Annotated in this window: 105 protein-coding genes, 1 tRNA gene and 2 pseudogenes (2 of these 108 running past the window's edge); 59 read left to right on the top strand and 49 right to left on the bottom strand. The window is 74.5% G+C overall.

Annotated elements, in window-relative coordinates; all coding sequences use genetic code 11:
• On the bottom strand, positions 1–445 hold the beginning of the coding sequence (locus tag ACZ6Q9_RS05110) for an SDR family oxidoreductase (RefSeq protein ID WP_393450811.1). Its footprint begins 554 nt before the window's first position; 445 of the gene's 999 nt are visible here — the first part of the coding sequence; it begins with the start codon at positions 443–445; the stop codon falls past the left edge of the window.
• A 213-nt stretch (positions 446–658) separates the two neighbouring features.
• Between ACZ6Q9_RS05110 and ACZ6Q9_RS05105 the strand changes: the two genes are divergently transcribed.
• Positions 659–1,858, top strand: a complete 1,200-nt coding sequence (locus ACZ6Q9_RS05105) for a glycosyltransferase (RefSeq protein ID WP_393450814.1) — start codon at positions 659–661, stop codon at positions 1,856–1,858.
• Here ACZ6Q9_RS05105 and ACZ6Q9_RS05100 read toward each other — a convergent pair.
• The 4 genes and pseudogenes from ACZ6Q9_RS05100 to aroA form a co-directional block, all read right to left on the bottom strand.
• Positions 1,813–2,737 (bottom strand): annotated as a pseudogene (locus ACZ6Q9_RS05100) (hypothetical protein). The gene ACZ6Q9_RS05105 and the pseudogene ACZ6Q9_RS05100 sit on opposite strands and share 46 nt — an antisense overlap.
• Before the next feature lie 59 nt (positions 2,738–2,796).
• A complete protein-coding gene (gene hisN, locus ACZ6Q9_RS05095) occupies positions 2,797–3,615 on the bottom strand; it encodes a histidinol-phosphatase (protein WP_393261241.1) in 819 nt (272 codons plus the stop codon).
• Between the two features lie 28 nt (positions 3,616–3,643).
• Positions 3,644–4,585 carry a ribosome small subunit-dependent GTPase A gene (gene rsgA / locus ACZ6Q9_RS05090; RefSeq protein WP_393451444.1) on the bottom strand — a complete coding sequence of 314 codons (942 nt, stop codon included), beginning with the start codon at positions 4,583–4,585 and terminating at the stop codon, positions 3,644–3,646.
• Positions 4,586–4,750: 165 nt separating this feature from the next.
• Positions 4,751–6,052, bottom strand: coding sequence for a 3-phosphoshikimate 1-carboxyvinyltransferase (gene aroA, locus ACZ6Q9_RS05085; RefSeq protein ID WP_350703784.1), 1,302 nt, complete (start codon positions 6,050–6,052; stop codon positions 4,751–4,753).
• A 101-nt stretch (positions 6,053–6,153) separates the two neighbouring features.
• Between aroA and ACZ6Q9_RS05080 the strand changes: the two genes are divergently transcribed.
• From ACZ6Q9_RS05080 to rsrA, 5 genes are all read left to right on the top strand, one after another.
• Positions 6,154–6,864, top strand: a complete 711-nt coding sequence (locus tag ACZ6Q9_RS05080; RefSeq protein WP_396827853.1) for an SOS response-associated peptidase — start codon at positions 6,154–6,156, stop codon at positions 6,862–6,864.
• Positions 6,865–7,060: 196 nt separating this feature from the next.
• On the top strand, positions 7,061–7,453 hold the full coding sequence (locus tag ACZ6Q9_RS05075; RefSeq protein ID WP_350683209.1) for a WhiB family transcriptional regulator: 393 nt from the start codon (positions 7,061–7,063) through the stop codon (positions 7,451–7,453).
• An 82-nt stretch (positions 7,454–7,535) separates the two neighbouring features.
• Positions 7,536–8,150: an alpha/beta hydrolase family protein gene (locus tag ACZ6Q9_RS05070; protein ID WP_393450820.1), complete on the top strand. Its 615-nt coding sequence runs from the start codon at positions 7,536–7,538 to the stop codon at positions 8,148–8,150.
• Between the two features lie 373 nt (positions 8,151–8,523).
• On the top strand, positions 8,524–9,348 hold the full coding sequence (locus ACZ6Q9_RS05065) for a sigma-70 family RNA polymerase sigma factor (protein ID WP_393261232.1): 825 nt from the start codon (positions 8,524–8,526) through the stop codon (positions 9,346–9,348).
• Between the two features lies 1 nt (position 9,349).
• Complete coding sequence (rsrA, locus tag ACZ6Q9_RS05060; protein ID WP_350703776.1) at positions 9,350–9,637, top strand: mycothiol system anti-sigma-R factor; 288 nt, start codon at positions 9,350–9,352, stop codon at positions 9,635–9,637.
• A 102-nt stretch (positions 9,638–9,739) separates the two neighbouring features.
• On the opposite strand, the gene ACZ6Q9_RS05055 is transcribed toward rsrA, so the two are convergent.
• Positions 9,740–9,814 (bottom strand): 50S ribosomal protein bL37, encoded by a 75-nt coding sequence (locus tag ACZ6Q9_RS05055; RefSeq protein ID WP_369700219.1) that lies wholly within the window; start codon positions 9,812–9,814, stop codon positions 9,740–9,742.
• A gap of 314 nt (positions 9,815–10,128) precedes the next feature.
• Between ACZ6Q9_RS05055 and ACZ6Q9_RS05050 the strand changes: the two genes are divergently transcribed.
• Together ACZ6Q9_RS05050 and ACZ6Q9_RS05045 are read left to right on the top strand one after the other, a co-directional pair.
• Entirely contained in the window at positions 10,129–10,350 is a 222-nt protein-coding gene (locus ACZ6Q9_RS05050) for a biotin/lipoyl-binding carrier protein (protein ID WP_176737378.1), read from the top strand.
• The gene (locus tag ACZ6Q9_RS05045; RefSeq protein WP_393261230.1) at positions 10,347–10,856 is read left to right on the top strand and encodes a GNAT family N-acetyltransferase; all 510 of its coding nucleotides are present in this window, start codon (positions 10,347–10,349) and stop codon (positions 10,854–10,856) included. The genes ACZ6Q9_RS05050 and ACZ6Q9_RS05045 overlap by 4 nt, the downstream gene beginning before the upstream one ends.
• 48 nt (positions 10,857–10,904) lie before the next feature.
• On the opposite strand, the gene ACZ6Q9_RS05040 is transcribed toward ACZ6Q9_RS05045, so the two are convergent.
• Positions 10,905–11,498, bottom strand: a complete 594-nt coding sequence (locus ACZ6Q9_RS05040; protein ID WP_393261228.1) for a TetR/AcrR family transcriptional regulator — start codon at positions 11,496–11,498, stop codon at positions 10,905–10,907.
• Positions 11,499–11,608: 110 nt separating this feature from the next.
• Here ACZ6Q9_RS05040 and ACZ6Q9_RS05035 point away from each other — a divergent pair, with 110 nt between their 5' ends.
• The gene (locus ACZ6Q9_RS05035) at positions 11,609–13,198 is read left to right on the top strand and encodes an MDR family MFS transporter (RefSeq protein WP_393450823.1); all 1,590 of its coding nucleotides are present in this window, start codon (positions 11,609–11,611) and stop codon (positions 13,196–13,198) included.
• Between the two features lie 6 nt (positions 13,199–13,204).
• On the opposite strand, the gene ACZ6Q9_RS05030 is transcribed toward ACZ6Q9_RS05035, so the two are convergent.
• Positions 13,205–15,031: a tetratricopeptide repeat protein gene (locus ACZ6Q9_RS05030; protein WP_396827849.1), complete on the bottom strand. Its 1,827-nt coding sequence runs from the start codon at positions 15,029–15,031 to the stop codon at positions 13,205–13,207.
• 188 nt (positions 15,032–15,219) lie between these two features.
• Here ACZ6Q9_RS05030 and ACZ6Q9_RS05025 point away from each other — a divergent pair, with 188 nt between their 5' ends.
• Both ACZ6Q9_RS05025 and ACZ6Q9_RS05020 read left to right on the top strand, forming a co-directional pair.
• Positions 15,220–16,251 (top strand): SIS domain-containing protein, encoded by a 1,032-nt coding sequence (locus tag ACZ6Q9_RS05025; RefSeq protein ID WP_350704155.1) that lies wholly within the window; start codon positions 15,220–15,222, stop codon positions 16,249–16,251.
• Positions 16,252–16,276: 25 nt separating this feature from the next.
• Positions 16,277–17,836, top strand: a complete 1,560-nt coding sequence (locus tag ACZ6Q9_RS05020; protein WP_393450829.1) for a histidine kinase N-terminal domain-containing protein — start codon at positions 16,277–16,279, stop codon at positions 17,834–17,836.
• 51 nt (positions 17,837–17,887) lie between these two features.
• Here the strand turns inward: ACZ6Q9_RS05020 and ACZ6Q9_RS05015 are convergent, their stop codons facing one another.
• A complete protein-coding gene (locus tag ACZ6Q9_RS05015; protein WP_396828020.1) occupies positions 17,888–19,342 on the bottom strand; it encodes a glycosyltransferase family 39 protein in 1,455 nt (484 codons plus the stop codon).
• 408 nt (positions 19,343–19,750) lie between these two features.
• Here ACZ6Q9_RS05015 and ACZ6Q9_RS05010 point away from each other — a divergent pair, with 408 nt between their 5' ends.
• Genes ACZ6Q9_RS05010 through ACZ6Q9_RS04995 form a run of 4 tightly spaced genes read left to right on the top strand, consistent with a single transcriptional unit; the run spans position 19,751 to position 23,206 of the window.
• Complete coding sequence (locus ACZ6Q9_RS05010) at positions 19,751–21,466, top strand: nitrite/sulfite reductase (RefSeq protein ID WP_393450832.1); 1,716 nt, start codon at positions 19,751–19,753, stop codon at positions 21,464–21,466.
• The gene (locus ACZ6Q9_RS05005; protein WP_350703763.1) at positions 21,463–21,621 is read left to right on the top strand and encodes a hypothetical protein; all 159 of its coding nucleotides are present in this window, start codon (positions 21,463–21,465) and stop codon (positions 21,619–21,621) included. Before ACZ6Q9_RS05010 ends, ACZ6Q9_RS05005 begins: the two co-directional genes overlap by 4 nt.
• Positions 21,618–22,403 (top strand): phosphoadenylyl-sulfate reductase, encoded by a 786-nt coding sequence (locus tag ACZ6Q9_RS05000; protein WP_396827847.1) that lies wholly within the window; start codon positions 21,618–21,620, stop codon positions 22,401–22,403. The genes ACZ6Q9_RS05005 and ACZ6Q9_RS05000 overlap by 4 nt, the downstream gene beginning before the upstream one ends.
• Positions 22,385–23,206: a sirohydrochlorin chelatase gene (locus ACZ6Q9_RS04995; RefSeq protein WP_393450835.1), complete on the top strand. Its 822-nt coding sequence runs from the start codon at positions 22,385–22,387 to the stop codon at positions 23,204–23,206. Before ACZ6Q9_RS05000 ends, ACZ6Q9_RS04995 begins: the two co-directional genes overlap by 19 nt.
• Before the next feature lie 97 nt (positions 23,207–23,303).
• On the opposite strand, the gene ACZ6Q9_RS04990 is transcribed toward ACZ6Q9_RS04995, so the two are convergent.
• Together ACZ6Q9_RS04990 and ACZ6Q9_RS04985 are read right to left on the bottom strand one after the other, a co-directional pair.
• Complete coding sequence (locus ACZ6Q9_RS04990; protein WP_007072794.1) at positions 23,304–23,561, bottom strand: WhiB family transcriptional regulator; 258 nt, start codon at positions 23,559–23,561, stop codon at positions 23,304–23,306.
• 449 nt (positions 23,562–24,010) lie between these two features.
• A complete protein-coding gene (locus tag ACZ6Q9_RS04985) occupies positions 24,011–24,961 on the bottom strand; it encodes a diacylglycerol/lipid kinase family protein (protein ID WP_350703759.1) in 951 nt (316 codons plus the stop codon).
• 43 nt (positions 24,962–25,004) lie between these two features.
• Here ACZ6Q9_RS04985 and ACZ6Q9_RS04980 point away from each other — a divergent pair, with 43 nt between their 5' ends.
• On the top strand, positions 25,005–25,394 hold the full coding sequence (locus tag ACZ6Q9_RS04980) for a hypothetical protein (protein WP_357698147.1): 390 nt from the start codon (positions 25,005–25,007) through the stop codon (positions 25,392–25,394).
• A 54-nt stretch (positions 25,395–25,448) separates the two neighbouring features.
• Here ACZ6Q9_RS04980 and ACZ6Q9_RS04975 read toward each other — a convergent pair whose 3' ends face one another.
• The 3 genes from ACZ6Q9_RS04975 to sodN are packed head-to-tail and all read right to left on the bottom strand — an operon-like array spanning position 25,449 to position 26,866.
• Entirely contained in the window at positions 25,449–25,856 is a 408-nt protein-coding gene (locus ACZ6Q9_RS04975) for an ATP-binding protein (RefSeq protein ID WP_350703755.1), read from the bottom strand.
• Positions 25,857–25,880: 24 nt separating this feature from the next.
• Entirely contained in the window at positions 25,881–26,465 is a 585-nt protein-coding gene (locus ACZ6Q9_RS04970) for a GNAT family N-acetyltransferase (protein ID WP_396827844.1), read from the bottom strand.
• Positions 26,462–26,866 carry a superoxide dismutase, Ni gene (gene sodN, locus ACZ6Q9_RS04965; RefSeq protein ID WP_357462334.1) on the bottom strand — a complete coding sequence of 135 codons (405 nt, stop codon included), beginning with the start codon at positions 26,864–26,866 and terminating at the stop codon, positions 26,462–26,464. The genes ACZ6Q9_RS04970 and sodN overlap by 4 nt, the downstream gene beginning before the upstream one ends.
• An 85-nt stretch (positions 26,867–26,951) precedes the next feature.
• Between sodN and ACZ6Q9_RS04960 the strand changes: the two genes are divergently transcribed.
• The 3 genes from ACZ6Q9_RS04960 (at position 26,952) to ACZ6Q9_RS04950 (ending at position 29,687) form a co-directional block, all read left to right on the top strand.
• The gene (locus ACZ6Q9_RS04960; RefSeq protein WP_393261207.1) at positions 26,952–27,302 is read left to right on the top strand and encodes a S24/S26 family peptidase; all 351 of its coding nucleotides are present in this window, start codon (positions 26,952–26,954) and stop codon (positions 27,300–27,302) included.
• A 140-nt stretch (positions 27,303–27,442) separates the two neighbouring features.
• A complete protein-coding gene (locus ACZ6Q9_RS04955) occupies positions 27,443–28,618 on the top strand; it encodes an NADP-dependent malic enzyme (RefSeq protein WP_396827842.1) in 1,176 nt (391 codons plus the stop codon).
• 106 nt (positions 28,619–28,724) lie between these two features.
• Positions 28,725–29,687 carry a zinc-binding dehydrogenase gene (locus ACZ6Q9_RS04950; protein ID WP_396827840.1) on the top strand — a complete coding sequence of 321 codons (963 nt, stop codon included), beginning with the start codon at positions 28,725–28,727 and terminating at the stop codon, positions 29,685–29,687.
• Positions 29,688–29,735: 48 nt separating this feature from the next.
• Here the strand turns inward: ACZ6Q9_RS04950 and ACZ6Q9_RS04945 are convergent, their stop codons facing one another.
• From ACZ6Q9_RS04945 to ACZ6Q9_RS04935, 3 genes are all read right to left on the bottom strand, one after another.
• Positions 29,736–30,704, bottom strand: a complete 969-nt coding sequence (locus ACZ6Q9_RS04945; protein WP_393261200.1) for an alpha/beta hydrolase family protein — start codon at positions 30,702–30,704, stop codon at positions 29,736–29,738.
• Between the two features lie 160 nt (positions 30,705–30,864).
• Positions 30,865–31,395: a nucleotidyltransferase domain-containing protein gene (locus ACZ6Q9_RS04940; protein WP_393261197.1), complete on the bottom strand. Its 531-nt coding sequence runs from the start codon at positions 31,393–31,395 to the stop codon at positions 30,865–30,867.
• An 80-nt stretch (positions 31,396–31,475) separates the two neighbouring features.
• On the bottom strand, positions 31,476–32,336 hold the full coding sequence (locus tag ACZ6Q9_RS04935; RefSeq protein ID WP_466021394.1) for an alpha/beta hydrolase family protein: 861 nt from the start codon (positions 32,334–32,336) through the stop codon (positions 31,476–31,478).
• A 187-nt stretch (positions 32,337–32,523) separates the two neighbouring features.
• Between ACZ6Q9_RS04935 and ACZ6Q9_RS04930 the strand changes: the two genes are divergently transcribed.
• Positions 32,524–32,694, top strand: coding sequence for a hypothetical protein (locus tag ACZ6Q9_RS04930; RefSeq protein ID WP_350703739.1), 171 nt, complete (start codon positions 32,524–32,526; stop codon positions 32,692–32,694).
• Positions 32,695–32,708: 14 nt separating this feature from the next.
• Here ACZ6Q9_RS04930 and ACZ6Q9_RS04925 read toward each other — a convergent pair whose 3' ends face one another.
• From ACZ6Q9_RS04925 to ACZ6Q9_RS04895, 7 genes are all read right to left on the bottom strand, one after another.
• The gene (locus tag ACZ6Q9_RS04925) at positions 32,709–33,827 is read right to left on the bottom strand and encodes an acetate/propionate family kinase (protein ID WP_393450844.1); all 1,119 of its coding nucleotides are present in this window, start codon (positions 33,825–33,827) and stop codon (positions 32,709–32,711) included.
• A gap of 120 nt (positions 33,828–33,947) precedes the next feature.
• Complete coding sequence (gene pta / locus ACZ6Q9_RS04920) at positions 33,948–36,017, bottom strand: phosphate acetyltransferase (RefSeq protein ID WP_393450847.1); 2,070 nt, start codon at positions 36,015–36,017, stop codon at positions 33,948–33,950.
• A gap of 140 nt (positions 36,018–36,157) precedes the next feature.
• Positions 36,158–36,337 (bottom strand): DUF6104 family protein, encoded by a 180-nt coding sequence (locus ACZ6Q9_RS04915; RefSeq protein ID WP_393261189.1) that lies wholly within the window; start codon positions 36,335–36,337, stop codon positions 36,158–36,160.
• A 136-nt stretch (positions 36,338–36,473) separates the two neighbouring features.
• Complete coding sequence (locus tag ACZ6Q9_RS04910; protein WP_396827837.1) at positions 36,474–40,208, bottom strand: multifunctional oxoglutarate decarboxylase/oxoglutarate dehydrogenase thiamine pyrophosphate-binding subunit/dihydrolipoyllysine-residue succinyltransferase subunit; 3,735 nt, start codon at positions 40,206–40,208, stop codon at positions 36,474–36,476.
• A gap of 281 nt (positions 40,209–40,489) precedes the next feature.
• Positions 40,490–41,302, bottom strand: coding sequence for an ABC transporter permease (locus ACZ6Q9_RS04905; protein WP_350703731.1), 813 nt, complete (start codon positions 41,300–41,302; stop codon positions 40,490–40,492).
• Positions 41,299–42,234, bottom strand: coding sequence for an ABC transporter ATP-binding protein (locus ACZ6Q9_RS04900; protein WP_396827835.1), 936 nt, complete (start codon positions 42,232–42,234; stop codon positions 41,299–41,301). The genes ACZ6Q9_RS04905 and ACZ6Q9_RS04900 overlap by 4 nt, the downstream gene beginning before the upstream one ends.
• Positions 42,235–42,364: 130 nt before the next feature.
• On the bottom strand, positions 42,365–43,027 hold the full coding sequence (locus ACZ6Q9_RS04895) for a hypothetical protein (protein WP_396827833.1): 663 nt from the start codon (positions 43,025–43,027) through the stop codon (positions 42,365–42,367).
• Between the two features lie 161 nt (positions 43,028–43,188).
• On the opposite strand from ACZ6Q9_RS04895, the gene ACZ6Q9_RS04890 reads away from it, so the two are divergent.
• The 14 genes from ACZ6Q9_RS04890 (at position 43,189) to ACZ6Q9_RS04825 (ending at position 60,026) form a co-directional block, all read left to right on the top strand.
• Positions 43,189–43,962: a GNAT family N-acetyltransferase gene (locus ACZ6Q9_RS04890; protein WP_396827831.1), complete on the top strand. Its 774-nt coding sequence runs from the start codon at positions 43,189–43,191 to the stop codon at positions 43,960–43,962.
• Complete coding sequence (locus tag ACZ6Q9_RS04885) at positions 43,959–45,002, top strand: lysophospholipid acyltransferase family protein (protein ID WP_396827829.1); 1,044 nt, start codon at positions 43,959–43,961, stop codon at positions 45,000–45,002. Before ACZ6Q9_RS04890 ends, ACZ6Q9_RS04885 begins: the two co-directional genes overlap by 4 nt.
• Positions 45,003–45,119: 117 nt before the next feature.
• Entirely contained in the window at positions 45,120–45,950 is an 831-nt protein-coding gene (locus ACZ6Q9_RS04880; RefSeq protein ID WP_393450862.1) for a DUF4097 family beta strand repeat-containing protein, read from the top strand.
• On the top strand, positions 45,947–46,564 hold the full coding sequence (locus ACZ6Q9_RS04875; RefSeq protein ID WP_396827827.1) for a PadR family transcriptional regulator: 618 nt from the start codon (positions 45,947–45,949) through the stop codon (positions 46,562–46,564). The genes ACZ6Q9_RS04880 and ACZ6Q9_RS04875 overlap by 4 nt, the downstream gene beginning before the upstream one ends.
• A 75-nt stretch (positions 46,565–46,639) precedes the next feature.
• Positions 46,640–47,341 carry a response regulator transcription factor gene (locus tag ACZ6Q9_RS04870; RefSeq protein WP_091103329.1) on the top strand — a complete coding sequence of 234 codons (702 nt, stop codon included), beginning with the start codon at positions 46,640–46,642 and terminating at the stop codon, positions 47,339–47,341.
• A complete protein-coding gene (locus tag ACZ6Q9_RS04865) occupies positions 47,338–48,894 on the top strand; it encodes an ATP-binding protein (RefSeq protein WP_393450868.1) in 1,557 nt (518 codons plus the stop codon). Before ACZ6Q9_RS04870 ends, ACZ6Q9_RS04865 begins: the two co-directional genes overlap by 4 nt.
• Before the next feature lie 62 nt (positions 48,895–48,956).
• The gene (locus ACZ6Q9_RS04860; RefSeq protein WP_393450871.1) at positions 48,957–50,624 is read left to right on the top strand and encodes a S1C family serine protease; all 1,668 of its coding nucleotides are present in this window, start codon (positions 48,957–48,959) and stop codon (positions 50,622–50,624) included.
• Positions 50,625–50,797: 173 nt separating this feature from the next.
• Complete coding sequence (locus tag ACZ6Q9_RS04855) at positions 50,798–51,469, top strand: BON domain-containing protein (protein WP_393261166.1); 672 nt, start codon at positions 50,798–50,800, stop codon at positions 51,467–51,469.
• A 187-nt stretch (positions 51,470–51,656) separates the two neighbouring features.
• The gene (locus ACZ6Q9_RS04850) at positions 51,657–52,718 is read left to right on the top strand and encodes a glycosyltransferase family 4 protein (RefSeq protein WP_393261675.1); all 1,062 of its coding nucleotides are present in this window, start codon (positions 51,657–51,659) and stop codon (positions 52,716–52,718) included.
• 125 nt (positions 52,719–52,843) lie between these two features.
• The gene (locus tag ACZ6Q9_RS04845) at positions 52,844–53,677 is read left to right on the top strand and encodes a patatin-like phospholipase family protein (RefSeq protein WP_393261163.1); all 834 of its coding nucleotides are present in this window, start codon (positions 52,844–52,846) and stop codon (positions 53,675–53,677) included.
• Positions 53,677–54,693 (top strand): 1-acyl-sn-glycerol-3-phosphate acyltransferase, encoded by a 1,017-nt coding sequence (locus ACZ6Q9_RS04840; RefSeq protein WP_393261161.1) that lies wholly within the window; start codon positions 53,677–53,679, stop codon positions 54,691–54,693. Before ACZ6Q9_RS04845 ends, ACZ6Q9_RS04840 begins: the two co-directional genes overlap by 1 nt.
• 9 nt (positions 54,694–54,702) lie before the next feature.
• A complete protein-coding gene (cutA, locus tag ACZ6Q9_RS04835; RefSeq protein ID WP_350703705.1) occupies positions 54,703–55,023 on the top strand; it encodes a divalent-cation tolerance protein CutA in 321 nt (106 codons plus the stop codon).
• Positions 55,024–55,070: 47 nt separating this feature from the next.
• A complete protein-coding gene (locus ACZ6Q9_RS04830; protein WP_393450874.1) occupies positions 55,071–58,823 on the top strand; it encodes an SCO7613 C-terminal domain-containing membrane protein in 3,753 nt (1,250 codons plus the stop codon).
• 153 nt (positions 58,824–58,976) lie between these two features.
• Positions 58,977–60,026 carry a fatty acid desaturase family protein gene (locus ACZ6Q9_RS04825; protein WP_393261156.1) on the top strand — a complete coding sequence of 350 codons (1,050 nt, stop codon included), beginning with the start codon at positions 58,977–58,979 and terminating at the stop codon, positions 60,024–60,026.
• A gap of 56 nt (positions 60,027–60,082) precedes the next feature.
• On the opposite strand, the gene ACZ6Q9_RS04820 is transcribed toward ACZ6Q9_RS04825, so the two are convergent.
• A complete protein-coding gene (locus ACZ6Q9_RS04820) occupies positions 60,083–60,850 on the bottom strand; it encodes a hypothetical protein (protein ID WP_393261154.1) in 768 nt (255 codons plus the stop codon).
• A 186-nt stretch (positions 60,851–61,036) separates the two neighbouring features.
• On the opposite strand from ACZ6Q9_RS04820, the gene ACZ6Q9_RS04815 reads away from it, so the two are divergent.
• Positions 61,037–61,330: a 4a-hydroxytetrahydrobiopterin dehydratase gene (locus ACZ6Q9_RS04815; RefSeq protein ID WP_357459411.1), complete on the top strand. Its 294-nt coding sequence runs from the start codon at positions 61,037–61,039 to the stop codon at positions 61,328–61,330.
• Positions 61,327–62,472 (top strand): FHA domain-containing protein, encoded by a 1,146-nt coding sequence (locus ACZ6Q9_RS04810; RefSeq protein ID WP_396827821.1) that lies wholly within the window; start codon positions 61,327–61,329, stop codon positions 62,470–62,472. Before ACZ6Q9_RS04815 ends, ACZ6Q9_RS04810 begins: the two co-directional genes overlap by 4 nt.
• A 62-nt stretch (positions 62,473–62,534) precedes the next feature.
• On the opposite strand, the gene rocD is transcribed toward ACZ6Q9_RS04810, so the two are convergent.
• The 3 genes from rocD to ACZ6Q9_RS04795 all read right to left on the bottom strand — a co-directional run bounded on the left by rocD (position 62,535) and on the right by ACZ6Q9_RS04795 (position 65,726).
• The gene (gene rocD / locus ACZ6Q9_RS04805) at positions 62,535–63,749 is read right to left on the bottom strand and encodes an ornithine--oxo-acid transaminase (protein WP_357698084.1); all 1,215 of its coding nucleotides are present in this window, start codon (positions 63,747–63,749) and stop codon (positions 62,535–62,537) included.
• Positions 63,746–64,561, bottom strand: coding sequence for a dimethylargininase (gene ddaH, locus ACZ6Q9_RS04800; protein WP_396828018.1), 816 nt, complete (start codon positions 64,559–64,561; stop codon positions 63,746–63,748). Before ddaH ends, rocD begins: the two co-directional genes overlap by 4 nt.
• A 367-nt stretch (positions 64,562–64,928) precedes the next feature.
• A complete protein-coding gene (locus ACZ6Q9_RS04795; RefSeq protein ID WP_396827819.1) occupies positions 64,929–65,726 on the bottom strand; it encodes a thrombospondin in 798 nt (265 codons plus the stop codon).
• A 137-nt stretch (positions 65,727–65,863) separates the two neighbouring features.
• Between ACZ6Q9_RS04795 and ACZ6Q9_RS04790 the strand changes: the two genes are divergently transcribed.
• Positions 65,864–66,673: an Fpg/Nei family DNA glycosylase gene (locus tag ACZ6Q9_RS04790; RefSeq protein WP_393261145.1), complete on the top strand. Its 810-nt coding sequence runs from the start codon at positions 65,864–65,866 to the stop codon at positions 66,671–66,673.
• 12 nt (positions 66,674–66,685) lie between these two features.
• Here ACZ6Q9_RS04790 and ACZ6Q9_RS04785 read toward each other — a convergent pair whose 3' ends face one another.
• A complete protein-coding gene (locus ACZ6Q9_RS04785) occupies positions 66,686–67,564 on the bottom strand; it encodes an aminoglycoside phosphotransferase family protein (protein ID WP_393450886.1) in 879 nt (292 codons plus the stop codon).
• An 89-nt stretch (positions 67,565–67,653) separates the two neighbouring features.
• Here ACZ6Q9_RS04785 and ACZ6Q9_RS04780 point away from each other — a divergent pair, with 89 nt between their 5' ends.
• Together ACZ6Q9_RS04780 and ACZ6Q9_RS04775 are read left to right on the top strand one after the other, a co-directional pair.
• On the top strand, positions 67,654–68,175 hold the full coding sequence (locus tag ACZ6Q9_RS04780; protein WP_393450889.1) for a SigE family RNA polymerase sigma factor: 522 nt from the start codon (positions 67,654–67,656) through the stop codon (positions 68,173–68,175).
• Positions 68,172–69,431 (top strand): hypothetical protein, encoded by a 1,260-nt coding sequence (locus ACZ6Q9_RS04775; protein ID WP_396827816.1) that lies wholly within the window; start codon positions 68,172–68,174, stop codon positions 69,429–69,431. The genes ACZ6Q9_RS04780 and ACZ6Q9_RS04775 overlap by 4 nt, the downstream gene beginning before the upstream one ends.
• Before the next feature lie 65 nt (positions 69,432–69,496).
• Here ACZ6Q9_RS04775 and ACZ6Q9_RS04770 read toward each other — a convergent pair whose 3' ends face one another.
• From ACZ6Q9_RS04770 to ACZ6Q9_RS04750, 5 genes are all read right to left on the bottom strand, one after another.
• A complete protein-coding gene (locus ACZ6Q9_RS04770; protein ID WP_396827814.1) occupies positions 69,497–70,918 on the bottom strand; it encodes a WGR domain-containing protein in 1,422 nt (473 codons plus the stop codon).
• A 182-nt stretch (positions 70,919–71,100) separates the two neighbouring features.
• Entirely contained in the window at positions 71,101–72,480 is a 1,380-nt protein-coding gene (locus ACZ6Q9_RS04765) for an FAD-dependent oxidoreductase (RefSeq protein WP_396827812.1), read from the bottom strand.
• Between the two features lie 13 nt (positions 72,481–72,493).
• On the bottom strand, positions 72,494–73,642 hold the full coding sequence (locus tag ACZ6Q9_RS04760) for a glutamate--cysteine ligase (RefSeq protein WP_396827810.1): 1,149 nt from the start codon (positions 73,640–73,642) through the stop codon (positions 72,494–72,496).
• 273 nt (positions 73,643–73,915) lie between these two features.
• The gene (locus ACZ6Q9_RS04755) at positions 73,916–74,263 is read right to left on the bottom strand and encodes a hypothetical protein (protein WP_357698929.1); all 348 of its coding nucleotides are present in this window, start codon (positions 74,261–74,263) and stop codon (positions 73,916–73,918) included.
• Positions 74,264–74,301: 38 nt separating this feature from the next.
• On the bottom strand, positions 74,302–74,760 hold the full coding sequence (locus ACZ6Q9_RS04750; RefSeq protein ID WP_396827808.1) for a hypothetical protein: 459 nt from the start codon (positions 74,758–74,760) through the stop codon (positions 74,302–74,304).
• Positions 74,761–75,078: 318 nt separating this feature from the next.
• On the opposite strand from ACZ6Q9_RS04750, the gene ACZ6Q9_RS04745 reads away from it, so the two are divergent.
• From ACZ6Q9_RS04745 to ACZ6Q9_RS04730, 4 genes are all read left to right on the top strand, one after another.
• Positions 75,079–75,372 carry a DUF6412 domain-containing protein gene (locus ACZ6Q9_RS04745; RefSeq protein ID WP_396827806.1) on the top strand — a complete coding sequence of 98 codons (294 nt, stop codon included), beginning with the start codon at positions 75,079–75,081 and terminating at the stop codon, positions 75,370–75,372.
• A gap of 95 nt (positions 75,373–75,467) precedes the next feature.
• Positions 75,468–76,217: a YidC/Oxa1 family membrane protein insertase gene (locus ACZ6Q9_RS04740; protein ID WP_396827804.1), complete on the top strand. Its 750-nt coding sequence runs from the start codon at positions 75,468–75,470 to the stop codon at positions 76,215–76,217.
• Between the two features lie 72 nt (positions 76,218–76,289).
• The gene (locus ACZ6Q9_RS04735; RefSeq protein WP_396827802.1) at positions 76,290–77,702 is read left to right on the top strand and encodes a carbohydrate-binding protein; all 1,413 of its coding nucleotides are present in this window, start codon (positions 76,290–76,292) and stop codon (positions 77,700–77,702) included.
• Positions 77,703–77,830: 128 nt separating this feature from the next.
• Positions 77,831–79,192, top strand: coding sequence for a chitinase (locus ACZ6Q9_RS04730; RefSeq protein WP_393261120.1), 1,362 nt, complete (start codon positions 77,831–77,833; stop codon positions 79,190–79,192).
• Positions 79,193–79,202: 10 nt separating this feature from the next.
• On the opposite strand, the gene ACZ6Q9_RS04725 is transcribed toward ACZ6Q9_RS04730, so the two are convergent.
• A complete protein-coding gene (locus ACZ6Q9_RS04725; RefSeq protein ID WP_396827800.1) occupies positions 79,203–79,874 on the bottom strand; it encodes a DedA family protein in 672 nt (223 codons plus the stop codon).
• 88 nt (positions 79,875–79,962) lie between these two features.
• A complete protein-coding gene (locus tag ACZ6Q9_RS04720; protein WP_393450916.1) occupies positions 79,963–80,565 on the bottom strand; it encodes a DUF1349 domain-containing protein in 603 nt (200 codons plus the stop codon).
• Positions 80,566–80,654: 89 nt separating this feature from the next.
• On the opposite strand from ACZ6Q9_RS04720, the gene ACZ6Q9_RS04715 reads away from it, so the two are divergent.
• On the top strand, positions 80,655–82,307 hold the full coding sequence (locus ACZ6Q9_RS04715; RefSeq protein WP_396827798.1) for an alpha-amylase family protein: 1,653 nt from the start codon (positions 80,655–80,657) through the stop codon (positions 82,305–82,307).
• A gap of 49 nt (positions 82,308–82,356) precedes the next feature.
• Here the strand turns inward: ACZ6Q9_RS04715 and ACZ6Q9_RS04710 are convergent, their stop codons facing one another.
• The gene (locus ACZ6Q9_RS04710) at positions 82,357–83,946 is read right to left on the bottom strand and encodes a DUF4139 domain-containing protein (RefSeq protein WP_396827796.1); all 1,590 of its coding nucleotides are present in this window, start codon (positions 83,944–83,946) and stop codon (positions 82,357–82,359) included.
• 143 nt (positions 83,947–84,089) lie between these two features.
• Here ACZ6Q9_RS04710 and fabG point away from each other — a divergent pair, with 143 nt between their 5' ends.
• Positions 84,090–84,848, top strand: coding sequence for a 3-oxoacyl-ACP reductase FabG (gene fabG / locus ACZ6Q9_RS04705; RefSeq protein ID WP_393261106.1), 759 nt, complete (start codon positions 84,090–84,092; stop codon positions 84,846–84,848).
• On the opposite strand, the pseudogene ACZ6Q9_RS04700 reads toward fabG, so the two are convergent.
• Together ACZ6Q9_RS04700 and ACZ6Q9_RS04695 are read right to left on the bottom strand one after the other, a co-directional pair.
• Positions 84,821–85,311, bottom strand: a pseudogene (locus tag ACZ6Q9_RS04700) (hypothetical protein). The gene fabG and the pseudogene ACZ6Q9_RS04700 overlap by 28 nt on opposite strands.
• Entirely contained in the window at positions 85,304–85,699 is a 396-nt protein-coding gene (locus tag ACZ6Q9_RS04695; protein WP_350703661.1) for a hypothetical protein, read from the bottom strand. Before ACZ6Q9_RS04695 ends, ACZ6Q9_RS04700 begins: the two are co-directional and overlap by 8 nt.
• A 338-nt stretch (positions 85,700–86,037) precedes the next feature.
• On the opposite strand from ACZ6Q9_RS04695, the gene ACZ6Q9_RS04690 reads away from it, so the two are divergent.
• The 4 genes from ACZ6Q9_RS04690 to erm all read left to right on the top strand — a co-directional run bounded on the left by ACZ6Q9_RS04690 (position 86,038) and on the right by erm (position 91,098).
• Positions 86,038–87,408, top strand: a complete 1,371-nt coding sequence (locus tag ACZ6Q9_RS04690) for a glycosyltransferase family 2 protein (protein ID WP_396827793.1) — start codon at positions 86,038–86,040, stop codon at positions 87,406–87,408.
• Positions 87,409–87,539: 131 nt separating this feature from the next.
• Positions 87,540–88,763 (top strand): glycosyltransferase, encoded by a 1,224-nt coding sequence (locus ACZ6Q9_RS04685; protein ID WP_396827791.1) that lies wholly within the window; start codon positions 87,540–87,542, stop codon positions 88,761–88,763.
• 103 nt (positions 88,764–88,866) lie between these two features.
• On the top strand, positions 88,867–89,772 hold the full coding sequence (locus tag ACZ6Q9_RS04680) for a Gfo/Idh/MocA family protein (protein WP_393450940.1): 906 nt from the start codon (positions 88,867–88,869) through the stop codon (positions 89,770–89,772).
• A 528-nt stretch (positions 89,773–90,300) separates the two neighbouring features.
• A complete protein-coding gene (erm, locus tag ACZ6Q9_RS04675) occupies positions 90,301–91,098 on the top strand; it encodes an ErmE/ErmH/ErmO/ErmR family 23S rRNA (adenine(2058)-N(6))-methyltransferase (protein WP_396827790.1) in 798 nt (265 codons plus the stop codon).
• A 43-nt stretch (positions 91,099–91,141) separates the two neighbouring features.
• Here the strand turns inward: erm and ACZ6Q9_RS04670 are convergent, their stop codons facing one another.
• Positions 91,142–91,333 (bottom strand): DUF2795 domain-containing protein, encoded by a 192-nt coding sequence (locus tag ACZ6Q9_RS04670; RefSeq protein WP_396827788.1) that lies wholly within the window; start codon positions 91,331–91,333, stop codon positions 91,142–91,144.
• 176 nt (positions 91,334–91,509) lie between these two features.
• Between ACZ6Q9_RS04670 and ACZ6Q9_RS04665 the strand changes: the two genes are divergently transcribed.
• A complete protein-coding gene (locus ACZ6Q9_RS04665; protein WP_396827786.1) occupies positions 91,510–92,766 on the top strand; it encodes an erythromycin esterase family protein in 1,257 nt (418 codons plus the stop codon).
• A gap of 24 nt (positions 92,767–92,790) precedes the next feature.
• Here ACZ6Q9_RS04665 and ACZ6Q9_RS04660 read toward each other — a convergent pair whose 3' ends face one another.
• From ACZ6Q9_RS04660 to ACZ6Q9_RS04650, 3 genes are all read right to left on the bottom strand, one after another.
• Positions 92,791–94,995 carry an MMPL family transporter gene (locus ACZ6Q9_RS04660; RefSeq protein ID WP_396827784.1) on the bottom strand — a complete coding sequence of 735 codons (2,205 nt, stop codon included), beginning with the start codon at positions 94,993–94,995 and terminating at the stop codon, positions 92,791–92,793.
• A gap of 37 nt (positions 94,996–95,032) precedes the next feature.
• A complete protein-coding gene (locus ACZ6Q9_RS04655) occupies positions 95,033–95,578 on the bottom strand; it encodes a TetR/AcrR family transcriptional regulator (protein ID WP_357459477.1) in 546 nt (181 codons plus the stop codon).
• A 176-nt stretch (positions 95,579–95,754) separates the two neighbouring features.
• Complete coding sequence (locus tag ACZ6Q9_RS04650) at positions 95,755–96,186, bottom strand: winged helix-turn-helix transcriptional regulator (protein WP_396827782.1); 432 nt, start codon at positions 96,184–96,186, stop codon at positions 95,755–95,757.
• 77 nt (positions 96,187–96,263) lie between these two features.
• Here ACZ6Q9_RS04650 and ACZ6Q9_RS04645 point away from each other — a divergent pair, with 77 nt between their 5' ends.
• Positions 96,264–97,733, top strand: a complete 1,470-nt coding sequence (locus ACZ6Q9_RS04645) for an MFS transporter (protein WP_396827781.1) — start codon at positions 96,264–96,266, stop codon at positions 97,731–97,733.
• A 262-nt stretch (positions 97,734–97,995) separates the two neighbouring features.
• Entirely contained in the window at positions 97,996–98,955 is a 960-nt protein-coding gene (locus ACZ6Q9_RS04640) for a DNA polymerase domain-containing protein (RefSeq protein ID WP_396827779.1), read from the top strand.
• 93 nt (positions 98,956–99,048) lie between these two features.
• Here ACZ6Q9_RS04640 and ACZ6Q9_RS04635 read toward each other — a convergent pair whose 3' ends face one another.
• Positions 99,049–99,711, bottom strand: coding sequence for a response regulator (locus ACZ6Q9_RS04635; RefSeq protein ID WP_396827777.1), 663 nt, complete (start codon positions 99,709–99,711; stop codon positions 99,049–99,051).
• Entirely contained in the window at positions 99,708–100,955 is a 1,248-nt protein-coding gene (locus ACZ6Q9_RS04630) for a sensor histidine kinase (RefSeq protein ID WP_396827775.1), read from the bottom strand. The genes ACZ6Q9_RS04635 and ACZ6Q9_RS04630 overlap by 4 nt, the downstream gene beginning before the upstream one ends.
• Positions 100,956–101,198: 243 nt before the next feature.
• Between ACZ6Q9_RS04630 and ACZ6Q9_RS04625 the strand changes: the two genes are divergently transcribed.
• The 3 genes from ACZ6Q9_RS04625 to ACZ6Q9_RS04615 all read left to right on the top strand — a co-directional run bounded on the left by ACZ6Q9_RS04625 (position 101,199) and on the right by ACZ6Q9_RS04615 (position 103,375).
• A complete protein-coding gene (locus tag ACZ6Q9_RS04625) occupies positions 101,199–101,702 on the top strand; it encodes a DUF1772 domain-containing protein (protein ID WP_393261075.1) in 504 nt (167 codons plus the stop codon).
• Positions 101,703–102,145: 443 nt separating this feature from the next.
• Entirely contained in the window at positions 102,146–102,664 is a 519-nt protein-coding gene (locus ACZ6Q9_RS04620) for a hypothetical protein (protein WP_466021390.1), read from the top strand.
• Positions 102,665–102,913: 249 nt separating this feature from the next.
• Positions 102,914–103,375 carry a DUF1707 domain-containing protein gene (locus ACZ6Q9_RS04615; protein ID WP_396827770.1) on the top strand — a complete coding sequence of 154 codons (462 nt, stop codon included), beginning with the start codon at positions 102,914–102,916 and terminating at the stop codon, positions 103,373–103,375.
• A gap of 385 nt (positions 103,376–103,760) precedes the next feature.
• Here the strand turns inward: ACZ6Q9_RS04615 and ACZ6Q9_RS04610 are convergent.
• The 4 genes from ACZ6Q9_RS04610 to ACZ6Q9_RS04595 form a co-directional block, all read right to left on the bottom strand.
• A tRNA-Arg gene (locus ACZ6Q9_RS04610) sits at positions 103,761–103,835 on the bottom strand.
• Between the two features lie 230 nt (positions 103,836–104,065).
• Positions 104,066–104,758 carry a winged helix-turn-helix domain-containing protein gene (locus ACZ6Q9_RS04605; RefSeq protein WP_393261068.1) on the bottom strand — a complete coding sequence of 231 codons (693 nt, stop codon included), beginning with the start codon at positions 104,756–104,758 and terminating at the stop codon, positions 104,066–104,068.
• A 208-nt stretch (positions 104,759–104,966) separates the two neighbouring features.
• On the bottom strand, positions 104,967–105,617 hold the full coding sequence (locus tag ACZ6Q9_RS04600; RefSeq protein WP_396828016.1) for a DUF305 domain-containing protein: 651 nt from the start codon (positions 105,615–105,617) through the stop codon (positions 104,967–104,969).
• Positions 105,618–105,640: 23 nt separating this feature from the next.
• A complete protein-coding gene (locus ACZ6Q9_RS04595) occupies positions 105,641–106,477 on the bottom strand; it encodes a DUF3105 domain-containing protein (protein WP_393450965.1) in 837 nt (278 codons plus the stop codon).
• A gap of 100 nt (positions 106,478–106,577) precedes the next feature.
• On the opposite strand from ACZ6Q9_RS04595, the gene argS reads away from it, so the two are divergent.
• From argS to thrC, 4 genes are all read left to right on the top strand, one after another.
• Complete coding sequence (gene argS / locus ACZ6Q9_RS04590; protein ID WP_396827768.1) at positions 106,578–108,242, top strand: arginine--tRNA ligase; 1,665 nt, start codon at positions 106,578–106,580, stop codon at positions 108,240–108,242.
• 1 nt (position 108,243) lies between these two features.
• Complete coding sequence (gene lysA / locus ACZ6Q9_RS04585; protein ID WP_393261061.1) at positions 108,244–109,629, top strand: diaminopimelate decarboxylase; 1,386 nt, start codon at positions 108,244–108,246, stop codon at positions 109,627–109,629.
• Positions 109,630–109,637: 8 nt separating this feature from the next.
• Positions 109,638–110,951 carry a homoserine dehydrogenase gene (locus ACZ6Q9_RS04580; protein WP_393261661.1) on the top strand — a complete coding sequence of 438 codons (1,314 nt, stop codon included), beginning with the start codon at positions 109,638–109,640 and terminating at the stop codon, positions 110,949–110,951.
• A 116-nt stretch (positions 110,952–111,067) separates the two neighbouring features.
• Positions 111,068–112,039, top strand: partial view of a threonine synthase gene (thrC, locus tag ACZ6Q9_RS04575; protein WP_393261058.1) — the 5' portion only. Its footprint extends 78 nt past the window's final position; 972 of the gene's 1,050 nt are visible here — the first part of the coding sequence; its start codon is at positions 111,068–111,070; its stop codon lies beyond the right edge, outside the window.

Below are 112,039 nucleotides of genomic sequence, written 5' to 3'. Positions count from 1 at the left end.
CGGCCAGCACCGAGGCGTTGTTGACCAGCACCCCGCCCCCCGCCGCGCCGAGGTGGGGCAGGGCGGCCCGGGTGCCGTACGCGGCGCCGAGCAGGTTCACCTCCAGCACCCGGCGGAACTCCTCCACCGGGATCTCGTCGAAGAGCCCGACCGCACTGACCGCGGCGTTGTTGACCCATCCGTCGATGCGGCCGAACTCGGCCACCGCGCGGGCGGCGAGCCGCTCGACGGCCGCCGGGTCGGTCACGTCGGTCGGCACGACCAGCGCCCGCCCGCCCAGCTCCCGGCACCGCTGCGCGACCTGCCCCAGGGCCGGCTCGCTGCGGGCGGCCAGCACGACGGCCGTGCCGCGGCGGGCGAGGGCGTACGCCGTGGCCGTCCCGATCCCGCTGGAGGCGCCGGTGAGCACCACGGTGGCGTCGGCGAGGCTGCGGGTGAGAGGCATTCCTGAGCGGTACCCCGGCTGGCAGGGGTCATGCGGCCGAATGTGGGTCGGATGACGGTCGGTGGGTGATGTGTGACCCGCCCGCGATGCTTGCCGCCACGCAAGCACCCGCCGGCCTCTTCCCGATCTGCCAGGTTTCGGCTCCCGAGGGTCTGGTTAATGGGACCCTCTGACCGAGGACCACCGCTCGAGAAGATCGCATGGAGGTGACCCATGCGCGTCGGCCTCGTCTGCGCGCACGCCGGCCCGCCCAGGCGTGCCGACGCTCCGACCGTCGGCACCCACCAGCACATCGCGAGGGTCGCCGCCGAGCTGGCCGCGCGAGGCCACGACGTCCGGGTGTACGAACGGCGCGACGACCCGGGCCTGCCGGACACGGCGACGGTCGACGGCTACCGGGTGGAGCGGGTGCCCGTCGGCCCGGCCGCCCCGATTCCCACCGCCGAGCTGGTCCCCCACGTGGCCGAGTTCGGCACCTGGCTGGCGGACCGGTGGGCCGGCGACTGGCAGCCGGAAGTGGTGCACGGGCACTACTGGATCGGTGGGCTGGCCGCGGCGCACGCGGTGCGCGAGACCGACACCCCGGTGGTGCAGACCTTCCACTCCCTCGGTGTCGAGCAACTGCGCCACCTCGGCGGCCAGTACGACGGCCCGGGGGAGCGGATCCCGCTGGAGCGGGCGCTGACCCGGGCGGTGGACATCGCGGTCGCCCAGTGCAACGACGAGGTCGACGAGCTGACCCGGATGGGGCTGCAACGCGCCTCCGTGGCGATGGTGCCGGCCGGCGTCGACACCGAGCAGTTCCACCCCGACGGCGAGGCCGCGCCCCGCGACCAGCGGGCCCGGATCCTCTCCGTCGGACTGTCGGCCGGGCACGGCCAGGAGGACCTGATCCGGGCCATGCGGCTCGTCGGCGACGCCGAGCTGGTGATCGCCGGCGGCCCGCCCGCCGAGCAGCTCGCCGGCCACGCCGAGGCCCGCCGCCTGCGCGAGCTGGCCGAGCGGAACGGGGTGGCCGACCAGGTGTCGCTGGTGGGCGCGGTGCCGCACGAGCAGATGGCCACCTGGTACCGCTCGGCCGACGTGGTCGCCTGCACCCCGCACTACTCGTCCGCCGGGCGGGTGTCGCTGGAGGCGATGGCCTGCGGCGTGCCGGTGGTCGGCTACGCCATGGGCGGGATCGCCGACGCGGTGGTCGACGAGGTCACCGGGCGGCTGGTGCCGCCGGGCGACGTGCGCGTCCTCGGCGTGACCCTGCGCCGGCTGCTCTCCGACAACGCCGGACGGTTCGCGTACGGGCACGCCGCCGTCGACCGGGTGCGGTGCAGTTACACCTGGGAGCGGACGGCGGGCGCGCTGGAGCGGCTCTACGAGCGGGTGGTGCGCCGCCGCAAGCCGGTCGAGGCGGCCTGAGGGAGCGCCCGCCGGCCCCGTGCCTCAGAGCGGGCGGCCGACGCCGACCACGGCCCGGTCCCGTGCCCCGGCCACCGCGTGGTGGTGCTGGGGTTCGGCGTACCGGGTGAGGCCGATGACCGCGGCGAGGGTGACCAGGAACCCGGCCGCGGCGAGCCACTCCCGGCCGGGCCAGATCTTGTCGTTGAGCAGCAGCAGGCCGACGATCGCGGCGGGCACCGCCCCGGCGGCGTCCATCGCGGCCACGGCGGCCGTGGTCGAGCCCCGCTGCATGGCCAGGCCGAGCAGGAGCTGGCCGACGATCGAGTGCGCGATCAGCAGGTAGAGCAGCGGGTCCCGGACGAGCGCCTCCGCCGTGGAGGCCGAGGCCAGCGGTCGGGCGGCCACCGCGGCGGCGGAGAACGCCAGCCCGGCCAGCGAGCCGAGCGCCACCGAGCCCGGCGCCCCGTGCAGGCGTACGGCGAAGAAGCCGAGCACCGCGATCACGCCGAGCACCACCGCCAGGGCGATCATGCCGGCGGTGCCGAGTGGCTTGGACGGCGCGGGCCGGGCGGAGAGCACCAGCGCGGAGATCCCGGCGAAGAGCAGCACCAGCAGGGCCACCTCGGCCGCCGGCAACCGCCACTTCAGCACCAGCACGCCGAGCAGGGCGGTGACCCCGAGCCCGGCCGCGACGCTGGCCTGCACCAGGAAGAGCGGCAGGTCCCGCCGGGCCAGGAAGGCCAGCACGAACCCGGCGACCTGGCAGACCAGCCCGACCAGGTAGGTGCGGTGCCCGGCCAGCCGCAGCAGCAGCCCCGGGTCGAAGGTGTGGTGCACGGTGGTGCGGGCGGCGGCGACCGACTGGAGCAGGTTGGCGACGCCGTACGCGACGATCATCGCCGCGAGGAAGCACCACCCGGAGGAGACCACCTGGCGAGGATAGAGGTTGCCGGAGGTCAGTGCTCGGCTGGCCGACCCAGCCGGGCGAGGATGTCGGCGTGCAGCGGGCCGTTGCTGGCCACCGCGCTGCTCTCGGTGCCGGCGTCGCCCGAGGGCGCGGGCCGGCCGGCCAGGTCGGTGAACGTCCCGCCCGCCTCGGTGACGATCGGCACCAGCGCGGCGACGTCCCACAGCGACAGCTCCGGCTCCACCATCACGTCCAGCGCGCCCTCGGCGAGCAGCATGTAGCCGTAGAAGTCGCCGTACGCCCGGCTGCGCCAGGTGTCCCGCATGAGCTGGAGCATCGCGTCCAGCCGGCCGGCGGACTCCCATCCTGTCAGGGACGAGTAGCAGAAGCTCGCGTCGGCCAGGTCCCGGACGCCGGAGACCCGGATGGGTGCGCCGCCGGCGGCGTCCGGCCCCGCGTACGCGCCCTCGCCGAGCGCGGCCCACCAGCGGCGGCCGAGGGCCGGCGCGGAGACCAGGCCGGCGACCGGGCGGTCCCCCTCCAGCAGCGCGATCAGGGTGGCCCAGACGGGCACGCCGCGGATGAAGTTCTTCGTGCCGTCGATCGGGTCGACCACCCAGCGCCGGCCGTCCGGGCCGCTGGCCGGCTCTTCGCCGTACTCCTCGCCGAGCAGGCCGTCGGCCGGCCGGTGCGCGGCCAGCAGCGCCCGGATCTCCCGCTCCACGGCGGTGTCCGCGTCGGAGACGGGGGTCAGGTCGGGCTTCGCGTCGACCCGCAGGTCGAGCGCCCGGAACCGGGCCGTGGAGACGGCGTCGGCGGCGTCGGCGAGCAGGTGGGCGAGGGCGAGGTCGTCGGCGTACCCGGTCACGTGCCCCAACCTACCGACGGCCCGGGCCTCACGCCCCGGCGGGCGGGTCGCCCTCGCCCGCCCGGGAGGCGAGCAGCCGGCGGTACGAGGCCAGCCGGCGCGGGTCCGCCTTGCCGGCCGCCACCCAGGCGTCGAGCCCGCAGTCGGGAGCCTCCGGGGTGTGCGGGCAGTTGGCGGGGCAGTCGACCGTGCCCTCCACCAGGTCGGGGAAGCCGTGCAGCAGGCTGTCGGCGGAGACGTGTGCCAGCCCGAAGCTGCGCACCCCCGGAGTGTCGATGATCCAGCCGGCGGCGCCTCCGGGTCGCGGCGCGGCGGCGTCCCCGCCGTGCGCTGAATCCCCGGGCAGCGGGGGCAGCCGCAGCGCCACCGCGCTCGTGGAGGTGTGCCGGCCCCGGCCGATCGCGCTGACCGTGCCGACCGCCCGCGCGGCGTCCGGCACCAGCCGGTTGACCAGCGTCGACTTGCCCACCCCGGAGTGCCCCACCATGACGGAGATCCGGCCGGCGAGCAGGCTGCGCAGGGCGTCGAGGTCGGAGTCCGGCCGGATCAGCACGTACGGCAGCTCCAGTTCGGCGTAGTAGCCGAGCACCCCCTCGGGGCCGGCCAGGTCGGCCTTGGTCAGGCAGAGCAGCGGCTCGATGTCGGCGTCGTACGCGGCCACCAGGCAGCGGTCGATGAACCCGGTGCGCGGCGGCGGGTCGGCCAGCGCGCTGACGATCACCAACTGGTCGGCGTTGGCGACGACCACCCGCTCCAGCCGCCCCTCGGCGGTGGTCTCGTCGTCGTCGGCGGTGCGCCGCAGCACCGACGTCCGCTCGGCGATCCGGACGATCCGGGCCAGCGCCCCGGCCACGCCGGAGGTGTCCCCGACCAGGCCGACCCGGTCGCCGACCACCACCGACTTGCGGCCCAGCTCCCGGGCCCGCATGGCGGTGACCGTGGGCGCGTCCGGCTCCGCGTCGGGCAGCACGCACGTGTAGCGGCCCCGGTCGACGGCGATCACGAAGCCGTCGACGGCGTCCGCGTGCCGGGGTCTGGTGCGCGTACGTGGGCGCGACGACTTCCCGGGTCGTACCCGGACGTCGTCCTCGTCGTACTCCCGCCGTCTGGTCGCCAGGACCCGCCCCCCGTCGTGTCAGCTCTTGCCGGTCACCATCGCCGACCATAGTGCCGGGAACTCGGGCATCGTCTTCGAGGTACACGCCACGTCGCTCAGCTCGATGCCCGGAACGGCCAGGCCGGCCACCGCCGCCGCGTGCGCCATCCGGTGGTCGTGGTAGGTCTCGAACACCCCGCCGCGCAGCGGCCGGGGCCGGATCTCCAGCCCGTCGGGGGACTCCGTGATGTCCGCGCCGAGCGCGGCGAACTCCCGCGCCAGCGCGGTCAGCCGGTCGGTCTCGTGGCCCCGGATGTGACCGACGCCCGTGAACCGGGACGGCGAGTCGGCGAGCATGGCCAGCGCGGTCAGCGCGGGCGTCAGCTCGCTGACGTCGGAGAGATCGGCGTCGAGGCCGTGCACCGTGCCGGTGCCCCGGACGGTCAGCCCGGCGGTGGAGAGGGTCACCTCGCCGCCCATCCGGTGCAGCAGCGAGCGGAGCTGCTCCACCGGCTGCGCGCTGCTGCGCGGCCAGCCCTGGAGGGTCACCTCGCCGCCGGTGACCAGGGCCGCGGCGAAGAACGGCACGGCGCCCGACAGGTCCGGCTCGATCTCCCAGCCGCGCCCGGCCAGCGGGCCCGGCTCGACGACCCAGACGTCGGGGGTGCTGTCGTCGACGGCCGCGCCGGCGGCCCGCAGCATCTGCACCGTCATCCGCAGGTGCGGCGCGGAGGGCACCGGGGGACCCACGTGCCGGACCACCACGCCCCGGTCGAAGCGCGGGGCGGCCAGCAGCAGCCCGGAGACGAGCTGGCTGGAGGCCGAGGCGTCGATCACCACCTCGCCGCCGGCCACCCGCCCGCCGCCGAGCACGGTCAGCGGCAGGCTGCCGGTGGCGGGGGCGTCCACGCGTACGCCGAGGGAGCGCAGCGCGCCGATCAGCGGGCCGAGCGGCCGGGTGCGGGCCTGCGGGTCGCCGTCGAAGGTGATCCGCCCGTCGGCCAGGCCGGCCACGGGCGGGACGAAGCGCATCACCGTGCCGGCCAGGCCGACGTCGACGTGCGCGGGACCGACCAGCGGGTGCGGCCGGACCAGCCAGCGTTCGTCGTCGCTGATCGACATGTGCGCGCCCAGCGCGCGCAGCCCGGCGGCCATCAGCTCGGTGTCCCGGGCGCGCAGCGGCCCGGCCAGGGTCGAGGGACCGCTGGCCAGCGCGCTCAGCACCAGGGCTCGGGCGGTCATCGACTTGGAGCCGGGCAGGCGCAGCGTGGCCGTGACCGGGTCGGAGGCGGTCGGAGCGGTCCACGGCTGCGGCGGCCGGGTCGCGGTCAGGTTCCCCACGGTTACATTCTGCCGTGTCCGCCGGGGATGACGCCCGGCACCGTCCCGGCTCCCGGCCAGCGGGACAGCCGGGCGACGCCCGGCGGGTTAGCGTGTGCGGCATGTGCGGGAGGTACGCGACGACCCGGAGCGCGGGCGACCTGAGCGCGCTGTTCGAGTCCCATGACGAGACCGGCGGCCGGCTCGACCCCGACCACAACGTCGCGCCCACCGACCCGGTGCCGCTGGTGCGGGTCAGCCCGGAGGGCCACCGCGCGCTGTCGGTCGGGCGCTGGGGGCTGGTGCCGGCCTGGTCCCGGTCGCCCGCCGGCGCCGCCCGCATGATCAACGCCCGCGCCGAGACGGTCGCCACCAGCCGGGCGTACGCCGGCGCGTTCACCCGTCGCCGCTGCCTCGTTCCGGCCGACGGCTGGTACGAGTGGGTCCGCTCGCCCGGCGGGGGCAGGCAGGCGTACTACATGACCCCGCTGGACGGCTCCGTGCTCGCCTTCGCCGGCATCTGGTCGGTCTGGGAGGGGCCGGGCGGCCCGCTGCTGACGTGCAGCGTGCTGACCACCGCCGCGCTCGGTGAGTTAGCCGAGGTGCACGAGCGCATGCCGCTGCTGCTGCCCCGGCCGCGGTGGGAGTCGTGGCTGGCGGCCACCGACGAGCCGGCGGGCCTGCTCGCCCCGCCCCCGCTCGACTGGCTGGCGCGGCTGGAGATCCGTCCGGTGGGGCCGGCGGTGGGCAACGTGCGCAACGACGGGCCGGAGCTGATCGCCAGGGTGCCGGTCGCCCGCGTCGCCGCGCCGGAGGAAGTGACGCTTTTCTGACAGCGGCGGCACATTGTCGGGCGTGATTTGCCAGAGTTGCGGGCGAAACGTCGCCTGCTCGTTTACCCGTATTTGCCGTAGAGGCTTGTCCCCGTGTCCGTAAGTGCGATAGAACACAGCGCCGGTAGTGGGCGCGACTCGCACGGGGCGGACGACGCTCACCGATCTTGCCGGTCCCACGGGGGAGGTGGGTGGATTGACACGGGCACGCATGCCCCGCCCGCACGAGGTGGCCGCCGCACGACGAGATCCGCGACTGCTGCGGGCGTTGCGGGAGCGGCGACAGGACGAGGCTTGGCGGACCAGAGGAACCTGTCAGAGTGTCGACCCGGAAACGTTCTTTCCGGCGCCGAACGAGCCGGCAGACGCGGCTGTCGCGCTCTGCCGAAGTTGCGACGTGCAGGGCTCCTGCCTGGCCTGGGCGCTGGACGTGGGCGACTGCCACGGCGTCTGGGGTGGCACGACCCCGCGCGAGCGGCGGGCGATGCTGGTCGCCTGGCGCGACGAGGTGCAACCGGATCCGGACGCCGCCGACGAGGCGGGTCCGCCGGTCCGGGACCGTCTGCTCACGCTGGTGCCGCTGAGCTGACCGTCGACTGAGCCGGCCGGGGCCGGCCCGCGATCACGCGGGCCGGCCCCGCGTCGTGTCCCGGACGCCCCAGAATGGGCTGGTGCCCGAGACCGACGAGCTACCCACCCCACGCGGGCCCGCCCGGGTCGCCACGGACCTGCCGACCGGTCCGCCGACCGCTGTGCTGGCGCTCGGCCACGGCGCGGGCGGTGACGTCGACGCCCCCGACCTGCTCGCGCTCCGCGACGCGGCGGCCGGCGCGGGCCTGGTGGTGGCACGGGTGACCCAGCCGTACCGCGTGGCCGGCCGGCGCGCCCCGGCTCCGGCCGGGCACCTCGACGAGGCGTGGACCGCCGTGCTCGCCGTGCTGCGGGAGCGGCATCCCGGCGTACCCCTGCTGGTGGGTGGGCGCTCCAGCGGCGCGCGGGTGGCCTGCCGCACCGCGCGGGCGGTCGGCGCCGCCGGGGTGGTCGCGCTCGCATTCCCGCTGCACCCACCCGGCCGCCCGGAGCGGTCCCGGGCCTCGGAACTGGTGACCGGCCTGCCGACCCTGGTGGTCAACGGCGACCGCGACCCGTTCGGGGTGCCGGAGCCCGGGCCCGCGGTGCGCGTGGTCACCCGACCCGGGGAGCGGCACGACCTGCGGGGTGACCCGACCGGCACGGCCGCGGCGGTGCGCGACTGGCTGCGCGACCAGGGCTGGGCGCGGCCCTGACCCCGGCGTGCGACCTTCCCGTCCCGCGCGACCTCCGTCCCCGCCGCTCGTGGGCGCGAGCCTCCGTCCCGGCCCCGCTGGGCGCGGCCCGGTTGGTGGGCGGCCGACGCGCCGCGGGCGGGCGAGGACGCGCCCCGGGGGGGAAGGGGTGACGCTCCGGCCGGCCGTGTCCGGTGGCCGCGGCGGGTCGTTGCATCGGATGGCGCCGGACGCCCGGTTCGGGCGGCGGCGCCGGTCCTCCCAGGCCCTTCCTGGTCCCAGCGTCGGCGTCCCGCCGAGGCCGGGACCAGGAACGGGAGGCCCGGCCGGAATGCCCCGCGCGTCCGTGCCGTTGCACCCCCCGGACGACATTTCTGGCGAGGGGGGTGACCGGGTGCCGATCGAGACGCAGGCCCGGGAACGGGACGAGCGGGGAGCGCGGCAGCTTCGGCAGTTGCTGGGCGCTCCGGACTGGCCCGCGACGGCGCCGCCGGTCGGCGTGGCCGCGGTGAGCACGAGCACACCCGCCGGAAGTGAATCTGTGGGCAGGCCTGTGCGCGTATCCTCGGCGGGAAAGCATCCGACGCGAGGGGATGTGCGGTTGACCACCGAGAAGACGGACGAGCGCAGGGCCCGCTTCGAGCGGGACGCGATGCCCTTCGTCGATCAGCTCTACGCTGCCGGCCTGCGGATGACCCGCAACCCGGCGGATGCGGAGGACCTGGTCCAGGAGACCTACCTGAAGGCGTACGCCGCCTTCCACCAGTTCGAGCAGGGCACGAACCTGAAGGCCTGGCTCTACCGGATCCTGACCAACACCTACATCAACTCCTACCGCCGCCGGCAGCGCCAGCCCATCCAGGCGCCGACCGACGAGATCACCGACTGGCAGCTCGCCGAGGCCGAGTCGCACACCTCCAGCGGGCTGCGTTCGGCCGAGACCGAGGCGCTGGACCGGCTGCCGGACAGCGACGTCAAGGAGGCCCTCCAGCAGTTGCCGGAGGAGTTCCGCCTGGCCGTCTACCTCACCGACGTCGAGGGCTTCTCCTACAAGGAGGTCGCCGACATCATGGGCACGCCGATCGGCACGGTGATGTCGCGACTGCACCGGGGCCGACGTAATCTGCGCAAGCTGCTCGAGCAGTACGCCGCGGAGCGGGGCTTCACCGCCGCGTCGTCGAAGAAGGGCTCAACCGCTGCCGCCGGCCGGGAGGTGTGACGTGAGCTGTGGGGAACCGCACGAGACGGACTGCCGTGAGGTGCTGGCGGAGGTCTACCTCTACCTGGATCTGGAGTGCGCCGAGGAGCGGCGCACGCTGATCCGCTACCACCTCGACGAGTGCGGGCCGTGCCTGCGCGAGTACGGCATCGAGCAGGAGGTGAGGGCGCTGGTCGCCCGCTGCTGCGGCAACGAGACCGCGCCCGACCAGCTGCGGGAGCGGCTCCGGGTCCGGCTGACCGAGCTGGTCGTGTTCGAGAACAGCGAGTCGCGGGAGCTGGCCGACTGAGGCCGGCACCGACAGCAACGCCGGTGGCCCGGGTCGGAGACGACCCGGGCCACCGGCGTTTCGCTGTCTGATCGACGCCGGGCCGTGGGCCCGGCCGCCGGATCAGGAGTTGGGGCGCTTGCCGTGGTTGGCGCCGCTCTTCTTCCGGGCCTTCTTCTTCCGGGCCTTCTTCGCCATGGTGACCTCCTCGTGATGGTCGGATCCGCCTGCGCACGACCTCGGCGCCGGTGCACGCACCGGTCCTCCCGGCGCCGGGTCCGACCCGCTGATGCTAGTGCTGCCGGCACCCGTCGTGGTGCGCCGGGGCGGCCGGCCGTACGCGCGCCGCGCGACACGCCGGCCGCCTCCCCGCGTCGCCGCACTCCGGCCGGGCGGGACGCCGCGGCACGCCCGACCCGACAGTGGATCATCCGGACGCGACCGCTCCACGCCCGGCGCGGGGCGTCCGCATGATTGGATACGTCGGCAGGCAACAGGCGAGAGAAGGGGCCGTGGAGATGGCCGAGGAGATCCGCGCCGAGATGGTGGCGAACGTCTGGAAGGTCGTCGCGTCGGCCGGGGACACCGTGTCCGAGGGGGACACGCTGGTGATCCTGGAGTCGATGAAGATGGAGATCCCGGTCGTCGCCGAGTCCGACGGTGTCGTCAAGCAGCTCGCGGTCAACGAGGGCGACGTCGTGCAGGACGGGGACCTCATCGCGGTGATCGATTGACCGGCCTCGCGGTGCGGCGGGCCGGGCCGGCCGACTTCGCGGCGGTGGCCCGGCTGACGGTCGCCGCGTACGAGGCCGACGGTCAGCTCAAGGGGGAGCACGGCTACGCCACCGTGCTCGCCGACGTGGCGGCCCGGGCGGAGCACGGCGAAGTCCTCGTCGCCGCCGACCAGGAGACCGACGCGGTGCTCGGATCGGTGACGTTCGTCCTCCCCGGCAGCCGGTACGCGGAGCTGTCCGGGGCGGGCGAGGCGGAGTTCCGGATGCTGGCCGTGGACCCGGCCGCGCAGGGCCGGGGCGTCGGCGCGGCCCTGGTCGAGGCGTGCGTGTCCCGGGCGACCGAGCTGGGCTGCTCGGCGGTGGTGATCTGCGTCCGCAGCGGCTTCGCCGCCTCCGCCCAGCGGCTCTACCGGCGCCGGGGCTTCGTGCGCGTGCCGGAGCTGGACTGGTCGCCCCTGGCCGGGGTGGAACTGCTCGCCCTCCGGCTGGAGCTCACCGGCGCCTGATCCGGCCCGGGCCAGGCCGGGGCGGCGTGTCCGCCGGGGCAGCGGGCGTCAGGGCGCCTCCGTCGCGGCGGCGTCGCGCCCGGTCCCGATGGGGGCGAGCAGCTCGTCGGCCATCTCCAGCGCGAGCGTCCTCCGCTCCGCGTCGGTGATGCCCGGCGTGCGGATCGCGAACCAACTGCTGTGCACGGCGAAGAGCGACAGGATCGCGCGGAGCTGCGCGGCGGGCGAGTCGTCTCCCCGGCAGAGCATCTCGGCCAGCCGCAGCATCCGGCCGCGCATCTGCTGCCCGGCGGCGAGACTCTTCAGCACGGTCTGGTTCTGCTCGAAGAACCGCATCACCGACGGCTCGTCGCCGGTGAACATGGCGTCGGCGTACCGGCCGATCACGGCGCGCCGGGTGTCCCGGCTCGCCGGCTGCGACTCGGCCCAGGCGATGAGGGCGTCCATCAGCTCCAGCCGGTCCTCGACGACGCTGCTGACGATCTCGTCCTTGCTCTTGAAGTGGTAGTAGAGCGCGGCCTTCGTCACGTTCAGCCGTTCGGCGATCTCGCGCAGCGAGGTCTTCTCGTACCCCTGCTCGGTGAAGAGCTCCAGCGCGACGGACTTGATGCGCTCCCGCGTGCCGCCTGTGCTCTCCCTCACGTCTGCCACCCAATTCGCTTGACCGGTCCTGCCGACAAACTTACCGTGCGGCTAGTAAGTTAACTAGCCGGGCGGCAAGTAAGTGCGGCACATCTCGGGGGAGCTTACCCATGACGCAGGCAAGCCAGGCACCGGCACGACCCAACGTGCGGGTCGTGCTCTTCGGCCTGATGATCGCCATGATGCTGGCGATGCTCGACAACATGATCGTCAGCACGGCGCTACCGCGGATCGTGGGGGAGTTCGGCGGGCTCGACCACTTCACCTGGGTGGTGACGGCGTACGTGCTGGGCACCACGGTCTCGACCCCGATCTGGGGCAAGCTCGGCGACCTCTACGGGCGCAAGTCCGTCTTCCTCACCTCGGTGGTCGTCTTCCTGGTCGGCTCGGCGCTGTGCGGGATGGCCGGCTCCGACCTGTTCGGCGGGCCGGGCGACGGCATGGTCGAGCTGATCGCCTTCCGGGCGGTACAGGGCCTCGGCGCCGGCGGCCTGATGGTCGGCGTGATGGCGATCATCGGCGACCTGGTGCCGCCCCGGGAGCGGGGCCGCTACCAGGGCATGATCGCCGGCATCATGGCCATCGCGATGGTGGCCGGCCCGCTGGTCGGCGGCTTCATCACCGACCACCTCTCCTGGCGCTGGGCGTTCTACGTGAACCTGCCGCTGGGCGGCGTCGCGCTGCTGGTCCTCGCCACGACCATGCACCTGCCGAAGTACCGCACCGAGCACCGGATCGACTGGCTCGGCGCCGGGCTGCTCTCGGTCGGCATCACCGCGATCGTGCTCGTCACCACCTGGGGCGGCAACGAGTACGCGTGGGTGTCGCCGCAGATCCTCGGCCTGGCCGCGCTCGCCGCGGTCGCGCTGGTGGTCTTCGGTCTGGTCGAGCGGCGGGCCGCCGAACCGATCCTGCCGCTGGGGCTCTTCGCCAACCGCAACTTCGCGCTGATCTCCGTGATCGGCTTCCTGCTCGGCTTCGCGATGTTCGGCGCGATGAACTTCCTGCCGCTGTACCAGCAGACCGTGCAGGGCGCCTCGGCGACGAACTCCGGGCTGCTGCTGCTTCCGCTGATGTTCGGCATGCTGGTGGTCTCGCTGGTGGTCGGTCGCGCGATCACGAAGACCGGGCGGTACCGGATCTACCCGATCGTGGGCGGCGTGGTGATGACCGCGGGCTTGGCGCTGCTGACCCTGCTCGACGTGCACACCGGCAAGCTGGAGTCCTCGCTCTACATGATCGTGCTCGGCGTCGGCATGGGTTTCCTCATGCAGACCTCGATGCTCATCGCGCAGAACAGCGTGGCGCAGAAGGACCTGGGCGCGGCGAGCGGCGCCGCCACGTTCTTCCGCTCGATCGGCGGCTCGTTCGGCATCTCGCTGTTTGGCGCGATCTTCGCCAACCGGCTGGCCGACTCCCCGGCCGGCGGCGCGTTCAGCGGCGGCGGCGAGGCCGGCGCCGCGATGGACCTGGCGGAGCTCAAGGACCTGCCGGCGCAGGCGCGGGAACTGGTGCTCGGCGGCCTCGCCGACGCGATCTCGCACGTCTTCTGGTGGGCGGTGCTGTTCACCGTGGCCGTGCCGGTGCTGGCCTGGTTCATCAAGGAGATCCCGCTGCGGACCGCCAACGAGCCGCCGGCCCCGCAGGGCGCCGGTGAGGGGCAGGCCGAGGCCGCCCTCGGCAAGGCACCCGTCGCCTGACCCGCTTCAGGGTCGCCGGAGGCGGCCGGTGAGGCGGCGCCAGAGGCGGCGCAGGCCGGAGCGGGGGCGGGGGACCAGGGGGGTGGCGACCAGGGAGGTCGCCAGGGCCGTCGTCTCCGCGTCCAGGGCCGGCGTCGCCAGGGCCAGGTGGGCCAGGGACACCGCGACGGGCACCGGGCGCAGCCGCGCCACCGCCGCGACGTCGGCCAGCCGCTCGGCCACCACCCGCGCCACGTCGGGGCGCACCGCCGGGTCGACCCAGGCGGCGGTGACCATGGCGAACAGCGCCGCCTCGGTGATCCAGTCCTCGACGCCCCAGACCAGGTCCAGCAGCACCCGGCGGCGGGTCGAGGTCGCCCAGGGCTCGTCCGTGCGGTGGTGCAGCAGGCCGAGGCAGGCCCACACCTGGACGCAGCGCACCCAGAGCGAGGGGTCCTGCCCCAGCACCCGGCCCAGCGCGGTGGGCGGCGCGTCCGGCGGGTGCGCCAGCAGGCCGACCAGGTCGGCCAGGTCCAGGGTGGCCAGCCCCACCGCCGCGTCGTACGCCGCCGGGGGGTGTGGCCACGCCGGGTGGGCGAGCTGCCGCAGCCGCGCGGTCGCTTCCGCCGAGGGCGCCGGCACCGCGGGCGTGACCGTCGTCCCGTCCCAGCGCCAGAGCCGCCGGGCGTCCGCCCGCCGGGGCTCGCGCGGGTCCGGCTCCGGCACGCCGGCCACCTCGACCCGCAGCGCCGGCACGGCCGCGGCGACGGTCCGCAGCGCGCTCGGCGGCGCGGGCGACTCCAGCAGCACGGCGGCGCCGACCCCGCCGTGGTCGTCGGCGACGGCCTGACGCAGCGCGTCCACCACCGCCCCGGCCGCCGGGGTCACCTGCCCGAGCCAGGCCCGGCTGCGGCAGCACTCGGCCAGGTCGCCGTGCTCGTGCGAGTCGTCCGGGTGGTCCCGCACGAAGTCGGCGAGCGCGACCAGGTGCGCCACGTCGCCGTCGCGCTGGTGCCGCAGCCGGTGGGCGGTGTGCACGGCGCAGTCGAAGGTGGGGTCCCGGGCGAGGGCCCGGTCGATCCAGTCGAGCGCCTCGTCGAGCCGCCCGGTGTCGGCGAGGGTGCCGGCGATGTCGGCGTACACGGCGAGGTCGTCGGGGTCGTGCGCGACGGCGCGGCCGAGTGCCGCCAGCGCCTCCCGGGTGCGGCCGGCGCTGCGGTACGCGTACCCGAGCCACACCTCGCCGATCTTCGACGGCTCCGCGCGTACGCCCCGGGCGGCCCAGCGGACCGCCAGGGCGACCTCGCCGACCCGCCGGGCCAGCGCGGACGCCGCGCCCAGCAGCAGGCCGTGCTCGGCGTGGACGGTGACCGCGTTGCGGGCCAGCGCCAGGTAGGGGGCCAGCGCCGCCCGGTCGGCCCGGGGCGCCGGGTCGGGCACGGCGGCGCAGACCTGCATCAGGATGCGGGCGGTCCGGTCCGGTTCGAGGCGTTCGGCGAGTTCCGGCGCGGTCACCCAGGGCACGCCGGCCCAGTCCGCCCCCGGGGCGTGCCCGGTCGCGGCGACCAGCAGGTCCAGCCCCTCGGCGGGCCGGCCGGCGGCGGCCAGCAGGTGGGCGCGGGCGACCACGGCGCCGACGAAGGCGTGGTGGTGCAGCGGGAAGAGGTCCACGCCGCCGGCGCCGTCGGCGGCGGCGAGCCGGGCGAGCGTCTCGTGCACCTCGGGCAGGGTCGGGGCCTGGGCGAGCGCGGCGGCGACGTGCCCGGCCGCGTGCTCCAGGTCGCCGGAGTCCATGGCGAGCCGGGCGAGAGCAAGTTCCTCCGCCGCGGGCAGCGCCCGGTCGTCCTCGGCCACGGCGTCCTCTCACTCGTCGGTGCTCCGGTCGGCCGGGCAAGCCTAGGTGATGTTGCACCGACATGGTGATCAACTGCGCACTCCTGCTCGTTCGATTGCTCTGATCAGATCAAAGATGCAAGACTGAGCAGGAAACGCGCGGCAACCGCGCAGTGGGAGGAGTCTTCGTGACGCGTGCAGGGGCTGGCATGGCCGCCGACATCGACGAGCAGCCGGCGGGCTACGCCCGGCTGCTCTCCGCCGAACACGCCGGGCCGATCGCCCGGGTGGCGGCGGTCATCGCGGAGCGCCGACCCCGGCACGTGGTCTTCACCGCCCGGGGCACCTCCGACCACGCCGCCCTCTACGGGGCGTACCTGACCGAGATCCGGCTCGGCCTGCCCGCGGGGCTCGCCTCGCCCAGCGCCGTCACCGTCTACGGCGCCCGGCCGGACCTCTCCGACGCGCTGGTCGTCGGCGTCAGCCAGAGCGGCGGTTCGCCGGACCTCGCCGAGGTGCTGCGCACCGCCCGCGCCTCGGGCGCGCTGACCCTGGCCGTCACCAACGCGCCCGACTCCCCGCTGGCCGACGTCGCCGAGCTGAGCGTCGACATCGCCGCCGGGCACGAGCGCGCGGTGGCCGCCACCAAGACGTACACCGCCGAGCTGCTCGCCCTGCTGATGCTCGTCGAGGGCATCCGGGCCGGCGACGGCGCGCTGCCCGCCGACGAGCGCGACGCGCTCGCCGCCCTGCCCGAGCTGGCCGCCCGCACCCTGGACGACCCCACCCCGGCCCAGCTCGCGCCCCGCTACCGGTTCGCCGGCCAGCTCGTCACCACCGGCCGGGGGTACGCGTACCCGACCGCCCGCGAGGCCGCGCTGAAGCTGATGGAGACCTCCTACCTGCCGGCGCTGGCGTTCTCCGGCGCCGACCTGCTGCACGGCCCGCTCGCCATGACCGACCCCGACGTGCCGGTGCTCGCCGTGGTCGGCTCCGGGCCGGGCGGCCGGTCGATGGGCGAGGTGCTGCCCCGGCTCGGCGAGCGCCGCGCCGACGTGGTGGTGGTCGGCTCCGCCGACGTCGAGGGCGCCACCCGGATGGCCGTCCCCGAGGTCGACGAGCGGTACGCCCCGCTGCTGGACATCCTGCCGCTGCAGCGCCTGGCGCTGGCGCTGGCGCTGGCCCGGGGCGAGGACCCGGACGCGCCGCGCGGGTTGAAGAAGGTCACCGCGACGATGTGACGCCCGGCGTGGCACGCTGGTCAGCGTGTCCACGCTGCGCGACCTCGCCGAGGAGCACACCCGCCTCCGTCCGGCCGACATCGACCACCTGCACCGGATCGCCGGCGACTGGCAGTTGCTGTCCGACCTGTCCTTCGCCGACCTGCTGCTCTGGGTGCCCGTGGACGGTGACGGGACGTACCTCTGCGTCGCCCAGGTCCGGCCGACGACCGCCCCCACCGCGTACCTGGACGACCAGGTGGGGCGGATCGTCGGCGGGCCGGAGGTGGCCCACCTGGAGGTGGCCCACCGGCAGGGCCGGATCTGGCGGGAGGGCGACCCGGTCTGGTACGGCGACGTGCCCGCCCGGCACGAGGCGATCCCGGTCCGGCTGCGCACGACCGACGGCGAGGCCGGCGAGGTGGTCGCCGTGGTCGGGCGGGACACCAACCTCTCCACCGCGCGCACCCCGAGCCAGCTGGAGCTGAACTACCTCACCACCGCCGACGACCTGGCGCAGATGATCGCCGACGGCACCTTCCCGCCGCCGCGCCACCCGGGGGAGACCACCTCGGCGCCCCGCGTCGGCGACGGGCTGGTACGGCTCGACGCCGGCGGCAAGGTCACCTACGCCAGCCCGAACGCGCAGTCGGCGTACCGGCGGCTCGGCTACGCCTCGCACCTGGTGGGCGAGGACCTGGCGGCGCTGCACCGCCGGCTGGCCGGCGACCCGCTGGAGGGGACGGACGCGGCGAACGGCATCCTCGCCGCCCTGCGCGGCGAGGCGCCGCCCCGTCGGGAGATCGACGCCCGCGGTGCCACGATGCTCACCCGGGCGCTGCCGCTGATGCCCGCCGGGGTGCCGATCGGCGCGCTGGTGCTGGTCCGGGACATCACCGAGGTACGCCGCCGCGACCGCGCCCTGATCACCAAGGACGCCACCATCCGGGAGATCCACCACCGGGTGAAGAACAACCTCCAGACCGTCGCCGCCCTGCTGCGCCTCCAGGCCCGCCGGGTGTCGATGCCGGAGGCCCGGGTCGCCCTGGAGGAGTCGGTACGCCGGGTCGCCTCCATCGCGCTGGTACACGAGACCCTCTCCCTGTCCAGCGACGAGGCGGTCGAGTTCGACGGCATCGTGGACCGGGTGGCCAGCGCGGCGACCGAGGTGGCGGCGGCCGAGTCGACGGTCGGGATGCGGCGGACGGGCAGCTTCGGGGTGCTTCCCGCCGAGGTCGCCACGTCGTTGGTGATGGTCCTCAACGAGCTGCTGCTCAACGCCGTCGAGCACGGCTTCCCGCCGGCCGCCGAGGCGGCCGCCGCGCCGGACGCGGCCGGCGCGGTCGGCGCCGCGCCCGAGGTGGTGGTGTCGGCGCACCGGTTCCGGAAGATGCTGCACGTCTCGGTGACCGACAACGGGCGCGGGCTGCCGCCGGACTTCGACGCCGAGCGGGGCGGCAACCTCGGTCTGCAGATCGTCCGGGCGCTGGTGACCGGCGAGCTGCGCGGCACCATCGAACTGCGCGACGGCGCGAACGGCGGCACCGAGGCGACGCTCGTCGTGCCGCTGGCCCGCAGCGCCCCGGAGGGCCGCGCCGCCGGCTGACCCGCCGCGGGGCGGGCCCGGTCACCGTCGTCGTCCCGCCGCCGCGGCGGGTCAGCGGGTGAGCAGCGCGACGGTCAGGCCGGGGCGGTGCCAGACCCGTTCGACGGTGTAGCCGGCGCGCAGCGCGTCGCCCTTGGCGCCCGGCACGGTGGCCAGCGGGTCGTCGCGGCGGCCGGCCACGACCAGCCAGACCCGCTGCGCGCCGGCCAGGCACTCGGCCGGCTGGGCGCACTCGGCGGCCCACAGGTCGCCCCGGCGGGCCTGGTCCTCGGTGGCCAGCACGTCCCGGGGGCGGCGGCCGCCCAGGTGGTAGTCGAGGCCGAGGTCGAGGAAGAGCCAGCTCTCGCGGGGCGAGTAGACGACGGCGTCCCCCGGCCGCTGACCGTCGGCGACGACCCGGGCCGCCCCCCGGTAGTCGACCGGGGCGCTGCGTGGCCACTCGTGCGTCCGCCGCAGCGCCGCCTGGTCGGGCAGGCCGAGCAGCCCGGCCAGGGCCACCACGGCCAACGCGGGCGGCAGCGGCACCGTCGCGAGCGCCGCGCCGGCCAGCAGGCAGCCGAACGGCACGACGAAGAACAGGTAGCGGGACACCCAGAGGGGAACGACGGCACCGGCGGCGAAGAGCAGCAGCACCGGCAGCAGCACGGCGCACCCGGGCAGCAGGGCGCGCCGGCCGAGCCGGGCCGCCCCGAGCGCCGCCAGCCCCACCAGCAGCCCGCCCACCACGCCGCTCTGCGCCACCCCGCCCGGCAGCGCCGTCAGGTCGGTCAGCCGGACCGTGTCCACCCAGTCGAGCTGCCGGGACCGCTGGCCCCTGGCCAGCAGCACCAGCGGGGTCACCAGCAGCGCGGCCGGCAGCAGGGCGAGCGCCCAGCGCAGCGGGCGGCTCGGCGGCCCCTCGCGGTGGGCGGCGAGCACCGCCACCGCGTGCGCGGCGAGCAGGGTGAGCGCGACCAGATGGGTGAGGCCGAGGGCGGCCACGGCGGCGGCGTACGCGGCCCAGCGGGGCCACCCGGGCCGGGCCAGCGCCCCGACCAGGAGCAGGGTCGCCAGCACCGCGAAGAACGCCGCCAGCGCGTACGGGCGGGCCTCCTGGCCGTACCGCGAGGTGCCCGGGAGCACCGCGAGGAGCAGCCCGGCGAGCAGCCCCGCCCGGGTGCCGGCCAGCCGCTGCCCGAGTACGGCGGTCAACCCGGCGGTGGCGGCCATGGCCAGCGCGGCGGGCAGCCGCAGCGCGGCGACCGAGTCGCCCGCGAGCGCCACCCAGGCGTGCATGAACAGGTAGTAGGGGCCGGTGGCGGCGTCGATGGTGCCGGCGAGCCGGACCAGGTCCCCGGGTGACCGGGTCGCCGCGCTCCAGGTGGCCAACTCGTCGCGCCACGGTTGCGCGTGGCCGATCCCGGTCAGCACGACGGCCAGGGTGGCCAGCGTCGGGCCGACCCAGACCAGGCGAGGTGCGCGGACCGGCCCGCCGGGCGCGTCGCCGGCGGGCGGCGGCGCGGTCAGCCGGCCCGGACCGCCGGCAGACAAATCAGAAGAACCGGTCACATATCGCAGCGTCACACAGCCGTGCCGTGCCGTTGTGCCGGTCCACGGATCAGCCGCCGGCGTCGTTCCCGGAGCGCGTCGCCCGTGATGTGGGATCACGCACGCGCTCGTTGGCCGGCCCCCACCCGGTGTGGCAGCATGACTCCATGACCGCCGCCGTCGTCCGCCGCTTCGTGGCCCGCCGCCACGTCGACTACGGCCGCGTGCGCAGCGCCATCTGTCCGGCCCACTGACGACGCCCGACCAATCTGTCCCGGGCGCGCCCCCGCGCCGGCTGTTCCGACACCGTTGTCCCCAGCCCGTTCCGACGGGCCGGCCGCCGCGCCCGCGCATCCCGAGGCACCTCAGACAACGGAGGACGCCGCCATGGCGGTCAGCAGCATCCCGGCCCGGGCCGGCGATCCGACGGCCCCCCGACCGGCCCGGACCCCGCGCCGCCCGCGCGGCGAGGGCCAGTGGGCGCTCGGCCACCGCGAGCCGCTCAACGCCAACGAGCGGATCAAGAAGGACGACGACCCGCTGAACGTACGGGCCCGGATCGAGAACATCTACGCCCACCACGGGTTCGCCTCGATCGACCCGCAGGACCTGCGCGGCCGGTTCCGTTGGTGGGGCCTCTACACCCAGCGCAAGGCGGGCATCGACGGCGGTCGCACCGCGGTGCTGGAGCCGCACGAGCTGGAGGACGAGTTCTTCATGCTCCGGGTCCGGGTGGACGGGGGCGAGCTCAGCCTGGCGCAGCTGCGGGTGGTCGCGGAGATCTCCCGCGAGTTCGCCCGGGACACCGCCGACATCACCGACCGGCAGAACATCCAGTACCACTGGATCCGGGTCGAGGACGTGCCGGAGATCTGGCGCCGGCTGGAGTCCGTCGGCCTGCAGACCACCGAGGCGTGCGGCGACTGCCCCCGGGTCGTGCTGGGCAGCCCGGTGGCCGGCGTCGCCCGCGACGAGCTGGTCGACCCGACGCCGGCGCTCGACGAGATCGTCCGCCGGTACGTGGGCGACAAGCAGTTCTCCAACCTGCCGCGCAAGTTCAAGACCTCCATCTCCTGGCTGGCCGACACGCCCTACGAGACGAACGACATCGCGTTCCTCGGCGTGGACCACCCGGACCACGGCCCGGGCTTCGACGTCTGGGTGGGCGGCGGGCTGGCCACGAACCCGATGCTGGCCCAGCGGCTCGGCGTCTGGGTGCCGCTGGCCGAGGTGCCGGACGTCTGGGCCGGCGTGGTCGGCATCTTCCGCGACTACGGCTACCGCCGGCTGCGCAACCGCGCACGGCTGAAGTTCCTCGTCGCCGACTGGGGCGTGCCGAAGTTCCGCGAGGTGCTGGAGAAGGAGTACCTGGGCCGCGCCCTGCTCGACGGGCCGGCCCCCCAGCTGCCCGACAAGCCGGTGGACCACATCGGCGTGCACCCGCAGCGTGACGGGCGCAACTACGTCGGCGCCGCCCCGGTGGTGGGGCGGGTCTCCGGCGGGCAGCTCACGCGGCTGGCCGACGTCGTCGAGGCGCACGGCAGCGACCGGGTGCGGCTCACCCCGTACCAGAAGCTGCTGGTGCTCGACGTGGCGCCGGAGCGGACCGACGCGCTGGTGCGGGCGCTGCGGGAGATCGGGCTGGAGGCGCAGCCGTCGGCCTGGCGGCGCGGCACCATGGCGTGCACCGGCATCGAGTACTGCAAGCTGGCCATCGTCGAGACCAAGGCCCGGGGCGAGGAACTGGTGGCCCGGCTGGAGGAGCGGCTGCGCGACTTCGACGCCGACATCTCCATCCACCTCAACGGCTGCCCCAACGCCTGCGCCCGCACGCAGGTCGCCGACATCGGCCTGAAGGGCCAGCTGGTGGTCGGCCCGGACGGTCGCCAGGTGGAGGGCTTCCAGGTCCACCTCGGCGGCGGGCTCGGCATGGCCGAGGGGCAGACCGCCGGCTTCGGCCGCAAGCTGCGCGGCCTGAAGACCACCGCCGAGGAGCTTCCGGAGTACGTGGAACGCCTCGCCCGGCGCTACCTGGCCGGGCGGGAAGCGGGCGAGACGTTCGCCAACTGGGTGATCAGGGTCGACGAGGAGGAACTCCGATGAGCGAGACCCGTTCCGCGCCGCTGTACTGCCCCTACTGCGGCGAGGAGGATCTGCGGCCGAGCGAGGCCGGCCACGGCGCCTGGGAGTGCCACGCCTGCGCCCGGGTGTTCTCGGTGAGGTTCACCGGCCTGCTCGGCCGGGCGGTGGCCCGGTGAGCGGGGGCACGGGCGACTCGTCGGGCCTCGTCTCCGCGGCGGGCCTGGGCCTGGTCGGCGTCGGCGGCCCGAAGCCGGCCGACCCGGCGCGTCGCGACCCGGACGAGCTGCGTGCGCTGGCCGAGGAGGCCGGGCGGGAGTTGGAGGGTGCGCCCGCGCTGGAGATCGCCCGCTGGGCGACCGCGACTTTCGGCGACCGGTTCTGCGTCACCAGCTCGATGGCCGACGCCGTGCTGGCCCACCTGGTCTCGCGGGTCGCCCCCGGGGTGGACGTGGTCTTCCTCGACACCGGCCTGCACTTCCCGGAGACGCTGAGGGTCCGCGACGAGGTGGCCCGGACGCTGCCGGTGAACGTCCGGTCGATCCGGCCGCGGCTGACCGTCGGCCAGCAGGACGGCGAGTACGGCCCCCGGCTGTTCAACAAGTCCCCCGACGACTGCTGCCAGCTCCGGAAGGTCGAGCCGCTGGAGCGGGCGCTGGCCGGGTACGACGCCTGGGCCGCCGGGCTGCGTCGGGACGAGTCGCCGACCCGGGCGAACACGCCGGTGGTTACCTTCGACGCCCGCCGGGGCAAGGTCAAGGTCAACCCGATCGCGGCCTGGCGGCAGGCGGACGTGGACGCCTACGTCGCCCGCTGGAACGTGCCGGTGAACGAGCTGTTCAGGCAGGGCTACGGCTCGATCGGCTGCTGGCCCTGCACCCGCCGTACGAAGGCGGGGGAGGACCCGCGGGCCGGCCGGTGGGCCATGTTCGAGAAGACCGAGTGCGGCCTGCACGTCTGACCGGGCCGGGCCCGGCCGCTCCCGCACCGGGGGCGCCCGGGCCGTGGGGGGCGGCCGACCCCGTGGTCCTGGTCGCCCACGGCAGCCGGGATCCGCGGGCCGCCGAGGCGACCCTGGCGCTGGCCCGGGCGGTGTCGGCTGCCCGGCCCGGCACGCCGGTGCTGGCGAGCTGGCTGGACCACACCGAGCCGGGACCGGCCGCGGTGCTGCGGGACCTGGCCGACGCCGGGCATCCCCGGGCGGTGCTGGTGCCGCTGCTGCTCACCGCCGCGTACCACCGGCGGGTGGACATCCCGGCGGCGGTGGCGGCGGCCCACGCGGCGGGGCCGCCGATCGCGGTACGGGTGACCGACGTGCTCGGCCCCGCCGGCGGCGAGGTCGACGGCGGGCTGCTGGCCGGCCTGCGGCGGCGGTTGGGCGAGGCGGAGCCGGGGCGGTTCGACGGGCTGGTGCTCGCCGCCGCGGGCACGCGGGACGCCCGGGCGCGTGGGTCGGTGGGGCGGGTGGCAGCCGCGCTGCGCGCCGGTCTCGGGGTGCCCACCCGGGTGTCGTACGCCTCGGCCGCCCCGCCGGCCGTCGACGCGGCGGTGGCCCGGCTACGTGCCCGGGGCGCCCGGCGGGTGGCGGTGTCGGCCTACTTCCTGGCTCCCGGCCTCTTCCACGACGCCGTGGCCGGGGCGGCGCGGGAGGCCGGCGCGGTGGCGGTGTCCGCCCCGCTGACCGACGCCCCGGAGCTGGCCGACGTGGTCCTGCGGCGGGTCGACGCCGCCGTCGGGGTGGCCGGGGTCACGGCCCGACCGTGATCGGAAAGGCGCCCCGGTGGGTAGGTGAGCGGGGTGCGGACAGCGAGACGCCCCGGCGGGCGGACCCGGCCGGGGCGTGCAGCTGTGGTGCGTGGGATTAGGCGGAGTGAGCGCGCAGCACCCGGAGGCCACCGCGGCGCTTCACGGCGCGCCGCTCCTCCTCGCTCATCCCGCCCCAGACGCCAGCGTCCTGACCGGACTCCAGCGCCCACTGCAGGCACTGGTCGGTCACGGAGCAGCGCCGGCAGACGGCCTTGGCCTGCTCGACCTGCAGGAGAGCCGGTCCGGACGTCCCGATCGGGAAGAACAGCTCCGGGTCCTCGTCGCGGCAGACAGCATGGTGACGCCAGTCCATGGCGGCAACACTCCTCATTCTGGGTGGGTGGCAGATATTGCTTTGGTGCTTTTCCTATATGCATCCGCAGCGCCGACGGTGACGGTTCGCGTCCGCTTATTCGGCAGTGCGTGAGCAGGCTGTTGTTGGCCCCGCGGACCTGCTGGAACAGCTCAACCTGCCGAGCATATCCAGGCAATGTCCCGGTAACTCAAGTTCGCTTGTGAATACTTTCACGAACGCTCGGGATGTCAAGGGTGGCGCTCGGAAAAACTCCAGGCGGTGAGCAAGCCCACAACCCATTTGTCCGGATTCCGGCGTCTTCCCGGTTACCCGGCGTACCACAGCCGAGGATCAATATAGTACAGTCCGCGTGACATTGCTGACATTTCCGGCACCTGCCTCTCGGTGTGGCGGCCGCTCCGGTCGGTGCGGTCGTCGCCGCGTCGACCTACGGCAGTACCCGAGACCTAGCAGATTACTCTCAGTGCGGCGGGAATGGATGTGAATCTGACTTTCTCCCGCTCGCCGAGGTAGTCGCCGTCGAGCTGGAACGCCTGTGGGCGGGCCGAGAGCAGGGTGAACTCCGCGACGTCGTGCAGCCGCAGCACCTGGCGGCCGTGCGGGTCGGGCGTCCGGGCGAAGAACTGTGTCACCGTCCGTGTCGTACTGGCGACCCGGAGCTGCCGCAGCGCCAGCACGTCCAGGCCCAGGTCGAACGACGCCTCCGGGTTCGGGTTGACCTCCCGGTCGCCCAGGTACGTCCACGGCGCGGTGTTCTGGATGATGACCGTGGCCAGCTCGCCCTCCGCCGGCTCGCCCGGCCGCTCCAGGCTGATCGCCGGATGCCGACGGTCGGAGTTGAGGAAGTACTGGGCGACCGTGGCGCGGAAGTAGAGCGCGGGGGTGGAGACCCGGCCCCGCCGCCGGGCCTGCTCCACCCGGTGGATGACCGCCGCGTCGACGCCGAAGCCCGCGCAGAAGGTGAAGTAGCGGTCGTCGGCGCGGCCGAGCCCGATGGTCCGGTACCGGCCCAGCCGCAGGCCCTCCAGGATCATGCTGGCCCCGTCCGGCCAGTCCCTGGGCAGGCCGAGCGCCCGGGCGAAGACGTTGGTCGAGCCCCCGGGCACGGTCGCCAGGGCGGGCAGCCGCTCGGCCGGCGAGGCGGCGCCCGGCATGGTCGGCGGCTCGGCCGTCATCAGGCCGTTGACCACCTCGTTGACCGTGCCGTCGCCACCGAGCGTGACGACGACGTCGACGCCCTCCTCGGCCGCCTCCCGGGCGAGGTCGGTCGCGTGCCCGCGTCGCCGGGTGTAGCGCACGGAGAGGTCGACTTCGCTGCGCAGCGCCCGGACCAGCACGTCCCGGCTGCGCTCGCTCGTGGTGGTGGCCTTCGGATTGACCACCAGGACGGCCCGCATGGGCGGCACTGTACCGCGCGGTAGCCCGGGTATCGTGGCGCGCGTGACCATCGACTCGGACCCGATACCCGTCACCCTCCGCTGGGCGGTCCGGCTGCTGTGGGGCGAGGCGGTCGCCGTGGGGCTGGTCGCCGCGTGGCTGGTCTGGGCCGATCTCACCGCCACCACCACCGACCTCACCTCGGCGTTGCTGGTGACCGCGTTCGCGGTCGGTGCGGCGGCGGCGCTCTGGGCGCTCGGCGGCGCGCTGGCCCGACGCCGGGCGGGCGCCCGCGCCCCGGCGATCGTGCTCCAGCTCATGCTGCTGCCGGTGGGGTGGTTCATGGTCCAGGGCGGGGTGGCCTGGCTCGGCGTACCGCTGATGGCGCTCGGTCTCGGCGTCACCGCGCTGCTGGTGAGCACCCCGACCACGCGGGCCCTCGGCTTCGAGTGACGCCCCGCCGGGGGTGCCGGAGCGTCCGGCGGCGCACCGCCGGGGGCGGGCGGCTCAGTATCCGGAGGCGCGCCGGGTGAGCAGCGAGATGGTGGCCCGGCCGTCGGCGGCGCTCGCGGACGCCGACGTGGTGAGCGCGGTGAGCACCTTCCAGGCGAACGACGACTCCGCCGGCAGCGTGGCGCCCCGGACGGTCGGCACCGTCACCTCGACGGTGAGCGCGTCGTCGGTGACCGCGAACCGGCAGTCGAGTTCGGCGTCGCGGGTGGCGATGGCGAGCAGCATGGCGCACGCCTCGTCCACGGCGATGCGCAGGTCCTCGATCTCGTCGAGGGCGAACTGGAGCCGCGCCGCGAGCCCGGCGGTGGCGGTGCGCAACACCCCGAGGTAGCCCCCGTCCGCGGGCACGGTGAGGTGCACGACGTCGTCGTCGGTCGTCGGCTGCCCGGTCAGTTGAGTCACCACTCATCCCCCCGGTCGGGGACTCTACCCGCTCGGTCGCCCGGACGTGTGGGGGCCGCCACGTGCCTGCGCGGCCAGGCCGGCCAGGGCGTCCCCGCTGAGCCGGTAGGGGACCCACTCGGACATCTGCCGCGCCCCGATCGAGGCGTAGAAGCCGGCGGCCGGGTTCCAGTCGATCATCCACCACTCCAGCCGCTGGTAGCCCCGCTCCACGCAGATCGCGGCGAGGGTCGCCAGCAGCAGCCGCCCCGCGCCGGTGCCCCGGGCGGCCGGGCGGACGTAGAGGTCCTCCAGGTAGATGCCGTGCACCCCGGCCCAGGTGGAGAAGTTGAGGAACCACAGCGCGAAGCCCACCGGTTCGTCGTCGGCGTCGACGGCCACGTGCCCGTAGAGCGCCGGGGCCGGGCCACGACTGCTCCAGCTCGGCGCGTCCGACGCCGCGCCGCGACCTGGAGCAGACGCGAACAGGGCGGCGGTGAGCTGTTCCTCCGTGAGGTGGCACTCGTCGGCGGCGCGTTCGTACGCCGCCAGCTCGTGCACCATGGCGACGACGGCCGGCACGTCCCCGGGACGTGCCGGCCGGATCGTCGGCGGACCGGCGAGGGTCACGCCTTCTTGGTCTCCCAGAAGATCTTGGAGATCTCGTCGATCTTCTGCAGCAGCTCGTCGGCCTTGGCCGGGTCGGTGCCGCCCTTCGCGCCGGCGGCGCCGGCCAGCTTGGTGGCCTCGTTGAAGAGCTGGTGCAGGTGCGGGTACTTCTCGAAGTGGGCCGGCTTGAAGTAGTCGGTCCAGAGCACCCACAGGTGGTGCTTCACCAGGTCGGCGCGCTGCTCCTTGATCAGGATGGCGCGGGTGCGGAACTCCGGGTCGGTGTTGGCCTGGTACTTCTCGCAGATCGCCTTCACCGACTCGGCCTCGATCCGGGCCTGGGCCGGGTCGTAGACGCCGCAGGGCAGGTCGCAGTGGGCGCTGGCGGTCACGCGGGGCGTAAGGATGCGTGGAAGTCGCATCAGGATCCTCCATGGGAAGTTTGCGATGATCCAACACGACATTACTCCTGGACGCGTGCCGAGAGGCCGGGTGGAGGTGAAACCGATGGGGGCGGCTCACCCGGCAGGGGCACCCCGGCTGCGGTGGCCGCTGACCGCCGTGCTGGTGACCGGTCCGTCCATGTCGCCCACGCTGCGGCACGGCGACGCGGTGCTGGTCCGCCCCGGCGGGCGGGCCGTCCGCCCCGGCGACGTCGTGGTCGCGGTGTTCCGCAGCCGCCCCGAGCTGCTCGTGGTCAAGCGCGCGGTCCGCGCCGAGGACGGCGGCTGGTGGCTGGCCGGCGACAACGACCTCGTCACCGACGACTCCCGGGCGTACGGGGTGGCCGACGTGCGGGGCCGGGTGGTGGCGCGCTACTGGCCCCGCCCCGGACGGGTGCGTCGGCGTCGGTTATGACCCCGCTCACATCCGGGTGATGGTGGCGACACTATGCTCGGGGCGTGCCCGGGTGACCCCCGCACCGCGTGTCGCCGCTGGGCGCCTCACCTCGCGCCCGCGCCGGCCGCTCCGTCTGCTCGACAGATCCTGGAGTCACCATGTCATCGTCCACCGTGGACCCCGCTGATCCCGTCTTCCGGCTGCACCGGGGCGGCAAGATGGCCGTCGCCTCGACCGTCCCGCTGACAAGCCGGGAGGATCTCTCCCTCGCGTACACCCCGGGGGTGGCCCGGGTCTGCGAGGCGATCGCCGCCGACCCGAGCGTCGCCGACGACTACACCTGGGCCGCGCACACCGTGGCCGTCGTCACCGACGGCTCGGCCGTACTCGGGCTGGGCAACATCGGCCCGCGCGCGGCGCTGCCGGTGATGGAGGGCAAGGCGGTGCTGTTCAAGCAGTTCGCCGGCGTCGACGCCGTGCCGGTCTGCCTGGACACGCAGGACGTGGACGAGATCGTCGCGGTGGTGCGGGCGCTGGCGCCGTCGTTCGGCGGGATCAACCTGGAGGACATCAGCGCCCCGCGCTGCTTCGAGGTGGAGCGCCGGCTCGACGAGGCCCTGGACATCCCGGTCTTCCACGACGACCAGCACGGCACCGCGATCGTCGTGCTCGCCGCGCTGCGCAACGCCGCCACCCTGCTCAACCGCAAGCTCGGCGACCTGCGGGTGGCGGTCAGCGGCGCCGGCGCCGCCGGGGTGGCGGTGACGAAGATGCTGGTCGCCGGCGGCGTGGACCCGGACCAGGTGGTGGTCTGCGACTCCAAGGGCATCATCGGCCGGCACCGGGCCGGGCTGACCGGCACGAAGGCCGAGCTGGCCGCGATGACGAACGCCGACGGCCGCGAGGGCGACATCGCCGAGGCGCTGCGCGGCGCGGACGTGCTGATCGGCGTCTCCGGCGGGCAGATCCCGGAGCAGGCGGTGGCGGGCATGGCGGCGGGGGGCATCGTCTTCGCGCTGGCCAATCCGACGCCCGAGGTGCACCCCGAGGTGGCCGCCCGGCACGTGGCCGTCGTCGCCACCGGCCGCAGCGACTACCCCAACCAGATCAACAACGTGCTGGCGTTCCCGGGCGTGTTCCGGGGCGCGCTGGACGCCCGGGCCACCCGCATCACCGACGGCATGAAGGTGGCCGCCGCCGACGCCATCGCGGGCGTCGTGGCCGAGTCGCTCACCGCCGAGGCGATCGTCCCGTCCCCGCTCGACCCCCGGGTCGCCCCCGCGGTGGCTGAGGCGGTCGCCGAGGCCGCCCGCCGCGACGGCGTCACCCGCTGAGGTGTAAGGAAGGGCCCCTTCCTATCGCTATGCGATAGGAAGGGGCCCTTCCTTACACCCGTCGCACGGCGAGCAGCCCTTCTTGTCGGCCGTTCGGCTTGTTACCGTGCCGATCATGCGTGCCGCCTTCGCCTCCCGCCTCGACGACGCCAACCCGCTCGCCGCGCTCACCGTCGGCGAGCAGCCCGAGCCCACCCACCCGGCCGACGACTGGGTGACCGTGCAGGTGCGGGCCAGCTCCCTCAACCACCACGACCTCTGGTCGCTGCGCGGCGTGGGGCTGCGCGCGGAGCAACTGCCGATGATCCTCGGCTGCGACGCCGTCGGGGTGGACCCGGACGGCAACGAGGTCGTCGTCTACCCGGTGGTCGCCACCCCGGGCGACCCGCGCGGCGTCTCCATCCTCTCCGAGCACTTCCCCGGCACGCTGGCCGAGCGGGTCGCCGTGCCCCGGTCCAACCTGGTGCCGCTGCCGGCGGGCCTGGCGGCGACGGATGCGGCCTGCCTGCCGACCGCCTGGCTGACCGCGTGGCGGATGCTGACCACCGTGGGTCGGGTCGACGACGCCGACGCCGTGCTGGTCCAGGGCGCCGGGGGCGGCGTGGCGACCGCGGCCGTCGCGCTCGCCGCGGCGATGGGCAAGCGGGTGTACGCGACCAGCCGCGACGCCGGCAAGCGGGAGCGGATCGCCGAGCTGGGCGCCACCGCCGTCGAGCCCGGCACGCGGCTGCCCGAGCGGGTCGGCGTGGTGATCGAGACGGTCGGGGCGGCCACGTTCGACCACTCGCTGAAGTCCGCCGCGCCGATGGCCCGGATCGTGGTCTCCGGCGCGACCGCCGGGCACGAGCCGAAGGTCAACCTGCGCCGGGTCTTCGCCATGCAGCTGGAGATCCTGGGCACCTCGATGGGCACCCCCGACGAGCTGTCCGCCCTGCTCGCGTTCTGCGCCGAGCGGGGGGTGCGCCCGGTGGTGGACACGGTCGTCCCGTTCAGCCGGGTCGCCGACGCCTTCGCCCGCCTGCACTCCGGCGACGTCTTCGGCAAGGTCGTCGTCGACCACACCGCCTGACGGCCCCCGGCGGCCGCGCCCGCTCGCCGTCCGGCGGGGCGTGGCCGCTCAGAGGCGGTTGTCGAGGGTGGCGATGTCGTGGCGGGCGGCGTCGGTGGGGATGCGGCGCTTGGCGGCCTCGTCGCCGTAGAGGGACCAGCGCAGGAACTCGACCGTGGTGTCGGAGACCACCCGCAGGGCGTCGCCGTCGCTGAGCAGGGCCCGGCCGTGGTCGCCCTTCGGCAGGCTCAGCATGGCCTTCGGCCAGGGCACCTTGTCGTAGGCGGCCTTGCCGGCGGCGTACTCGACCACCTCGTCAGCCTCGCCGTGCACGAAGAGCTGCGGCGCGGCGGCGCCCGCGAAGGCGGTGCCGACACCGAGGGCGGTGCCGGCGAAGACCACGCCGGCGTCCAGCCGCTCGTCGCGGCCGGCGGTGAAGAGGCCGATCGTGGTCACCCCGCCGGCCGAGTGCCCGGCCGCGGCCACCCGGTCGGTGGCCAGCCGGCCGCGCAGCGGGTCGCCGCTCCGGCCGTCGAGGGCGAGCACCTGGGTGAGCGCGTACGACACGTCGGCGGGCTGGTTGAGCACGTCGAGCACGTTGCCGTCGCCGCCCCGCGCGGTGTGCGGGAAGGTCGGGGCGGCCACCACGAACCCGGCCGCAGCCCAGCGGGTCAGCAGCTTCTCGTAGTCGGCCGGCCGCCCGTTCAGGCCGTGGCTGAACATGACGACGGGAAACTTCCCCCTCGCGGCCGCCGCTGAGCGCTCCGGCTGCCCGCCGGCCTCCCCGGCCGCGGGGTACCAGACGGTCACCGGCAGCGGCCGGTCCCCGTCGCGGTTCAGCTCGAGCTGTCGTACGCCGACGGCGAACGCCTTCTCGGGGGCGGTGCCGGCGGGCACCAGCGGCGCCGGGGTGCTCGCCTTCGGCGATTCGACGGGAGCGGCCGGGCGGGCGACCGGACCGGCGTCGGCGGAGCAGCCGACCAGACCGGCGGCGAGCAGGGCCGTGGCGAGCAGAGCGGGGGTGGCGCGACGCGACATGGCTCCGATTGTGCCTCGCCGCGCCACCCGCCCCACCCGGGATCGACGCAGCGCACCGGCCGCGTGACCGGCTCGTGCCGGCTCGTCCGACTCGGGTGCCGGACGCGCGATCGAGGCGAGCCCGGTCGCCCGGTTCGCCGGTCGCCCGGGCGTCAACCGGTCACGAACGGGCGTCGGCGACGGCGGCGCGCAGGCGCGCCAGATCGGCGGCGTCCTTGGGGCGGCGGGGGCGCCCCGGCATCCAGACGGGAAACATCTCCTTGAACTCGATCTGGGCGGCCACCGAGATCACCGGGACGGCCAGCGGGCCGATCCGGCCGGGCGGACCGGTCAGCATGCCGTCGGGCAGTGGGGTGCCCGCCCACGGGCCGGCGCCCACCACCACCCGGCCGGCCGCGTCCCGCGCCAGGTACGCGACGCTCACCTCGACGTCGTCGCGGATCAGGTCGAGCTGGAGGTGGACGGGCATCCTCGGGTCTGGCCGCCAGCCGTGTGCCCGCAGCAGGCCGGCCAGCCGCTCCGCGTCGGCGCGCCAGCAGTACCAGTCGACGTCGACGTGCGGCCGGGTCACCTCGCCCAGGTGGAAGTCCATCGCCCAGCCGCCCCGCAGCCACACCTCGACGCCGGCCGCCGACGCCAGCCCGGCCAGCTCGGCGATGCCGTCGAGTTGTCGCCCCGCCAGACCGTCCACGGCCGCACGGTAGCCCGGCGGCCCCCGCCGCGCCAGAGCGTCACCCGCACCGGAGGCGTCCAGGGCGGCCGGTGCGGCGGTCAGCGGGCGGGGCGGGTCTCGAACGCCGTCACGCCGGGGGAGCGGGCGCCGCCGGGCAGGCGCCGGCCGGCGTCCGGGTCACCGTAGAGGGTCCAGCGGAGGAAGTCCGTGGTGGTGGCGAGGACCTGGTCGAAGCCGGGCCGCCCCGGGGTCAGGTACTCGCCGTGGCCCTGACCGAGCAGGCTCAGGAAGGCGGCCGGGCCGGTCGTGCGGTCGTACGCGGCCCGCCCGACCGACGCCGGCACGATCGGGTCGGCCGTGCCGTGCACGAACAGCAGCGGCGCCGCCGGGCCGGCGAAACTGCCCGCCATGCCGCCGCCGGCGATGACGATGCCGGCCCGCAGCCGCCCCGACCGTCCCGAGGTGAACATCCCCGCCGTGGTGAAGCCGCCCGCCGAGTGGCCGGCGGCGGCGAACCGGGTGACGTCGAGGTGCCCGGCGAGCGGGTCACCGCGCCGGGCGTCGAGCCGCACCAGGTGCCGGACGAGGCGCCAGCCGTCGGCCGGCTGGTGGCGTACGTCGGCGCGGCTGAACCGGGGCGCCCCGCGCCGGGTGTGCGGGTAGGCCGGGGCGGCCACCACGAAGCCGGCGGCGGCCCAGCGCCTGGTCAGCCCGGCGTGCAGCTCGGGAAGGCTGTGCAGCCCGTGGCTGTAGACCACCACCGGGAACCGGCCCGCCGCCACCGCGTCCCCGTCCGCCGGGTACCAGACGGTCACCGGGAGCGGCCGAGCCGAGGTGGGGTCGACGGTGAACGTCCGCACCCCGACGGCGTACGTCGTCTCGGGGGCCGGACGGCCCGGCGGCGCGCCGCTCCCGGGCGCGGCGGTGGCCGGCGCGCAGCCCGCCAGCAGCGCCGTCATCAGCACGGCGACCAGCCGCTTCACCCCCACCGTTCCACGGTAGGTGCCGGGTCGTCCGGACCGTCCCCACCGTCCGGCCGGACACTCCCGTCGGCCGGGCGGATCCCGTCCACCGGCCGGCCCGACCTGGAGTCGGGCGGCGCGTGACGGACGACGGGGCGGTAGCGACTTGGCTAGGGTCACCGGCATGCCTGAGAACCACACGGACCCGAGCGGCAACACCGCGGCGTTCCGCGCCTTCGCCAACACCGCCGAGCCCGAGGCGCCGGCCGGCGCCTCCCGCACGCCGCTGCTCGTCGGCGCCGGGGCGGTCGCGGTCGTACTGGTCGCCCTTCTCGCCTGGCTCGCCCTGAGCTGACGCCCGGGCCCGGGTCAGCCGGCGGCGCCGACCACGGCCCGCGTCTGGAGGGCGATCTCGCGCTCCTCGTCGGTGCCGAGGACGAAGACCGTCACCTCGGCACCCTCGGGGGAGATGACCCGGTCGCCGCTGCCGGCGTTGCGCTCCGGGTCCACCGCGATGCCGAGCCGGTCCAGGCCGGCCAGCGCGGCGGCGCGCACCGGCGCGGCGTGCTCGCCGACTCCGGCGGTGAAGGCGATCGCGTCCACCCGCCCGAGCAGCGCGTAGTACGCCCCGACGTAGCCGGTGATCCGCCGGCAGTAGACGTCGAAGGCGAGCGTGGCCGCCGGATCGCCGTCCGCCCGGCGCCCGAGGACCTCGCGCATGTCGTTGGCGCCGGTCAGCCCGAGCAGGCCGCTGCGGTGGTTGAGCAGGTCGTCGATCTCGTCGACGGAGAGCCCGCCCTCCCGGCGCAGGTGGAAGATGACGGTCGGGTCGAGGTCGCCGCTGCGGGTGCCCATCACCAGGCCCTCCAGCGGAGACATCCCCATCGAGGTGGCCACGCTCCGGCCGCCGGCGACCGCGCAGGCGCTGGCCCCGTTGCCCAGGTGCAGGGTGATCGTGTTCACCTCCGCGTACGGGCGGCCGAGCAGCTCGGCGGCGCGCCGGGACACGTACGCGTGCGAGGTGCCGTGGAACCCGTACCGCCGGATGCCGTACCGCTCTGCGGTGTCCCGCTCGACCGCGTAGGTCGCGGCGGCCTCGGGCAGCGTGGTGTGGAACGCGGTGTCGAAGACGGCGACCTGCGGCACGTCCGGCAGCGCGGCCAGGGCGACCTCGATGCCGGTCAGGTTGGCGGGGTTGTGCAGCGGCGCGAGCGGGATCAGGTCGCGGATCGCGGCGAGCACCGCGTCGTCGAGCAGGACGGGCTCGCCGAACCGCTTGCCGCCGTGGACCACCCGGTGCCCGACGGCGGCCAGCCCGGCCAGGTCGAGCCCGGCGAGGATCTCCCGGACGGCGGTCTCGTGGTCGGCCGGGCCGCCGCCCGGCTCGCCGACCCGCTCCACGGTGCCCCTGTCGAGCACCCGGTCGCCGTCGAAGAGCCGGTACTTCACCGACGACGATCCGCAGTTGAGCACGAGCACCCGGCTCACGGGCGCCTCCTTCCGGCGGCGGCCGGGCCGACCCGGGCACTCATGACGACACTCCGCTTCGCTGCGTGCCGCCATGAGGCACCGTCGCCCTGAGCCTGCTGATTCGCTCGCTTCGCTCGCTCATGACGACTCCTCGGCCGCGGCCTGGATGGCGGTGATCGCCACGGTGTTCACGATGTCCGGCACGGTGGCTCCCCGGGACAGGTCGTTCACCGGCCGGCGCAGGCCCTGCATCACCGGCCCGACGGCCACCGCCCCGGCGGAGCGCTGCACCGCCTTGTACGTGTTGTTGCCCGTGTTCAGGTCGGGGAAGACGAAGACCGTGGCCCGGCCGGCGACCGTGCTGCCGGGCAGCTTCGTCGCCGCGACCGCCGGGTCGATCGCCGCGTCGTACTGGATCGGCCCCTCGACCAGCAGGTCGGGGCGGCGCTCCCGGACCAGTTTCGTGGCCGCCGCGACCTTCTCCACGTCGGCGCCCGCCCCGGAGCTGCCGGTGGAGTAGGAGAGCATGGCGACCCGCGGCTCGATGCCGAACCGGGCGGCGGTGTCCGCCGAGGAGATGGCGATGTCGGCGAGCTGGGCGGCGTCCGGGTCGGGGTTGACCGCGCAGTCGCCGTAGACCAGTACCCGGTCGGCCAGCAGCATGAAGAAGACGCTGGAGGCGACCGAGACCCCCGGCACCGTACGGATGATCTCGAAGGCCGGCCGGATCGTGGCGGCGGTGGTGTGGGTCGCCCCGGAGACCATCCCGTCGGCGTGCCCGGTCTGCACCATCAGGGTGCCGAAGTAGTTCGGCTGGGCGACGATGTCGTGCGCCAGCTCGGCGGTGACCCCCCGGTGGGCGCGCAGCTTCGCGTACTCGACGGCGAACTCGTCGCGCCACTCGCTGGTGAACGGGTCGACCACCCGCGCGCCGGTGATGTCGATGCCCAGCTCGCGGGTCCGCCGCACGACGTCGTCGGGACGCCCGAGCAGGGTGATGTCGGCGACGCCCCGGCGCAGCAGGATCTCCGTCGCCCGCAGGATCCGCTCCTCCGCCCCCTCGGGCAGCACGAGGTGCCGGCGCCGCGCCCGGGCCCGGTCGATCAGGTCGTTCTCGAACATCAGCGGGGTGACCCGCCCGGAGCGGCTGACCCGCAGCCGGCGGGCCAGGTCGTCGGTGTCCACGCAGCGCTCGAACGCGCCGAGCGCGGCCTCCACCTTGCGCGGGTTGGCCGCGCTGGGGCGGCCCTCGATCCGGCTGGACGCGGCCACCGTGTCGTAGCTGTCGCTGGGCACCGAGAGCACCGCAAGGCCGGGCTTCAGCGCCTCCACCAGCCGCATCGCCCGTGGGTCCGGCTGCTCGCCGAGGGTGAGCACCAGGCCGGCCAGCGAGACCTGGCCGGCCACGTGCGCCGCGCTCGTGCCGATCAGGAGGTCGTCCCGGTCGCCCGGCATGATCACCAGGGCGCCCTCGGTCAGGTGGTCCAGCAGCGTCGGCACGTGCGCCGCGCCGACCACGTAGTCGAGCACGTCGCGGCCGAGCGCGTCGTCGTCCCCGGCCAGCAGCGTGGCGCCGAGCGCCGCCGCCACCTCGGCCACCGTCGGCGCCGACACGGTCGGCACCTCCGGGATGGCGTACGCGGGGACCGGCAGGTCCGGCAGGGCCATCGGGCCGGGCACCCGGTTGGCGACGACCGCCAGCACCGTGGCCCCGAGGTCCTCCAGATCGTGGTACGCCCCGCGCGCCGCCGCCGCGATCGCCGCCGGCTCCTGCCCGAAGCCGTCGACCACGGGCACCACCACGCTGCCGAACTCGGTGGCCAGCCGGGCGTTGAAGGCCAGCTCGCGGGGCCCGGCGCCGTCGCCGCCGTCGGCGAAGTCGCTGCCCACCACGACCACCGCCGGGCAGCGCCGCTCGACCTCCCGGTAGCGCGTGACGATGTCGGCGATCAGTTCCTCCCGCCGCCCGTCGGCGACCAGCGCGGTGGCCTCGGCGTACGTGGTGCCGCTGAGGTCGGCCAGCGGCAGGCCGATCCGGTACCGGTCGCTGAGCAGGGCGAGGATCGGGTCGGGGCCGTGCCCGCCGACCAGCGGCCGGAACGCGCCGATCCGCTCGACCTGCCGGGACAACAGCTCCGCCAGCCCGAGCGCGACGGTCGACTTGCCACCGCCGGATCCCACGCTGGTCAGGTACACACTCCGAGCCACGCACCCACCCTAAAAGATCGCGCCTCCCCCGACCCGGGACCTTAGCCCCACCCGCCCGGGCCATTGATCATGAAGTTGTTGTCGCCCGCCTCGGCGTGTCGCGACAACAACTTCATGATCAACGCAAGGTGACGGGTGGGTTACTCGTCGTCTTCGTCGTCGAGGCGGGCGAGCCAGGTGGCGAGGCGCTCGATCGGGGTCTCGAACTCGGGGTTCAGGTCGACGAAGTCGCGGAGGCGCTCGCCGAGCCACTCGACGCTGACGGACTCCTCGCCCCGCCGCTGCACCAGTTCCTCGATCCCACGGTCCGTGAAGTACATGCTGTCCGTTCCTCGCTCGTCGGTCTGCTGCGTATGGGCGTTCGGGCCATCCGGGACGGACGCCGGCCGGGACGCCGACGGGGCAGAGACCGTCAGCGCGACGGTCCCTGCCCCGGTTGTCGGTGCGGTGCTCAGGTCACGGGCGGGGGAGAGCCGCCTCGATCAGGGCGGTCTGCTCGACGTCGTGCATCTTCGCCGAGCCGACGGCCGGGGCGGCCGCGGCCGGGCGGGAGATGCGGCGCAGCCGGACGTCGGCCAGGTGCTCCAGCAGGTTGAGCGCGACGAACGACCAGGCGCCCTGGTTGGCCGGCTCCTCCTGCACCCAGGCGTAGTCCTCGGCGTTCGGGTACGCCGCCAGCGCGGCCCGGATCTCCTCCACCGGCATCGGGTAGAGCTGCTCCAGCCGGATGATCGCGGTGTCGGTGATGCCGCGTTCCTGCCGGGCCTGGAACAGGTCGTAGTAGACCTTGCCCGAGCAGAGCAGCACCCGCTTCACCGACTCCGGCGCCGGGGCGCCCGGGTCGCGCAGCACCGGCTGGAAGGTGCCGGTGGTGAACTCCTCGACGGAGGAGACGCAGAGCTTGTGCCGCAGCAGCGACTTCGGCGTGAACACCACCAGCGGCTTGCGCTTCGGCGAGAGCGCCTGGCGCCGCAGCAGGTGGAAGTAGTTCGCCGGGGTGGTCGGGATGGCCACCCGCATGTTGTCCTCGGCGCACATCTGCAGGAACCGCTCCGGGCGGCCGGAGGTGTGGTCCGGGCCCTGGCCCTCGTGGCCGTGCGGCAGCAGCAGGGTGACGGCGGAGCGCTGGCCCCACTTCACCTCGCCGGAGGAGATGAACTCGTCGATCACCGACTGGGCGCCGTTGACGAAGTCGCCGAACTGCGCCTCCCAGCAGACCAGCGCGTTGATGTTCTCCACCGAGTAGCCGTACTCGAAGCCCATCGCCGCGTACTCGCTGAGCAGGGAGTCGTGCACGAAGAACCGGGACCGCTCGCCGTCGCCGGTCAGCGACTGCAGGGGCAGGTGATCCTGGCCGGTCTCGGCGTCGACCACGGCGGCGTGCCGCTGCACGAAGGTGCCCCGGCGGGAGTCCTGACCGGCGAGCCGGACGGTGACCCCGTCGTGCAGCAGCGAGCCGAACGCGATGATCTCGCCGAAGCCCCAGTCGATGTTGCCCTCGACGGACATCTTGGCCCGCCGGTCGAGCAGCTGCTGGATCCGCTTGTGCGGGGTGAAGCCCTCCGGCAGGTTGACGTGCGCCTCGCCGATGGCCCTGACGACGCCGGCGTCGGTGGCGGTCTCCACCTGCGGCTCCGGCTCGTCCTCCCGCTTGGGGCGGCTGAGCTGGCGCGGCATGGTGGCCGCGTCGCGGGTGGCCTTGAAGACCCGCTCCAGCTGCGACTGGTAGTCGCGCAGCAGCTCCTCCGCATCCTCCACGGTGATGTCGCCGCGCCCGATCAGCTCCTCGGTGTAGAGCTTCCGCACGGACCGCTTCGAGTCGATGATCTTGTACATCTGCGGGTTGGACATCGACGGGTCGTCGCCCTCGTTGTGCCCGCGCCGGCGGTAGCAGACCATGTCGATGACGACGTCCTTGTTGAACGCCTGCCGGTACTCGAAGGCCAGCCGGGCGACCCGGACCACGGCCTCGGGGTCGTCGCCGTTGACGTGGAAGATCGGCGCCTGGATCATCCGGGCGACGTCGGTGCTGTAGAGGCTGGAGCGGCTGTACTCCGGGGCGGTGGTGAAGCCGACCTGGTTGTTGACCACCACGTGCACGGTGCCGCCGGTGCGGTAGCCGCGCAGTTGGGAGAGGTTGAGCGTCTCGGCCACCACGCCCTGGCCGGCGAAGGCGGCGTCGCCGTGCACCGCGAGCGGCAGCACGGTGTAGCCCTCCAGCTTGAGGTCTATCCGGTCCTGCTTGGCCCGGACGATGCCCTCCAGCACCGGGTCGACGGCCTCCAGGTGCGACGGGTTCGCCACCACCGAGACCTTGACCGCGTGGTCGCCGTCCGGCGTGGTGAACTTGCCGTTCTGACCGAGGTGGTACTTCACGTCGCCGGAGCCCTGCGTGGAGCGCGGGTCCAGGTGCCCCTCGAACTCCGAGAAGATCTTCTCGTACGGCTTGCCGACGATGTTCGCCAGCACGTTGAGCCGGCCGCGGTGGGCCATGCCGATGACGACCTCGTCCAGCCCGCCCTCGGCCGACGCCTCCAGCACCTCGCCGAGCAGCGGGATCAGCGACTCGCCGCCCTCCAGCGAGAAGCGCTTCTGCCCGACGTACTTGGTCTGCAGGAAGGTCTCGAACGCCTCGGCGGCGTTGAGCCGGTTGAGCACGTGCTTCTGCTCGTCCGGGGACGGCTTCTCGTACTTGCGCTCGATCCGCTCCTGGATCCAGCGCCGCTCCTCCGGGTCCTGGATGTGCATGTACTCGATGCCGACCCGGCGGCAGTACGAGTCGCGCAGCACGCCGAGGATGTCGCGCAGCTTCATCCGCTGCTTGCCGGCAAAGCCGTTGACCGGGAACTCGCGGTCCAGGTCCCACAGGGTCAGCCCGTGCTGGAGGACGTCCAGGTCCGGGTGCTTGCGGATCTCGAACTCGAGCGGGTCGGTGTCGGCCATCAGGTGCCCGCGCACCCGGTAGGCGTGGATCAGCTCGTGCACCCGGGCGGTCTTGTTGATCTGGCCCTCGCTGTTGACCGCGACGTCGCGCATCCAGCGCACCGGCTCGTACGGGATCCGCAGCGAGGTGAAGATCTGGTCGTAGAAGCCGTGCTCGCCCAGCAGCAGCTCGTGCATGACCTTGAGGAACTCGCCGGACTGCGCGCCCTGGATGATCCGGTGGTCGTACGTGCTGGTCAGGGTGATGACCTTGCTGACCGCCAGCTCGGCCAGGGTGGCCTCGGACATGCCCTGGTAGGGGGCCGGGTACTCCATCGCGCCGACGCCGATGATCGCGCTCTGCCCCTGCATGAGCCGCGGCATCGAGTGCACGGTGCCGATGCCGCCGGGGTTGGTCAGCGAGATCGTGGTGCCGGAGTAGTCCTCCATGGTCAGCTCGTTGCGGCGGGCGCGCCGGACCACGTCCTCGTACGCCTGCCAGAACTGCCGGAAGTCCATCTGCTCGCAGCCCTTGATGGACGGGACCACCAGGTTGCGGCTGCCGTCGGGCTTGACCAGGTCGATCGCGATGCCCAGGTTGACGTGCTCGGGCCGGACCATGACCGGCTTGCCGTCGACCTCGGCGAAGGAGTTGTTCATCTCCGGGTGGGCGACCAGCGCCCGGACCATCGCGTACCCGATGAGGTGGGTGAAGCTGACCTTGCCGCCGCGCCCACGGGTGAGGTGGTTGTTGATCACGATGCGGTTGTCGACCAGCAGCTTGGCCGGGACGGCGCGCACGCTGGTGGCGGTCGGCACGGCGAGCGAGGCGTCCATGTTCTGGACGATCTTCGCCGCCACGCCGCGCAGCGGCGTGGTCTGCGGGCCGGTGGCGGTCGGCTTGGTCGGCGCGGGCTTGGCCGGGGCGGCCTTCGCGGCCGGCTTGGCCGGGGCGGCCTTGGCGGCCGGCTTCTCCGGCTTGGCCTCCGGCTTCTTCTCCGCCGGCTTGGCGGCGGCCGGCTGCGCGACCGTGGTGGTCGCCTCCTGCTGCCCGGCGGGCTCCGGCTTGGCGGCCGGCTTCGGGGCCTGCTGCTCGGCGCGGGGCGTGCCGGCGCCGGGCGCCGGACGGTAGTCCGCGAAGAAGTCGTGCCAGGCCGAATCGACGCTGGTGGGGTCGGCGAGGTAGCGCTGGTACATCTCCTCGACGATCCACTCGTTCGGGCCGAAACCCGCCAGTGGGTTCTCCTGCGAAGTCTGCTGGGTCGACACGGCCGGTAATCGCCTCTTTCACGCGGGTTTGTGTGTCACGCGGTGTCCCCGTGCCGCCCTGTCTGCGAGCGCCCACGAGACGGCTCCCAGGCTACGCCGTGCGGATGCCGCAGGCATTTCCGCCTCCGCTGCGTGGTCCGTTTCACAGAAGATGCCAGAAGTTGGCCAAACGCTGCGTGTTCCGCCGACTGCTGGTAAGGCCCGTCGTGTCGCCGGCGCCCGGTACGACGGGGGCGGGGGTGGTGCCCGGCACCACCCCCGCCCCCCGTCCTCCGAACCCGTCAGGAGATGTCGCGCCGGCGGGTGATCGCGACGCCGACCACCCCGCTGACCACCGCGTAGCCGATCAGCACGAGCGCGCCGACCCACCACTCGGGGGTGAAGTCCGTCTGGCCCTCGCTGACCATGACGGTCGAGGCGACGGCCGGCCAGATCACCTGCCACTTGGCCACGGCCTGGTTCTCCAGCACGTTCGCCAGCAGCATGAACAGCAGCCCCACCACCTGCGTGCCGACCAGGTAGAGCACCGCGGCGGTGATCACCGCGCCGAGCTGGTTGGTGATCAGCGTGCCGATCCCCACGCCGAGGACCGTCCAGATCGCGTACGCCAGCAGGTTGAGCAGCAGCGCCCGCTGCACGGCCCACTCGTCGAGCAGGGTGCCGTAGTCGTTGATCGACAGGAAGACCGCCCCGGCGGCCAGGTCGATCACGGTGGTCACCAGCCAGAACCCGAAGCCCAGCAGGCTCGCCGCGACGAGCTTGCTGAGGATCACCGACGTGCGCCGCGGCGTGGACAGGAACGTCGTGGTCGCCGTCTGGTGGAAGAACTCGTTGGTGACCATCAGGATGCCGATCAGCATCACGAACATCAGGCCCAGGTACTGCCCGGAGGTGTAGAGGTTGGCGGCCTGCGCCGCCGCGGACGCCATGTCGCCGGTGACGCCCAGGCTCTCGCCCTTGCCGCTCAGCGTCTCGTCGGCGACCCAGGCGTTGAACGCGAACGCCAGCGCGATCGACAGGAACGCGCCGATGGCCAGCCACCACCACGTGCTGGTGGTGCGGATCTTGAGCAGCTCGGATCGGACGAGGTTCATCGGATGCCCGCCTTTCCGGCCGTCAGCTCCAGGAAGACCCGTTCCAGGTCGGGCCGTTCCGTGGTCAGTTCGTGTAGTTCGACGCCGGCGGCCAGGGCGACCCGGCCCACGGTCGGGGCGTCCACCCCGCCCACCAGCAGGGCGCCGTGCTCGTCGACGTCGACGGTGGCCGGGCCGTCCTTCAGCGCCACGGTCAGCGCGTCGGCCTGCGGGGTGCGCACGCGCACCCGGATGCCCTGCGCCATCGACCCGATCACGTGCTCGACCGTGCCCTGCCGGACGAGCTGGCCGGCGGCGATGATCACCACGTCGTCGGCGAGCAGCTGCATCTCGGACAGCAGGTGGCTGGAGACCAGCACGGTGCGGCCCTCGTGCGCGAGGTTCTTGAGGAACCCGCGCATCCACCGGATGCCCTCCGGGTCCAGGCCGTTGGCCGGCTCGTCGAGGATCAGCACCCGGGGGTCGCCGAGCATCGCGGCGGCGATGCCGAGCCGCTGCTTCATGCCGAGCGAGTAGCCCTTGAACTTGCGCTTCGCCGCCGGCGTGAGCCCGACCAGCGCCAGCGCCTCGTCGGCCCGCTGCTTCGGCAGCCCCGCCGCCGCGCAGAGCACCCGCAGGTGGTTGATCCCGGTGCGGCCCTTGTGCGCGCTGGACGCCTCCAACACCGCGCCGACGTGCCGCAGCGGGTCGGTCAGGTCGGCGTACCGGCGGCCGCTGATGGTCGCCTGCCCGCCGGTCGGGGTGACCAGGTTCAGCAGCATGCGCAGGGTGGTGGTCTTGCCGGCACCGTTGGGGCCGAGGAACCCGGTCACCCGCCCCGGCTCGACCGTGAAGGACAGATTGTTCACGGCCCGGACGTTCTTGTACTGCTTCGTCAGGCCGGACACCACGATCTGACCGTCACTTGTGGGGCTTCGCTGCCCGTCAGTCATTGCTCTCCTTCGTGCGGGGCGTCGGGGTACGCCGTGACACAGCGTGGCGGGCGGGCGCAACGAGGTCAATCAGGCGCGCTCCGTAGATCCACCTCCGCCTCAGGCAGGAGGCCCTCCTCCCCAGGAACGACTACCCGCCGGCCGCCGACACGGCGATCCAGGTCGCCCGGGCCCAGGCAAGGAGGGTGCCGTCGGGGGCGTACAGGCTGGTGTGCGCGAGCGCCTTGCGGCCCTCGCCGCCGACCATCGCGCCGGTCACCACGCACTCGTCGCCCGGCTCGGGCAGCGCCGCGACCACCGCCGCGATGCGGCCGAGGACGTACGGCCGGCCGGGGGCGATGACGGCCCAGCCGCCGGGGCAGTCCAGCGCCGCCCAGACCGTGGCGGGAGTGACCGACCCCGGCGCGCGGAACGGCGCGGCGGTCCGGCCGTCCGGCAGCCGGCCGGGGAAGATCCGCAGGCCGTCGGGGCGGTCCGGGCCGCAGACGTAGCAGCCCGGGAAGGGGTGGTCCACCAGTCCGGGGTACGCCGCCGACGCGGCCCGCGCGGCCGGCAGGTCCACCGGCGGCACGACCGCGCGGGGATCCTCCGTGGGGCGGACCTGGGCGACGACCAGGCCCTCCGGGTCGCGGACCTCCCCGTCGACGAGAGTGAGCAGGGTCTCCAGCGGGGGCGGGCGGCGCAGCGTCACCTCGACCGGCCCCGGGGCGCCGGACGCGGCGGCGAAGACCCCGGCGCTCCAGCCGCCGTTGCCCGAGCCGGGCGGCCCGTTGTGGCGCGATTCGATGATCATCAGACACCTCCCGCGGCGCGGCGTCCGGCCCCGTCGCCGGCCCGCCCCCGGCAGCCTCGCACGCCCGCCGGCCGGCCCCGCCACGGGTCGCCGACCGCCGTTCACCTCATCGACACTCCTCACCCCAACGCCCGGCAACCCGGGCCGCCTACACAGGTGCCATGGCCGTTCTGCACGCCGCTGGCGCACCCCTGACGACCAGCGGATACACCCTGCTGATCGCCGACGACCCGAGCGAGGTCGCGGCCGCGCAACGCCTCCGTCACGAGGTGTTCGCCACCGAGCTCGGCGCCACCCTCCGCCCCGACGCCGCCGGGCGCGACGTCGACGAGTTCGACCCGTACTGCGACCACCTGATCGTCCGGCAGGAGAGCACGGGCGAGGTCGTCGGCACGTACCGGCTCCTCCCGCCGGACCGCACCGGCCGCCGGTACGCCGAGACCGAGTTCGACCTCGCGGCGCTCGACCCGCTCCGGGAGCAGTTGGTCGAGGCCGGCCGCTCCTGCGTGCACCCCGACCACCGCTCCGGCGCCGTGATCAACCTGATGTGGGCCGGTATCACCCGCTACCTGCACCTGCGCGGGTCGCGCTGGCTCGGCGGCTGCGCGTCGGTGCCGGTGGCCGACGGGGGTGGGGCCGCCGCCGCGGTGTGGGACGAGGTCCGGGCCCGGCACCTGGCCCCGCCGCCGCTGCGGGTGCGTCCGCGCCGTCCCTGGTTCGCCGAGCCGGGCGCGACGACCGGGCCGGCCGACGGTCCGGCGGGGCGGGCCGTGCTGCCGCCGCTGCTGCGCGGCTACCTGCGCCTCGGCGCCTGGGTCTGCGGGGAACCCGCGTACGACCCGGACTTTGGGGTGGCCGACTTCTACGTGCTCTTCTCCCTGGACCGGATGAACCCCCGCTACCTGCGGCACTTCCTGGGCGGGACCGAGCGGTGAGTGCGACACCTCTCTGGCTGCCCGCGTCGGGCTGCGGGCCGGCCTGCCTCCCGGCCGCTGGCGCGGCACCGGCCGCGCCGGTGACCCGGCGCGCGGCCCGGCTGCTGGCGGTGCTCGGGATGCTGCTGGCGGGCACGGTGCTGGCCGCGCTGCTGCCGGTGCTGCCGGCGAGGGAGCGGGCTGTGGCCGTGCGCGGCTGGGCCCGGGGGGCGCTGCGCGCCCTCGGCGTACGCCTGGTGGTGCGCGGCCGGGCGCCGCGGCGGCCGGCGTTGCTGGTGGCCAACCACGTCTCCTGGCTGGACGTGCTGGCGCTGCTGGCCGTCGCACCGGCCCGGATGGTGGCCAAGCGGGAGGTGCGGTCCTGGCCGCTGGTCGGGCTGCTCGCGACCGCGGCCGGCACCGTCCTGGTCGACCGGGCCCGGCCGCGCGACCTGCCGGCGATGGTGGCCCGGGTCGCCGCCGTGCTGCGCGCCGGCCGCCCGGTGGCGGTCTTCCCGGAGGGTACGACGTGGTGCGGGGCCGCCGACGCGGTCGGCTGCCGCCCCGGCCGGGGGTTCCGCCCGGCCCTGTTCCAGGCGGCGATCGACGCCGGGGCGCCGGTGGTGCCGCTACGGATCGGCTACGCGTGCGCGGCGACCGGCGTGCCGACCACGGCCGCCGCCTTCGTCGGCGACGACAACCTGCTCCGCTCGCTGGGTCGGGTGCTCGCCGCCCGCGACCTGGAGGTCCGGGTGACCGTCTCCGCCGCGCTGCACCCCGCGCGGGACGCCGACCGTCGGCTGCTCGCCCGGACGGCCGAGTCGGCCGTGCACCTCGTGCCGCCGCCGGCCGGGGCGGCGGCCCCGGGCGCGCCGGTCCCCGTGCCGGTGCTGTCCCCGCCGGTGTTGTCCGCGCCGGTCCCTGTGCCGGTGCTGTCCCCGCCGGTGCTGTCCGCGCCCGTCGCCGTGCCGGTGCCGTCCCCGCCGGTCGCCGCGCCGTCGGAACCGGGGCCGCCCGCCGGGCCGGCCGGACCGGAGCGGAGGCTCGACCTGGCCGCCTGACCCCCGACGGCGAGGACCGTCCGCCGTCCGGCGGCATCGCTTGCCATATCGCGATGTATCGCGTTAGTGTCTTGCCATGGTGCGCGCCGGGCCGGCGCGTCACTGGAGGGAGGACCGATGACCGGCTGGACCGTGGACGCCCCGCAGCGGCTCACCCTGGACGGGCCGGTCACCCGGCTGGACGTCCACCTGCTCAGCGGCCGCCTCAACGTGGTGGCCGCCGACGGCCCGGCCCGGGTCGACGTCACCCGGGTCGGTCGCCGGCCGGTCCTGGTCGAGCACCGGGACGGTCGGCTCTCCGTACGCCAGCAGCGGCGCCGGCGGTGGTCGGAGTTCGTCTGGTGGGTGGGGCCGCTGGCCCGGCTGGCCCGGGTCGACGTCTCCGTCGCGGTCCCCGCCGACGTGCTGGCCGACCTCGAACTGGTCGAGGGCTCGCTGGTCGCGTCGGGCCTGCGCGGCCGGACCCGGGTGGAGGTGACGGCGGGGCGGATCACGCTGATGGGGCTGCGCGGCCCGACGTCGGCGAAGACCACGTCGGGCCCGGTCGAGGCGCTCGGCGTGTCCGGCGACCTCGACCTGGAGACGGTCTCGGGCGAGGTGACCGTCGCCGACAGCGCGGCCGGCCAGGTGCGCGCGACCACCGTCACCGGCGCCATCACCTGCGACCTGGACAACCCCCGACGCAGCGACATCCGGCTCAGCACGATCTCCGGCGGCATCACCGTCCGCGTCCGCGAGGACAGCGACCTCGCCGTGCGTCTGCACACCACGTCGGGCCGGATCACCAGCGGCTTCGCCCAGGTGCGGGGCAGCGCCGCCCCCGGGGCGGTGGTCGACAGCGAGGGAGTGCTCGGCGCGGGCGAGGGTAAGCTCTGGGCTTCCGCCACCTCGGGCAGCATCGCGCTGCTCGCCCGCCGGGTGGACGACCAGGAAGAGGAGCTGCCGTGACCGCCGTGTTCAGTCACGGGCGGCTCCGGCTCTACCTGCTCAAGCTCCTCGACGACGGCCCGAAGCACGGCTACGAGCTGATCCGCCTGCTGGAGGAGCGGTTCCTCGGCCACTACGCGCCCAGCGCCGGCACCATCTACCCCCGGCTGCAGCGGATGGAGGCCGACGGGCTCGTCACCCACACCGCCGTCGGCGGCCGCAAGGTCTACGAGATCACCGAGGCCGGCCGGGCCGAGCTGCGCCAGCGGGCCGGCGAGCTGGCCGCCCTGGAGTCGGACATCGCGGCCTCGGTCGAGGACCTGTCCGCGCTGGCCGGGGAGATCCGCGACGAGGTAAGCGGCTCGGTCCGCGACCTGAAGCGGGAGCTGCGCGAGGCGGCGCGGCAGACCCGACGGGCCCACTGGACGCCCCCGGCGCCCGGTCCGGCGCCCGCCCCCGGCCCCGCCCTAGGGCCGGGAACGACGCCGCTCGCCGAGTTCGACCAGCGGCTGGCGGCCTTCGCCGTCGAGGTGGGGGCCCTGGTGCGGGCCCGCAGGCTCACCGATTCGCAGCTGCGTACGGCGATCCGGCTGCTCGACGGCGCGCTGGACGGGCTGCGGCGGCTCCTGCGCTGATCACGACGGTCGGCTCACAGGCTTTTTCCAGGAAGTGCCCAGCGCGGACGCAGCGAGAGCGCGGATGATGGGCGCATGGCCGCTACCCAGACCGAGGCGCGACTGCTCGTCGTCGAGGATGACCCCAACATCCTCGAACTGCTCTCCGCGAGCCTGCGCTTCGCGGGCTTCGACGTGGCCACCGCGACGAGCGGCAGCGCCGCCCTGCACGCCGCCAAGGACCACCGGCCCGACCTGGTCGTGCTCGACGTGATGCTGCCCGACCTGGACGGCTTCGAGGTCATCCGGATGCTCCGCGAGGGCGGCACGCGCACGCCCGTGGTCTTCCTCACCGCGCGCGACGCCACCGACGACAAGATCCGCGGGCTGACCCTGGGCGGGGACGACTACGTCACCAAGCCGTTCAGCCTGGAGGAGCTGACCGCCCGGATCCGGGCGGTGCTGCGGCGGACCAGCACCGGCGAGCAGGCGCCCTCCCGGCTGACCTTCGCCGACCTGGAGCTGGACGAGGAGACCCACGAGGTGCACCGGGCCGGCCAGCGGGTGCAGCTCTCGCCGACGGAGTTCAAGCTGCTGCGCTACCTGATGCTGAACGCCAACCGGGTGCTGTCGAAGGCGCAGATCCTCGACCACGTGTGGAACTACGACTTCCGGGGCGACGACAACATCGTCGAGTCCTACATCTCCTACCTGCGCCGCAAGGTGGACAACACCCAGCCCCGGCTGATCCACACCCTGCGGGGCGTCGGGTACGTGCTACGCAAGCCGGCGGCGTGAACCCGGTCCACCAGGGGAAGGCATGGCTGCGCGGCGTCCCGCTGCGGGTGAAGCTGGTCGCCGCGGTGCTCGCCCTGGTCGCCGCCGCCCTCCTGGTGATCAGCGCACTGACTGCCTTCTTTCTCCGCGATTACCTGGTCGGCCAGGTCGACGCCCAGATCAAGTCGGCCAGCCAGGGGCTCGGGCAGGCGCTTCCCGGGCTGCGCACCGGTCAGGTCCAGGCGATGCTGCCCAGCAGCTACGTCGTCTCGCTCGCCGACGAGGAACGGGTGTACCGGCCGGTCTACGACGACATCAGCCTCGACCCCGAGCAGCTGCCGAACTTTCCCACCGACCTGAGCGGATTCGTCGCGCTCGAGGGCGAGCCTGTCTACGTCTTGTCCCGGGACGGTCACACCCGCTGGCGGGTGGTCTACGCGGGACAGGAGGACGGCTCGGTACTGGCCGTGGGGCAGCCGCTCACCCAGGTGGATCGCGCCGTCAAGCAGCTGATCTGGATTGACCTGCTGGTCGGCGGGTCGGTGCTGATCCTGCTCGCCTCGATCGGCGCGGCGATCGTCCGGACCAGCCTGAAACCGCTGGTGGAGATCGAGCGTACGGCCGCCGCCATCGCCGGCGGTGACCTCACCCGGCGGGTGCCCGACCCGGAGGAGGGGCAACCCGTACCGACCTCGGAGCTGGGCCGGCTCTCCCGGGCGCTGAACGCCATGCTGACGCAGATCGAGGCCGCCTTCACCGCCCGGGCCGCCTCGGAGACCGCCGCCCGGGCCGCCGAGACCACGGCGCGGGACGCGGCTGGCGCGGCGCGGGCGTCCGAGGCGCGGGCCCGGCGCTCGGAGGAGCGGATGCGGCAGTTCGTCGCGGACGCGTCGCACGAGCTGCGGACGCCGCTGACCACCATCCGGGGCTTCGCCGAGCTGTACCGGCAGGGCGCGGCGAGCGCGCCGGAGCAGACCGCCGACCTGCTGCGCCGCATCGAGCAGGAGGCGGCCCGGATGGGGCTGCTGGTGGAGGACCTGCTGCTGCTGGCCCGGCTGGACCGGGAACGGCCGCTCGCCCTCGCCCCGGTGGAGCTGCCCGTGCTGGCCAGCGACGCGGTCGAGGCCGCCCGGGTGGTAACGCCGGAGCGCCGGGTGGAGCTGGAGATCGAGCCCGGGTCCGGCCCGCTGGTGGTCTACGGCGACGACGCCCGGCTCCGTCAGGTGATCGGCAACCTGATGACCAACGCCCTCACGCACACCCCGCCGGACGCCTCGGTGACCCTGCGGCTGCGGGCCGAGCCGGGCAACCTGGCCGTGGTGGAGGTGGCGGACACCGGCCCCGGGCTCACCCCGGACCAGGCGGAGCGGGTCTTCGAGCGCTTCTACCGGGTGGACGCGGCACGTACCCGGCGGGCCGGCGGCAACACCGGCACCGGGCTCGGCCTGGCCATCGTGGCGGCGCTGGTGCGCGCGCACCACGGCACCGTCGAGGTGGCCGAAACCCCGGGCGGGGGCGCGACCTTCCGGGTCCGGCTGCCGCTCGTGCCCGACATCGAGGGTGATGGCGAGTGACTTTCAGCCAACATTCAGGCCGGTTCCAGGCTGGTCGCAGTGGCCCGAGCGAAGGTGGATCCATGACCGAGTACGAGTCCGACCCGCAGCGCCGGCCGGCCGCCACCGACGCCGAGCCGTCGCACCCCACCGCCGAGCTGCCGCGCGTCGAGCGCGCGCAGTCCGACTCCCGCCCCGACCCCGCCCCGGCCGCCCTCGGGGACACCGCCGCCCCGGCGTCGGCCGCATCCGCCGCCCCGGCGTCGGCCGCACCCGAAGCGACGGGCGGCGACGCCTTCCGTACCGCCGAGCCGGACCGGACCACCGACGCCCCGGTCGCGGGCGACGTCGCAGCGCGCGCCCCGGAGCCGGCCCGCGCCCCCGAGGGCGTCACCGCCCCGGACGCGGTCCGTGGCCCCGGCGTCCCGGCCGGGCAGCCCACCCCGGCGGGACCGTTCCCACCCGCCACGGCCGCCCCGCCCTACCCCGTGTCCGGTCAGGCGCCGGGCGGCCACCCGCACGCGGCCGGGCAGCCCGGCCAGCCGCAGGGCACGCCGTACCCGGGCGCGCCGTGGTACGGCCAGCAGTCCGGCTGGAGCGGGGGACAGCCGGGACAACTGGGTGCGGGCTACGGCCAGCACCCGCACCACCCGGGCCAGCCGGTGCCGCCCTGGGCCCCCGTGCCGGCGGTCGGCCCCCGGCCGGGCCGGATCGCCAAGCTCGCCGGCGCCGGCGTCGCGGTCTTCGCCCTGATGCTCGGCTCGGGCGTCGCCGGCGGGGCGCTCGCGCTCGCCGTGGACGGCGACTCCGGGATCACCCGCACCTACTCCGCCGCGCCGGTGATCAACAGCGCCGACCTGCCCCGGATCGCCGCCGCCGTGCAGCCCAGCGTCGTCTCCATCGCCACCGACAGCGGCGAGGGCTCCGGCGTGATCCTCACCGCCGACGGCTACGTGCTCACCAACAACCACGTCGTCGCCTCCGCCGGCCAGGACAGCGTCCGGGTGGTCTTCGCCGACGGCAAGACCGTCCAGGCCCGGATCGTCGGCACCGACCCGAAGACCGACCTGGCGGTGGTGAAGGCCGCCGGCGTCAGCGACCTGAAGCCGGCCACGTTCGGCGACAGCGACGCGATGCAGGTCGGCGACCAGGTGCTCGCCCTCGGCAGCCCGCTGGGCCTCCAGGGCTCGGTCACCGCCGGCATCCTCAGCGCCCGCGACCGCACCATCCAGGCCGGCAGCGGCCAGCAGCGGCAGGAGCCGGGCCAGGGCGCCAGCTCGATCGCCGGGCTGCTCCAGACCGACGCGCCGATCAACCCGGGCAACTCCGGTGGCGCGCTGGTCAACACCCGGGGCGAGGTGATCGGCATCAACACCGCGATCGCCACCGCCGGTCAGGGCAGCACCGGCAACATCGGCGTCGGCTTCGCGATCCCCAGCAACAAGGCCGAGGACGTGGCCGGCAAGCTCCAGCGGGGCGAGAAGGTCAGCCACCCGTCGCTCGGGGTCAGCGTGACGGCCGCCGAGGGCGGCGGGGCGCTGGTCGCCGCCGTCACCTCCGGCAGCGCCGCCGAGAAGGCCGGGCTCCAGCGCGGCGACGTGATCACCCGGTTCGGCGACACGGTGGTCAACGACTCGGACGACCTGGTCGGCGCCGTGCAGGCCGGCAAGGTCGGCGACCGGGTAGCGGTGACCTACAAGCGCAACGGCGCCGAATCCACCGCAACCGTGACGCTCGCCGAGACGTCGTAACCCGTAACCGAGACTTTCCTCCTCCCTCCGGCGGCGGGTGGCGGGGCCAAGGGGGTTGGCTCCGTCACCCGCCGCTTCCTCTGACGGCGGTTCGCCCGGTGCGGGTGAGCCGCCGTCACCCGTCGGGCCGGCATCGTCGGTGGCAGACCGGCGATGGCGTACGGAGGGATGCGATGACCACGGCAGCGGCCGTCCGGACCGACGATCGGATCCAACGGGACGTGCTCGACGAGCTGGCCTGGGACGCCCAGGTGCAGCCGAACGACATCGGGGTGACCGTCGCCGACGGCGTGGTCACGCTGACCGGTTGGGTGGACGGCTCTGCCCGCAAGTGGGCGGCGCAACGCTGCGCGCAGCGCGTACGCGGGGTGCGGGCGGTCGCCGACGACATCGAGGTGCGCCTGCCCGGCGAGGCGGGGCGTACGGACGCCGAGATCGCGATCGCGGTGAGCCGGGCGCTGGAGTGGGACAGCTTCGTCCCCGCCGAGCTGCTGGACGTCACGGTTGCCAACGGGTGGGTGATGCTGCGCGGCGAGGTGGAGTTCGGCTGGCAGCGGCGTACCGCCGAACGGGAGGTGCGCCGGCTGCGCGGCGTGCGCGGGGTGACGAACCTGGTCGAGGTGCGCCCCGCCGCCCGTCCGGACGCCGAGCGGATCCGGCGCGACCTGCAGCGGGCGCTGCTGCGGGGGATCGGCACCGAACGGGTGACCGTCGAGCTGGACGGGGACACGGTGATCCTCGGTGGCGTGGTCCGTTCCTGGTGGGAACGGGACGAGGCGGAGCGGCTGGCCTGGTCCGCCGCGGGAGTGCGGGCGGTGCGGGACCGCCTCCTCGTGGGCGGGTGAACGCCCGGCTTGTCCGGTTTAGCCGTGCCGTCACCGGGAAACCGCCCTCGATCCCGCCGTGTGGGGTGACCGGCCGGAGCGCATCCGGCGCCGGCTGCCCACCCGCACCACCGACCGACGGGGAGGACTCGTGGCCGTGAACCACCTGCCGACCGACCGGGCGGCGGAACGGCCGTTGCGGATCGCGATGGTGGTGCCGCCGTGGCTGTCGATGCCCCCGCCCGGCTACGGCGGGCTGGAACAGGTGGTGACCGGCCTGGTGGAGGCGTTGAGCGAGCGGGGACACGCGGTGACCGTGTTCGGGGCGGGTCAGGAGCACGGCACCCCCGCCGACTTCGTCTCCACCGTGCCGGAGCTGCAGTACGAGCGGCTCGGCGAGGCGCTGCCCGAGCTGGCCCACCTGGCCCGGGTCAACCACCTCGTCGACGCGGCCGACTTCGACGTCGTCCACGACCACACCACGATCGGCCCGCTGGTCGCCGGCCGCCGGGCGGTTCCCACCGTGGCCACCGTGCACGGCAACCCCGTGGGCGAGTACGGCGCCGTGCTCAGCGACACCGACCCGGGCGTCGGGCTGGTCGCCATCTCCCACGCCCAGCGCCGGCTCAACCCGCGACTGCCCTGGGTCGGCACGGTGCACAACGCGATGGACGTCCAGGGCATCCCGCACAAGACCGCGCCCAGTCACGGCCCGGTGCTCTGGCTGGCCCGGTTCAGCCCCGACAAGGGCCCGGACGTCGCCATCCGGGCGTGCCGGGTGGCCGGCCTGCCGCTGGTGCTCGCCGGCAAGTGCAACGAGCCGCCCGAACGCCGCTACTTCGAGGAGGCGGTCCGGCCCGTGCTCGGCGAGGACGTCCACGTGGTGCTCGACGCCGACCGGGCGGAGGCGCTGCGGCTGCTGGTCGAGGCCCGGTGCCTGATCATGCCGATCCAGTGGGAGGAGCCGTTCGGCATGGTGATGGTGGAGGCCATGGCGACGGGCACCCCGGTGGTGGCCCTGAACCGGGGGGCCGTGCCGGAACTCGTCCGGCCCGGGGTGACGGGCCTGATCTGCGAGGGCGTGGACGACCTGCCCAGCGCGCTGCGTGCCGTGCCCGGCCTCGACCCGGCGGACTGCGTCGCGCACGTGGCGCAGAACTTCTCCACCGCCCAGATGGCCGCCGGCTACGAGCAGGTGTACCGCCGCTTCATCGCCGACGCGGCCCGGTCCGCCGGGGTCCGGGAGCCGGCCCGGGTGGCCGGGCGTTGACCGTGGCCGGCCGTACCTGACCGGCCCGCTCCGGCGGCCCGCTCAGCCCGCGCCGTCCGGCGCACCGAGGCCCGGCCGGCACCGGCACCGGACGGCCGCTTTCCGGCCCGTGCCAGGATGAGGCCATGGCGCGGGGACCGGTGGCGTTCGTGCTCGGGGGCGGGGGAGTCCTCGGCGCGGTCGAGGTGGGCATGCTGCGGGCCCTGTTCCGGGCCGGGATCCGGCCCGACATGGTGCTCGGCACCTCGATCGGGGCGGTCAACGGCGCCCTGGTCGCCGCCGAACCGTCCGAGGCGGTCACCGACCGGCTGGTCCGGCTCTGGGCCTCGCCGGAGGCGAGCGAGGTGTACGGCGACTCGGTGGCCCGGCAACTGCGCCGGTTCGCCGCCCGGACCCACCTGCACTCGCCCCGCCCGCTGCGCAAGCTGCTGGAGAGCGAGCTGGGCGCGGAGACCACCTTCGCCGATCTCCGGGTGCCGTTCCGCTGTTGCGCCGCGAACATCGAGCGGGCCGCCGAGCACTGGTTCGACAGCGGTCCGCTGGTGCCGGCCGTGCTGGCCTCCGCCTCGGTGCCGGGGCTGCTGCCGCCCGCCCGGATCGACGACCAGCACTACGTCGACGGCGGGATCGTCAACTCCATCCCGATCGGCGAGGCCGTCGCCGCCGGCGCCGGGCGGATCTTCGTACTCCAGGTCGGGCGGATCGAGCGGGAGCTGAGCCCGCCCCGGCGGCCCTGGGAGATCGCCCAGGTCGCGTTCGAGATCGCCCGGCGGCACCGGTTCGCCCGGGAGATGGCGGCCCTGCCCGACGGGGTGGAGGTGCACGTGCTGCCCACCGGCGGGCTGAACCCGCGCGACGACACGCCGTGGGCGTACCGGGACATGGCGGCGGTGGGGCGGCGGATCAGCCGGGCCTACACGGCCTCGCGGCACTACCTGGCCACCCAGGTGGAGCGCTGATGCCTCTGCCGCCGCGGTGGGTACGCCGGGTGCTCCTGGCCCCCGGCGTGGTGCTGCTCGCCTTCCTGGTGGTGACCACCCTGCCGGTCTGGGCGCTGCTCGCGGCGGCCGCCTCGCCGCTGGTCCCGGGCCGGCTCCGGCCGCTGCGACTGCTCTGGATCGGCTGCGTCTACCTGGTCTGGGACGCGGCGGCGCTGCTCGCGCTCTTCGGGCTCTGGGTCGCCTCCGGCTTCGGCTGGCGGGCCCGCTCGCCGGCCTTCCAGCGGGCGCACTACGTGCTCGCCGGCTGGTTCCTGCGGGTGCTCTTCTGGCAGGCCCGCTGGACGCTGCACCTGAGCATCGACGTGGTGGGCACCGATCCCGACACGGCCCTGCCCGGCCGGCCTGAACTGGTGCTCTGCCGGCATGCCGGCCCCGGCGACTCGTTCATCCTGATCCACGCCCTGGTGAACTGGTTCAACCGGGAGCCGCGGATCGTGCTCAAGGACAGCCTCCAGTGGGATCCGGCGATCGACGTGCTGCTCAACCGGCTGCCCAACCGCTTCCTCGCGCCCGGTCCAGATGGGCGGGGCTCGGTGACCGAGCAGATCGGGCACCTGGCCGAGGGCCTGGACGACGACGACGCCTTCGTGATCTTCCCGGAGGGCGGCAACTTCACCCCGCGCCGCCGGCTGCGGGCCATCGCGCGGCTGCGCGCGCTGGGCCTGGAGCGCATGGCGCTGCGCGCGGAACGGATGCGGCACGTGCTCGCCCCGCAGCCCGGCGGGCTGCTCGCGGCCCTGGACGCCGCCCCCGACGCCGGGGTGATCTTCGTGGCGCACACCGGCCTGGACCGGATGCTCACCGTGACCGACGTGTGGCGGGAACTGCCGATGGACAAGCGGATCGTCATGCGCTTCTGGTCGGTGCCGCCCGAGGAGGTGCCGACCGGCCGGCAGGAGCGGATCGACTGGCTCTTCGACTGGTGGGCGCGGATCGACGAGTGGATCGCGGCCAATCGGGACGGCGCCGCGTAGGGTGCGCTGGTGGACCAGATCTGCGTGGTGACGACGGTGGTGGACGCGCGGTCGGTCGCCGACGTGCTGGCGGCCGCGGCCGTCGCCGGGCGGCTGGCGGCCTGCGCGCAGGTGGGCGGCCAGGTGGACAGCACCTACTGGTGGCGTTCCGGGGTGGAGACCAGCACCGAGTGGTCGGTGCAGTTCAAGACCGCGCCGGACCGGGCCGCCGCGCTGGTGGAGCAGATTCGCGCCAGCCATCCGTACGAGGTGCCGGAGATCCTGGTGACCCGGGTGGACAGCGGCGACCCCGCGTACGCCGCCTGGGTGCACGAGCACACCCGGCCCTGAGTACGCGCACTCTGGGGCGGTGACGGGAGCCGGCCGACAATGGCCGGGTGCAGAACACCGGTTACCCCTGTCCCGCCTGCGGCGCACCGGCCTCCCTCGGCTCCGGCTGCTCCGGTTGCGGGCGACCGCCGTACCCGGCCGCCGCCGAGGTGATCCGGCTCGACCGGGAGATCGTCGCGCTCGGCGGCGAGGTCGAGCGGGCCCGCGCGGCGTACCAGGGGCTCGTCGACCGGCTGGCGGCGAGCCGGCGGCGCCGGGCGGAGCTGGCCGCCGCGATCCGGGCGGAGTTCCCGGGCCCCGCCGCGCGTCCGGCTCCCGCCGCCGTCCCGGCGTTCGCGCCGGCCCGCCCGGCGCCGGCGTGGCCCGCCGGGGGGCCGGTCGCGCCCGTTCCCGCGCCGGCCGCCGTCGGCGGGGCGGAGACCTCGACCCGGACGGTCCAGAGCCTGCTCTTCGTCCTCGGCGGACTGCTGCTGGGCACCGCGGCGGTGGTCTTCACGGCGGTCGCCTGGGCGGCGGTCGGGGTCGCCGGCCGGGCCCTGATCCTGGCCGCGTTCACCGCGCTCGCCCTGGCCGCGCCGCTGGTGGCGGTGCGGCGGGGGCTGCGCGGCACGGCGGAGACCTTCGCCGCGGTGGGGCTGCTGCTGGTGCTCCTCGACGGGTATGCCGCCTGGACGGTGGACCTGTTCGGGGTGGCCGGCTGGCCCGGCACCCGCTACGCCGCGCTGGTCGGGGGGGCCGGCGCGGCGGTCGCGGCCGGCTACGCCCGGCTCAGCGGGCTGACCGTGCCGTGGTTCGCGGCCCTGGTGACCGCGCATCCGGTGCTGCCCCTGCTCGCCGTCGCGGCCCGGCCGGACGCCGCCGGCTGGGCGGTGGTCTTCGTCGGGGTGGCGCTGCTCGACCTGGCGGTGCTGGTCGCGCTGCGTCCTCGGGGCGGCCCGGCGGGCGGCGCCGCGACCCCGGCCGACGGGTCACCGACGGTCGCGGCACCCGGGCCCGGGGCGCCCACGCCGGCGGTGCCGGGGCCGGCGGTCGCGCCGCCCGGTCCGGCCGTCGCGCCACCCGGTGCGGGGGGCGGATCGGGGGAGCGTCCGGTGGTCATCGCCGGGCGCGTCGTCGCCTGGATCGGGTACGCCGGCGCGCTGGCCGTGGCCGCGAGCTGCGCGCTGGTGCCGCTGGCCCTCGGCCGGGCCGCCGGCACCCCGCTGCTGGCCGGGGGCCCGCTGCTGCTGGTGGCGCTGACGTTGCTCGGCGCGGCGGTGTTCACCGGCGGTCGGGTGTTCCGCGCCGTCGCCGCCGGGCTGCTGGTGCCGGTGCTGGCCGGGGCGGTCGTCCGCCCCGTCGCGGAGCTGGGGACGGCACCGGTGCTCACGGCGCTGGTCGTGGTGGCGCTGGCCGGCGCGGTGCGGCTGCTGCCCGCCGGCTGGCGGACCGGTCCCCGGGTCGGCGCGCTGCTGGTGGCCGGCGGGACCGCCCAGCTCGCCGTGCTGGGAGCCGTGGTGCTCGCCGGCGGTGCGGTCGGTCGGTCGCTGCCGCCGTGGCACGGCGCCGCCGCCGGGCCGGACATCGCCCGGGGCTGGCAGTTGCCGGTGGTGATCGCGCTGACCCTGGCGGCCCTGGGGCTGCTGCTGCCCCGGGCCGCCCGGCCGGCGCTGGCCGCGTTCGGCGTGGCGGCCACCGTGCTCGCCGTGCCCGCCGGCTGGCCGTCGCCGTGGCCCGCCGTGGTGGCCCTGGACCTGGCGGCGGGGGTGGGCCTGCTGGCCGTCGGGGTGGGGCGGCCCGGCACCCGGTCCTGGACGGCGGTGACGGCGGCGGCGTCCGGAGCCCTCCTGCTCGGGCACGGGCTGCTGGTGGGGCTCGCTGCCCCCGGCGGGGCGGGGGCGGCGCTCGCGGTGGTCCTGGCCGCCGGGCTCGCCGTGGCCGCCGCCGGGCGGCGCGGCACGGCCGTCCAGCGCGGGATCGCCGGGGTGTCCCTGGCCGTCGCGTCGCCCGCGGTGCCGGCCGTCGCGGCCGTCGCCCTGATCGCGGCCGGAGCGCCGGCCTGGTGGCAGGCGCGGGCGGCGCTGGCCGCCGTCGCGGTGCTGCCGGTCGGGCTGCTCGCGGTCCGCCGGCACTGGCCCGACCTGCGGACGTACGCCTCCGTCGGGCTCGCCGTGGCGGTCGCGCTGGTCGGGTTGGCGCCGGTGGTCGTACCGGCCGACGAATCGGTGGCGCTCTACGCCGCCGTGGCGGTCCTGCTGGCGACGCTGAGCGGTGCGGCGCGCTCCGACACCGTCCTGCGGGTGGCCGGCGTCGGGCTGCTGGTGATCTCCCTCGCCGCCGCCGCGCCAGCGGCGTTGACGGTGCTCCTCGCCCCGTACGGCGGGGTGTCGCCCTGGTCCGGGGCGCCCGCGGTCGAGCCCGTCCCGGGTGCGTTCCCGGCCGGCGTGGCGCTGGCCGCGCTGGCGGTGGCCGCGCTGCTGGCGGCGCGGCCCGACCGAGCTGTCCCGGGCGCGGTCGGGCCCGGTGCCGGCAGGTCCGGCGCCGCCGGGGGCGGTGCCGGCAGGTTCGGCGCCGCCGGGGCCGGTGCCGGTACGCCGGGTGCGTTCGGGTCCGGTGCCGGCATGCCAGGCGCCGGCGGAGCGTCGGCGCGCGGCGGGTGGTGGCCGGCCGCGCTCGTCGCGCTGCCGTTCGCGGCGACCGCCCTGCCGGTGCTGCTGGTCGCCGTCGGCGCGCCGTGGCCGGTGGCGCCGGCCGCCACGCTGGCCGTCGGGGTGGTCGCGGTGCTGGTCGCCGCGCTGGCCGCGCCGCGCCCGCTGCTCGCCCCGGTCGGGGCGCCGGTCGGGTTGGCGTTGACCGCCTCCGGGCTGCTCGGGCTGTTGGCCACCAGGGCGGGCACGCTCGCCGGCCTGGGCGTGCTGGTGGTGGCGGCGGCCGTGGTCGGTGTGGCCGCCCGCCGGGACGACGTCCGGCTCGTTGGTCGCCTGGTCGCGGTCGCCGCCGCGACCGGCCTCGCGGTCACCGCGCCGCTGGCCGGCGGGCTGCCGCTGCGGACGGCCGCGTTCAGCGTGCTCGCCGTCGCGGTGCTCACGCTGGCCGCCGCCGCGCTGCTCGGCGGCCAGCGGGCGCCGGTCGGGGCCGCCCCGGCCCGCCAAGCGTCCACCCCGGCGGCGGTGCTGGACGCGGCCGCCCAGGCGGTGGCGCTGGTCGCGCTGCTGCTCGCGGTCGGGGCGCTCCGGCACGCGGCGGCGGTCTGCGTGCTGTGGGGCGCCGCCGTCGCGCTGCGGGTGCTGCGCCCGGGCGAGCCGGCGGGCCGCCGCTGGGCGTTCGCGGGCATCGCCGGCGGCAGCGAGCTGCTCGGCGGCTGGCTGCTGCTGGCCGCCGGGGGAGTGGCGGTCCTGGAGGCGTACACGGTGCCGGCGGCGGCGCTGGCCCTCGGGGCGGGCGTGGCGGCGCTGCGCACCCGGCCTGGGCTGACCAGTTGGCTGGCGCTCGGCCCGGGGCTCGCGGCCGCGCTGCTGCCGAGCCTGGTGTCGGTGCTGGTGGCGCCGGATCCCCAGCCGTGGCGGCGGCTGCTGCTGGGGGCCGCCGCGCTCGGCACGGTGCTCGCCGGGGCGACCCGTCGCTGGCAGGCGCCGGTGCTGCTCGGCGGGGTGACCCTGGCGCTGCTCGCGCTGCACGAGTTGGTCCGCGGGTGGGACCTGCTGCCCCGGTGGATCTTCCTGGCCGTCGGCGGGTTCGCGCTGATCGGTCTCGCCGCCACGTACGAGCGCCGGCGACGGGACCTGGCCCGGCTCCGGGCCGCCGTCGGCCGGATGGGCTGACCGCCGGGGTCCGCGCCCGCCGGCCGGGGTAGGGCAGGCCCTACCCCCGGCCGGGGGGTGGACAGGGTTACTCAGCGCAACCGTTCTCGGGAGACTGGACGGCAGGGGCGCGCCGGCCGGCGCGGTATCCGGGATCGAGGAACGGGAGCCGCAATGGTGCTCGCAGCGGTGGCGGACCCGCCGGTACGGCGGGGCAGTGACTACTCGCAGTTGTCCCGACGGATCAGCGGGGCGGGGCTGCTGGAGCGGCGCCCGGGCCGGTACGTGACGCGGATCGTGCTCACCCTGGGCGTCTTCGCGGCGGGCTGGGCCGCGGTCGGGCTGGTCGGGGACTCGTGGGCGCAGCTCCTGGTCGCCGTGTTCCTGGCCGTCGCCACCACGCAGGTCGCGTTCCTCGGCCATGACGCCGGCCACCGGCAGATGTTCCGCCGGCGCGGGCCGAGCGAGGCGGTGGGCCTGCTCACCGGCAACCTGGCGGTGGGGCTCAGCTACGGCTGGTGGGTCGACAAGCACAACCGGCACCACGCCAACCCGAACCACGAGGACGAGGACCCGGACGTCGGGGCGGGCGCGCTGGTCTGGACGTACGAGCAGGCCGCCGCGACGCGCGGCGTCAACCGCTGGCTCGCCCGTCGGCAGGCGTGGCTGTTCTTCCCGATGCTGCTGCTGGAGGGGCTCGCCCTGCACGTGGCGAGCGTGCAGGCGGTCGTCGGGCGGGAGCCGGACGGCGGGTTCCGAACCCCGATGCGGCACCGGCGGGTGGAGGCGTTGCTGCTGGGCCTGCACGCGGTGGGCTACCTCGGCGGGCTGCTGCTGGCGATGTCCCCGGGCAAGGCGCTGCTGTTCGTCGCCGTCCACCAGGGGCTCTGGGGCCTCTACATGGGCTGCTCGTTCGCCCCCAACCACAAGGGGATGCCGATGCCGACCGCCGACGACGAGCTCGACTTCCTGCGCAAGCAGGTGCTGACCTCCCGCAACGTCCGGGGTGGCCGGTTCGTCGACGTCGCGCTCGGCGGGCTCAACTACCAGATCGAGCACCACCTGTTCCCGAACATGCCGCGGGCGAACCTGCGCCGGGCCCAGCCGATCGTGCGCGCGTACTGCGTCGAGCGGGGCATCCCGTACGCCGAGACGGGGCTGGTGGAGTCGTACCGCCAGGCGCTCGCGCACCTGCACGAGGTGGGCCGGCCGCTGCGCGGCTGAGACGCGCGGCGGGGGCGGCGCCGTCCGGCGCCGCCCCCGCCTCCGTGCGGTCGGGCTCAGGAGCCCATGGACTCGATCAGCTCCTGCGGGGCCTCCTGCGTCTCGCTCGCGGCGGGCTTCTTCACGGTGACCGGGGCGCCGAAGTCCGAGTAGGTGGTGGTCATCATGCCCAGCGACTCGTGCAGCACGCTGGTGTCGATGGCGAACTCGACGAGCCGGCCCTGGTCGTCCACCTTGGCGGTGAACGGGACGGCCTTGGCCTTCTCGCCGAGGGCCTTGATGGACGGGTCGTCGGCCTTCGTGCGGGTGTAGTCGAGGGTGCCGGCGTAGCTGCCGGTGCCGGTCTTCTCGACGTCCACCACGCTCTCGATCATCTGCTTCGCGCCGCCCGGGTCGCCCTCGGGCATCAGGTTGAACTGGCCGCTCTTACCGAGCTTGGTGGTGTCCATGTGCAGCCACTTCTTCGGCATCCCCTGCATACCGGTGATCTTCAGGTAGGCGTCGTCGCCGAGCAGCAGGATCCGGAAGGTGCCCTCCGCGCCCAGCTTCATCGTCATGTCGCCGGTCTTGGTGGCCGGGTCCATCACGCCGCTGCCGTTGACGACCGCCGACTTCAGTACCATCCGGACGCTCTGCTGGTTGAGCTTCTGCGCGGCGGCGGTCAGCTCGGCGCGGGCGTCCGCCGGGGCCGAGCTGGCGGGTGCCGCGCCGGTGCCGTTGCCGGCCGGAGCGTCCGCGTCCGTCTTCGTGCCGCACCCGGTGAGACCGAGGCTGAGCGCGGCGACGATAGCGACCCCCGTGGTCGCCAGCCGTCGAGTGTTCATGCTGAGAATCTCCTCTGGCAGGGTGGGCCGGGGGCGACGCCGGTCGCGGCCCGGCCGGGCCGCCGGTCAGCCTAACGTCCGCCGGCCACAGCCGCGGATCTATGTCCCGTCCGGCCGCCCGCCGGGTGGGACACACCTCCCGCCGCTGGTCGGCGTCGTTCCGACCCCTCCCGGTAGGGTCTCCCCATGGCAGACGTGCTCACCGCCGAGGCGGTGCGAGACGAGCTGGGCGGGCTGACGGGCTGGTCGGGAGACCCGACCGGGATCACCCGCACCGTGGAGCTGGCCAGTTTCCCGGAGGCCATCGCGGTCGTCGACCGGGTCGCCGTGACGGCGGAGGAGCTGGACCACCACCCCGACATCGACATCCGCTGGCGCACCCTGACGTTCCGCTGCGTGACCCACTCGGCGCGCGGGGTCACCCGGCGTGATCTGGAACTGGCCCGGCGGATCGACGAGATCGTGGGGAGCGTCCGATGAGATTCGAGATCAGCAAGGTGCTCGACGCCATCGAGGGGCGGGTCTGCACCGACCCGTCGCTGGCCCGGGCCGTCCTCGACCTGGCCGAGGTGATCCGCTACCAGGACCTCGACGGCGGCCGGCCGGCCAGCCTGCTCCGCCTCGGCATGGTGATCGACGCCCTCGCCCGGGAGCTGGAGGAGGACAGCGTCCCCGTCTACGCGGTCGTCCACCGGGCGCTGCTCTCCGACGCCGACCTCACCTCCAACGAGCGGATGGTGGTCCGCCGGTGGGCCGACGACGGGCTGGTCGAGGTGCTCGACAACCCGGGCGACCGGATGCTGGAGGTGGCCGACCTGCTCGGGCTGCCGGTGCTCACCCGGGTGCGGACGGACGGCCTGCGCGGGCGCTACCCGTGGCTGGTCGAGCAGCCCGGCCGCGTGTTGGCCCCGGTGCCAGGCGCCGGCGGGCCGGCCTTCGTCGCCCACGTCGGCGGCGGGCACACCCCGGTCGCCGGCGACCGGTCGCCGGCCGGCGTGAAGCTGCTCTCCCGGCAGTGGCGCTGCCCGGAGCCGGGCTGCGCGCTCTTCGGCGGCGGGGGCGGCGGATCCTTCGCCGACCTGGCCCGGGTGGAGCGCAGCCCCGCCGCCCAGCCTCCGCCCTCCCTGCGCGGTGGCGCGCCCACCTGCCCGCGGCACGGCGCCCGGCTCGGCGACGCCGGTCCGCGACCGCGCAGCGAGGTCCTGGCCGTGCGCGTCGGCGGGCTGATCCGGCGCCGCTTCGTGCTCACCGAGGACCAGCCGGTGCTGGTCGGCCGGGCGCCCGACCAGGCCGGCGGGATCGTGCTCGGCCAGTGGCTCAACGACGAGGCGCGCCGTTGGATCAGCCGCAGCCACCTCCGGTTCGAGCTGCGGGTCGGCGAGGTGATCGTGACCGACGTGAGCACCAACGGCTCCGGCATCCGGCCGGGCGGGTCGATGGCGGAGAGCGACCGCGTCCCGCTGGCGCCGAAGCAGTCGCGGGTGGTGGCCGAGGGCGACATGGTCGAGCTCTACCCGGGGGTGCAGATCGGCCGGCCCGGCGAGCTTCCCGCCGGCGCGCCGTACACGCCGAACTCGGTGATGGCCGAGGCCCCCACGATGGCGATGCGCCTGCCCCGCTGACTGCCGGGAAACGACGGCGGGCGCCGGGACCGTGTCCCGACGCCCGCCGCTGTCGTACGGGGTCAGCCGGCCAGCACGGCGGCGAGCTGGGCCACCGCGTGGTCGATCTCCTCTTCGGTGATCACCAGCGGCGGGGCGAGCCGGATGGTGGAGCCGTGGGTGTCCTTGGCCAGCACGCCGCGCTCGGCGAGCCGCTCACAGGCCTCCCGGCCGCTCATCAGCGCCGGGTCGATGTCCAGCCCCGCCCACAGTCCGCGGCCCCGCACGGCGACCAGGCCCTTGCCGACCAGCGACTGGAGGCCGGCGTGCAGCCGGGCCCCCAGCTCGGTCGAGCGGCGCTGGAACTCGCCGGTGGCCAGCAGCCTGACCACCTCGGTGGCGACCGCGCAGGCCAGCGGGTTGCCGCCGAAGGTCGAGCCGTGCTGGCCCGGCTTGAGCACACCCAGCACGTCGGAGTTCGCGGCCACCGCGGAGACCGGCACGATGCCGCCGCCCAGCGCCTTGCCGAGCAGGTACATGTCCGGCACGACGCCCTCGTGCTCGCAGGCGAAGGTGGCGCCGGTGCGGCCCAGGCCGGACTGGATCTCGTCGGCGACGAAGAGCACGTTCCGCTCGGTGCAGACCCGGCGTACGCCCGGCAGGTAGCCCTCCGGTGGCACGACGACGCCCTGCTCGCCCTGGATGGGCTCGAGCAGCACCGCGACGGTGTTCTCGTCGATGGCGGCGGTCAGCGCGTCCAGGTCGCCGTAGGGCACGACCGTGAAGCCCGGCGTGTACGGCCCGAAGTCGGCGCGGGCGTCCTCATCGGTGGAGAAGCTGACGATGGTGGTCGTGCGGCCGTGGAAGTTCCCCTCGGCGACCACGATGTTGGCCTGGCCCGGCGTCACGCCCTTGACCTGGTAGCCCCACTTCCGGGCCACCTTGATGCCGGTCTCCACCGCCTCGGCGCCGGTGTTCATCGGCAGTACGAGGTCCTTGCCGCAGAGCTCGGCCAGCTCCCGGCAGAAGTCGGCGAACTGGTCGTGGATGAACGCCCGGCTGGTGAGGGTCAGCTTGTCGAGCTGCGCGTGCGCGGCCGCGACGAGCTGCGGGTGCCGGTGCCCGAAGTTCAGTGCCGAGTAGCCGGCCAGGCAGTCGAGGTAGCGCCGGCCGTCCACGTCGGTCAGCCAGGAGCCCTCGGCGGAGGAAATGACCACCGGCAGCGGGTGGTAGTTGTGCGCGGTCCACCGCTCCGCGTCGCGGACCGCCTCCGGCGTCCGCAGCATGTCCTCGATCACTTGCTCGCCTTTCCCTGACGGAGTCGCAACGTGCAGCACTTCGGCCCGCCGCCGGCCTTCCGCAGCTCGGACAGGTCGACGCCGATGGTCTCGTAGCCCCGGTCGCGCAGCTTCGCGGCCAGGCCGGTGGCCTGTGCGGGCAGCACCACGTGCCGGCCGTCGCTGACCGCGTTCAGCCCGAAGACCTCGGCGTCGGCCAGGGTGGCGTGCACCGCGTCCGGGAAGAGCCGGCGCAGCACGGCCCGGCTGCCGGGCGAGAACGCCTCCGGCAGGTAGGCCACGGTCCGCTCGTCGAGCACGGTGAGCGCGGTGTCCAGGTGGTAGAAGCGCGGGTCGACCAGCTGCATGGTGACCACCGGGTAGCCGAAGACCTCCTGGAGCTGCGCGTGCGAGGCGTGCGCGGTGCGGAAGCCGGTGCCGGCCAGCAGGAAGTCGCCGGCCAGGAGGATGTCGCCCTCGCCCTCGTTGACGTGCTTCGGGTCGTGCAGCTCGAAGCCGGCGGCCTCGAACCAGGCACGGTACGCGGGGGCCTCGTCGGCGCGCTGCGGGTCGCGGAACTGCACGGCCATCGCCTTGCCGTCGATCACCGTCCCGCCGTTGGCGGCGAAGACCATGTCGGGCAGCCCGGGCACCGGAGTGATCTCCTCGACGGTGTGGCCCAGGTCCCGGTAGATCTGGCGCAGCTGCTCCCACTGCCGGACGGCGAGGTCGGCGTCGACCGGGGCCGTCGGGTCCATCCACGGGTTGATCGCGTAGTCGACGGCGAAGTACGTCGGCCGGCACATCAGGAAGCGCTGGCTGGTGGCGTCCATCGTCATTGTCCTGCTCCCAGGGGGTCGGGCGCGCCCCGGCCATCTTCGACCCACGGGGCTGGCGCCGTCCGTCAACGCTATGCGGGCCGGGCCGACAGGATCCACCGGTGATGGTTGCGTGGGGCGGAGGATCGTTGCGTATGAGACCGCTCTGCCGTCGAATCGTTGCGTCCTGGCGGGAGAGGGTCGCGGTCGCCGCCCGTTCGTCCGTCGGCCGCCCGGATCCCCGACCCCGGACGCACTTCGGGGGCGGCGAACCGCCGCCCCCGAAAGGATGTGCCCGGCTGGTGAACCACCAGGCTGGTCGGGCGTCGCCGATGAACCACCGGCACTGCCGGCGCACCGCCGGCGAGCCCGACAGTGCCCGCTAGAAGCGGTCCGCAAACTGTGAGTCGAGCCACTCCCGCAGGCGCCCCACCCAGTCGCCGTCGGTGGTCGGCCAGTCGAACCGGCCGGTCATCGCGAGCACGCCCAGGACCACCGCGCCGAGGCCGAACGCGATGCCCAACAGGGCGTCGGTCTTGCCCGCGATGTGCCGGCGTCGGGTGGCCACGAGACCCAGCACGGCGAGGACCGCACCGACCGCACCGAGCCCGATGCCGTACCCGGCGAGGGTGCCGGTGAGCACGAAGAGGGCGCCGGCGACGCCGACGACCAGGCCGAGCGTGGCGAGCAGGCTGGCCCGGGGCTTCGGGCCGGCGACCACCGGCCGCTCCGGGGCGCGGTCGGCGACGCCGTCGCCGTCCCGGTCGACGGGGTGGTCCACCGGGAGATCCCGGTCCGGCCCGGCGGCCCGCGCCGCCGCCGCGTCCCGGTCCAGGTCGACCGTCCGGCCGTCGACGGTCCGTTCGAGGGCCGGGTCCGCGTCGATGATCCGGGGGTTGCGCCGGGTGTCGTCGTCGGCCGGCCGGGCGGTGGCCGCCCGCGCGACGGCGGCGCGCTCGGCCGCCCGCCGCTCGGCGTCGCCGCCCCGCCCGCCGGGTCCGGTCGCCCGACCGTCGGCTCCGGCCGCGGCGCTGCTGCGGTAGGTCGCCTGGTCGCTGTCCCGGTCGGTCACCACCGGGCGGTCGGCCCGGCCCGTGTCCTCGGCCCGGTCCCGGCCGATCGCGTCGTCGTCCGTCGGCGCCGGCTCCGTCCGGCGCGACAGGGAAGGAATCTTGACCACACCACACCTCCTGATGAATGCGCGGCGGCCGATGGAGCGGGTGGCGCCCGCGCGGTACGAACCCGAGGTACCCAGCCGCGACCTCCGCGACACCCGGCCGCGTCGGCCCCGGCCCCGTCCCGGCTACCGTTGCCGTCGTGCCTGAGGGACACACCATCCACCGACTCGCCGCGCGGCACGCCGAGCTGTTCGCCGGCGACAAGCCGCACGCCGCCAGCCCGCAGGGCCGCTTCGCCGAGGGCGCGGCCCGGCTCACCGGCACCGTGCTGGAGGCCACCGAGGCGTACGGCAAGCACCTGCTGCACCACCACGCCGGCGAGCTGACGCTGCACGTCCATCTCGGGCTCTACGGCAGGTTCACCGACGGCGCGGGGGAACCGCCGGAGCCGGTCGGCCAGGTGCGACTGCGGCTGACCAGCGACCGGCACTGGCTCGACCTGCGCGGCCCGACCGCCTGCGAACTACTCACCCCACCCGAGGTGGCGGCGCTGCGCGGCCGGCTCGGCCCCGACCCGTTGCGCGCCGACGCCGACCCCGACCGGGCGTACGCCCGGATCTCCCGCAGCCCCACGCCGCTGGCCGCGCTGCTGCTGGACCAGTCGGTGGTGGCCGGCACCGGGCTGATCTTCGTCACCGAGGCGTTGTTCCGGGCCGGGCTGCCGCCGACGCTGCCCGGGCGGCGGCTGCCCCGCGCCGGCTGGGACGCACTCTGGGCCGACCTGGTGACGCTGATGCGGCTCGCCGTCACGCGCGGCCGGATCGACACCGTCCGCGACGCGCACCTGCCCGAGGCGATGGGCCGCGCCGCCCGGGTCGACCGGCACGGCGGCGAGGTGTACGTCTACCGCCGCCCCGGCGCGCCCTGCCACGTCTGCGGCACGCCCGTGGGCCGGGGCGAGCTGGCCGGCCGCAACCTCTACTGGTGCCCCACCTGCCAACCGGCCTGACGCCCGCCGCGCTCACCCTGGGCCGAGCAGCCAGCGGACCACCTCGACCTGTCGCGGGAAGACCTGCCCCTCGCCGATGCTCCACGCCAGCGTCTGCCCGACCGTCCAGCCCCGCACCCGCTCCCGGTCCAGCCCCAGTTCCGCGCTCAGCCGGTCCAGCCGGTGCCGGACGGCGTCCGGCGAGTGCCCCAGCTCCGCCCCGCGCACCAGCGGCACGACGCCGAACTCCCGCTCGCCGGCCAGCGGCTTCGGGTCGATCACCAGCCACGGCTCCCGGGCCGCCCGCAGTACGTTGCCGGCGTGCAGGTCCTGGTTGACCAGCACCTGCTCGCCCTGACTGCCGACGAGGTCGCCGAGGAGCCCGAGCGCCGCGTCGAGGAGCCGCCGCTCGTACGGCCGGCCGGCCCGTTCCCAGTTCACCGGCAGCCGCTCGCACCACCCGGCGGCCTCCTCGGCGAGCGGGGTGAACGGTGGGCCGGCCGGTCGCCACAGCCGGGGCAGCAGCCCGACCGCCACGTCCAGCGCCGCGTCGGCGGGCAGCTCGTGCAGCGGCGTGCCGGGCACGCACCGCTCCACCAGCAGCGCCCGCCGGTCCGGGTCGTGCGCGAGCAGCCGGGCCGCCCCCGCCCCGGCCCAGTGTTCGAGCGCCGTCGCCTCGTGCACGCTGTCCGGGTCCGGGTACTGGAGCTTGAGCACCGCCGGCGTGCCGTCGGGCAGCGTGGCCGGCAGGGCCAGTGACGCGAAGGCGTACGGGAAGGGGCGTCCCACCCGCAGGTGCCAGCGTTCGACGCACTCCGCCAGCCGGGCCGGCAGCACCGCCCGCCACGCCCGGCCCGCCTCGACTTCCTCGGTCCAGCGCAGCCCGTCGGGGATCTCCAGGTCCACGGCCATCCGGTCATCCTCGGCCACGCCCGCGGGTCGCGTACAACCGTTTCCGGGCCGGGGCCGTCTGGAACAGGGAACCCCACGGAGGTGGCCGGATGCCGGACGCATCGGACCAGGAATACATCGAGTACGTCACCGCGCGCCTGCCCGCGCTGCGCCGACTCGCGTACGCGCTCAGCGGCGACGCCGACCAGGCCGACGACCTGGTACAGGAGACCGCGACCCGGCTCTACTCGCGCTGGTCGCGGATCCGGGAGGTCGGGCAGCTCGACGCGTACGTCCGCGCGGTGCTGGTCCGACTCTTCCTGGACACCCGGCGGCGCGGCTGGTGGCGGGTGCACCTGTTCGGCGGGCCGCCCGACACGCGGTCCACCGAGGACCGGGGCGTCGAGGAGCGGACCGTGCTGCACCAGGCGCTGGCCGAGGTGCCGCCGCGCCAGCGGGCCGTGCTGGTGCTGCGGTTCGTGCACGACCTGCCGGTCGACGAGGTGGCCCGGACGCTGGGCTGCTCGGCCGGCACGGTGAAGAGCCAGACCTCGCACGGGCTGGCGGCGATGCGACGACTACTCGGCGGCCGGGAACTGGCCGGTCGGGCCGGAGGGGAGCGGAGATCATGACGATGGACGAGGAACGCGTCACCGACCTGCTGCGTCGGCTCGACGACGAGCCCGACGGGCCGCCCCGGATCGATGTGCCGGGGGCGATCCGGGAGGCGCGCCGTCGCCGCCGCAACCGCCGGGCGGCGGTGGCCGGCGCAGCCGCGCTCGGCGTGCTGGCGGCTGCCGCCCTGCCGGCGGCCCTGCACCGTGTCGACGGGGCGACCCCTGCTCCGGCGGGAGTGAGCGTCAGCCCCGTGCCCCCCACCCCGAAGCCGTCGCCGCCCGGCCCGTGGCAGGGAAAGTGCGAAGCCGCGCTACTGCCGGCGCCGGACAGTGCCGCTCCCGGGAGCGAGGTCACCGGAGGTGACCCCGACGGCCGGTGGCTGGTCGGCCACCTGAGCCCGAACGGGTCGCCGGACCACCGCGTGCTGGTCTGGGACGCCGGCCGGGCCCGGGAGGTCGAGATCCCTGGCACGTACCAGGAGTTGCGCGACGTCAACCGGGCCGGCCTGGCGGTGGGCTCGACGAGGCGCATTGGCGGAGGGCTGGAGGCGTGGGCGGTACGTGACGGCCAGCCTGTACGCCTGTCCGTGGTCGGCCCCGGGGCGGCGAGGGCGGTCAGCGACGCCGGCCGGATCGTCGGCTACCGGACCGACGGGACCGGGCCCGGGGGCTTCCCGAGGTGGCGGCCGGTGGTCTGGGACTCGTACGAGAGTCGGGCGGTCGACCTACCGCTGCCCGGCCCGCAGTGGGAGGGAACAGCCGTCGGCATCGACGAGGACGGCACCATCTTGGCCACCATGACCAACGGAGATCTGCATCAGCCTCCGCGCGCCGTCGTGTGGCGGCCGGGCGCGACCCAGCCGGAGGTGCTGCCGCTGCCCCGGGTGCCTGGCGGGGTCGCCTTCCAGTTCCTGCCCGTCTCGCTGGCAGGGGGCTGGGTGACCGGGAGCGCCGGCCGGGAGACGAAACCGGGAGAGCCGGGCACCTCGACGGGGTACAAGGTGCGGATCAATCTGCGGACCGGGCAGTCGGAGGTGCTGTCGGCCGACGTGGGTATGGCAGCCGTAAACAGTCGGGGTTGGATAGCCGGTGTGCTGCCATCCCGGGTCCCCGCCGTGGCCACCGGTACGACAGTGGTGAAGCTGCCCGGGCCGGACGGTAAGACCGGTGCGCGGGGCTGGGTGCGGAGCATCAGCGATGACGGGCGCGTGGTCGGCGGGCAGCTCTACCTGAACAACAGGGGCTGGGCGGTGCGCTGGACCTGCCGCTGACGGGCCGCCGGCCTGCCGCTGACCGGTCCGGGGGCGGTCCCGCACCGCCCCCGGACCGGAGCATCTCAGCGCAGCCGGCGGATGTCGCCGTACGCCCGGTAGAAGCCGCCCCGGCCGGATTCGCGGACCTGGGTGACCAGGTAGCGCGCGCCCGGCTCGCGGATGCCCTTGGGGAACTGCACCGACCAGTCCGGGCGGTAGCCGGGGGAGAGCACGTGCACGCGCAGCCGGCCGCGGTCCTCGACGCACTGCACCACCACGCCGCCGTCGACGTCGCTGGTCACCTCGACCGTCGTCCACGCCGCCGGCTCCGGCAGCCGGGGCGGGGCCTTGACGTCGACCACCTCCGGCACGCTGCCGGCCTCCGCCGCCCGGATCGCCGGCTCGCTGGCATCGACGCAGGCCAGGTAGCCACCGGTGGTGACCACGTAGAGGCGCTCCTCGTGGTACTGCATCGAGTAGGCCGAGCCACAGCCGGTGCCGAGCTTCCACAGCCGGTTGCCGGCCGCGTCGAAGCAGTAGATCGAGGACTGGCTGTCACCGGCGAAGACGAACCGGCCGCCCTCGGCCGTGGCGCAGGAGAAGACCGGGGCGTCGCACCGGTAGGTGCGCTCGGTGCGGCCGTCCTTCGCCAGCCGCACCACCTCACGGGTGCCGGTGCCGGCGAACACCGCGCCGGGCTCCTGCCAGCCGAAGAGCACCGAGCCGGTGCGGGTGTGCCACAGCTCCTGCCCGGTGCGCCAGTCGTAGCCGGTCACCCCCTGCGAGTGGCCGTGGTAGACCGCGTCGGCGTCGCAGCGCACCATCCAGGCCGACCGGCCGCGCCCCGCCCGGCGCCAGAGGAACTCGTCCTCGTGGTCGACGGCGGCGATGCCGCCGTCCGCGTCGGAGACGCCGAGCACCCCGTCGTGGATGTCGAGCCAGTAGATGTCGATGTCGGGGGCGATCGCGTACGCCACCCGGGGCACCTTGCCGGACAGGTCGTAGACGTTGCCGTCGTCGCACCCCGCGTAGATCCAGGCGTCGTCGGCGACGATGCACTTCACTCCGTCGGGGAGGCGGACCTGGTCCAGCACCCGGGCGTCGTGACCGAGGGTCGTGATGACCCCGCGCTCGTTGCCGACCATGCAGGTCTGCCCGTCAACGAAGATGCCGAAGGCCGGGGCGCCGGAGTCGTAGCGCCAGAGCACCGGGGCGGTGCGGGCGGTGGATCGCGTGCTGACGATCTGTCGCCGGGAGACGGCGCGCTTCTGCCGTGCGCCGCGCACGGCCGGCGCGTATCCCTTGCGGACCTTCTCGCCGATCTTCTTGGCGGCGGCCGCGCGGGCCCGGGCGTTGTCCGGGTATGCCGTGGTCTTGACCTGGCCCTGGTCGCCGATCCGGCCGTAGCGGACGGTCAGCGCGGCGTCATCGACCACGACCTCGTAGAACTTGTGCGCGCCACCGTCCGCTTCGGACAGTTCGAGGTAGGTCGTCTCCTGCGGCAAGGGGGCCTCCGAGGGGTCAGCGACCGGCCCGACGTGGCCGGCGCGGCGACAGCGGGCACACGGTAACCGCCACCCCCGACAAGGATCGACCGCTTGGTAAGGAAGGGCCCCTTCCTAACCTCAGGTGTTAGGAAGGGGCCCTTCCTCTACCTCAGGCGTTAACAAGGTGCCCTTCCTTACACCTAGCGGCGGGAGACGGTCAGGGCGTCGACGGCCTTGCGGGCGGCGATCAGCACCGGGTCCCAGACCGGGGCGTACGGCGGGGCGTAGCCGAGGTCGAGGGCGGTCATGTCGTCCACCGTCATGCCGTTCCACAGTGCCACCGCGAGCGTGTCGATCCGCTTCGCGGCCTCGGACCAGCCGACGATCTGCGCTCCGAGCAGCCGGCCGCTGGGCTTCTCCGCGATCAGCTTGACCGTCATCGGGCGGGAGCCCGGGTAGTAGCCGGCGCGGTTGGTGGACTGCGCGATCACGGAGACGAACTCGAAGCCGGCCGCCCTGGCGTCCCGCTCGCGCAGCCCGGTGCGCCCCACCTCCAGGTCGCAGACCTTGGTGACGGCCGTGCCGATCACGCCGAGGAAGGTGGCGTACCCGCCGCCGATGTTGATGCCGGCCACCCGACCCTGCTTGTTGGCGTGGGTGCCCAGCGGCACGTGCACCGGCATCCCGGTGACCCGGTGCACGGTCTCCACGCAGTCGCCGGCGGCCCAGACGCCCGGCGCGCCGGGCACCCGCATCCGGCGGTCCACCCGGACTCCGCCGGTGACGCCCAGCGGCAGGCCGGAGGCCTCCGCGAGCGCGGTGTTGGAGCGTACGCCGAGACCGAGGACGACCAGGTCGGCGGGGATCGGCCCCTCGACGGTGACCACTGCGGAGACCCGGCCGTCGGTCTCCTCCAGCCCGGTGACGGCGAGGCCGGTGCGGATGGTGATGCCGACTGCGCGCATCGCGTCCGTGACCAGTTCGGCCATGTCCGGGTCGACGGTGGACATCGGCTGCTCGGCCTGCTCCACCAGCGTGACGGAGAGCCCGCGCTGGATCAGCGCCTCGGCCATCTCCACGCCGATGTAGCCGCCACCGACCACGACCGCCCGGCGCGGCCGGGGCTCGGACTCCAGCCAGGCGCGCAGCGCCGCGCCGTCGTCGAGGGTCTGCACGCCGAACACCCCGCCGGTGTCGGTACGCGCCCAGTCCGGCTTCGTCGGCACCGCGCCGGTCGCGTACACCAGGGTGTCGAACCGCTCGCGGACCTCACCGCCGTTCCCGAGGTCCCGCGCGACCACCTCGCGCCGGTCGAGGTCGATGGCGGTGACCTCGTGCCGCATCCGGACGTCGATGGCGAACTTCTCCCGGAACGTCGCCGGGTCGCGGGCGATCAGCTCGTCCCGCTCGGGCACCAGCCCGCTGATCCAGTAGGGGATGCCGCAGGCCGAGTACGACGTGAAGTGCCCGCGCTCGAACGCGACGATCTCCAGATCGCCGCGGTCGCGGCGGCGGCGCGCCTGGGACGCCGCCGCCATGCCCGCCGCGTCTCCACCGATGACGATCAGCCGTTGCGCCACGGGGACCATCCTGTCACGGGCGACCCGCCCCGCGGGTCTGTCGCGCGACGTCGGAGACCACGTCCACGAGCGTGCCGCCGCGGGCGAGGACGGCGCGCTGCCGGGCCGCCCCGCTGCCGTGCCGGCGCAGCCCGCCGACCAGGTCGGTCACCTCGTCCAGGTCGCCGTGCCGCTCCAGCGCCGGGCGCAGCCGCTCGACGAGCTGGTCGAAAAGCTCCCACGCCGGGCGCAGCTCCCCGTCGGTGAGGTCGACGCCGTCGCCCTCCAGCCCGTCGTGCGCCGCCCGCCAGTGCGCGGCGACCAGCAGGTGGTGGTCGGTGCGGATCGCGGGCCGGCCGGTGGCCATGTCGTCCAGCGCGGTCGCCACCATGGCCCGTACCAGCGCGGCGACGAGCACCGCGTCGTCCACGGACGGGCAGACGTCGCCGATCCGGATCTCCACGGTCGGGTACCTGGCCGACAGCCGGGCGTACCAGTAGAGCATCCCCTCGTCGAGCATCACGCCGCTGGCGATGAGCTGCCGGATCAGCCGTTCGTAGTGCTCGTGCGACTCCAGGAATGGGGTCGGCGCCACCGACGGCCAGCGCTCCCACTCGACCGACCGCCAGCTCGCGTACCCGGTGTCCTCGCCCTTGGCGAAGGGGGAGTTGACGGTCACCGCGTGCAGCACCGGCAGCCAGGGCCGGACGTGGTTGAGTACCTGCACCCCGGTCTCCGGGTCGGGCACCCCGACGTGCACGTGCATGCCGTTGTTGCCGGGGCCGGGGACCAGCAGGCGGAACCGTTCGACCATCCGGTCGAAGCGCGGCTTGTCGACCACCGGGGGCACCGGCCCGTCCACCGGCCCGGTGCCGATGGCGAGCAGCCGTACGCCGGCCCGCTCGGCGGCGTCGGCGAGCGCGGCACGCAGCACCCCGAGGGAGTGCCGGATGGAGGAGAGTTCCAGGCCGGGCGGGCTGCCGATCTCGATCTGGCTGGTCTGGAACTCCCGCTCCACCTGGCCGCGCAGCTCGGGCGGCACCTGCTCCATGACGAGGTCGACGGCGGGCACCGCGGCCCCGGTGTGCGGGTCGACGAGCAGGAACTCCTCCTCGACACCCACCGTGAGCAGATCCGTCCCCTCGGCTGTCGCGCTGGGGGCCTCCGCCACCTGGCCGGTCATCGCCACCACCGTCCGATCGCGCCCGGTCGCGGTCCGTCCGTGCCGGGTCGGCCGGTGGTTACCCACCGTGCCGACGCCGGGAAACGCGGCCCGGCGTGTCGCCCGTCGCGGGCGGCCCCGCCCGGCACCCCCGCCGCCGGCACCGCCGCCGCCGGCAGGCCGCGCGGGGCCGGTGCCACCGCTGCCGCCGGCAGGCCGCGCGGGGCCGGTGTCACCGCTGCCGGTGGCAGGCCGCGCGGAGCGGTCGCCGGCGGTCGTCCTCGCCGCCGGGCGTCACCGTCGGCGGTCGTCCTCGCCGTCCTGCACCATGGCGCGGACCCGGCGCAGGGTCGCGTCCTGGGCCAGGATGGCCTCCCGCCACCGGTCCAGCGTCCGGCGCAGGTCCCAGACCGTGGCCCGGAGCTGCTGCACCTGTTCGCGGGTCGCTTCGAGTTGTGCCCGGGTGACCAGGGCGGTCTCCTCCAGCTCGGCGACCCGGGTGCGCAGCGGCTGCACCAGCGTGAGGGCGGCGTCGGTGAGGGTGTCGGCGGCGTCCGCCTTGAACTTGCCGCGCTGCACCACGACGGTCGCGATGGCGGCGAGACCGCCGGCGCCGCCGAGGACCCCGAGGATGGAGAGCAGGACCTGCACCCACTGCGGCGCGCTCGGCGCGGACGCGTTCACGTCCCACCTCCGGTGGAGGCCACGCCGTCGCCCAGTCCGGCGGGCTGGGCGGCCCGGGTGAGGGCGCGCAGGTCGCGCACGATCTGTGCGGCGCGCCAGCCCGAGCCGATGGACACCGCCCCGACGAAGGAGGTCGCGGCGACCCCCTGCTGCCCGGCGACCACCGCCACGGCGACGGCGTACATGCCGGTGATGGTGCCGAGCATCAGCACCGAGGCGAGCTCGGTGCCGAGGGCGGTGGAGAGCCGGCCGGGCCAGAAGATGCCGAGCAGCCCGGCGACGCCGGCGACGACGAGGCCGAACTCCCACCCCACCTGGATGGGGCCCGGCATCGCCATCTCCACCGACTGCGGCCGGACGCCCAGGGCGATCAGGATGACCCCGCAGACGGGAGCGGTCGCCATGACGGCGATCTCGAAGGGCTGGTGCCGCGGGCGGATGCGGGTGTGGGGCACGGCGGCTCCTTGGTGGTGATGGCCCACCACCTCGTCGAGGCGGCCCGCCGGGCCGGGCGGGCGCCCGGCCGTGAGGGGGTGTGCCGGGAGGGCCCGCTCCCGCTGGCCCGGTCGGCTCGGCGGCCTGCCCGACGGGTCGGGCGGCGCATCGGTGACCGGGAGTGACGACAGGCCGGCGTTGGCCCGTCGATGCCCCAAGTCGTACCACTCCCACGGAGGCTCCGTCCACCCCGGATCTGTCGTAAAACAGCAGGTCAGAGCGTTCGGGAGTCGCCGATCGGGCCGGTCGGCGTGACAGCGGGCCCTAGGCTGGTCGGCGTGCCGGGAGCGTGGCGGGTCGTGCTGGGGACGTGGGCGTACGCGCTCACCCACCTGGCCCTGCTCGCCGACCGTCCGGCCGGCCTGCTCGCCGGGGCCGCACTGACCGCCGTCGTGCTGCTCGCCGCCGTGCTCGCGCTGCACGCGGCGGTCGGCGTCGGCGCTCCCCGGGCCGGCCGCGCCGCCGCCCTGCGGGCCCGGGCCCGCCGCCGCCGGGTGCCCCGGCAGGTCGATCCGGACGCCGCCGGGCATCCCCGCCCCCGGGCGCCCGGGGCCGTTCCCTCGGCCGCGTAGCGCCGCCGCCGCGCGGCCGATTCCGCCGTCACCCGAGGCCCGGCGACGCCCTGTCGTCCCGCGGGCCCTCACCGGAATCGGACCGAGGGGTCACCATGCTCGCCTTCGCACCACTGCACGACGCCGTCGGCGCCGCCGGCAGCGCGCTCTCCTGGCTCACCACCCTGCTCGAACCGCTGGCCGGCGGCGCGGCCACCGCCGCCGCGATCGTCGTCCTCACCGTGGCCGTCCGGCTGCTGATCTCGCCGCTGACCCTCGCGCAGGTTCGCGGGGAGCGGCGTCGCGCGGCCCTCGCCCCCGAGGTCCGCGACCTCCAGCGGCGGTACGCGAACGACCCCGCCCGGTTGCAGGGCGAGTTGTTCGCGCTCTACCGGGCCAACGGCGCCAGCCCGGTCTCCGGCTGCCTGCCGATGCTGCTCCAGGCGCCGGTCCTGCTGGTCATGTACCGGCTCTTCACGACCGCCGACGGCGGCACGGGGCTGCTCGACGGGCGGCTCGCCGGGGTGTCGCTGGGCCACCACCTCGGCGACGGCCTGGGCGGCGCGGTGCTGCCGCTGTTCGGCGTGCTGCTGGCAGCCCTGCTCGCCCTCGCGTGGTGGACGTCGCGGCGGATGCGGCGTGCCGCGGCCGCGACCGGCACGGTGGCCGGTACGCCGACGGAGGGGCCGGGGGCGGCGGTGCTCGGCCGGCTGCTGCCGCTGCTGCCGTACGCGACCGTGCTGGTGGCGCTGGTGCTGCCGCTGGCCGCGGTGATCTACCTGGTCACCACGACCGCCTGGTCGGCGCTGGAGCAGGCGGTGCTGCGCCGCCCGCAGGCCGCGCCGGCGGACATCGATCGACATTGACATCTGTCGGGTCGGCACGTACAACTCGTGAGAGAGCGCTCTCTCGACCCGTCCCCGCAGAGAGGCACGTCCATGACACCTGCCCCGGCGGCCCCCGCCGCCCCGCCCCCACGACGCCGGCCTGCCCTGGCGTCGGCCCTGCTCGCCGTTGTCGCCACCACCGCCCTGGCCGGGGTGACCGTGACCGCGAACGCCGCCGTGCCGGCGCCCGCGCCCGGCTGGAGTCTGGTGTGGAGCGACGACTTCACCGGCGCGGCCGGCACGCTGCCGTCCGCCGCGAACTGGATCATCGACACCGGCACCAGCTACCCCGGCGGCCCGCCCAACTGGGGCACCGGCGAGATCCAGACCTACACCAGCAGCACCGCGAACGTCAGCCACGACGGCGGCGGCAACCTGCGGATCACCCCGCTGCGCGACGCCTCCGGCCGCTGGACCTCCGCCCGCATCGAGACCGTACGCAGCAACTTCAAGCCCCCCTCCGGCGGCGTGCTCGCCATCGAGGGCCGGATCCAGATGCCGAACGTGACCGGGGCCCAGGCGGCCGGCTACTGGCCGGCGTTCTGGGCGCTCGGTTCGCCCTACCGGGGCAACTACCAGAACTGGCCGAGCATCGGCGAGTTCGACGTGATGGAGAACGTCAACGGGATCAACTCGGTCTGGGGCGTGCTGCACTGCGGCGTGGCCCCCGGCGGGCCGTGCGACGAGTTCAACGGCATCGGCGCGTCCCGGGCCTGTCCCGGCAGCACCTGCCAGTCCGCGTACCACACCTACCGCTTCGAGTGGGACGCCTCGGTCAGCCCCCAGCAACTGCGCTGGTACGTCGACGGCCAGCTCTACCACACGGTGAGCCAGTCCCGGGTCGGCGAGCCGTACTGGTCGCAGATGACCGGCCACGCCGGCTACTTCCTGCTGCTGAACGTGGCGATGGGCGGGGCCTTCCCGAACGGGGTCGCGGGTTCGGCCACGCCGACGGCCGCCACCGTCCCCGGCCGGCCGATGCTGGTCGACTACGTGGCGGTCTACAGCCGGGGCGGCGGCACCACCCCGCCGCCGACGACCCCGCCTCCCGGTGGCGTGCGGGACGCGTACGCGACGATCCAGGCGGAGTCGTTCAGCGCGCAGAACGGAGTGATCGTCGAGGCGTGCGCCGAGGGCGGCCAGAACATCGGCGCGCTGCGCAACGGCGACTGGGTGCGCTTCGACAACGTCGAGTTCGGCGCCACCCCGCCGCGCGACTTCGTCGCCCGGGTCGCCTCCGGCGCGGCGGGCGGGGTCAGCGGCCTGGTGGAGGTCCGGCTGGACAGCCCGACCAGCCCGCCGATCGGCAGCTTCGCGATCGCGAACACGGGGGGCTGGCAGAGCTGGCGCTCGGTGCCCGGCAACGTCGCCGGCCCGACCGGCCGCCGGACGGTCTACCTGACCTTCACCAGCGGCCAGCCCGCCGACTTCGTCAACGTCAACTGGTTCACCTTCCGCCGCTGAGCCGCGGGGAACCCGGGCGGTCGCCGCCCGGGTTCCCCGCCGACCGCCCTGGACAGAAACAGTTAACAGTCCTAATAATAGGCGTCAATGTTGATGCTGATGGATGTCGTCCGGGTGTGGAGGGTGCTGTGAAACGGTCCAGGTCTCTGGTGTTGTCGCTGGTCACCGCCGTGGTCGCGGCGGTCGGGGCGGTGTGGGTGGCGATGCCGGCGTTCGCCGCCGGGGCCACCGCGAGCTTCGTGAAGACGTCCGACTGGGGGTCGGGCTGGGAGGGGAAGTACACGATCACCAACGGCGGCGGCACCACCGTCGACGGCTGGGCCGTCACCTTCGACCTGCCGGCCGGGACGACCGTCGGCTCGTACTGGGACGCCCTGCTGACCTCGTCGGGCCAGCGGTACACCTTCACCAACCGGTCCTGGAACGGCAGCATCGCCCCGGGCGCCTCCGTCTCGTTCGGCTTCCTGGGCAACGGGCCCGGCGCCCCGGCCAACTGCCAGCTCAACGGCGCGTCGTGCGGCGGCGGCACCGCCCCGCCCACCACCGCGCCCCCGACCACGCCGCCGCCGACCAGCCCGCCGCCGAACACCGGGCTGCCGAAGCACATCCTCACCGGGTACTGGCACAACTTCGACAACCCCGCCGTGGAACTGCGGCTGCGCGACGTGCCGAACGAGTACGACGTGGTCGCGGTCGCGTTCGCCGAGGCCACCGCCACTCCCGGCGCCGTCACCTTCGCCGTCGACCCGGGGCTCTCCGCCGCCCTCGGCGGCTACACCGACGCGGACTTCTCCGCCGACGTGCGCACCCTCCAGTCCCGGGGCAAGAAGGTGATCATCTCGGTGGGCGGCGAGACGGGCCGGGTGGCGGTCAACGACGCCGCCTCCGCCGCGGCGTTCAGCGACAGCGTGCACGCCCTGATCCAGCGGTACGGCTTCGACGGCGTCGACATCGACCTGGAGAACGGGCTGAACCCGACCTACATGGCGCAGGCGCTGCGCTCGCTGCGGGCCAAGGTCGGCAGCCGGCTGATCATCGCGATGGCCCCGCAGACCATCGACATGCAGTCCCCGGGCAGCAGCTACTTCAAGCTCGCGCTCGACATCAAGGACATCCTCACCGTCGTGAACACCCAGTTCTACAACTCGGGGGCGATGCTCGGCTGCGACCGCAACGCCGCGTACGCCCAGGGGACGGTGAACTTCGTCGTCGCGCTGGCCTGCATCCAGTTGGAGGCCGGGCTGCGTCCCGACCAGGTCGGCCTCGGCCTGCCGGCCGGACCCGGCGCGGCCGGTGGCGGCGTCGTCGCGCCGAGCGTGGTGAACGCGGCGCTGGACTGCCTGGCCCGCGGCACCAACTGCGGCAGCTTCCGCCCACCGCGCACCTACCCGGGCATCCGCGGCGCGATGACCTGGTCGGTCAACTGGGACGTGACCAACGGCAACGCCTTCGCCCGCACGGTGGCCCCCCACCTCGCCACCCTGCCCTGACGGCCCCGGGTCAGCGGGTGGCGGCGCCGGCGCGGTCGCGGTGGCGGGCGCGCCGGCGGCGGGACTTCTTGACCGCCCACCAGACGATCATCACCACGAGGACGGCGACGATGCCGTAGTCGAACCAGTCGCTGTACCGCTCGATCCGCTGCCAGCGGGAGCCGAGGGCGTAGCCCAGGCCGACGAAGAGCGAGTTCCAGACGCCGCTGCCCAGCGTCGTGAAGGCGACGAACTCGGGCAGCGGCATGCGGTTGGCCCCGGCGGGGATGGAGACCAGGCTGCGCACCACCGGGATCATCCGGCCGAAGAGCACCGCCCACCGGCCGTGCCGCTCGAACCAGCGGTCCGCCCGCTCCAGGTCGTCCCGGTCGACCAGCGGCAGCCGGTCCAGCCAGCGCTTGAGCCGGTCCTCGCCGGCGACCGCGCCCAGCCAGTAGAGGACGAGCGCCCCCACCAGGGAGCCGGCGGTGGCGGCGAGGACCACCAGCACCACGTTGAACCGGCCCTCGCCGGCCAGGTAGCCGGCCATCGCCAGGACGATCTCGCTCGGGATCGGCGGGATGATGCTCTCCAGGGCGACCAGCAGCGCCACGCCGAACGCGCCGGCGGCATCGATGACCCCCGCCACCCAACCGGTCAGCCCGCCGAGCCGGGTCGGGTCGACGTTCTCGGCGAGTGCCATCGCGATCCTTTCGCCGGGGCCGGGGGATCAGAGTCCTCTACCCCGCGACCCGCCGGTCACACCTGCCCGTGTCCGGAGCCACGCCGGCTCAGCCCTCCGGGTGCAGCGCCGCGTCGGCGGGCCCCCGCCGCCACCCGGTGAACCGGACCCGCAGCCCCGCCCGGGTCGGGGAGCAGCAGTACGGCCCGGCCGTCGCCACCGCCTCCGGCGGCAGCGGGGCGAGCCGGACCAGCCGCCACGGCTCGCCGCCGGCCCGGGCCCGCACGGTGAGCGCGTCCCGGTCGCGGCTGACCCGGACGGTCACCTCCCGCCCGGCCCACTCCGGCACCGGGGCGACCGACCAGTCGGACACCTCCCGGGTCACCACGGCGCCGACCTGCGGCAGGCCGTCGCTGACCTCCACCCCGGCCTTCACCCAGTTCCGCTCGTCGACGCGGACCAGCACGCCCGCCTGGTCGAACTGCTCGCCGTAGTCGAGGTGGAAGGCCACCTCCACCGCGTCGCCGACGGGCAGCGGCGCGAGCAACGCCGGGGCGTCGTCGTGCACGAAGCCGTACGAGGTGTGCCGCCACAGGTCGCTGCCCCCGGCCGGCTCCACCAGCAGCCCGCCGGCCGGCCCGTGCTCGACCCGTACCGGCTCGTTCCACCACTCGCCCTCGGCCCAGTCGACTTCACGCGCTCCGTCTCCCATGCCGGCGACCGTACCGCCGCCCGGACCACGCGCCGCTGCCGCCCGGTCCCGCGTTTGCCGGACGCGGGGATCGGAGACATTAGGTCGGCATGGCTGACAGGTGGTATTCCGAGGCCGTCGTCTACTGCCTCGACATCGACACGTACGCGGACTCCGACGGCGACGGCGTCGGCGACATCAGGGGCCTGATCGGCCGACTCGACTACCTCGCCCGGCTGGGCGTCACCTGCCTCTGGCTGCACCCCATCCACCCGTCGCCCAACCGCGACGACGGCTACGACGCCACCGACTTCTACAACGTCGATCCCCGCTTCGGCACCCTCGGCGACTTCGCGGAGCTGCTGCACCAGGCGCAGAACCGCGGCATCCGGGTGATCATCGACCTGGTCGTGAACCACACCTCGGACGAGCACCCCTGGTTCCAGTCCGCCCGCTCCTCGCCGGACTCGCCGTACCGCGACTGGTACGTCTGGTCCGACCACGAGCCGGACGACCGCCACCAGGGCATGGTCTTCCCCGGCGAGCAGAACGAGACCTGGACCTACGACCGGACCGCCAAGGCGTGGTTCTACCACCGGTTCTACAAGTTCCAGCCGGACCTCAACTTCGCCAACCCGAAGGTGCGCGAGGAGGTCAAGAAGATCGTCTCGTTCTGGCTCCAGCTCGGCGTCTCCGGCTTCCGGATGGACGCCGTGCCGTTCATCATCGAACTGACCGAGGCGGGCAACCCGAACTCCCCGAAGGACTTCGACTTCCTCACCGAGCTGCGCCAGCACGTGCAGTGGCGCCGGGGCGACGCCGTCCTGCTCGCCGAGGCCAACGTGGAGCCCGACCAGCTACCGACCTTCTTCGCCGACGCCGGCGGCTCGGCGAACCGCCTGCACATGCTCTTCGACTTCATGCTCAACGGGCGGCTGATGCTGGCCCTGGCCCGGCAGGACCCGGAGCCGATCATCGAGGCGCTGCGGGACACCCCCGCGCTGCCCGAGGGTGGGCAGTGGGCCACCTTCCTGCGCAACCACGACGAGATCGACCTGTCCCGGCTCACCGCCGAACAGCGCAACCAGGTGTACGCGGAGTTCGGCCCCGACGAGAACATGCGCATCTACGACCGGGGCATCCGCCGCCGGCTCGCCCCGATGCTCGGCAACGACCGCCGGCGCATCGAGCTGGCGTACTCGCTCCAGTTCTCGCTGCGCGGCACGCCGGTGCTGCGCTACGGCGAGGAGATCGGCATGGGGGAGGACCTGTCGCTGCCCGGCCGGGAGGCGATCCGCACCCCGATGCAGTGGTCGTACCAGCCGAACGCCGGATTCTCCACGGCCGACCCCGAGAAGCTGGTCCGGCCGGTGGTCGACAAGGGCGACTTCGGCTACGAGAAGGTCAACGTCACCGCCCAGCGCGGCGACCCCAGGTCGCTGCTCGCCTGGTTCGAGCGGATGATCCGTACGCTCCGCGAGGCCCCCGAGGTGGGCTCGGGCTCGACCACGCACATCGACGTGGCGATGCCGCCGGGCGTGCTGGCGCACCGGGCCGACGGGCGGACCGGGACGATGGTCTTCCTGCACAACCTCGGCACCTCCGACGCCGAGGTGGACCTGGGCACGCTGGAGCCGGAGGCGGACCTCCCCGTCGACGTCCTCGCCGACCGCAACTACGGCGGGGTCGGCAAGCTGGACCGCCTCAAGCTGGCCGGCCACGGCTACCGGTGGATCCGCCTCTGCCGGGGCCGCGGCCTCTAGCCCGGCTCCCTGTCGAACGGTCGTCCGCCCCACCTCGACGGACGACCGGTCACTCCCGCCAGCCGGCCAGTTCGACCCCCTTGGCGAGTTCGACCCGGAAGCCCATGGTGATCTCGCCGCTCTCGCCCGGCCCGAGCCGCAGCCGCCAGGTCAGCTCGCCCAGCTCGGTACGCTCGGCCGGCGGCGGGACGAGGGTGGCTTCCCGGACGACCACCGCCTCGTCGCGGGACACCGGAAGCTGGTCGCGCACCTCCACCGTCGCCGCCTGGGGCGTGTGGTTGGCGACGCTGATCCGGTACTCCACCTCCCGGCGCCGGGTCGAGCCGAGCGTGGCCCGGGTGTCGGCGCGCCGGCCCAGCTTCCGCTCCACCCGTACCCGGTCGTCCACCCCGAGCGCCAGTTCGGTCTCCTCGCCGGGCGCCCACGTCGGCAGCCGGGTGGCCGCGACGAAGTCGGCGCCGTGGAAGACCGCCGCCGGGCCGGGGAGCAGCGTGTGCGCCGAGGTGTTGCGGACCGTCGCACGCAGGTGCGCCTCGGCCGCGCGGACCGGCACGGTCACGTGGTCCAGCCGGGCCGGCAGCTCCAGCACGGCGATGGTGGCCCGGTGCGCGCTGCCGTCCGCCGGCACCGCGACCGGACGGGCCGGCCGGTAGGTGGCGGCGGTGACCCCCTGCTCGACCGTGGCCACGCTCTCCCGCACCTTGGGGCGCGGCGCGGCGGACCGGGCCGTACCACCCGCGGCGGCCGGCGCCGCGCCGGGCGCCGGGGGCGGCGGCAGTGCGCCGAAGCTCGCCGTCGACATGGGCATCGGCGGTGCCGGCCGGACCCGGTCGAGATACCAGGGCGACAGTTCGGGTACGCCGGCCGCCGCCGCCGGCCGGGCGGTCGAGAGCTGGAGCTCGCACTCCGGCCAGTCCTCGCCGGTGTCCTGGCTGACCAGGCCGAACCAGGTGACGGTCATGGTGTCGTCGACCAGCCGCAGGTCGTAGGAGGGCTGCCAGCGGGCCCCGTCGACCAGGTAGGTCAGCTCCAGGTCCAGCTCGGCGTCGTCGGCGTCCACCGCCACGGTCACCTCGGCGGCCAGCCGGTCCGGTTCCCGCTTGCCGTTCGCCGCCGCCAACTGCCGCTCGACGGCCGCCAGCTCCTCGGCCAGGTCGGCACGTCGCCGGGCCAACCCGCGCCGGCGGCTGCGGGAGTCGGCGAGCTGGCCGGCCACCGAGTCGGCGAAGCTGGCCACGTCGGTCGGGGCGGCGTCACCGGAGGCCAACGCGCGGGCGTACGTGCCGCCGGCCCGCTCGGCCAGCCGGCCGATGAACTGCCCCCGCTGCGCCTCGATCTCGTCCGCGTCGTCGACCTCGGCCAGCTCGTCGGCCAGCTCCCGGCTCCGCTGCTCCAGCTCGCGGACCTGCCCGTCGGTGCTGCGTGCCTGCCGCCACGTCGTCACGTCCACGCCGAGCACGGTGACCGCGCCCCGGCCGCCGACCCGTACCGAGTCCCGCCGCAGGCCCAGCGGCAACGGTGCGACGCGTACGCGGTGCTCACCGGCGGTCAACCGGGTGCTGCCCCGGCGGGTGACCCGGGCCCGGTCCGGGTAGACGGTGACACCGACGACGGGTGCTTCGATCTCCACTGCGTTCACGGCGGCGACGGTAGCCGAACCGTGCTCGTAACCCCGGTAGGCCGCGGCGGGGTGTCGGCAGGACCGGCGTCCCGCGCCCGGCCGGCACGCCGTACGCCTGGGTTAAGCTCCTCCGATCGAGCGGAAGTTACCGGGAGGTAGGCATGTCGGAGGAACAGCGGGTCGCCATCGTCACGGGGGCGGCGCGGGGGATCGGGGCGGCCACCGCCCGCCGGCTGGCCGCCGACGGCCTCGCGGTCGCGGTGGTCGACATCGACGAGTCGGCGACCAAGGACACGGTGGACGCGATCGCCGCCGCCGGTGGCCGGGCGCTTGGCGTCGGCGCCGACGTGTCCGACCGGGCCCAGGTCGAGGCGGCCGTGGAGCGGGTCGCCGCCGGGCTGGGCGCGCCGACCGTGCTGGTGAACAACGCCGGCGTGCTGCGCGACAACCTGCTGTTCAAGATGAGCGACACCGACTGGGACACGGTCATGGGCGTGCACCTGCGCGGCGCGTTCCTGTTCAGCCAGGTGGCCCAGAAGCACATGGTCGAGCAGAAGTGGGGCCGGATCGTCAACCTCTCCAGCACCTCCGCGCTGGGCAACCGGGGCCAGGCGAACTACTCCGCCGCGAAGGCCGGCCTCCAGGGCTTCACCAAGACGCTCGCCATCGAGCTGGGCCCGTTCGGGGTGACCGTCAACGCGGTCGCGCCCGGCTTCATCGTCACCGACATGACCGCCGCCACCGCCGCCCGGATGAAGGTCGACTTCGACGACCTCCAGAAGCACGCCGCGGCGGAGATCCCGGTCCGCCGCCCCGGCCGGCCGGAGGACGTCGCGCACACCATCTCGTTCCTGGTCAGCGAGGGAGCGTCGTTCGTCTCCGGCCAGGTCGTCTACGTCGCCGGCGGCCCCAAGGACTGATCCCGCCCCCACGTCCCACCCCGTCCCGGCGAGGCGGGGTGGGTCAGGTGCGGGCGGTGCGGGTGCGCCAGAGCCAGAGCAGGCCGAGCACCGGCAGGACCAGCGGGATGTAGCCGTACCCGCTGCCGAACCGCGACCAGACCGTCTCGTCCGGGAACAGCTCCGGGTCGGCCACGCTGAGGATGCCGACGCCGAGCACCCCGGCCAGCTCCACTGTGCAGCACGCCAGGGCGACGCGCCGGCCGGCGGCACCCGCACGCGCCAGCCCCACCGCCGCGACGATGTAGATGGCCGCGGCGAGGGCCGAGAGCAGGTACGCCACGGGGGCCTCGTCGAACCTCGTGGCGATCTGGAGGCCGGCGCGGCTGGTGGCGGCGATCGCGAAGAGCAGGTAGACCGCGATCAGCAGCCGTCCCGGGCCGGCGTTGGTCCGCGTCCGCTCCGGGGCCCGCACCTCAGCCACCCAGCACCTCCCACGTCTGTTGCAGCCGCACGACGACCACCGGCGTGACCAGGCAGACCGCGCAGACGATGGCCGAGCCCCAGCGGGTCGGCTCCATCCGGGCCAGCACCCAGGCCAGCGGCGGCAGGCAGACCAGCGTCGCCAGGTAACCGAAGAAGGCCCCCGGCTCCCCGGGGCGCTCGCCGCCGCCGAGGGCGACCCCCGCCACCACCGCGAGCACGAGCAGCGCCGCCTCCAGCAGGGCCAGACCGGCGAACTGCACCCGGTCCGGCGCGCGATGGCGCAGCGTTGCCACCAGGGCCCAGGCGGCGACGAGGAGCGAGAGCACGATCGAGGCGGTCGCGAGGAGCCCGTCCACCGGCGAACCGGCCGAGGCTGCGCTGGTCATCGGGGCCGTCCCGGGTGCGCTTCGGTCACCGGCACAGCCTACTAACCCGCGTAGTAAACCCCGCCACCCGCCGCCCCGCCTCGACGGCCCGTCGTCCGCCCCGCCTCGACGGCCCGTCGTCCGCCCGGCCCGGCGCCCGGGGCGTCCGACGCCCGGCCGTGTCGTGCCGGCGGGCGCGGGAGTGAGCCTGGCCGAGGCGACGACTGTCGCGAGGGGACGGTGCCCCCCTATCGACCCCTATTTATGGGTGAGGGGAAGGTTACGAAAAGTATTCTCTTCTTCTCCGGCAATCGTCGCCTGACCTCCGATGGCAAGTTCGTCTGACGGAGAGGATCGCCATGTCGTTGCCCACCACCCGCCCGGCGCTGAGCGTGGTCATGCCGACCTACCAGGATCCGCAGTGCCTCGCGCTGACCCTCCAGGCGCTGACCCGACAGACGCTGCCGCCCGAACGCTTCGAAGTCATCGTGGTCCGGGACGGTGGCTCGTCCGACAGGTACGCCGAGGCTCTTGCCGAAGGTGCCGGTCTCCGCCTGCGCGTGGTGGAACTGCCCGGGCGGAAGGGCCGCTCCGTAGCCCGGAACGAGGGGGCACGGCGTGCCTCCGCGCCCCTGCTGGTCTTCCTCGACGCCGACTCGTGGGCCGCGCCCGACCTGTTGGAGAGGCACCTGGCGTGGCACAGCGCGCCCGGTAACGCGGCGGTGCTGATCGGCCGGCGGGACGAGATCGGCCTCGCGGACCTGCCCGCCGTGCTGGCCGGCGAGTCGCACACGATTTCGCGTTCCTTCCCGCACGGTGGGGACCTGCGGTTCGCGACGGGCCTACCGAGCGACGACGGCGACTGGCTCCGGGCCGGCTGGGTGGTCGCCTACACGCACAACATCTCGCTCGCCAGCTCGCTCTTCGCGCAGGTCGGCGGCTACCGCGAGGCGTTCGGTCTGCGCTACGGCGTGGAGGACGTCGAGCTGTTCTACCGCGTGGACCGGAGCCTGCCGGACGGCGTCAACTTCGGCTACGACGACGAGGCCCGGGTCTTCCACCTGCCGCACCACAAGAACATCACCCGCAACTGGATGGAGATGAAGGCCAACTTCCAGCAGGCCGCCAGGTTGTACCCCTGCCTCGAATGGGAGTTCCTCACCGCGGTCATGGGGTATGAGGCGATCCGGCGGATTCTGCACTACCGGGCGCTCATCGACGAGTGCGTCGAGCGGTCGGCCTGCGCCATCGGGCCCGCCGCCGCGCGCCTCGCCGGCCAGTTGCGGGGGCCCAGGGCGCTCTGGATAGGCACCGGCCGTGCCGGGTCGGGGCTGCCCGCCTCGGCGCTCACCTTCGACTACGCCGCACCCGTCGGGCCGACCAACTTCCACCTGCTCGGCGTCGCCCCACCCATGCCGCCGGGCAGTCTGGACGCGGTGGTCAGCGTCGACTTCTGGCGGTACCTGCTGTGGCCGGAGCTCTGCCAGTTCATCTCCGCCTCGCTACTGCTGGCCGGCGAGGTCCACCTGGTCGCCACCGCCGACCCGACGCCGGGGATGTGCGCCGCCGACCCGCAGACGCTGGACTACCTGCGCCAGACGCAGGCCGCCGAGTGCGCGGCCGAGCTGCGCGCGGTCGAGGGGCTCGGCGACGTGTTGACGCTACGGGCCCGCCAGCCCGTGACCGGCGTCGCGCGCCGAGTGGCCGGCCAGGTCGCCGCCAAGGCGTGACATGCGGCACCGGCGCCGGGGCGCTCTCCCGGTGCCAGGTGGCAGATCGACCGTGCGGCCGGGCCCGACGTGGTGTCCCGGCTGGTTCCACCGCGCCCGGATCCGCCTCCAGCGACGGAAAGGCGAGTAATATGCGCGTATTGCTGTCGACCCTCGGGTCACGCGGCGACGTCCAACCCCTCGTGGCGCTGGCATCGCGGTTGAAGGCTCTCGACGTGCAGGTCCGCCTCTGCGCCCCACCGGACTTCGCCCGGTGGGTGGCCGCCTTCGGGATTCCCTTCGTGCCCATCGGCCCGCCCTGGCGCAGGTCGGCGGCGCCCGGGCCGCGCGCTGCCGCGCCTCGACCCTCGCCGGCACGGGTACGTCAGCTGGCCGAGTCCTCCATCGGCATCCAGTTCGAGGTGTTGTCGGGGGCGGCCCGGGACTGTGACGCCCTCGTCGCGTCGACCGGCCTTCAGGTCGCCGCCCGCTCCGTGGCGGAAAAGCGGGGCATACCGTACCTCTTCGCGGCGCTCTGCCCGGCGGTCTTTCCCTCACCGCACCATCCCCCGTTACCGCTGCCGCTGCTCGGGGAGGTGCCCGCGCCCCCGTCGGCCGACAACCGCGAACTGTGGGCCGCCAACCTGCGGCACGTCAACGACACCTTCCGCGCGCCGCTTAACGCGCTCCGGGCGGCGGTCGGACTGGTTCCGGTCGACGACGTCAGCGACCACATCCACACCGACCAGCCGTGGCTGGCCGCCGACGCGACAATGGCGCCCTGGCCGGACACCGCCGACACGGCTGTCTATCAACCGGGTGCCTGGCTCCTGCCGGACGAGCGGGCCCTGCCCACCGAGTTGGCGACCTTCCTGGACGCCGGTGGGCCGTGCGTCTACGTCGGATTCGGCAGTATCGCCGCACCCCCGGGCCTGCTGGAGACGGCCCTCCAGGCGGTGCGCGCGGTCGGTTGCCGTCTGGTCGTCTCCCGGGGATGGGCACCCCTTTCGCTGGTCGACCGGGCCCCCGACTGCATGGTCGTCGGCGAGGTGAACCAGCAGGCGCTGTTCAAGGGGGTGGCCGCGGTGGTCCACCACGGCGGCTCGGGCACCACCACCACGGCCGCGCTGGCCGGGACGCCGCAGGTCGTCATACCGCAGGTCTACGACCAGCACTACTTCGCGCGACGAGTGTCCGCGCTCGGCATCGGCAGCGAACATCCCGGCGCGGTACCGACCGTCGAGTCGCTGACCGCGGCTCTTGGCGGCGCACTCCGGCCCGAGGTGGCCGCCCGCGCCCGCGCGTTCGCCGCGGTCATACGCACCGACGGAGCGCAGGTCGCCGCGAAGCGGTTGGCCGCCACACTGCGGGCGTGAGCAGCCTGTATCGGAAATCGGGCGCGCCGACGACATCCGACACAGGCCCTGGCGCGGCTCATGGCCGCGGGTAACGTGGTGTGACGACGATGTGGAGGTTCTCGTGGTGCGGTTCGGGTTGTTCGGCACCGGTCACTGGGCGGCGCAGACGCACGGCGCGGCGCTGCACGCGCACCCGGGGGCCACGATCGCCGGGGTGTGGGGCCGCGACCCGCGCAAGGCCGCCAGCCTGGCCGACCGCTACGGGGCGCCGGCGTTCACCGACGTCGACGCACTGCTCGACGCCTGCGACGCGGTCGCGGTGGCCCTCCCGCCGGACGTCCAGGCCGACATCGCGACCCGCGCGGCGGCCGCCGGCCGGCACCTGCTGCTGGACAAGCCGCTCGCGTTGAGCGTCGCCGACGCCGACCGGGTGGTCGACGCCGCGCAGGCGGCCGGCGTCGCCTCGGTGGTCTTCTTCACCGGCCGCTACCAGCCGGACATCGCCGCCTTCCTGGCCTCGACCGCCGCCGTCGGCGGGTGGCACACCGCGAAGGCGGTCCGGTTCGGCTCGATCTTCCAGCCGAGCAGCCCGTACGGCGCCTCGCCCTGGCGGCGGCAGCACGGCGCGCTCTGGGACATCGGCCCGCACGCGCTGTCGGTCATCCTGCCGGTGCTCGGCCGGGTCACCCGGGTCGCCGCGATGGACGGGCCGCGCGGGCTCGTCCACCTGCTGCTCACCCACGACGGGGGAGCGACGAGCACGATCTCGCTGACCCTGGACGCCCCGCCCGAGGCGGTGAGCCGGGAGTTCGTCTTCTACGGCGAGAACGGCGTCGAGACCGTCCCGGCCGGCGAGGGCGACTCGGCCACCGCGTTGGGGGTGGCGATCGACCAGTTGCTGGAGGAGATCGGGTCGGGCACCCGGGACCACCGCTGCGACGTGCGCTTCGGCCGCGAGGTCGTCGCCGTGCTCGCCGCCGCCGAGACCGCCCGCGCCGAGGGCCGCACCGTCGACCTGCCGGCTTGAGGGCCGCACCGTCGACCTGCCGACCTGAGGCGGAAAAGCGGTCGCCGGTCGGCGACGACGGAGCTAGGGTCGCGGGCATGTCCGCGCACGCTCTGATCGAGGGGGTCGGCACGCCGGCCGCCTTCGGGCCACTGCTGGCCCGCCTGCGAGTCCGGCGTCCGGCCCTGGCCGGCGCGACCCGCGACTGATCCCGCACCGCACGCACGGCGCCCTCCGCCCGGTCCTGGCCGGGCCCTCGGCGCCGCCCCACCGCCGCCCCGGGTGACACCCCGGGGTGGTGCCGCCGTCGGCGCCACCCCGGTCACCCGCCCGGGTGACGTGCCGCGCGCCACCCCCGTCTCCGGCCGGGCGGTGGCGTGCCGCACCGACCCCGGTCTCCGGCCGGGCGGTGGGTGCCGCCGTGCGCCGCCGACCCGCAGTCCCCGCGCCACGCCCAGGGCCGTCCGAGTCCACTCTTCCCTCGGACAGGCCCCCTTCCGGCTGCCTGTCCGCACCGTCGCCGCACGGCGACAGACAGGACGACGACCCGTGGCGCCCCGCCGTACCCGAGCAACCGAACGCGACCGCTCCCGGCGCGTACTCTCCCAGAACTTCCTCGTCGACCCGGCCGCGATCGCCCGGCTGGTGCACGCCGCCCGACCTCGGCCCGACCGGCTCCTGCTGGAGGTGGGCGCCGGCCGGGGCCAGCTCACCCGGCCGCTCGCCGCCCGCTGCCGGCACCTGATGGCGTACGAGGTGGACCCCGCCGCCGGCGCCGAGTTGGCCAGGGTCTGCGCCGGCCTGCCGAACGTCACCCACCGCCAGACCGACTTCCTGACCGCGACGGCTCCGCCGGAGGAGTTCGACGTGGTCGGCAACATCCCCTGGTCGCTCACCTCGGCCGTGGTGCGGTGGTGCCTGGCCGCGCCCGGGCTGCGCGCGGCGACCCTGCTCACCCAACTCGAGTACGCCCGACGGCGCAGCGGCGACTACGGCCGGTGGACCCGGCTCACCGTCCTGACCTGGCCGGAGTTCGGCTGGCGGCTCGCCGGGCGGGTGCCCCGCACCGCGTTCCGCCCGGTGCCCGGGGTGGACGCCGGCATCCTGCGCGTCGAGCGGCGGCCGGAGCCGCTGCTGGCCGAGTCGGCGCTGCCCGCGTACCGGCGGATGGTGGAGATCGGCTTCGGCGGGGTCGGCGGCTCGCTCGCGGCCTCGCTGGGCCGGCACCACCCGCGGGCGCGGCTGTCGGCGGCGCTGCGGGCGACGCGGCTCGACCCGGCCACCCCGGTCGGGCACGTCTGGCCGGAGCAGTGGCTGGTGCTGTTCCGGCTGCTGCACGCCAGGTGAGCCGGCCAGCCGCTGGAGTGTGGCGTGCAGGTCGTGCCGCGGGTCAGGCCAGCGTGTTCAGGGCCTCGTTCAGCTCGGCGGGGGAGCCGAACTCCTCCGTCGGCAGGGACCGGAGCATCTGGAGCATCTCCGTGCTGACCCCGTTCTCCTGGCCCCAGCGGACCAGGTCCTCCCGGGAGACCGGGTAGTCGAGCCCGGCCAGGTACTCCTGCAACTGCACGCCGGTGACGGTCATGCCGACGGGCTACCCGCTCAGCCCGACGGCACACCGCCTGTGCCTCCCGGGTCCCGGGCCCCCACGCCCCGCTCAGGTCCGGTCCCGCGCGGCCCACGTCGCGCGGGACCGGCGGGGGTGCCGCCCCGCTCGCCGGCCGGCGGTTTGCCCGGCGACACGCCGGGTAGCCGCCCGCCATGCTGGTTCAGCGGCTCGGCGCGCCGAGCGACTTCGACCCGTTGCTGGAGCGCGTCCGGGACGCCCGGATCGTGATGATCGGTGAGGCGACGCACGGCAGCTACGACTACTACCGGCTGCGCGAACAGCTCACCCGCCGGCTGATCGCCGAGTGTGGCTTCTCCTTCGTCGCCGTGGAGGGGGACTGGCCCGACTGCGACCGGGTGCACCGGTCCGTGACGGGCGCCCCGGGCGGGGCCACCGAGCCGCGCATGGCGCTGGAACGCTTCGAGCGGTGGCCGACCTGGATGTGGGCGAACGCCGAGGTCTCCCGGTTCTGCAGTTGGCTGCGGGCGTGGAACGTCGAACGGCCAGCGGACGCCCGGGCCGGCTTCCACGGCCTGGACGTCTACAGCCTGTGGGAGTCGATGCAGGCGATCTTCGACTACCTCGGCGAGGAGGACCCGGCGTCGCTGGAGGCGGCGCAGGACGCGTACCGCTGCTTCGAGCCGTACGGCAAGCGGGTCGAGGAGTACGGCGCGGCCAGCCGGTTCGTCTCGGCGCGCTGCGAGGAGGAGGTCGTCCGGCTGCTGGCGCGTACCCGCGAACAGGCCGCCGCGGACGGCCCGGACAGCTTCTCGGCCTGGCAGAACGCGGAGGTGGTGGCCGGCGCGGAGCGCTACTACCGGGCCATGGTCCGGGGCGGCCCGGAGTCGTGGAACGTCCGTGACACCCACATGGCGGACACGCTGGACCGGCTGCTGGACCGCTACGGCCCGGGCTCGCGGGGGATCGTCTGGGCGCACAACACGCACATCGGGGACGCCCGGGCCACCGACATGGCGGCCGACGGGCTGATCAACATCGGTCAGTTGGCCCGTGAGCGGCACGGGGCCGACGACGTGGTCCTGGTCGGCTTCGGCGGCTACCGGGGCACGGTGATCGCCGCGCCGCGCTGGGGCTCGCCGGCCGAGGCGATGGTGGTGCCGCCGGCCCGCCCGGGCTCGGTCGAGGGCCGGCTGCACGAGCTGATGCCGGAGCGGGCGGTGCTCGTCTTCGGCGGTGCCGACCAGCCGGGCTGGGTCACCGACACCGTCGACCACCGGGCGATCGGGGTGGTCTACGACCCGTCGTTCGAGTCCTGGGGCAACTACGTGCCGACCCGGCTGGGGGAGCGCTACGACGCCTTCGTCTGGTGCGACGAGACCACCACCCTGCACCCGCTGCCCGCCCTGACCACGCCCGGCGAGATGGAGACCTACCCGGCCGGCGTATGACCGGCCGGGTAGGCGTCGGGCGGGTCAGGCGCGGGGGGTCACCGGGGTCTTCTCGTCGAGGTGGGCGCGCAGGCCCTCGCCCTCGATGTCGACGTTCGGCAGGGCCCTGTCCAGCCAGCGCGGCAGCCACCAGGCTGCCCGGCCGAGCAGCGACATCACCGCCGGGACGATCGTCATCCGCACCACGAACGCGTCGATGGCGACGCCGATCGCGAGCGCGAAGCCCATCGACTTGATCACCGGGTCGTCGAGGAACACGAAGCCGCCGAACACCGAGATCATGATCAGGGCAGCGGCGGTGACCACGCGGGCCCCGTGCCCCATCCCGTTGATGGTCGCCTGCTGCGCGGTGTCGCCGTGCACGAAGTCCTCCCGCATCCGGGAGACCAGGAAGACCTCGTAGTCCATCGCCAGCCCGAACAGGATGCCGATCAGCAGGATCGGCAGGAAGCTGACCAGCGGGCCGGGCGTGTCCAGGCCGACCAGGTCGGCGAGGTGGCCCTGCTGGAACACCGCCACGGTGATGCCGAACGTCGCGGCGACGGTGAGCAGGAAGCCCAGCGCGGCCTTGACCGGCACCAGCAGCGAGCGGAAGACCAGCATCAGCAGCAGCACCGAGAGCCCGACCACCAGCAGCAGGTAGACCGGCAGGGCGTCGGCGAGCTTCTCGGAGACGTCGATGCCGATCGCGGTCGCGCCGGTCAGCAGCACGTCCACGTCGCGGAACCCGCCGACCGCGGCCCGGACGTCGTTGACCAGCGTCTCCGTGGCCTCGTCGGTCGGCCCCGTCTTCGGCACCACGCCGAGCAGCGCGGTGCGGCCGTCCGGGCTGAGCTGCGGCGGGGCCACCGCGAGGACGTTCTCGGTGCGCTGGATCAGCGCGGTGACCTGCGGGACGGCGGCCGAGGTGGCCTGCGGGGTGTTCCCGGCGACCACCACCGCGAGGCGGCCGGTGAAGCCCGGCCCGAAGCCCTCGGTGATCAGGTCGTTGGACGCCCGGGCGGGCGAGCCGACGGGCGCGGTGCCCGCGTCGGGCAGCGCCAGCCGCATGTCCGGCGTGGGCAGCGCGAGCAGGCCCAGCCCGAGCAGCCCGACCAGGATGACGGGGATCCGGAACCGGGTGACGGCGCGCGCCCAGCGGAACCCGAGCCCGGACCGCTCCTCGGCCGCTGACGCCGCGGCGCCGTCGACCGCCCCGTCCCCGGCCGGCACGGACGAGCGCAGCCCGCGGGGAAGCACCCGGCGGCCGGCGAAGCCGAGCAGGGCGGGCTGGAGCGTGATCGCGACGAGCACCGCGACGGTGACCGTGGCGGCGGCGGCCAGACCCATCACGGTCAGGAACGGGATGTTGACCACGGCCAGGCCGGCCAGCGCGATGACCACGGTGGCCCCGGCGAAGAGCACGGCCGAGCCGGCGGTGCCCACCGCGCGGCCCACCGCCTCGTCCGGCGGCAGCCCCTCGATCAGGTTCTGCCGGTAGCGGGAGGTGATGAACAGCGAGTAGTCGATGCCGACCGCGAGGCCGAGCATCAGGGCGAGGATCGGCGCGGTGCTGGTCAGGTCGACCACGCTGCTCAGCGCGAAGAGGCCGGCCATGCCGACGCCCACGCCGATCAGGGCGTTCAGCATGGTCATTCCGGCCGCCACCAGCGACCCGAACGTGACCACCAGGACGATCGCGGCGATCGCGACGCCGATCGCCTCGGTCGAGCCGACCTCCGGCACGGCGCTGAGCACCTCGCCGCCGGGCGCGACCTCCCAGCCCTGGGCCTCGGCCCGCGCGCCGACCTGCTCGTACGCGTCGCGCTGGGCGTCGGTCACCTCGTCGGCTCCGGTGGCGAACTGGACCTGGACCAGCGCGTACCGGCCGTCGGGGGAGACCGCCCCCACCTGGAACGGGTCGACGGCGCCGACCACCCCGGGCAGCGTCGCGGCCTCCTGGGCGAGTTCCTTCACCACGGCCTGCCCCTGTGGGCTGCCGAGCGCGCCGTCGGCCGGTGCCTTGACCGCGATGGTGCCGGTCGCGCCGCTGGCCGCCGGGAACTGCTCGGCGAGCAGGTCCAGGGCGCGCTGCGACTCCGTGCCGGGCATGGTGAAGTTGTCCGCCATCGGGCCGCGCAGGGTCGCGGCGGCGAGGCCGAGTCCGACGAGTACGACGAGCCAGATCGCCGCGACGAGTCGCCGCCGGCGCATCGAGCCTCGGCCGAGCCGGTAGAGCAGGGTCGCCATGAGTTCCTTGTCCTCGGTCGTGGTGGTTGGGAACGAGTCAGTCGACGGGCTCCAGCGCCCGCCGTACGAGTGCCAGCAGGGCGGCGCGCAGCTCCTCGTCGGGTACGTCGACGAACTCGCCGCACGTCTCCGCGATGCCGGCGAGCAGCACCAGCGCGGTGATCCGGGCGGAGGGGCGCTCCGGGTGCCCGGCGAACGCGTCGATCAGCTGCTCGGAGATCCGCTGGACGTGCGCGAAGGCGGGCTGCTGGAGCAGCTCCGGGAACTCGCCCCGGATCAGGGCGATCTCGCGCCGGAACCGGACCGCGAGGTCGACGAAGCCCTCGGCGGCGACCCGCTGGGCGTCCGCCCCCCGGTGCGCGGCGATCCGCTCGCCGAGCGCCTGGAGGACCTTCATGGGCCGGGCCATCAGCTCGGTGAGGATGGCCTCCTTGTTGGCGAAGTGGTAGAGCACCGCCGCCTTGGAGCAGCCCACCTCCCGGGCGATGTCCTGCAACGAGGTGCCCCGGTAGCCGGTCACCGCGAAGCGTCGCGCCGCCGCCGCCAGGATGTCGTCGTGTGTCTCCGGTACCGCCCGCGCCATGCCGGTCCACCTCCCCGAACCAGCATGCCTGACCGATCGGTCAGAGCCTGACCGATCGGTCAGATCGAAGGCGTGGCGTTCCCCACAGGCCGTCGGGGTGTGCCGCGGGCCGACACCCTCCGGCGCCGGTCCGGCCGAGGTTCAGCGGGGCGCCGGACCCGAACCGGGGTCGTTGCCTAGCCCGCCTCGCCGTGCGCCCGGTCGTACGCGTCCCGCGCGTCGGCGATCGCGGTGCGGTGCCGCTCGGCCCAGCTGGTCAGGGCGACCAGCGAGTCGTAGAGCTCCAGCGCGATCGGGGTGGCGGTGTACTCCACCTTCGGCGGCACGGTCGGATAGACCGTCCGGCGCAGCAGGCCGTCGCGTTCCAGGTTGCGCAGGGTCAGGGTGAGCATCCGGCGGCTGATCCCCTCCACGGTGCGCTCCAGCTCGGTGAAGCGCACCGGCCCCTGGGAGGCGGCGACCAGGATGCCGATGCTCCACTTGCCACCCACCCGGTCGAGCACCTCGCGGACGGTGCACGCCCTGGCCTGGCCGGGGGTGAAGGGCGCGTCGCCGGCCGCGCACGCCTGGGCCCCGTCCACGGACACATCGGTGTTCCCCTGGGACATGAAAGTGCCTCCTTACGCTCCGCCTCATGGTCACAGAAGATGTCTCTGGTAACAAACCGTGCACCTAGGAGGCGTCCGTGTCCACCCGTACCGCCGAATCCCGCTGGCCGGCGCTGCTCGTGCTCTGCGCCGGCAGCCTGATGATCATCCTGGACGGCAGCATCGTCGCGGTGGCGCTGCCCGCCATCCAGCGGGACCTGGGCTTCACCGCGACCGGCCTGGCCTGGGTGGTCAACGCGTACCTCGTCGCCTTCGGCGGGCTGCTGCTCCTCGCCGGACGCCTCGGCGACCTGCTCGGCCGGCGGGCGGTCTTCCTGGCCGGCGTCGCGCTGTTCACCGTGGCCTCGCTGTTCTGCGCGGTGGCGACCGGCCCGGAGGCGCTGGTCGTGGCCCGCTTCCTCCAGGGCGTCGGCGGGGCGCTCACCATGGCGGTGAGTCTCGGCATGATCGTCCGGCTCTTCCCGGAGCCCGCCGAGCGGGCACGCGCGATCGCGGTCTTCAGCTTCACCGGAGCCGCCGGGGCGTCGATCGGCATGCTGGCCGGGGGCGTGCTCACCGACCTGGCCGGCTGGCCCGCCATCTTCGCGGTCAACCTGCCGATCGGGCTGCTGATCCTGCTGGCCGCCGTACGCCTGCTCGACGCCGACCGCGGCATCGGCCTGCGCGCCGGCCTGGACCTGCTCGGCGCGGCGCTGGTCACCGGGGGCCTGATGCTCGCCGTGCTGGCGATCGTCGGCACCGGCGAGCACGGCTGGGCCTCGGCCCGGACGCTCGGCGCCGCCGCGCTCGCGGTGGCCCTGCTCGTGGCGTTCGGGCTGCGGCAGCGGTCGACCGGGACCCCGCTGCTGCCGCCGCGGGTGCTGCGTACCCCCGACCTGGTCGCCGCCAACGTCGTGCAGTTCCTCATGGTCGCCGCGTTCTTCGGCTTCCAGTTCCTCCTCGCGCTGGAACTCCAGCTCGTCCTGGATCTCGACCCGACGGCCACCGGGCTGGCCTTCCTGCCCACGCCGGTGACGATCGCGGTGGTCTCGCTCGGCCTCGCGGGCCGGCTGATCGCCCGGTACGGCGCGCGGGCGCTGCTGGTCACCGGGCTCGCGCTGGCGGTGGCCGCGTTCCTGCTGCTCGCCCGGCTCCCGGTCGACGGCGGCTACCTGCCCGACGTGCTCCCGTCGATGCTCCTCTTCGGCGTCGCCGGCGGGCTCGCCCTGCCGGCGGTCACCACGCTGGCGATGGCCGGCGCCGACCCGGCCGACGCCGGGCTGGCCTCCGGGCTGGTCAACACCACCCAGCAGGTCGGCGGCGCGCTCGGGCTGGCCGTGCTCGCCACGCTGGCCGCCAGCCGCGCCGACGGCCTGCGGAACGTCGGCTGGGCCGAGGCCGAAGCGCTCGCCGCCGGCTACCGGACCGCGTTCACCGTGGCCGCCGCCCTCGTCGCGGCCGCCCTCCTGGTCGCCGTGGCCACCCTCCGCCCCCGGCCCGCCCCGGCCCCGGCCGCCGCCCCGGCCCCGGCCGCCGCCCCGGCCCCGGCCCGCCGGTCGGCCGCCTGACCGGCGACGACGGCGTGCGCGACGAGAAGCAGGCCGGACCGGGGCGGAAGCGCCAGACCGCGCCGAAGGAGCCAGCCCACGGCCTCTTCCTCGCGTCGACGATCTTGCACTTACGGCCCTTGAGATGCGTGACCTGTCCCCATTTGTGGGGGCAGGAAGTGCAAGATCGCGCACCACGGGAGCGGCGGCGATCCGCTCGTCGGGGGAGGGCACAACGTCGTGTCCGGTTGACCGTCGGTCGCCGGGCCGGGAAGGTTGTCGGATGAGTCGTGCTGACGAGACCCGGGACGGGGTGTCGCTGACCAACCTCGACCAACCGCTGTCCGACGGCGACGACGCGACCAAGCGGGACCTGGTCGACTACCTCGACGCCGTCCACGAGCGGATCCTGCCGCCGCTGCGCGGCCGGCCGCTGTCGGTGATCCGGGTCCGACCCGGGCAGCCGGCGTTCATGCAGAAGAACCTGCCGAAGTACACCCCGGACTGGGTACGCCGCACCTCCGTCTGGGCCGAGGCGTCCCACCGCGAGGTCTCGTACGCGCTCTGCGACGACCGGCGCACCCTGCTCTGGTTCGCCAACCAGCGCGCCGTGGAGTACCACCCCACCCTGGCCACGGTGGACGACCTGCACCGCCCGACCCACCTGGTGCTCGACCTCGACCCGCCCGAGGGGGACTCGTTCGGGCTGGCGGTGGCTGCCGCCCTGCTGGTCCGGCAGGCGCTCGCCGACGCCGGGCTCACCGGCGCGGTCAAGACCAGCGGTGCCAAGGGCGTGCACGTCTTCGTGCCGGTCGCGGCGGGCGCCGCCGTGGAGGACATGGCCGCCGCCACCCGGGCGATCGCCGCCCGCGCCGAACGGCTGGACCCGGCGCTGGCCACCACCGCCTTCATCCGGGAGGACCGGGGCAGCAAGGTGTTCGTGGACTCGACGCGGGCCGGCGGGGCGACCGTGGTGGCCGCCTACAGCCCGCGGCTGCGGCCGGGCGTGCCGGTGTCCTTCCCGGTGGACTGGACCGACCTGGGCGACGTCGCTCCGGCGGACTTCACGATCCGCACCGTCCCGGCGCTGGTCGCCGACCGCGACCCGTGGGCCGAGCGGATGCCCGCGCCGCAGCAGCTCCCGGCGGACCTGGTCGCGGAGGGACACACCATCCCGATCGCGCGGGTGCAGGCCATGCACGAGGGCAAGCGCCGGGCCCGCGCCCGCCGCGCCGCCGGCTGACGTACGCGCCGCACCGCCGGTGACCGCCGGCCGGCCGAAGCTCCGTCGCCGGCCGGAGCCCGGCGGCCGGCTGGAGGTGTCGTCGGCGTGGCGCTACCGCTCGCCGGGTCGGACGAGCCCGCTCTCGTAGGCGATCACGACGAGCTGGGACCGGTCGCGGGCGTGCAGCTTGGCGAGCAGGCGACTGACGTAGGTGCGGGCGGTGTCCGGGCTGAGGTGCAGGGCGGCGCCGATCTCCGCGTTGGACCGCCCGGCGCCGACCTGGGCGAGGACGTCGCGTTCCCGCTCGGTGAGCCCGGCGAGCCGGGTGCCGTCGGGCACGGGGGAGCGGGCGGCGGCGGCGAGGACCCGGCGGGTGACGGCGGGCGACAGCAGCGCGTCCCCGCCGGCCACGGTGCGTACGGCGGCGCGCAGGGCGTCGGGCGCGGTGTCCTTGAGCAGGAACCCGGCCGCCCCGGCGCGGATGGCGTCGAAGAGGTACTCGTCGTCGTCGAAGGTGGTCAGCATGACCACCTGGACGTCGGCGAGGCCGGGGTCGGTCAGGATGCGCCGGGTGGCCTCGATGCCGTCGGTGCCCGGCATGCGGACGTCCATGAGGACGACGTGCGGCCGGTGGGCCCGGACGGCGGCCAGGCCGGCGGCGCCGTCGGTGGCCTCGGCGACGACGGTGATGTCCGGGTCGCGTTCGAGCAACGCGCGGAGCCCGGCGCGGATGAGGTGCTGGTCGTCGACGAGGACGACGCGGAGGGGCGTCACGGCCGGGGCCCGGACAGCGGCAGTCGGACGGACACCCGGAAGCCGCCCGTCCCGGCGGTGCCGGTGTGGACGGTCCCGCCGAGCAGGGCGACCCGCTCGGACATCCCGCGCAGCCCCTGGCTCCCGCCGCCCTGCTGGCTCAAGCCGCCCGGTGCCTGGCCCCCGTCGCACAGCCCTTGGCTGCCGCCGCTCCGCACCGGGCTCCCGCCGCCCGGTGCCTGGCTCCCGCCGCCGTCCCCGGGTGGCGCGGCGGCGCCCCGGCCGTCGTCGACGACCTCCAACGCCAGGTGGGAGCCGGTCGCCCGGACGGCGACGTCGACCCTCGTGGCCCGCGCGTGTCGCAGCGCGTTGGTCAACGCCTCCTGCACGACCCGGTAGGCGGTCGTGCCCACGACCGCCGGCAGCGCGCCGACGTCCCCGTCGACGCGCAGGTCGACGGCGAGCCCGCTGCGGCGGACGCCCTCCGCCAGGGCGGTGAGCTGGTCGACCCCCGGTGGTGGCCGGCGGACGCCGGCGTCGCCGCGCAGGGTGCCCAGCGTCGCGCGCAGCTCGGCCATCGCGCTGCCGCCCGCCGAACGGATCGCCGCCAGCGCCGCGTCCACCCGCTCCGGTGCCCGGTCGGCGAGCGCCTCCTGCGCCACCGCCGACTGGAGCGTGACCACGGACATCGTGTGCCCGAGGGTGTCGTGCACCTCCCTGGCGATGCGCAGCCGCTCGGCCTCGACCTGCCGGGCGGCCTCCCGCCGCCGCTCCTCGGCGGCCGCGACCACCTGCCGCGCCAGCTCGGACCGCAGCGAGCGCCGGTGACGGACAGCATCGCCGAGGGCGACGACGGCCAGCATCAGCGCCGCCTCGGACCCGAGGCCGAAGCCCAGGACGATGCCGGCGTCGTCGCCCTCGGCCAGCCGCGACGCCACCGACGCGGCCAGCAACGCCCCGCCGACCACCGCCGCCCACAGCGCCCGGCCCCGCTCCGCCGCCGCGTACAGGACGGCGGCGGCCGGCGCGGCCAGGCCGATCGGCGGCAGGTCCAGCGTGTAGTACGCCGTGATGCCGAGCGCGGTCGCCAGCAGCGCCGGCACGGGCCAGGCCCGGGCGACCAGCAGCAGGGCCCCGAAGCCGGCCGCGAATCCGTACGCCGCCGGGGCGCCCGGGGCGTCGCCGGTGGCCACGGCTGCCGCGACCAGGCAGAAGGTGGCCAGGCCGAGCAGGGCGTCGGTGCGGGTGGGGCGGGATACCGGCACGCCACGAGCGTAGGACCAACCGGGCGCCGGCGCTGTCGCCCAGGCGCGTCCGTCAGCGGCTGTCGGCTACGTCCGGAAGCGACCTCGACCGCGCGGGTGGGCGACCGGGCGGCGTCGGCGCACGTCCGGAAGCGACCCGGGTTCGCGCTCCTGGGCGGCAGACCGGCGACGGCGGCCGGCCTAGCGTCGACGACGACCAGGCGTACGGCGTCGGAACGGCGCGACGGATCGGCAGGAGGACTCATGACCCGCAACAGGCTGACCTGGGCGGTGCTCGTCGCTCTCGTGTGGACGGCGATGATGTCGTTCGGCGGCGTCGCCGCCGAGACCGTGATGCTCTACCCGAACATCTTCGGCGACCCGCCGGCGTCGCTGGACCGGGCCCGCGAGTTCCTGGTGGCGGGCGGCCCGAGTGACTACTTCCCGCCGCTCGGCGCCACCGTCGTCCTCACGTCCCTCGCCGCGACGGTGCTCACCTGGCGTGACCGCCGGCTGCGCTGGTGGATCGTCGGCGCGGCAGCGGTGTTCGTCGCCTGCGAGTTCCTGTTCTCCGTGTTCTTCTTCTGGCCGCGCAACGAGATCATGTTCGTCGACCCGGTCGGCACGCACTCCCCGGAGTACCTGCGCCAGGTCGCCGCAGAGTTCGTCGCCGGGCACCGGGTGCGTCTTCTGGGCGGTGCGGTGACCGCCGTGCTGGCGTTCACCGCGCTGCTGCGCTGGGCCCGGTCCACCGCGCCACGGACCTGACGGAGACGGACAACGGGGCGGACGCGTCTGCGTCCGCCCCGTGCGTGTTGGGCGAACGCCAGGGCCAACATGGCCGGCACCCGGGATCGGCACCTTCAGGCTCCGCGAGCCGAGGCGGGCGATGACGGCCGACGCCGGCACATGTTCGGCACAGGGGCTTCCCACCCGACGGGCGCGCTGCCCTATGGCGACGATGATCCAATAGGTAGTCTCTCGCTCATGGTCGCGCTGCCCCGCGCCTCGCGTTCATGGCGACCCCGCGCCGCAGCCTTCGCGTCGCGTCATGCCTCGCGGTCGCCCTTCGATGAGCCGCCGTGCGGACGATCGAGGTGGCCCGAGGCGTTTGCCGCGTAGACGCCCCGCGCTCGGTGGACCCGTGGACGTTGTTGGCCGCGCTGCGGCCCATCGGTTCAACGGGAACGGATGCACATTGAGAGGGTTTAGTGATTAAGGCTGGTTCGAAGGTCCTGGCTCTGATTGTTGGTGCGCTCGTCATTCCGTTGAGCCTGATCGGATGCACGGAGAGCGAAGGATCCGGCGGGCGGACGGAGATTGTCGAAATCGAGAACACCGCACAGGTCTTCGGCAGGCAGGGTGAGGCGGTGACCGTCAAGAGGAACTACATGATCCTGAACCCACCGAAAGATCTCACGGAGTTGAAAGAACTGGTCGAGGGCTACAGCAAGGATCACCCGATTGACGGAGAAGTCGAGGCGACACCAGGTCGGAACAGGGTTTTCGACGTGTCCTTCTACAGGGAGAGCGAGGATCTGCCGAGAGGCTGGCAGCCTGATGAAGGCTACCTGAACACGGATCGACTCGAACATCACAAGAACGATCTGGTTGCATCTGTCTCCTGGTCGGATGTCGATCCGAAAAAGAACTACGATGTTTATGAGAAGAGCAAGAAGGGCAAAATCGTGAAGCGGATGCGCTTCATCGACGATCAGCTTGTCGAGTGATGCTGGAATCTGAGGCGGGTATGTGGCCGCAGCCGTTGCCGTCGTTCCTGCGGCCGGCCTCGCTGTGCTCGTCGAATGGGCTGCCGTCAAGACTGTGGCAGCGGACAGGAGAGGTGAGCCGGTAGCCGGCACGAACGCCTACCTCCTGACTGGCATCGAGGCGATGAGGCATGCCGTCGCGGCATACTTGGCGCAGTGAGAATTGGCGAAGGCCCCTTAGTGTGACCAGGTCGTCAGTAGGCTTTGCTTGTGAACGACCTGCGGGTGTCCGATCGTGATCGGGAAGGTGTTGTGGCTCGGCTCGGTGCCGCTGCCAGCGAGGGGCGACTGACCCTCGCCGAGCTGACTGATCGGTCAGGGCAGGCCTATGCCGCGAGGACCTACAGCGAGTTGGCGGCCCTGGTCGCCGACCTGCCGCCGGCGGAGCGCGACAACCGAAGCCTGGTCGTCGATTACACAGGCCTGGCCCTATCGCTCTTGGCGCTGGCCGGGGGCGTGGTCTGGATGCCGCTGTTTCCGCACCTTGATTTCGGTGCCCTTCTCGGAGTCACCGGCGTCGTGTTCGGCCTGTTCGCGATTCGTGCAAGCGCTCACGCTCTTTGCCGTGCGGTGGCAGTCTTGGGGCTTGTCGGCGGCTCATTCGGCGTTGCCCTGCAAATCGCCTGGATTGCTGTCAACGCGCTGGAGTACGTAAATGACTTGCTCTTGTAATGCGTAGGTCGTGCTGGGCGCGGGCCGCCGTCCTCACGCCCGAGGTGCAGGCCTCGCCCCTGTACGAACCCGCACGACCCGCGGCACGCCGCCGTGTCGAGGTGGCTCAACGGGGGAGTGCCGCCGACCCAGGTAGCCGAGTGGGCCGGGCGATCCGGCGGGGTGCTGTTGAGGATCTACGCCAGGTGTCTGGACGGCGGTGACGCCGCTCGCCGGCAGCGCATCGAGAGCGCTTTGCCACGACTGACCCGCGCCGAGACTTCGGCACGTAGGTGGCACAGACGCCCGCTACGTGCCGCTGACGGCCCCGGACACCGCCGGACACATGATGAAGGCCCTTGACCGGGTTTTGCCTGGTCAAGGGCCTTCTCGTGCTGGTCGGCTCTGGTGCCCCCGGCAGGATTCGAACCTGCGCCCCCGCCTCCGGAGGGCGGTGCTCTATCCCCTGAGCTACGGGGGCTCAGCGACTTGAGAAGACTAGCAAACGCCTCCCCGGAACGCCGAATCGGTATCGGATGATCGAGCCCGTGTCGCCGAGCCAGGCCGCGGGCGGCCCGGAACGCCTGGTCGGCCCGCTGGTCGGCCCGGGCGGGCTGGTAGGCCCCGGTCGGGGCTGGTCGGGCTGGTCGGCCCCGGTCGGGCTGGTCGGGCTGGTCGGCCCGGTCAGGCTGGTCGGCCCGGTCAGGCCGGTCAGGCGGCGACGGCGCGGCCGCAGCTGGGCAGCGGGTGCAGCACGATGCGGCGGGGCAGCCGGCGGGGCCACTCGCTGCGGGGCCAGGAGCCGTCGACGATCAGGTGCACCGTCCGCTGCTCCGCGCCGCTGAGCCGCAGCACGAAGTCGCGGGGGAGCGGCGGGTCGACCGACGGCGTGGTGATCATGAAGCGCACCCGGCCGCGGGACGAGACGGCGGAGATGACGTCCGCCGCCGGCATGGTGCCGCGCAGGCGTACCCGGCCGATCCAGTAGACCTCGGCGAGGTGCTCCTGCGCGGCACGGGTGATGGCCGGGTACTCGCTGCGCACCCAGCGCTCCACCGCGCCCACGCAGAGCCCGCAGGCCCGCTCCCGGGGCTCCCGCGGGCCCAACCCCCAGGCCCGCAGGTACGCCCCGACCGCGCCGGCGTCCATCGGCAGCTCGAAGCGGCGCTGGATGAGGGTGTGCAGGCTCTGCCGCGTCCACAGCTCCTCGTCCAGGCCCAGCGCGTCGGGGTAGACGCCCCGCAGGACGTCGATCAGTTCGAGTTCCTGTTCGCGGCTGAGCGTTCCCGGCTCGCCCTGCCGCTGTCCGCGACGGACGGCTGCCACCGCCCCGTCACCGCCGATGGTGTGGCGTCGGCACCAGCTGGTGACCGAACGCCGTGCGTCTCTCAGTGCAACCCCCACGTCTTGCGCAACGAGCCCGAATCGCAACTGGTCACGATATGTGTGGAGAAAACTCCCTTAGCGAGGCAATCGGTCGGACCGGCCAGTAGTTCACGTAAGCTAGCAAACCGGGCACAGGCCCCGGCGAGAACGGCGAGAGGCCCGGGTCGGCCGGGTGAACCGGCGCGACGCGGACCTCTCGACGGATGAGCGGTGCGGCGGGGGCGGGTCAGCCGCCCAGGCGCTTCAGCGCGTTCTGCAGGTTGGTCAGGTCCTTACGCTGGGTGTTCTTCATCGTCTGGGCCGTCCGGACGACGTCAGGCTCGTCGCTGGCGTCGAGCACGCCGTCGATCATGTGGATGCCGCCCAGGTGGTGCTTGATCATCATTTGCAGGAACAGGACGTCCAGTTCCCGGCCGTCGGCCGCGCGCAGCTTCGCCATCTCCTCGGGGGTGGCCATGCCCGGCATCAGCCCGTTCTTGACCAGGCCGGCGCCGTCGGACATCCAGGACATCGGCGGCTCGCTGCCCGCCGGGTCGAGCCCCCACGAGCGCAGCCACGCCTGCATGATGCCGAGCTCGCCCTGCTGGGCGGTGGCGATGTCGCCGCCGATGCTGCGGACCTCCGGGTCCGTGCCCCGGTCGAAGGCGATCAGGCCCATCTCCACCGCCTGCGCGTGGTGGGTCGTCATGTCCCGGGCGAAGCCCGCCTCCGCCGAGGTCTCGCCCGGCCGGGTGAGCCGGGGCGTCAGCAGGCCGCCGGCGTACCCGAGGAGCAGCCCGACCACGACGGCGAGAGCCAGCGCGGCGGTGCCCCAGCGGCGCGCGGACGGCCGCCGCTCCTCCGGAGCGGGGCTGGCCGGCTCGGCGGTATCGATCATGGTCGGGGTGCTCATCGCTCTCCTCAGCCCATCTGGTTGCCGTCGCGCGGCGTGGTGCCGGTGGCGGTGATGCCCTGGCTGCACAGCGCGGTCGGGCCCTCGATCGAGGCGTTGACCCGCAGCGCCTTGATGAAGTCGTCGATCCGGCTGTCGTCGGCGTTGTCGACCTTGAGCTGGTAGCCCCAGGCCTGCAGGGAGATCGGCTTGTCCAGCCCCTCGAACGGGCTGAGCATCATCTTCTCCTTGCCCTGCACCTTCTCGGTCAGCTTCGCCACCTGGTCGGCGGGCAGGCCGGGACGGTAGGTGATCCAGATCGTGCCGTGCTCCAGGCTGTGCACCGCGTGCTCGTTGGCGACCGGGGCGTCGTAGACGTCACCCATGCAGTTCTGCCAGGCCGCGTTGTGGGGGCCGGCCACCGGCGGCAGGACCGAGTAGGTGATCGGGCCGGTCTGGTGGTTGCCGCCCGCGACGAGGTCCTTGTCCTTCTCGCGGAAGTTGACGATGCCCTGGATGTCGGCCGCCCGGTCCTCCCAGGGCTTGGAGCCCTGGAACGACGCCCAGGCGCCGTAGCCGATGATCGACACGGCGAGCACGCCCACGGCGACGAAGAGCGCGATGGGGCCCCAGGAGCGGCCCTGGCTCACCTTCACCGGGGTGACCGGCTTGCGGCCCTTGCCCCCGGCGCCCGGGCGGGGACCCGTCGGCTTGCCGGACCCGGCCTTGTTGCCGGACCCGGTCTTGGCGCTGCCGGACCCGGCCTTGTCGGCGCCCGCAGCCGGCCGGCCCGCCGCCGGCTTCTTGCCGGTGCTGACCACGGTCGGACGGCGCTCGGGGCCGCCACCAGGTGTGCTGATGCTCATCGTGCCTCGTCAGGTCGGTCGGTCAGGGGATCCGGCGGGCCGGTTTCACACTCTGGGTCGCCGCCGCGGGTGCCGAGTCTACCCCCGATAACATGGATCGGTGACTCCCGCAGAACTCGCCGAGGTCGTCCTCTCCGCAGCCCACGCCGTCTTCACCGAGCGGGGCCTGGACCGCTCCGCCCTGCCGGACTCCACGGCGGTGGAGCGACCTCGCAACCCCGAGCACGGCGACTACGCCTCGACGCTGGCGCTCCAGCTCAGCAAGAAGGTGGGCGTCCCGCCGCGCGATCTGGCCACCGGCCTCGCCGAGCAGCTCGGGCGGGCCCCGGGGGTCAAGTCGGTGGAGATCGCCGGCCCGGGCTTCCTCAACATCCGGCTCGACGCGGCCGCCGCCGGCCAGCTCGCCCGGACGATCGTCGAGGCCGGCGAGGAGTACGGCCGCAGCGAGCGGCTCGCCGGTCAGCGGATCAACCTGGAGTTCGTCTCGGCGAACCCGACCGGCCCGGTGCACATCGGCGGCGTCCGCTGGGCGGCCGTCGGCGACGCGCTCAGCCGCCTGCTGCGCGCCACCGGCGCCGACGTCGGCACGGAATACTATTTCAACGACGCCGGCTCCCAGATCGACCGGTTCGCCCGTTCCCTGCTCGCCGCCGCGAAGGGCGAGCCGGCCCCCGAGGACGGCTACGCCGGGGCGTACATCACCGAGATCGCCGACGCCGTCCGCGGCGCCCGGCCGGACGTGCTGGAGCTGGACGACGCCGCCGCCCAGGAGGTCTTCCGGGTCGAGGGCGTGCAGCTCATGTTCGCCGAGATCAAGTCCTCGCTGCGCGGCTTCGGGGTGGAGTTCGACACCTACTTCAACGAGAAGGACCTGCACGACCGGGGCGAGCTGGACCTCGCCCTCGAGCGGCTGCGCGCACAGGGCCGGGTGTTCGAGAGCGACGGCGCGACCTGGCTGCGCACCACCGACTTCGGCGACGACAAGGACCGGGTGCTGCGCAAGTCCAACGGCGAGTGGACGTACTTCGCCGCCGACTGTGCCTACTACCTCGACAAGCGCGAGCGCGGCTTCGAGCGGGTCGTGATCATGCTGGGCGCCGACCACCACGGCTACATCGGCCGGATGAAGGCGATGGCCGCGTGCTTCGGCGACGACCCGGAGCGCAACCTGGAGATCCTGATCGGCCAGATGGTCAACCTGGTCCGCGACGGCGCCCCGGTCCGGATGAGTAAGCGGGCCGGCACCGTGGTGACCCTGGAGGACCTGGTCGACGCGATCGGCGTCGACGCTTCCCGCTACGCGCTGGCCCGCTACTCCAGCGACTCCCCGATCGACATCGACGTCGAGCTGTGGACCCGGGCCACCCGCGACAACCCGGTCTACTACGTCCAGTACGTGGCGGCCCGGACGGCCAGCGTGGGCCGCAACGCGGCCGAGGTGGGGCTGACCCGGGGCGACACCGAGGCGTTCCGCCCCGAGCTGCTCGGGCACGAGAAGGAGAACGAGCTGCTCAAGGCGCTCGCCGAGTTCCCCGCCGTGGTCGCCATGGCGGCCGAGCTGCGGGGGCCGCACCGGGTGGCGCGCTACCTGGAGGAGCTGGCCGGGGCCTACCACCGGTTCTACGACGAGTGCCGGATCCTGCCGCGCGGCGACGAGGAGGCCACCGACCTGCACCGCGCCCGGCTCTGGCTGAACGACGCCACCCGCACCGTGATCGCCAACGGGCTGCGCCTGCTGGGCGTCTCCGCCCCCGAGAGGATGTGACATGCGAGCGCATGAGGCCGGTGCCCTGCACGGGGACATCGGCAGCCGGGGGCCGGCGTGGCTGCGTACGCCGGTCGACGTCAACGCGCTGGTGCCGGCGCTCTGGCCGCGCAACGTGACGCGTGGCGGCGACGGGGTGCTCACCGTGGCCGGGCTCGGCGTCGGCGACCTCGCGGCCGAGTTCGGCACGGCGGTGTACGTGCTCGACGAGGACGACCTTCGCTCGCGCTGCCGCGACTTCCGCACCGCCTTCGACGGCGTCGACGTCTACTACGCGGGCAAGGCGTTCCTCTGCCGCGCCGTGGTTCGGATGATCGCCGAGGAGGGCCTGCACCTCGACGTGTGCACCGGTGGTGAGCTGGCCACCGCGCTGTCGGCCGGGATGCCGCCCGAGCGGATCGGCTTCCACGGCAACAACAAGTCGGTCGGCGAGCTGGCCCGGGCGCTGGACGCCGGGGTCGGGCGGATCATCCTCGACTCGTTCCACGAGATCGACCGGCTCACCGCGCTGGCCCGGGAGCGGGGCGTCCGACCGAAGGTGATGATCCGCGTCACCGTCGGCGTCGAGGCGCACACCCACGAGTTCATCGCCACCGCGCACGAGGACCAGAAGTTCGGCTTCTCCCTCGCGGGCGGGGCGGCGGCCGAGGCGGCCTTCCGCGTGCTCGACGAGGGCGTGCTGGAGCTGCGCGGCCTGCACTCGCACATCGGCTCGCAGATCTTCGACGCCAGTGGCTTCGAGGTCTCCGCCCGTCGGGTGCTCGGCCTCCAGGCGCAGATCCGCGACGCGCGCGGGGTGGAGTTGCCCGAGCTGGACCTCGGCGGCGGCTTCGGCATCGCGTACACGACCCAGGACGACCCGGCCGCGCCGCAGGACCTGGCGAAGCGGATGCGCCGGATCGTCGAGTCCGAGTGCGCCGCCGAGCGGCTGGCGGTGCCGCACCTGTCGATCGAGCCGGGCCGGGCGATCGTCGGGCCGGCCGTGTTCACCCTCTACGAGGTCGGCACGGTCAAGGACGTGGACGGGATCCGGACGTACGTGAGCGTGGACGGGGGGATGAGCGACAACATCCGCACCGCGCTCTACGACGCGTCCTACTCCGCGACGCTGGCCTCCCGGGCGTCGGCCGCCGAGCCGATGCTCGCCCGCGTGGTGGGAAAGCATTGTGAGTCCGGGGACATCGTGGTGAAGGATGAATTCCTGCCCGCCGACGTGCAGCCCGGAGATCTTGTCGCGGTGCCCGGCACCGGCGCCTACTGCCGGAGCATGGCCAGCAACTACAACCACGTGCCCCGGCCCCCCGTGGTCGCGGTGCGGGCCGGCCGGGCGCGTCTGATCGTCCGGCGGGAAACCGAAGAGGACCTGCTCGCATTGGATGTGGGATGACGTCACCTGTGCGCCTGGCGCTGCTCGGCTGCGGCACGGTCGGTAGCGAGGTGGTCCGGCTGCTGCACGAGCAGTCGGCCGACCTCGCCGCCCGGATCGGCGCCCCGCTGGAGATCGCCGGCATTGCCGTACGCCGTCTCGGTCGCGACCGGGGCGACCTCCCGGTCGACCCCGCGCTGTTCACCACCGACCCGCTCGGGCTGATCAAGCGCGACGACGTCGACGTGGTGGTCGAGGTGGTCGGCGGCATCGAGCCGGCGCGGAGCTGGCTCGTCGAGGCGCTGCGGGCCGGCAAGAGCGTGGTCACCGCCAACAAGGCACTGCTCGCGGAGGACGGCGCGGCCCTGCACGACGCGGCGGCCGAGGGCGGCGGCGACCTCTACTACGAGGCGTCCGTCGCCGGGGCGATCCCGCTGCTGCGCCCGCTGCGGGAGTCGCTGCACGGGGACCGGATCAACCGGGTCACCGGCATCGTCAACGGCACCACCAACTTCATCCTCTCCGCCATGGACGCCACCGGCGCCGGCTTCGCGGAGGCGCTGGAGGAGGCCACCGAGCTGGGGTACGCCGAGGCCGACCCGACCGCCGACGTGGAGGGCTTCGACGCGGCGGCCAAGGCGGCCATCCTCGCCTCGCTGGCGTTCCACACCCGGGTGGGCGCGGCCGACGTGCACCGGGAGGGCATCACCGAGGTCACCGCCGCCGACGTGGCCAGCGCCAAGGCGATGGGCTGCACCATCAAGCTGCTCTGCATCGCCGCCCGGGGCGCCGACGCCGCCGGCCGGGAGACGGTCAGCGTGCGGGTGCACCCGGCGATGATCCCGCTGACCCACCCGCTGGCCGGCGTCGGCGACGCGTTCAACGCGGTCTTCGTCGAGGCCGAGGCGGCCGGGCAGCTGATGTTCTACGGGCGGGGCGCCGGTGGTGCGCCGACCGCCAGCGCGGTCCTCGGCGACGTGGTGGCGGTCTCCCGCAACCGGCTCGCCGGGGTGCGCTCGGCCAGCGAGTCCGCGTACGCCGACCTGCCGGTCCGGCCGATGGGGGAGGCGCTCACCCGCTACCACATCAGCCTGGACGTGGCGGACCGGCCGGGCGTGCTGGAGGCGGTGGCCGGCGTCTTCGCCCGGCACGACGTCTCGATCGCCACCGTGCGGCAGGGCCCGGCGGGCGGCGACGCGGCCGGCCGGGGCGAGGACGCGGACCTGGTCATCGTCACCCACGTGGCCCCGGACGCGGCGCTCGCCGCCACCGTCGGCGAGCTGCGCGGGCTGGAGATCGTCCGGTCGGTGGCGAGCGTGCTGCGGGTCGAGGGCGGGGCGTGACGGCGTTCGCGTCTCGTCAGGTGGTTAACGACGGGTGCGCCGCGGGCGGGCCGGGCAGGCTGGTCCAGGCTGACGGTGCCCCCGGCCCAGTGGGGCGATAGAGCGAGGAGAGCGACATGTGGCGGGGTCTGATCGACGCGTACCGGGACCGGCTGCCGGTCACCGACGCCACGCCCGTCGTGACCCTGCACGAGGGGAACACCCCGCTGCTGCCCGCGCCGGTGCTCTCCGCCCGGCTCGGCTGCGACGTCCACCTGAAGGTGGAGGGGGCCAACCCCACCGGCTCGTTCAAGGACCGGGGCATGACGCTCGCGGTCTCCAAGGCGGTCGAGGCCGGCAACAAGGCGATCATCTGCGCCTCCACCGGTAACACCAGCGCGTCCGCGGCGGCGTACGCGGCCCGCGCCGGCCTGACCTGCGCCGTGCTCGTGCCGCAGGGCAAGATCGCGCTGGGCAAGCTGGCCCAGGCGCTGGTGCACGGCGCGAAGCTGCTCCAGGTGCAGGGCAACTTCGACGACTGCCTGTCGCTGGCGGCGAAGCTCGCCCAGGACTACCCGGTCGCCCTGGTCAACTCGGTCAACATCGACCGGCTGCACGGCCAGAAGACGGCCGCGTTCGAGATCGTCGAGGCGCTCGGCGACGCCCCCGACATCCACTGCCTGCCGGTCGGCAACGCCGGCAACGTCTCCGCCTACTGGATGGGCTACTCGGAGGAGCTGCGGGACGGCAACGCCACCCGGGCCCCGAAGATGTACGGCTTCCAGGCGGCCGGCGCGGCGCCGATCGTCACCGGCCAGGTGGTCCGCGAGCCGTCCACGATCGCCACCGCGATCCGGATCGGCAACCCGGCGAGCTGGACCAGGGCGCTGGACGCCCGGGACTCCTCCGGCGGCCTGATCGCCGCCGTCACCGACCGGGAGATCCTGGCCGCGTACCGGCTGCTGGCCCGCGAGGTCGGGGTCTTCGTCGAGCTGGGCAGCGCGGCCAGCGTGGCCGGCCTGCTCCAGCAGGCCGCCGCCGGCAGGATCCCGGCCGGCTCGACGGTCGTCTGCACGGTCACCGGGCACGGCCTGAAGGACCCGGAGTGG

The organism is Micromonospora sp. NPDC049139 (genome assembly GCF_055586845.1).
This window is presented reverse-complemented; position numbering and strand designations above follow the sequence as displayed.

Excerpts from the sequence above, each read along its gene's own strand:
- ACZ6Q9_RS04905 (WP_350703731.1), bottom strand. The coding sequence starts at position 41,302 with ATGAACCTCGTCCGATCCGAGCTGCTCAAGATCCGCACCACCAGCACG.
- ACZ6Q9_RS04945 (WP_393261200.1), bottom strand. The coding sequence starts at position 30,704 with ATGTCGCGTCGCGCCACCCCCGCTCTGCTCGCCACGGCCCTGCTCGCC.
- ACZ6Q9_RS04930 (WP_350703739.1), top strand. The coding sequence starts at position 32,524 with ATGCCTGAGAACCACACGGACCCGAGCGGCAACACCGCGGCGTTCCGC.
- ACZ6Q9_RS04985 (WP_350703759.1), bottom strand. The coding sequence starts at position 24,961 with ATGCGGGCCGTCCTGGTGGTCAATCCGAAGGCCACCACCACGAGCGAG.
- ACZ6Q9_RS04625 (WP_393261075.1), top strand. The coding sequence starts at position 101,199 with ATGACCCGCAACAGGCTGACCTGGGCGGTGCTCGTCGCTCTCGTGTGG.
- ACZ6Q9_RS04695 (WP_350703661.1), bottom strand. The coding sequence starts at position 85,699 with ATGACCAGCGCAGCCTCGGCCGGTTCGCCGGTGGACGGGCTCCTCGCG.
- ACZ6Q9_RS04820 (WP_393261154.1), bottom strand. The coding sequence starts at position 60,850 with ATGAACACTCGACGGCTGGCGACCACGGGGGTCGCTATCGTCGCCGCG.
- ACZ6Q9_RS04960 (WP_393261207.1), top strand. The coding sequence starts at position 26,952 with ATGGGGGCGGCTCACCCGGCAGGGGCACCCCGGCTGCGGTGGCCGCTG.
- ACZ6Q9_RS04860 (WP_393450871.1), top strand. The coding sequence starts at position 48,957 with ATGACCGAGTACGAGTCCGACCCGCAGCGCCGGCCGGCCGCCACCGAC.
- ACZ6Q9_RS04720 (WP_393450916.1), bottom strand. The coding sequence starts at position 80,565 with ATGGGAGACGGAGCGCGTGAAGTCGACTGGGCCGAGGGCGAGTGGTGG.
- ACZ6Q9_RS05035 (WP_393450823.1), top strand. The coding sequence starts at position 11,609 with ATGACGCAGGCAAGCCAGGCACCGGCACGACCCAACGTGCGGGTCGTG.
- ACZ6Q9_RS04900 (WP_396827835.1), bottom strand. The coding sequence starts at position 42,234 with ATGACTGACGGGCAGCGAAGCCCCACAAGTGACGGTCAGATCGTGGTG.
- ACZ6Q9_RS04670 (WP_396827788.1), bottom strand. The coding sequence starts at position 91,333 with ATGACCGTCACCGGCGTGCAGTTGCAGGAGTACCTGGCCGGGCTCGAC.
- ACZ6Q9_RS04810 (WP_396827821.1), top strand. The coding sequence starts at position 61,327 with ATGAGATTCGAGATCAGCAAGGTGCTCGACGCCATCGAGGGGCGGGTC.
- ACZ6Q9_RS05005 (WP_350703763.1), top strand. The coding sequence starts at position 21,463 with ATGAGCGAGACCCGTTCCGCGCCGCTGTACTGCCCCTACTGCGGCGAG.
- ACZ6Q9_RS05010 (WP_393450832.1), top strand. The coding sequence starts at position 19,751 with ATGGCGGTCAGCAGCATCCCGGCCCGGGCCGGCGATCCGACGGCCCCC.
- ACZ6Q9_RS04735 (WP_396827802.1), top strand. The coding sequence starts at position 76,290 with ATGACACCTGCCCCGGCGGCCCCCGCCGCCCCGCCCCCACGACGCCGG.
- ACZ6Q9_RS04815 (WP_357459411.1), top strand. The coding sequence starts at position 61,037 with ATGGCAGACGTGCTCACCGCCGAGGCGGTGCGAGACGAGCTGGGCGGG.
- lysA (WP_393261061.1), top strand. The coding sequence starts at position 108,244 with ATGCGAGCGCATGAGGCCGGTGCCCTGCACGGGGACATCGGCAGCCGG.
- ACZ6Q9_RS04780 (WP_393450889.1), top strand. The coding sequence starts at position 67,654 with ATGCCGGACGCATCGGACCAGGAATACATCGAGTACGTCACCGCGCGC.
- ACZ6Q9_RS04775 (WP_396827816.1), top strand. The coding sequence starts at position 68,172 with ATGACGATGGACGAGGAACGCGTCACCGACCTGCTGCGTCGGCTCGAC.
- ACZ6Q9_RS04600 (WP_396828016.1), bottom strand. The coding sequence starts at position 105,617 with ATGATCGATACCGCCGAGCCGGCCAGCCCCGCTCCGGAGGAGCGGCGG.
- ACZ6Q9_RS04855 (WP_393261166.1), top strand. The coding sequence starts at position 50,798 with ATGACCACGGCAGCGGCCGTCCGGACCGACGATCGGATCCAACGGGAC.
- ACZ6Q9_RS04690 (WP_396827793.1), top strand. The coding sequence starts at position 86,038 with ATGTCGTTGCCCACCACCCGCCCGGCGCTGAGCGTGGTCATGCCGACC.
- fabG (WP_393261106.1), top strand. The coding sequence starts at position 84,090 with ATGTCGGAGGAACAGCGGGTCGCCATCGTCACGGGGGCGGCGCGGGGG.
- ACZ6Q9_RS04650 (WP_396827782.1), bottom strand. The coding sequence starts at position 96,186 with ATGTCCCAGGGGAACACCGATGTGTCCGTGGACGGGGCCCAGGCGTGC.
- ACZ6Q9_RS05105 (WP_393450814.1), top strand. The coding sequence starts at position 659 with ATGCGCGTCGGCCTCGTCTGCGCGCACGCCGGCCCGCCCAGGCGTGCC.
- ACZ6Q9_RS04825 (WP_393261156.1), top strand. The coding sequence starts at position 58,977 with ATGGTGCTCGCAGCGGTGGCGGACCCGCCGGTACGGCGGGGCAGTGAC.
- ACZ6Q9_RS04890 (WP_396827831.1), top strand. The coding sequence starts at position 43,189 with ATGGCCGTTCTGCACGCCGCTGGCGCACCCCTGACGACCAGCGGATAC.
- ACZ6Q9_RS04845 (WP_393261163.1), top strand. The coding sequence starts at position 52,844 with ATGGCGCGGGGACCGGTGGCGTTCGTGCTCGGGGGCGGGGGAGTCCTC.
- ACZ6Q9_RS04725 (WP_396827800.1), bottom strand. The coding sequence starts at position 79,874 with ATGGCACTCGCCGAGAACGTCGACCCGACCCGGCTCGGCGGGCTGACC.
- ACZ6Q9_RS04760 (WP_396827810.1), bottom strand. The coding sequence starts at position 73,642 with ATGACCGGCCAGGTGGCGGAGGCCCCCAGCGCGACAGCCGAGGGGACG.
- ACZ6Q9_RS04655 (WP_357459477.1), bottom strand. The coding sequence starts at position 95,578 with ATGGCGCGGGCGGTACCGGAGACACACGACGACATCCTGGCGGCGGCG.
- ACZ6Q9_RS04915 (WP_393261189.1), bottom strand. The coding sequence starts at position 36,337 with ATGTACTTCACGGACCGTGGGATCGAGGAACTGGTGCAGCGGCGGGGC.
- ACZ6Q9_RS04595 (WP_393450965.1), bottom strand. The coding sequence starts at position 106,477 with ATGAGCATCAGCACACCTGGTGGCGGCCCCGAGCGCCGTCCGACCGTG.
- ACZ6Q9_RS04870 (WP_091103329.1), top strand. The coding sequence starts at position 46,640 with ATGGCCGCTACCCAGACCGAGGCGCGACTGCTCGTCGTCGAGGATGAC.
- ACZ6Q9_RS04990 (WP_007072794.1), bottom strand. The coding sequence starts at position 23,561 with ATGGACTGGCGTCACCATGCTGTCTGCCGCGACGAGGACCCGGAGCTG.
- ACZ6Q9_RS04840 (WP_393261161.1), top strand. The coding sequence starts at position 53,677 with ATGCCTCTGCCGCCGCGGTGGGTACGCCGGGTGCTCCTGGCCCCCGGC.
- ACZ6Q9_RS04850 (WP_393261675.1), top strand. The coding sequence starts at position 51,657 with ATGGTGGTGCCGCCGTGGCTGTCGATGCCCCCGCCCGGCTACGGCGGG.
- ACZ6Q9_RS04715 (WP_396827798.1), top strand. The coding sequence starts at position 80,655 with ATGGCTGACAGGTGGTATTCCGAGGCCGTCGTCTACTGCCTCGACATC.
- ACZ6Q9_RS04685 (WP_396827791.1), top strand. The coding sequence starts at position 87,540 with ATGCGCGTATTGCTGTCGACCCTCGGGTCACGCGGCGACGTCCAACCC.
- ACZ6Q9_RS05080 (WP_396827853.1), top strand. The coding sequence starts at position 6,154 with ATGTGCGGGAGGTACGCGACGACCCGGAGCGCGGGCGACCTGAGCGCG.
- ACZ6Q9_RS04785 (WP_393450886.1), bottom strand. The coding sequence starts at position 67,564 with ATGGCCGTGGACCTGGAGATCCCCGACGGGCTGCGCTGGACCGAGGAA.
- ACZ6Q9_RS04640 (WP_396827779.1), top strand. The coding sequence starts at position 97,996 with ATGAGTCGTGCTGACGAGACCCGGGACGGGGTGTCGCTGACCAACCTC.
- ACZ6Q9_RS04740 (WP_396827804.1), top strand. The coding sequence starts at position 75,468 with ATGCTCGCCTTCGCACCACTGCACGACGCCGTCGGCGCCGCCGGCAGC.
- ddaH (WP_396828018.1), bottom strand. The coding sequence starts at position 64,561 with ATGGACGCCACCAGCCAGCGCTTCCTGATGTGCCGGCCGACGTACTTC.
- ACZ6Q9_RS04660 (WP_396827784.1), bottom strand. The coding sequence starts at position 94,995 with ATGGCGACCCTGCTCTACCGGCTCGGCCGAGGCTCGATGCGCCGGCGG.
- ACZ6Q9_RS04935 (WP_466021394.1), bottom strand. The coding sequence starts at position 32,336 with ATGACGGCGCTGCTGGCGGGCTGCGCGCCGGCCACCGCCGCGCCCGGG.
- ACZ6Q9_RS04880 (WP_393450862.1), top strand. The coding sequence starts at position 45,120 with ATGACCGGCTGGACCGTGGACGCCCCGCAGCGGCTCACCCTGGACGGG.
- ACZ6Q9_RS04955 (WP_396827842.1), top strand. The coding sequence starts at position 27,443 with ATGTCATCGTCCACCGTGGACCCCGCTGATCCCGTCTTCCGGCTGCAC.
- sodN (WP_357462334.1), bottom strand. The coding sequence starts at position 26,866 with ATGCGACTTCCACGCATCCTTACGCCCCGCGTGACCGCCAGCGCCCAC.
- ACZ6Q9_RS04895 (WP_396827833.1), bottom strand. The coding sequence starts at position 43,027 with ATGATCATCGAATCGCGCCACAACGGGCCGCCCGGCTCGGGCAACGGC.
- ACZ6Q9_RS05025 (WP_350704155.1), top strand. The coding sequence starts at position 15,220 with ATGGCCGCCGACATCGACGAGCAGCCGGCGGGCTACGCCCGGCTGCTC.
- ACZ6Q9_RS04665 (WP_396827786.1), top strand. The coding sequence starts at position 91,510 with ATGCTGGTTCAGCGGCTCGGCGCGCCGAGCGACTTCGACCCGTTGCTG.